Raw genomic sequence first — 111,894 nt, forward strand, 5'->3', positions numbered from 1 at the left:
AAAGCGTTTTCTTTGCTTCGTTTCTTTGTCGCTAAGGACCAAGAAATGACGCGCTGCCACGCGCAGTGGCTAATAGAGCGAAAAAGATCAGCTAACGCTAAACCCGCAAAAACTGGAACGCAGCAACCCGGCATAGACCTAGAACCGCTGACGAGAACTCAGCACCCGGCGCTAGAACGAAGCCACAAACCAACCAGCCCAACCGCCCCAGCTACCAGCCTTTGGCTGCCTCAAAGGCAAAACCCAAGGACTATCTCGAAGCCGTCTGCGTCTGCGCCGCATTGCGCTCATTCCAGACCACAGCGTTATTAACCGCATACAACCGGCATGGATCGCTACTCTGCTTCTGGCACCCTGCCAAAGCCACCGCCACGGGGTCGTCACCCCCTTCCGCCCACGACCACGCACCCGAATCCGACACCGCGAACGCGCGGCTCGAAAACTGATGCAGAAAGTTCTCGTAACCCTCGCGGCCACGCTCATCAAGGAACGGCACTGCAGTCACCGCATCCACATTCGCATAACCCGTAGGCGTCGGCGCCTGCGGATCCGAAACCTGATACTGCCGATCCGTCGGCATACCAACCTCTTCAAGGAACGTCTTCACACGCGGCCACCAGATCGCCACACCATCGCGATCCCCAACCAGCCGATGCGCATCGTTCTTATAAGCGCCGAAATTCACCATATCGGCCCTGGCACCATGCGCGCTATACGACGCAAACATTTCATCCGGCAAGTTCCCCTGCCACACGGAGTCGTTGCTCCCGTACATCCACAACGACGGCAACTTCACATGCTCACCGTATTCACCAAACGCACTCGTCAGGTTTTTCTGCCAGCCAGGACACTCATCCTGACGAAGGCCACCAGAGAAATTGATCAGGCCACGCACGCCCTTCGCTTCGCGCGCGTCGCGCGCGCCATACGCCATCGTCACCAGCCCACCGTGCGAAGCGCCCGCCACGACCACATGCTGGTTATCGACAAACGGCTGCTTCTCCATATAAGCCACCGTAGCGGCCACATCGCGCGCTTGCGTGAAACCATTAGCTTCGACATCGCAACCGTTGCCGGTATATTCTCCGCCCGATTCCGCAAAGCCACGGCGATTCGGCACGACAACCACATACCCATGGCGCACGAACTCGCGCGCAAGCGCGATCGGACGCGCGCGCGTCTGGTCATGCGCATTGCCAGGGAGTTTGCCGTGATTGAAGACGACCATCGGGAACGGACCCGGGCCATCAGGTTTGAAAATGGTGGTTTCAAGCGAGACATCGCCCGAAGGTACTTCGATGACTGACTCGTTGAGGTTCGAATCCACAGCGGGAAGCGACGGGTCAAACGACTGCGGCACCGTGCCGAAGGCGGGTGCCGCGAGTTTCGCGTACTGCTGCGCACCCGGGAACGGCTCTGCAAGCGCCGAGGCGGACACCGCCGCGAGCGCACACACCATTACACAACCTGACAACACTTGCCTGAATGCCATCCCCGAAACTCCACCCGCTTCTCGACCCGGCTAATTTTCCGACAGCACGAGCCAGCTTATTGTCACAATCCATCGATCCCAACGTTCGTACTGTCAAACAGTATCGCTGGTCGGATCGTCAAGTCATGTCCCGAATAGACACGACAATGGGCTTCAATACGCAAAACAAGCAACACCGGCGCGCTGACAGATATTTGGCTTAATAAACAGTAACTTAATATCATTCGCCAGCGACTGGCGAAAAGGTAGAGTACCCGGACAAAATGAATCGGCGCAATTAGAAAGTACCCGCGCGCAACACTAATTTCGAGGCGAAAGCAGTCGTTAAGGAAATTATTGCCGCGCCGCAGCAACATTTGTCGCTACGACGTTTCAATCGCGAACATCACCGTCGACATAACGCCACACTCCGGCAGCATCGCGTTCGAAGCGGCTTGTCTCATGCAGCCGGAAAGCGCGTCCGCCAAGTTTGTATCGGGCAACAAATTCGACTTCGGCGTGATCGGCGTCTATAGGCGTATGGCGTTTGATTTGCAGGCCGAGCCAGCGGGTGGTGGAATCGGCTGAGGTTTCCAGGTCGCGAGGGCAGGTCGCCTCGGCCCAGGTCGCGCGCAAATACGGCACGTTGCCAAGCACGTAGGCGGTGTAACGCGAGCGCATCAGTTCCATCGCATTGCCTGCCGGCGCGCCGCCTTCTATGAAGCGTCCGCAACATTGCGCGTAACGAGGCGGATGCTTAACAACGCTGTTCGATCCCGGTGATGCACCCCCGCATGGGCATTCCTCCACCGCCTTCATAGGTCGACGCCAGGCATCTCGATGTGCCGCGGCTGCGCCTTCACGCGCGCAAGCCAGGCGCGAATCGCCGGATATCGGCCGAGGTCGAGGTTGGCTTCATCGGCGACATGGGTGTATGCGTACAGCGCAATATCGGCGATGGTGTATTGCTCATCGACGAAATAGGTCCGCGCCGCGAGATGCGTTTCCATCACGTCCAGCGCGCGATATGAACCGGCGGTTTTCTCGGGCAAACGAGGATCGTCAGGGTGTTTGACGAACTGAAGGATGAAGCGCGCAACCGCGACGTTGGGCTCGTGACTGTATTGCTCGAAGAACATCCATTGCAGCACGCGCGCCCGGGAAAGACGGTCGGTCGGCAGCAGCGGCGTGCCTTCGGCGAGGTAAAACAGGATTGCGTCCGATTCGAACAGGCACGTGTGCTCATCGATCTGAAGCACCGGCACCTTGCCGTTCGGATTCAACTGGCGAAACGCGGCGGTGCGCGTGGCGCCATTCATCATGTCGACTTCGTGCCAGACATACGGCCTGTTCAGTTGCTCGAGCGCAAGCCTGACCTTGTAGCAATTCCCCGACGACGCCACGCCATGTACTTGATACGCCACTTCATGTCCTTTCCGGTTGTCTGAAATTGTTTGTCTGCGGCGCTCACTCACTCGCTCACCACTCGAGCGGCGTGCCGTCGTACTGCACGAATGTGCCGTTGAATTTCTTGGGGTTCGCCGCAGCCGACGCGATCACCGCGCGCATTCCGGAAATGCTGTGAGCCGGATCAATTGCCGCCGATGGCCCGCCCATCTCGGTGCGCACCCATCCCGGATGCAACGCGATGCAGGTCGAGCCGCGCGCTTCCAGCGATGCCGCTTTCAACGCGGCATTCACAGACGCCTTGCTCGCGCGATACAACCAGCCCGCTGTCCCGTTCATCTCCGCGATACTGCCCATCTTGCTCGACACGACGGCGAGCACGCCGTGCGCTGCGTCAACGAGTGGCAAGAGAATGGGCAACAGTTGCATCGGGCCGCGGACATTGGTGTGCATGACGTGATCGAAATCCTCAGGCAGCACGGTTTCCACGTGTTCGGTTCGTGGACCATACACGCCCGACACGATGATGGCGACATCCAGTTTCTCGCCATCGAGTTGCCATCCCAGCGCCGCGATCTGATCGGGTTGCGTGGTGTCGACCGAGAAGGTTTTTGCGCCACTGGCTTCGAGTGCTTTCAATGACGCTTCATCGCGCGCGGTGGCGAGCACGCGCCAGCCATCGCGACAATATCCTCGGGCGAATTCGTGGCCGAGCCCGCGCGACGCGCCAACGATCAATACGGTTTTCATGATGTTCTCCTGCAACGCTTTAAACGAGTTCGATCCCCATCGCTGTCGCTTCTCCGCCGCCGATGCACAAGCTCGCCACGCCGCGTTTCAATCCACGCTGACGCAACGCGCCGATCAAGGTCACGAGAATCCGCGCGCCCGACGCGCCAATCGGATGCCCCAGCGCACACGCGCCGCCATTGACGTTGACCTTGTCGTGCGGCAAGTCGTGTTCCCGCATGGCGGCCATCGCGACAACCGCGAATGCTTCGTTGATCTCGAAGAGATCAACTTCGTTCGCGCGCCAGCCGTTCTTATCGAGCAGCTTGCGGATCGCACCGACGGGCGCCGTCGTGAACAACGCCGGTTCCTGCGCGAACGTGCTGTGTCTGACGACGCGCGCGAGCGGCGTGACGCCGAGGCGTTTCGCCGTGGATGCACGCATCATGACGAGCGCGGCGGCGCCGTCGGAGATAGACGATGCATTCGCAGCCGTCACCGTGCCGTCTTTGGCGAACGCGGGTTTGAGCGTCGCAATCTTGTCGATATTCGCCTTGAACGGCTGTTCGTCGTGATCGATAACGGTATCGCCCTTGCGTCCTGCCACGGTGACCGGCGCGATTTCCCAATCGAAGGAACCGTCTTCGTTGGCCCGCTTCGCACGACGCAGCGACTCCACCGCAAACGCGTCCTGCGCTTCGCGCGAGAACTTGTACGACCCGGCGCATTGCTCGGCAAACGCGCCCATCAGGCGGCCTTTTTCATACGCGTCTTCGAGGCCATCGAGGAACATGTGATCGAGCACCTGGCCGTGGCCCATGCGCATGCCGCCACGCGCTTTGGGCAGCAAATACGGCGCATTGGTCATGCTTTCCATGCCGCCCGCGACAATCACGTCCGCCGATCCCGCCAGCAGCATGTCGTGCGCGAACATGGCGGCGCGCATGCCGGAACCGCACATCTTGTTGACCGTCGTGCTGCCAACGGACAGCGGCAATCCGGCGCCAAGGGCGGCTTGCCGCGCGGGCGCCTGACCGAGTCCTGCGGGCAGCACGCAACCCATCACGGCTTCATCGATTTGCTCGGGCTTGAGGCCGGCGCGCTCGACCGCAGCGCGGATCGCGGCCGAGCCGAGTTGCGGCGCCGTCACCGTGGCGAAGTCGCCCTGAAAAGCGGCCATCGGCGTACGAACCGCCGATACGATCACCACCGGATCATCTGCAAAATCAGTCATGTTTCAGCTCCTTGATCACACCTTTCACAATAGCCGGGACATCGCCGAGACGGGCGGCATCGGAGGCGAGCACATCGTTCTCCGATGAATGCGCGCCACCGCGCGCCAGCGCCGCGATGCAATGCTGATAGGTCGGCTCAACCTCTTCCGACCCGTTGATCATCATGCCCATGTTGCGCACACGGCCGTCGTGCACGCCGTAGGTCCAGCCGTGAACCGTGATCTCCTGACCACGCGCCCACGCATCGCGCAGGATGGTCGTATGGCACACGTTCACGGTTTGTTCGATGGTGTTCAGTTCCACCAGCCGACGATTTCGCGCCTCGCCCATCGGCCATTCTTCGAGCAGCGCGGAATGTTTGTCGCGCACGTCTTCCACGTGGCGCAGCCAGTTATCGGCCAGGCCTACGCGCCGGCTCATAAGCGCCGCGCCCACGCCGGAACAGCCGTAGTGCCCGACCACCATGATGTGCTTGACCTTCAGCAAGTCGACCGCGAACTGGATCACCGACAAGCAATTGAGGTCCGAGTGAACGACCACATTCGCGATATTCCTGTGCACGAACACCTCGCCCGGCGGCAGGCCAATGATCTGGTTCGCCGGCACGCGGGAGTCCGAGCAGCCGATCCACAGATATTCGGGCGCTTGCTGATGCGCGAGGCGCGAGAAATACTCGGCGTCTTCCGAGAGCTTGCGATCGACCCACTTCAGATTGTTATCGAATAGGTGCGAAAGCGGGTTGTTGTCGTGGTTTTCAGTGTTGTCGATATTGGACATGGAGTTCAGTGCGGATAGGTTTCATGCGGCGCGTGCTGCGGGTGTGCCGGACAGAAAACGCTCAGGATAACGAACGCAAAAACGGATACCGCGTTCGTACGGGAAGAACTCGGCGAGCTCGCCGTTAAGGATCTGTTCCTTGTGCTTTTGCCAGAGAGCGGGGTCGAAGAAATCGGCGTGATGTTTCATGAACACGTCGCGCACGCGCGGGTCGCCGAGCAGGAAAGTGCCGTATGTTTCGGGGAAGATGTCATGCGGCCCGACGGCGTACCACGGCTCGCCCGACATCTCTTCTTCCTCATTGCGCGCTTGCGGCACTTGCCGGACGTTGCAATCGGTCAGGTATTCGATTTCGTCGTAGTCGTAGAACACCACGCGGCCATGCCGCGTGACGCCGAAATTCTTGTAGAGCATGTCGCCGGGGAAGATGTTCGCCTGGATCAGTTCCTTGATCGCGTTGCCATATTCCTTGATGCCATGCTCGATTTCTGGCAACGTGCCGTTCTGCAAATACAGGTTCAGAGGCGTCATGCGGCGCTCTATGTACAAATGCCTGATCACGAGCTTATCGCCTTCATATTCGATCATTGAAGGCACTTCCTTGGTGAGCTCCTTGAGCAGCGCATCGTCCAGGCGCGACAGCGGCAATGCGACGCTCGAATACTCGAGCGTATCGGCCATGCGCCCAAGGCGATCATGGCGTTTGACGAGCTGATATTTGTCCTGGATCTTCTTGCGCGTGGTTTCCTTCGGCGGCGGGAAGGTGTCCTTGATCAGCTTGAACACGTACGGAAACGAGGGCAGCGTGAACACCAGCATCACGAGTCCCTTGATGCCCGGGGCAATAGCGAATTTATCGCTGGAATGCGAGAGATGATGCAGCAAGTCACGATAAAACAGGTTCTTACCCTGCTTCTGCAAGCCCACCGACGTATAGATTTCCGCCTTCGGCTTACCCGGCATGATCGAGCGCAGGAACTGCACATACGCGGACGGCACTTCCATATCCACGAGGAAATACGAGTGCGAGAAGCTGAAGATGATCAGCACTTGTTCTCGCTGCAGCAGCACGGTGTCGAGCGCGAGCAGGCCGGGCTGAGCATGGCGCACCGGGACCACAAACGGGATCACCAGATCGCCATTGATGATCCGGCCCACTATATATGCCGCCTTGTTGCGAAAGAACAGCGACGACAGCACGTGAATCTGGAAATTGGGCGCGGCCTTGAACTCGCCGAACGCTTCCGTAATCGCTCGCATCAGGCATTGAACGTCGCGCTGCAAATCCTCGAACGGCGGCTCGAGCTGGAAGTTCGTCACGATCCGTTCGAGCGTCGCCGCGAGTCCGTCCTTGCTTGGGTAATACGCGCGATACGTCGGCTTGGCCGCGGGTTCGTCGTTCTCGATGTACTCCGTCGAAATAGCGGGCCGCACGAAAATGAAGTCGTTATTGAAGTACGAGCGATGCAGTATCTTGCAGCACACCGAGTTGAAAAACGTCTCCGCGCACTCGGGCTGCCGGTGCGACGTCAGCAAGCCGATGTAATGCAGTTTGATCTGCTGCCAGATTTCATCGTCTATGTGCTCGGCGTCGTACTCGTCTTCCAGACGCATCACGCACTCTTGCACCCGATCGTCGTACGACGCGATGCGATCGCGCGCAAGCCGCTGCAGCGCATGCCAGTGGCCCGTTTCGAATAGCCCCTTCGCCGCGATGGCCGCATCGCGAAACACGCGATAGTGACGGTCGAAGCCTTCGAGCAGCGTTTCCGCGACATCGAAGCCAATCTGCGACGACAGTAACTTGGGAAAGTGATTCATATCGACTCTGCGCTTCGTGACACCGTCTTTGCGTTAGTGATCAAGCGTCCAGCCCGGTTTCAATTCTGGCTTCAAATCCGGCCGATATTGTATCGCCAGGCGATTCCGCTTCCTGGACGTTGGCCGTTTCCGCCGATTTCCAGCTCAAGGCACCTTTGCACTTCGCTCCCTGGCGCCCGGTGCTCCTGCCGCTCGCCGCAAGCGTTTTTCAGCGTTCGCTGAAAGGAGTGCACGCCCTTGCTTTTCGTACGCGGCGAGTTCGGCGAGCGTTGCGTTCAAGTCCTCCAATTGCCGCTCCAGCACCGCGCGATGTGCCGCGATGGTGTCAAGAAACGCATGCAACTGGGCAACCGTCCCGGTCGGCGAATCGTAGAGATCGAGCAGCCTGCTCACCTCCAGCAACGTGAATCCGAGCCGTTTGCCGCGCAGTGTCAGCTTGAGCCGCGTGCGATCGCGCGACGAATACACGCGACGCACGCCGTTCGTGCCTTCGCGCGCCGGCGTGAGCAAGCCCTGGTTCTCGTAGAACCGGATCGCGCGCGGCGTGATGTCGAATTCCCGGGCCAGTTCGGTGATGGTGTAGCGCGTGTCTGTCATTGAAATTACAAGGTGGCGAGCGCTTTTCTTAAGCCGACGTTAAAATGCAGGTTAACGTTAGCGTCAACTTGGCGGCAATGCAACAACTGACAACCCGGAGAGCCGACCCGCATGAACCCGCTCGAACAGCAACTCGATTACGTTTTCGCCGACCGTCTTCCTGAAAGCGGCCACTCGATGGAAGTCACGCCCGGCGTCTTCTGGGTTCGCATGCCGCTGCCGTTCGCGCTCGATCACATTAACGTTTGGGTCATGCGCGACGAGATCGACGGCGTGTCCGGCTGGACCATTATCGATTGCGGTATATCGGACGAAACCATCCGGGCAAACTGGGAACGCACCTTTGACTCGCTGCTCGACGGCTTGCCGGTGCTGCGCGTGATCGTCACGCATTGCCACCCCGATCACCTGGGCCTTGCCGACTGGATCTGCAATGGCGGCGACCAGAAACGATGGGACCCGGTGCGGCTCTGGATGTCGCTTGGTGAGTACGCAATGGGCCGCGTGATGTCCGCCGGCGATGGCTCCGACGCAGGCGGCGAGCGCGCTGCACGGCACTTTGCGCGGCATGGCATGACGGACCCGGCATCGCTTGAAGCGCTGCGCAAGCGCGATACGTATTACCCGAAGCTCGTGCCGTCCATCCCGCCGGTTTATCGTCGGCTGCGTGATGGCGATACGGTGCAGATTGGCGGCCGCGATTGGGAAGTGGTGACGGGGTTCGGTCATTCCCCTGAGCATTGCGCGTTCTTCTGCGCGGAGACGAATGTGCTGATTTCCGGCGATATGGTCCTGCCGCGCATATCGACGAATGTCTCGGTGTTTGCTCTTGAACCGGAGGGCAATCCGCTCGCGCTGTTCCTGGGTTCACTGGGCCGCTACGAATCCCTTCCCGCCGATACCCTCGTGCTCCCTTCGCATGGCAAGCCGTTTCGCGGCATGCATACACGCATCGGGCAGCTTCGCGATCATCACGCAGCGCGTTTGCGGGAGGTGCGCGAGGCTTGCGCGATCAAGCCGCAAAGCGCCGCCGATATTGTCCCGATCATGTTCAAGCGTCCGCTCGATGTACACCAGATGACGTTCGCGCTCGGCGAAGCGCTGGCGCATTTGCATTTGCTATGGCTCGAGGGTGAACTGGTGCGCCATAGCGACGATGACGACGGCGTGATCCGCTTCGCGCCGAAGTAAAAAAGCCGGGCGTTTGCGCGCCCGGCTTTGACGGTGAACTAAAGCTTCAACTGAGGCTACTGCACCGTGACGTTCGCGAAGTTTTGCCGTCCGAACGGACTCACGCGATACCCGCTGACATTGCTGCGTGTCAGCGCTGACGCCGTCGGATAACCGAGCGGAATCCACAGCGCCTGATCATGAATAATCTGCTGAGCTTCGGTATAAGACTTGGTCCGCTTGCCTAAGTCCGCGGTCTCCTTGCCTTCATCGATCATGCGGTCCAGCGTCGGGTCGCAGAAACGCGCGAAGTTGATGCCCGAGCGCACTGCGGCGCAACTGAATAGCGGCGACAGATAGTTGTCCGGATCGCCGTTGTCGCCGGCCCAGCCCATGAACAACATGTCGTGCTGACCCTGCTTCGCTTCCTTGATCAGTTCGCCCCATTCGATCACCTTCACCTGCGCCTTCACGCCGATCTTCGCCAGATCCGCTTGCAGCAATTCCGCGCCGACCTTCGGATTCGGATTCAATACGCTGCCGTTCGGACGCACCCAGATGGTTGTATCGAAGCCATTCGGGAAGCCTGCCTCGGCGAGTAGTTTCTTCGCGCGATCGACGGAATACGGATACGCCGTGATCTGCTTGTCATAGCTCCACGTATTCGGCGGATACGGATTCACAGCGGCCGTGGCCGTGTTTTCGAAGACGGTCTTCAGGTAAGTCGTGCGATCGAATGCAATGTTCAGCGCCTGGCGCACCTTGGGGTTATCGAGCGGCTTCTTCTGCGTGTTCAACGCGACGAACGCCGTCATGAACGCCGGTGTCTCGACCACTTTCAACGAACTGTCCTTCTTCGCGTCGACCACGTCCTGCGGTTTCGGCGACAACGCGATCTGGCATTCACCCGCCTTGATCTTCTGCGCCCGCACCGACGCATCGGGCGTGATGGCGTAGATCAGCCGATCCACTTTAGGCTTCGGGCCCCAATACGTAGGATTGACGTCATATCGGATCACGGCGTCTTTCGTATAGCTCTTCAGCACGAATGGACCCGTGCCAATCGGCTTCGCGTTCAGGTCGGTTTCGTGGCCGGCCTTGAGCAGCTTGTCGGCGTATTCGGCCGAATAAATCGATGCAAAACCCATGGTGAGGATTGGCACGAAGGTCGCGTTCGGCGTGTTGAGCTCGAACTTGACGGTGTTGTCATCGACCTTGGAAACGGACTTGATCAGCTTGACGAGACCCATCGACTGCGCGTGCGGAAAACCGCTCGCACCGGCTACTTTGTGCCACGGGTTGCTGTCGGAGAGCATGCGGTCAAACGAGAACACGACGTCATCGGCATTCAGTTTCCTCGATGGCGTGAAGTAGTCCGTCGTCTGGAACGCCACGTTCGGTCGCAGGTGAAACGTGTAGATCAGGCCGTCGGCGCTCACGTCCCACTTTTCGGCGAGCGCGGGCGTGACCTTTTTCGCGACTTCATCGTAGGAGACGAGCGTGTTGAAGATCACATCCGCCGATGCGTTGGTCGTCACCAGCGAATTGAATTGCACGACGTCGAAGCCATCCGGACTCGACTCGGTGCACACAGTGAGCGGTTTCGCGATCGCGAGCACCGGCACGATGGCCAATACAGCGGTTGCGAGCATTCTGAAGCGCATGGGATCTCCCGTTACGGACGTAGTCGTCGGTGTTAGTCAGTCAGACGTTTCTTATTACGGTAGTTGCAACTTATTGTACGGTGAGCTTCGTCGATGCGTCAGCGCAACGAAAGAGCACCCAAAAAGCCTCTGCGGCCGTAGCTTACTGAACCGTTATTTCCGCTACAACGACCGATTCGGGATATCCATATGGGGTTAATGACGGGATTGGTGACCGTTTTTTGAACATTCCCGAGGCCGGTTGCCTAATCCGGGGACGCACGCTAAACTCGTGGCCGTCTTTGGGGAGTAGCCTTCCTTCCGCAATGGGAGGAGGACGCGTCAACATACTCGGCTTGCTAGCCGTGGCGCGTTCGACCGGTCAGGTTTGGCGAGACCATGGGTGCATCTTGTCGTTCACGGTCGGACGGCGCGGGATTGCATCCTGGTTTGCTGACGTCCGACCGTGAAATTATCGTGTCTCCAAAACAAAAACACCTCAGGCCTGCCCCAGGTCATCTCTCGCGTTCGCCGGTTTCTCTGCCGTTGTTCTGCCCTTCTCATTGCGTCGCCTGCTCGCCGGCTTCATCGCGAGGTGCCGCATGACGATGCTTTTCCTGCAACTTGCGCTGATGCTCGTGGTGATCCTCGCGGCATCGGAACTCTTCACCAACGCGCTCGAACATCTCGGCGAAAAACTCGGCATCTCCGAAGGGGTGACCGGATCGCTGTTCGCGGCTATCGGCACGGCGCTCCCGGAAACCACGGTGCCGATCATCGCATTGATGGGCGGCACCGCCAGTCGCGCGGTGAACGAGGAAATCGGCGTCGGCGCGATCCTCGGCGCACCGTTGATGCTAGCGACGTTGTCGACCTGCCTGATGGCTATCGCCGTGCTCAAGACGCGCGGGCTCAAGGGGGTCGTCGCGCCTGAACATAGCGGCTTCACCCGCGATCTCAACTTCTTCCTGTGTGCGTTCCTGATCGCGGCGGGCGCCATGTTCGTGCCGCATCAAGCGTGGCAAGTGCGCGCGCTGTTCGCCGTGGGACTGGTCGGCGTGTATGTCGCCTATGTGGTGTCGACGTTCCGCGCATCCGCGAGTCTCGTCGAGAAAGGCCATGGCACGGAAGCTCCCGAACGGCTGCTGATCTCGCGCGTCGGCTTGCCGACCTCGCTTGCGACCATCGTGTTGCAGATGATACTGGGCGTGGTGCTGTTGGTTGGCGGTGCGAAGGGGTTTATCGCCGGCGTGGAAGGGGTGTCGCAAGTGCTGGGGATATCCGCGCTGCTGCTGTCGCTGATCATCATCCCGATCGCTACCGAGCTGCCCGAGAAGGTCAACAGCATTATCTGGGCGCGGCGCGGCAAGGATACGCTGGCGTTCGGCAACATCACCGGAGCGATGGTGTTCCAGGGCACGCTGCTGCCGGGTATCGGCATCATGCTGACACCGTGGGAGCCGCGTGTGGAAGTGATGACGGGTGTTTTCATCACGCTCGCGGCGGCCGCGTGGCTGCGCTTCAACGCGAAGAAGGGCGGGATCGTGCTGTGGGCGCTGCTCGTGAATGGCGGGCTTTATGCGCTGTATCTGGGGCTGACGCTCGGGCGTTAGCCCATAAGAAAACACCCCGGAAGCACGCAGTGCGCCGGGGTGTTGAAAACAGCCAAAGCGCGAAGCGCGTGGTTTTTGTTGTTGTCTTTGCCGAGCCGGTGAGACGGAGTAACCCCGCCTCGGTGATGCTCTCCCGGTCAGAACTTCGCGGCCTGATGGTACTTGCCGGCCGCCTGAACCCTCTTCATCGCGGAACTGTACTCAATCTGCAATTCCGATTGCGTTGTCTTTGCATCGACGGCAATGGCGGCATCGATTGCCTGGATCCGGTTGATCACTTCCATTGCCGCGGCGTCCTGCGCCGGCGTCAATTCCATGAAAAGCGGGGTCCGCTCTTCAGTCAGGCGCGCGGCTTCCTGCCAGTCCGCCATCGCCGCTGCGTGCTGGATCGCGAGCGTCAACGCCAGCAGGCGGTCGATCAAGCTGTTCTGTTCCATGTCGGTTATCCTTAGCGGACCTTAGCAGCTTAGCTGCTCGCTCCAGTTGCGAGTGCACCCGCGCTGTTGGCGCCGCCGAACAATTGCGTCAGGTACTGTGAGTTGTTGTTCATCGTGGCCATCAACGTATTGAGTGCCGTGAACTGCGCTTGATACTGGCTCGTCAGCTGTGCCGTGTAGGTGGCCAGCGTGGCTTGTTGCGACGTGATGCTCTTGAGGTCGGTATTCACCGCACTCTGGCTGTTCGCAATCAAGCCGCCTGGGCTCAGGAACGAGTTCAGGCTGCTCGTCATCTGCGCTGCGATGCCGGTCTTCGAATTGAATAGATTTGCAACCCCCGACGGGTTGCTCTGGAGCGCAGCGGCGAGCTTCGTGGGATCGACCACCAGTGAGCCGGCCGGCTGCGTCGCGGTGGCTTGTCCCTGCAGCGAGATGCCAAGCGCACCCAGCGAGATTGTTGAGCCGCCGTTCTTTACACCACTGCCGACAATAGCCGCCAGCGTGTTCTGGATAGTGGCAAGCATCGGGTTGGACGACAAGATGCCGCCTTGGGTACTCGCTGCCTGCGAATTGTCGTTGCCCACCTGGCCGTACGTGGTGACCAAGGTGTTATAGAGGCTGACGAAGCTGTTGATCGCGGTGGAGGCAGACGTAGTGTTCTGTGCCACGACCAGATTCTGTGGCGTGCCGGGCGGTGTGCCGATTGCAGCAGCGGTCAGGTTCAGCGTGACGCCCTGGAGTGCAGTGGTCACCGTGTTGCTGGAACTTGTCGCGGCTGTCCCGTCGATCTTGAACTCGGCGTCTTGTGCGGGCACGGTCTGTGACCACGCGCTCGTGCCCACCGCTGACGTAAAGGTCGATGCGGCGCCATTGGCGCCGACAGTGGACGTAACGCCGAGGCTGGACAGGCCTGCATCGCCCGACACGTTGCTCACCGAAACATTGATCGTGTTCGACGCGCCCGTGGCCGTGGAGCGCAGGACCAGATGCGCGCCGTCCGTGCCGGTGACCACCGTGGCCGTGACGCCGGGGTTGCTTGCCGATGAGTTGATCGCGCTGGCAATGCCGCTCACCGTGTTGTTCGCCGACGTGATGGCGAGGTTCATCGACTTGCCGCCGATGGAGACGCTCATCGTGCCGGTGCCGAGTGCCGCGGTCGAGCCGAACGCCGCCGACGAAAGCGTCTGGGCGCTGGCAATTTGCGTGACCGCGACGGAATAAGAACCCGCGGACGCGGTGCTGTCGGTGGTTGCTGTCAGTCCGGTACCGTCCGCGGTCGCGGTGAACTGGCCGAGCGCGGTGCCGTTCGATAGCGAGGCGATACCGGCCTGCAACGCGGACAGTGCCGCTTGCAATGCGCCGATAGCCGAAAGTTGGGTGTTGTCGTTCGTCTGTTGTGCGGAAAGCGTAGCGGTCTGACCTGCCACCTTCGCATTGACGAGGCTCGTGACGAGCGACGAGACATCCAGCGACGAATTGCCCGTGGAACCGCTGATGATGGATTGTGCGGCGGACGCTTCGGCTGCCTGGGTGGCGGCTAAAGTGGCAGCTGCTGAGGCCGCGGCGGTGCTGGAAGCGCTGGGAATCGTCGACATTGAGATGCTCCGTACGTCGGTTTTGCTTTCGAGCCTGAATGATAAACGTTTGTAAAACGTGTAGGGGAGGCATGCCTCCCCGGAAAACGGATTTGGCAGACGCGTCTTTCGATGCGTCTGCCATTACTGCTTGAGGCTATTACTGGAGAAGCTTCAGAACTTGCTGCGGCAACGAATTAGCTTGTGCCAGCACCGAGATACCTGCTTGTTGCAGCACTTGCGCCTTGCTCAGGTTAGCCGTTTCTTGCGCGAAGTCGGCGTCCGTGATTTGCGACTGGGCGCCTGCCAGGTCGGTCGACTGTGCTTGCTGGGCCGACGAAAGCGACGTGAAACGGTTTTGAGCCGCACCCAGGGTTGCCTGGATGTTGTTCACCGTGGCGAGTGCGTTATCGATCGATTCCATCGCAGCGTTCGCGCCCGTTGCCGTGCTGACGTCGATGTCTGAAACCGCCGGCGGGTTGTTGTTGGCGTTGATCGCGCCGAAGTTGCTGACAGGAGCCGTATTGAAGGCGAGAGTTGCGCCGGCCGTGGGTGTGCCGCCTTGACCGTTAGCAGCGGTAGTGAAGAGAGCCGCGGAAACAGTGGACGAGATTTGGTTACCGTTTTGATCAAAGGCGTTCAAGTTGCCACTACCATCCGACTTGAAGGTCAGCGACGTAATGGCACCCGACGTGCCTGCGGGAACGTCCGAACCATCGGTCCCGCTGATGCTGATGCCACCGACCGTGCCAAGAACAACACCGGCCGCCTTAGGAGGCGTCGCGTTGGCGGCGGAAATTGCCGCGAGCGCCTTTGTCGGATCGAGGTCACTAGTCCCCACCGCGCTAAGCACGCCTCCCGTGGTGTCCAGCACTTTGCTGGTGACCGTGTTGGAGAGGGTCTGGTTGTTTTGGTCGGTATAGGTAAAGCCGCCCTTGCCGTCCGAGAGGACGTTGATTGCGGTTGTTTCCGAACCCGTGCTTGACGAGGCGTTCCATGCAGCACCGGTCGAGTCGAGCGACACGGCGATCGTGCCGAGCGTCGCACCCGCTTGCACTTTGCCCGTTCCGAGCGCCGACGCCGACAAGCTGTTGGTAAGGTTCAAGCTGATCGTCTGGCCAACGTTCGCGCCGACCTGGAAGCTCACGTTACCAGCCGAGCCGTCCAGCACGTTCTTGCCGTTGTACGTCGTTTGCGACGCCACGCGGTTCACTTCAGCGATTTGCTGCGCAACTTCTTGTTGCAGTGCTGCCTGGTCGCTCGCTGACAGCGAGCCGCTCGACGCCTGAACAGCCAGCGTACGAATGGTTTGCAGGCTCGAGGTGATCTGCGCCAGGCCGCTCGACGCCGTCTGGATCATCGACACACCGTCGTTCGCGTTCGACACGCCTTGGTTCAGGCCGTTGATCTGCGTTTGCATACGGTTCGAGATCGCCAGACCTGCTGCATCGTCAGCCGCGCTGTTGATGCGCTTACCCGACGACAGACGCGTGATAGCTTGCGAAAGAGCGCTTTGCGAGGTGTTCAAGTTTTGCTGAGCGACCAGCGAGTTGAGATTGCTATTAATGCCGAGCATTTGGATTTCTCCTGAAAGAACTTAAAGGGCTGTTATGGCTACTGCGCGGTCCTGTTGCTTGGCGGTTCCCGAGCGTGGTAGCCGGCCGCCTACATGGGTTAGCGGCCCATGAAAAAAAAACTTGAGGACTTAGGTAAGAATTCGTAGGGAGAATAGTCGCCGGGAGTTGTCGAGGCGCCGCCTGCGAGCAAGCGGATTCGCGGGTATTCTTTTTCCATCCTTTTTCGTCTTCGCCCATCACAGCCCGGGAGCAACCATGCAGCACCGCACTATTGGTACGTCAGACCTCAAAGTCGCGCCGCTCGTTTTCGGCGGAAATGTATTCGGCTGGACAGCCGACGAACGCACATCGTTCTCCATCCTGGACGCCTTCGTTGACCACGGACTTAATTTCATCGATACCGCCGACGTTTATTCCGCTTGGGTCGACGGCCACCAAGGCGGCGAGTCGGAGACGATCATCGGCAAGTGGCTCAAGGAAAGCGGCAAGCGCGACAAGATCGTGCTGGCAACCAAGGTCGGCATGCTGAGCACGCGGACGGGGCTGTCGGCGGCGAATATCGAGGCGGCAGTCAACGACTCGCTGAAACGCCTGAAGACGGATTACATCGACGTCTACTTTTCTCATCGAGACGACGATAAAACGCCCCTTATCGACACGCTTGGCGCTTATCAAAAGCTGATTACGGCGGGAAAAGTGCGCGTGATCGGTGCGTCGAATTACACCGGTGAAAGGCTGGAAGAGGCGCTGAAGATATCGGCGAAGGAGGGGATTGCGGGTTATCAGGTGCTTCAGCCGGAATACAACCTTTACGATCGCGCCGGTTATGAGAACGATCTGGAACCGGTTATCAAGGCGCACAAGGTATCGGTTGTGACGTATTACAGCCTGGCTAGCGGTTTCCTGAGCGGAAAATACCGATCCAAAGCCGATACCGAGAATAGTGCCCGCGGCGCAAAGGTGTCGGGTTACCTAAACGACCGGGGCTTGAGAATTGTTAAGGCACTCATTAAAGTGTCGGAACGTCACGACACCGAGCCGGCGGCAATCGCGCTAGCATGGCTGATCGCGCGGCCTGGCGTCACGGCGCCGATCGCGAGCGCGACATCGGTCAAGCAACTCGAAACCTTGGCACACGCAACCCGGATCAGCTTGGCGCCTGAGGACATCGCGCTCCTCGACGAAGCGAGCAATCCGGACTGAAAATCGGGAAAAAGCACGCATCTTCATGGGGTTGCCTCGCTGCAGACCTCTGCAAATAGGTGTGTCGGGGTTGGCGACGGGGCGACGATCTGATAACATCTCGCCCGAATCGAGATTTTTGCCCGATGGCGCAGCTATTTATAAGCGACGCCGGGCGGCCCGAAGTGCGCTGTTCCGTTTTTCGACAGACTGCGCATGCCGTGATCGGCGGTGAAATCCCACCTCTCTCTTTTCCGGCCTCCGTGGCCGCTTTGCTCGTGTCCGCTGTTGTTTGGGTGGACGATCGGAGTGCCGGCGCGCGGCGTTGCCTTGTGCAGTACGCTTCGCCGCGCAGTCAGAAAAACGTATCAGCGATTTAGGACTTCCATGACCACTATTGTTTTGAAAGAAAACGAGCCGTTCGACGTCGCGATCCGTCGCTTTCGCCGGACCATCGAAAAGAACGGCCTGATCGCCGAGCTTCGCGAACGTCAGTCGTATGAAAAGCCGACGACGGCACGCAAGCGCAAGAAGGCGGCAGCAGTCAGCCGTCTGCGCAAGCGTCTGCGCAGCCAGATGTTGCCCAAGAAGCTTCATTAAATCTTGGCAGGTGCAGCCTGATTGTTTAGGTTGCACCATGCAAAACGGCGATGCCGCCCGCAAGGGTTGCATCGCCGTTTTGCTTTTTATAGTTTGATTCGATAATCGGATTTGCTTGTTCCAAACCCTGTTACATCGACTCGCGGTTCAGATGATTCGGCGCGAGTTGGCGGGGCGGGCGACCGCGGCTTGCGGCCTAGACAAATGCGTGCCGTTCGCCCACGCGCGCTAGAAGCTGGGGCCATTCGTCCACACTGAAATCGTCGTGGACTTCTTCCAGTTCGATCAACAATTCGACAATGTCCGGATCGTAGGCATTGACTTCCGACGCGTACAGCACGCGCAACAACGAGCCGTCCTTCGCGTGGCGGTAGTACGAGATCCCGACGCCTTCAATCTCCGGCCGATACAGCTCGTCGGCGATCAGCGACCCGATAGCGCACTTGCGCCCATTGCCGCTGCGCAGCCGGCATGATCCGTTTTCATCTTCTGATACAGCCCGTTGCGTCAGCAGATGGTTGCTCACGCGTTCGTAGATGTCTCTCGCTGTTAACATGGCATCGCTCGTTACTTTGACTATTGCGTTGCTCGCTTGCGCGCTTATTTGTTTGTGCTTCACCGGCGCGGATACGGTCTATTCGTGGGTCAGTGCGAGGGGGATTGATTCAGAACCGGTTCAGAATCGTGACCGCTCGGTGGAGTCCCGAAACCCTGTCCAAACCCGCTCTCAGGCTGCCGACTTAAGTCGATTCGCAGACAAGTTGAACTGCCGTGCAATGGACGCAAAGCGTTCACGCCACTCCCATTTGCCGAACACGTCGTGCACGTTTTGCAGGCAACTGAGCAGTTCGACGGTCGTGGGATCGTAGACGTTGATGTTCGATCGCAAGAGCGCGCGCTTCAGTGCGGCCACACCGACGTCCATGTATGCCGGCACGATTTCCGGCCCTTTGCTGACGTAGCGAATAGGCACGCCTTCCATGGCGGTCATGTAATCGCGCGCCTTGATGAAGCTGCCGACAGGACAACCGCCGCAATAGCCGCGATATGCACCGCCGCCGTGGGGCAACAACGCTGCCTGGCCTTGGCCAAAGAGATGAAGCACGGCACGGTCGAAGATTTCCTGGTGCGTTAAAAAGTTGAGGTTTTTCATTCTGGTTCTCCCCTGCACCGACAACTGCGGTGCTTCGTGGGTGTTCATCTAACAGCGATATCAGTATCGGACGCGGAATCAGTCGCCATAGCGCGGTCGACCACATAAAAACAGCAACATTCACCGTCTTGCTTGCCTTGCTACGATCGTCGCAAGGTCTGGATACGCTGGTGAAGCAGCAAGAAGCGGCAGTCGTTTCAAGGGTCAACCGGCTCACCGGAAAAGCCGCCTACACCGTATTTATAGCGGTTCTTCCCGGTAAAAAAGAGGCGCTGTGTGCGGTTGGCCGCAATTTTGACATGATGTCTGACTTCCTGCACAGGCCAGGATTGCCCTCAAGGCTTTGTAGTAAAGGCTTCAGAGCGTGATTCACCCCGCGGGCGGGGTGATTGTTAGGATTTTCCCTGACGGGTGCGTAAACCGCGAAAAATGTTGCGAAAAACGCAATGCGCGTATCGGAAATCGGTGGAGTAAATTGCCTAATTTGTTCGGCGTTTGGCCGTTGCGCGCTTCGGGTGGGATGCGCTGTCGCGGAACCGGCAGCAACACGCGGCCTCGTGGTCGTTGACCATGCCTGTTGCCTGCATGAACGCGTAGCAGATGGTCGTTCCGACAAACTTGCAGCCGTATTTCTTGAGAGCGCGGCTCATGGCGTCAGAGACTTCGGTCGAGGCGGGGGCGTGTGCATAGGTCGCGCGAGGGGTGTCGATAGGCTTATTGCCAACGAACGACCACACGAAATCCGCAAGCGAACCGTGTTCCGCCTGGATGCGCTGCACGGCGCGGGCGTTAGCAACAGCCGCCGAGATCTTCGCGCGATTACGGATGATGCGGGCGTCAAGCAGCAACCGGGCTGCGTCGTCTTCACTGAAGGCGGCCACCCGGTCGATGTCGAAGTTGTGGAACAGATCCCGGTAACCCTCGCGCTTGTTCAGAATCGTCGACCATGAAAGGCCTGCCTGTGCGCCTTCCAGTACAAGCATTTCGAACAGATGGCGATCGTCATGGGACGCAACGCCCCATTCCTCGTCGTGATAGCGGGCGAGTGATTCGGTGGTTGCCCAGCCGCAACGGTGCGGTTCGGTGTTGTCGTCGGCGCTGCTTTTCTTAGGATTTGTCATGTCGGATTCAGGGAGTGCATGGTTGGCGTACGACCAGCATAGGCGGAAGGACAGGGGGAGAACAGTCAGCCGATCGGCCTGTTTCTCTGGCGAGTCGCGGCCCATATACGGTTTCCCCAGCGGCGAGACCGGTACAGCACGGCGTCCCGGACGCATAGGTATAACGAACCGTCGTATCGTCCGGTCTCGATGGCAGCTGAACCAAGGTAGAAGCTTGCCCGATGCGCCTCGGCAGGTCAGGACGCGTAGCCCGTTTGGCTGAGTGGCGGCGAGCCGGTCGTCCCGCTAAGCTTGCGCACATGACTACTTCAACCTACACACACAAGTACCTGATCGGCGTCGACGGCGGTGGCAGCGGCACGCGCGTCGTTCTGGCGAACACGGACGGCATCGAACTGGCACGCGCGACGGGCGCACCGTCAGGCTTGGCGCTCGGCGTCGAGCGCGCGTGGGAGGCTATCGAAACGGCGTGTTTGCGCGCGTTCGAAGCAACTGGCCTGCCGTTCGAGTGGAGCACCTGTGCGCTTGGTTGTGGCCTCGCTGGCGTGAATCACGCGGGCTGGCTGGCGCAGTTCCACGCAGCCGCGCCGGCCGGATGCGCGCTTGCCGTCGAAAGCGACGCCTTGACCACATTGCTCGGCGCCCATGGCGGCGCGCCGGGTGTGATCGTGGCGCTTGGAACAGGCAGCATAGCGGCATCGCTGGATGCGGGCGGGCGGCTGGCGATCGCGGGTGGCTACGGTTTTCCGAGCGGTGATGAGGCAAGCGGGGCCTGGTTGGGCATGCGGGCGGTCGTGCATTTGCAGCAAGTGCTGGACGGTCGGGCACCCGCCGACAAGTGGTCCGCGGCGTTGCTCGCGGGTACGGACGTAACTGATCGGGACAGCCTCGTCGTATGGCTGAGCGCGGCGAATCAAACGGCCTATGCAACTCTGGCGCCAACGGTTTTCGAACATAGAAACCATCTGTTCGCGGCGCGCCTTCTTGAGGAGGCGGGGCTTGAGATCGCGAAAATGGTGTCGGCGCTGGACCCGGGTCAGTTGCTGCCGGTCGCGTTGTGTGGCGGGCTGGCCGTGCCACTGACTCCGTTTGTTCCGGACGAACTGCGTAGCCGCTTGCGTCTGCCGCTCGCGGACTCCGCTGCAGGCGCTCTGCAACTGGCCCGCCAAGCCGCGAGCCGAAGATCGGCTCATGAGGGCTAAAATGCGAGGTTCCTAACGGCTTAAAGGAAAGTGCTTCCCATGTATTCCATTATCGCTACCGATCTCGACGGCACTTTGCTCAACAGCGACCATCAGGTCGACCCGTTCACCGTCGAAACGGTCCGTGAACTGGAAGCGCGCGGTGTGCGTTTCATCATCGCGACGGGGCGGCATTATCGCGACGTGGTTGGAATCCGAAAAGTGCTTGGCATTGACGCTTATCTGATTACATCGAATGGCGCGCGTATTCACGCTCCGGACAACGAGCGTATCTACGCTCGCGACCTCGCGCCGGCGGTGGTGCGCCGTCTTGCCCAGCCTGATTTGGCGGGAGGCGAGCGCGTGATCGTGAATCTCTTTGCGGACGACGCGTGGCTGATCGACCGTCACGCGCCGGAATTGCTGGCGTTCCATCAGGATTCGGGCTTTGACTACGACGTGATGGATCTACGTGAGCACGACGGCGAGAACATTGCGAAGGTGCTGTATATCGGTGAGCCCGACGATCTCAAAGTGACCGCGGCGAATCTCGAGCGCGAATTCGGCGATTCCGTCTACGTCACCTATTCCATGCCGGATTGTCTTGAAGTGATGACGTCTGACGTCTCGAAGGGACGGGCGTTGCAGTTTGTGCTGGAGCGGTTGGATATCGACACTGCGCATTGTGTCGCTTTTGGCGACAACATGAACGACATCGATCTGCTCGAGACCGCAGGCCGGCCGTTCATGATGAACAACGCAAATCCGGCGCTGATGAAACGCCTGCCGAATGTCCCGCGGACTGGCAACAACTTCGAGGCCGGCGTCGCGCATCAATTGCGTGCGTTGTTTGGCATGGCGGATGAACTCGCCGCGCCGACGCGTGCTGATTAAGCGCTGACGGAGAAAGCGGCGAAGGCTAGAGGCCTGGGAGCAAATCCGCCGGAGACTTAAAGCATTAAAGCGCGTAGCGCCGACCCGTAACAAAAAAGGAGCGACTCGATCAGTCGCTCCCTCCGCTCAACACGACCTTAGCAAACCGCTAACCACGCGTGACTTATCCGCGACGGTTCCAGCCATCATGACCGTAGCCGCCGTGATTCCAGCCGGTGCGGTTCTCATATCCGCGGTCCCGTCCACGCCAGAGGTCATCACGATGACCCCAGGCAGGCGGCGGAGCGCGATAGTACGGCGCGGGCTGGACGTATACCGGTGCGGATTGCACGTACCCGGGCGCGCCTAACGACAGTCCAATTGAGAGATCCGTGTGAGCCTGCGCGGCGCCGACAGCACCTATCGCGAGACCGGCGGCAACCAGCAAATGAGTGACGATGCGTTTCATGGTGTTCTCCTTTTAGGGCGACGACGGTGACGTGCATCGCATGAATCCAATCTACGCATTAGCCGTTTTACGAGTATCGACGAGTTGTTAGCAGATGAAAGTATCGCGAAAGTTCGAGCCCGGGATTTGTCAGCCAAGTAAATCCCTGCCGAAGCCGCGTCAGCTATTGTTTGTCGCGCCTATCCCCTGTGTCGCATTGGTAAATTGACGTTTAAATACACTCGGGGGCTGTAAGCGGCTATTACATCTGTCGCGGATTATTCATATTGAGCGGCTGTATGAACGTGATAAAAACGAATTGCACAATAAAAAACGGGCGCCGAGCGCCCGTTTTTCTACCGCCTTTCACCGCTTTTAATTCACGCTGAAGCAAGCGCCCGATTTTTAGCACTCGTCAGCAACGGATAAACCACGCCTGCAATGATGGCGCCAATGATAGGAGCCACCCAGAACAGCCACAACTGCTCCATCGCCGCGCCGCCCACAAACAATGCCGGACCTGTGGAACGCGCCGGGTTCACCGACGTATTCGTGACGGGAATCGAGATCAGGTGGATCAGCGTCAGGCAAAGGCCAATGGCGATTGGCGCAAAGCCGGCTGGCGCGCGGCTGTCGGTGGCGCCCAAAATGACGAACAGGAAGAAGAACGTCATCACGACTTCACATACGAGCGCTGCGATCATTGTGTAATGACCCGGCGAATGATCGCCGTAACCGTTAGTGGCAAAGCCGCTGGCAACCAGGTCGAAGCCCGGCGCACCGCTGGCGATCACCGACAACACGTACGCGCCGATCACGCCCCCCACCACTTGGGCCGCAATGTACGGAGCCAGGTCGCGGACCGGGAAGCGTCCTGCCACAGTCAATCCGACGCTTACGGCCGGATTCAAGTGGCAACCCGAAATGTGGCCGATGGCGTAGGCCATGGTCAGAACGGTCAGGCCGAACGCAAGCGCTACGCCCGCGAACCCGATACCAAGTTGAGGGTAACCCGCGGCGAGAACTGCGCTGCCGCAGCCGCCCAGCACGAGCCAAAACGTACCAAACATTTCTGCGCCGAGGCGCTGTCCTAATCGCATGATTCGTAATCCTAAAAATATATTAAAAACCGAAACAATTCCGACGCTTGTGATCGAGAGTATTTGCTCGGACCACGGCGGCGGGTAAGCAGTGTAATCCTAGTCCCGGAACTAGTTGTCAACAATTGTTAAAGCAGGAGGAACTATGTGAGCTCTTATTAGGAATGCCCTATAGTTTCAAGATTCTTCTCATTTTCATTAAGGCTTTTTGCAATTGCGTGTTCAAACGTTGCATCTTTTAATCGATGCCGCTACGCTTCTCTATAATCGCGGGCTATTAGAAAGGATTGGGAAATGTCGCAATACACCGAGCTCAAGGCGCAGATCGCCAAGCTTCAGGAACAGGCGGAGGAGGCACGCCGCGCAGAACTGGAAGCAGTACTGGCAGATATCAGACGCAAGATTGTGGAATATGGGCTTACAGCGCAGGACCTGGGTCTGTCGGTTGTCCGGCGGGGACGGCCGCCAAAGAAGGAGCCACTCCCGCCCATCTATCAGGACCCTAAGTCGGGTAATACCTGGAGCGGCCGCGGGAAGCCGCCGAAATGGATTGCGGGAAAAAACCGTGAGCGCTTCCTGATTACTAAAGTAAACGCTTAAAAATATCCGGCGAGTGCATCGAAAAATTCAGACGAAATTAAACACAAAATCCTGGCATGAACGAAAACAACAACGGCAACAAAAAATCCGCCCAAGAGGCGGATTTTTTGTGCTCTGCTATAACGCGTTGGATAACGATGCGCTGCAATTATCGTTTCCAATCAAGTCGACGCCGCGATTCCTACTACTCCCGAACGGCGTCCGGTCTCCAAGCGACTAAAAAAGTTAGCCGATCGCCACTCGGCGCAAAATCGGCCGCTTGGCGGCTTGCAACAAGGCGGTATAGCTTTCGACGTAGTTCAGCGCCATGGTCTTCGCACTAAAGCGACGTTCGAACTGCGCACGAATCTCGGTGCGCGAGAGTTCATCCAGGCGCTGGAGCGCGCCGACTGCGCCCTGCACATCCTCGCAAATGAAGCCCGTCACGCCGTGGTCGATCACTTCCGGCACCGACCCGCGATTGAACGCGATCACCGGCGTACCGCACGCCATTGCTTCGATCATCACCAGGCCGAAAGGCTCCGACCAGTCGATCGGGAACAGCAGTGCCTTCGCACCCGACAAAAACTCCGGCTTTTGCTGCTCGTTGATCTCGCCAACAAACTCGACGCTCGCCTTCGACTCAGCAAGCAGCGGTTCGATCACGGTCTTGAAATACTCCTGGTCGACCTTGTCCACCTTGGCGGCAATCTTCAACGGAAGACCGCTTTGAGCCGCGATCTTGATGGCGAGATCGGCGCGCTTTTCCGGGCAGATACGACCCAGGAACGCGAGATATTCGGGCTTCTTGTGGGTTTGCGGCGTCAGCAGATTTTCCGGCAGCCCGTGATAAATCGTGTTGAGCCAGCCAGCCTGCGGCAGCGGGACGCGCTGGGAATCGGAGATCGATACAACCGATGCATCAGGAAATGCGCTGAATACAGGCTGCAATTCGGGCAGATCCAGACGGCCGTGAAGCGTCGTCAGAAACGGCGTGTCCATTTGCGAGAACACCGAGAACGGCATGTAGTCGAGGTGGAAGTGAAGCACGTCGAACTCATGGGCCCGACGGCGTACGTTCTCTAGCAGCAGCGCGTGCGGCGCATTCCAGTCGCGGATAGACGGATCGAGGCGAAGTGCACGCGGCCACGCGGCTTCGAGCTTCGCCTTGGTCTGCGAGTCGCCGCTCGCGAACAGGGTCACGTCGTGGCCGAGATCAACCAGCGCGTCCGTTAGGTACGAGACAACGCGCTCGGTGCCGCCGTAGAACTTCGGGGGGACTGCTTCGTGCAACGGTGCAATTTGTGCGATACGCATAACGTGACTCTCCTGTTCGTGAGGGCTTCGATGCGCGGCGTCCAGTCGAAAATCAAACGCTAACGAGTGAAAACCGGTGAAGCCTTGCGGACGGGCCAGCGTCAATGCTGCCGCCCCCGGAAAAATAGGACCCGGATGAATCGGGTTATCCCTTACGACCCATTATCGAGATGACTCCGTGCATCAACGAGTCATTTTTCAAACGCTTAACCTTGTTACAGGGCGAAACACCGGCCGTTACGAAAGTTGGATAGTGGCCGAAGCCCTGATACGGCAAGCGATTGCGCGTCCGTCATCAAATTGCGCGGTGCAAGATGCATTGCCCAGGACGCAAGATACAGCAAGGCGTGTGCCACCGCCCAGGCAGGCTGGCCATACTCCGTATGCTCCTGCGCGGACCTCGGTTGTGGAAACAAATGCGTATCGCGTAAAGATTTGGCAGAGGCTGCCGTCAGTCAGACGTTAGCCGCATGGTCAGCCAACTCGCTTGGAAAACGGCTCGTCCAATCGTGACGGGCAAATGCTTGCTTACAATTAATTGCCGATCTGTAAGCTTAAAATCGGCACTTTTGCCCGACTTTTTGCTGACTCGGCTCAAAAGCCTGGCGACGCGACCGGGCCGGACGGTCGGTCAATCGCCTCGGAGGCTTGAATGCGCCGCCAATCAAGACGCTGCCAGGCGCCCGATCTGCCATCCCCCTCCGCTATCTCCCTTCAAAGTTTTCCAGCCACTTGCCGTAAACCACTTAACGGCGGTTTCGCCGATGCAACCATGAGGGTTCGACTGTGCTGATTTTCATCGGAACACTAGTGACGCTGTTGTCCGTCTTCGGCGGTTATGCGCTGGAAGGCGGCCACCTTGGCGCGTTGGTCCAGCCCGTTGAAATCCTGATGATCGCGGGCGCCGGTGTGGGCGCGTTTATCCTCGGCAACGGCATGAAGACGATCAAGTCGACGCTGCGCGTGATCCCGACGCTCTTCAAAGGCTCGAAGTACAACAAGGACGTGTACATGGAGCTGATGGCGCTGCTCTACGTCCTGCTCGCAAAAGCACGCAAGGAAGGCACGCTGACGCTGGAGTCCGACATCGACGATCCGGCTAAAAGCCCGATCTTCGGCCAGTACCCGAAGATCCTGGCGGATCGGCATATCGTCGAATTCCTGACTGATTATTTGCGCCTGATGGTTGGCGGCAACATGAACGCGTTTGAGATCGAAAGCCTCATGGATGAGGAAATCGAGACGCATCACGCAGAAGGCGAAGGCCCGGCGCAGGCGCTGCACAAGGTAGGCGACGCGATGCCGGCGTTCGGCATTGTCGCTGCCGTGATGGGCGTGGTTCACACCATGGCGTCCGCCGATCAGCCGCCGGCCATCCTCGGCGAAATGATCGCGCAGGCGCTGGTCGGGACGTTCCTCGGCATCTTGTTGTCCTATGGGTTGATCGGCCCGCTCGCGAGCGTCGCGGAACAGCGCGTGGCGGAGTCGACGAAGATGTTCCAGTGCATCAAGGTGACGATCCTGGCAAGCCTGAACGGCTACGCACCGGCTATCGCGGTGGAATTCGGCCGCAAAGTGCTCTTCTCCACTGAGCGTCCGTCGTTCTCCGAACTGGAAGAACACGTGCGCCGCGTGAAAGCGAAGTAACCGCCTTTCACGACCGAGCACCCGAGCCCGCCATGTCGACCAATAAAGATCGTCCGATTTTCATCAAGCGCGTCATATCGAGCAAGAAGGCGCATCACGGCGGCGCGTGGAAGCTGGCGTACGCCGACTTCATGACGGCAATGATGGCGTTTTTCCTGTTGATGTGGCTGCTGAGCGCGGTGTCGCCAGTGCAGCGCCAGGGGATTGCCGAGTATTTCAACATGCCGCTCAAGAACGCGATCATGGGCGGGCAGAAGAGCGGCATGGACTCCAGCATTATCGACGGCGGCGGGCGCGATATTTCCAGCCCCGAGCCGGGCACCACCCGTATGAGCGACGGCACGCGGCGCGTGGACCGGCTCGATGAGCAGACGTTGAGAGCCGCGCAAGGCGAACTCGAACGGCGCGATCAGGCCCGCCTGCGCGACTTGCAGATCAAGCTCATGTCCGCGATCGAAGCGAACCCGGTGTTGCGCCAGTTCAGGCAGCAGATCCGGATTGATTCGACGCAGCAGGGTCTGCGCATTGAGATCGTCGATACCCAAAAGCGCCCGATGTTCGCGCTCGCCAGCAACAACGTGGAGCCCTACATGCGCGACATCCTGCGCGAGATCGGCAAGGCGCTGAATGACGTGCCGAACCGGATCGTGGTGCAGGGCCACACTGACGCCACGCGATACGCGGGCGGCGAAAAGGGCTACAGCAACTGGGAGTTGTCGGCGGATCGCGCGAATGCGTCACGGCGCGAGCTGATCTCGGGCGGCATGGATGAATCGAAGGTGCTGCGCGTGCTTGGACTGGCATCGACGCAAAACCTGAACAAGCAGGATGCTTTCGATCCCGAGAACCGGCGCATCAGCATTCTCGTGTTGAACCACAAGTCGGAAGAGTCCATGACGCGCGAAAGCATGCCGGCAACCACGATTACCAGCAACGCGGGCAGCCCGGACGAGCTCAAGCCCAACCTTGGCTCGCTCGCGCCTGGACTGCCAGCCAAACCGGCGGCGCCGTGACGCCGGCAACACCAGACACGCTCGCGAAAGTGAAAGTACAAGAGCACGAGAGCACGACTAGAACATCGGACAGAGGGCGGCACACATCATGATCAAGAACATTCTGGCTGTCGACGACTCGGCTGCCATGCGGCAAATCCTTTCGGCGACGTTTGTCGCGGCGGGGTATCGCGTGGTGCTGGCCATGGATGGCGCGGAAGCCTACGAAGCGGCGCTCGCCGAACAGTTTGACCTCGTGATCACCGACCAGAACATGCCGGCAATGAGCGGCCTGGAACTGATCGGGAAATTGCGCGGACATCGTGCGTATGCGAATACGCCGATCCTCGTGCTGACGACCGAGTCGAGCGAGCCGTTCAAAGCATCCGCGCGCGCAGTGGGCGCGACGGGCTGGCTGGAAAAGCCGTTCGACCCCGACATGCTGACCGAGCTGGTTGCCACGTTGTCGGGCGCGGAACATCCGCACTGAAGCAAACCGTTTTTGCATGAAGCATCAAGCACGAAATATCAGGCATGAAATATCAGGCATGAAATATCAAGCACGAAGAAGACATTAGTTTCTACGACGCGCATAGCGACGACAGACAAGGCATCCGGTGGTGACCCAGGCATGACACTCGACATTACGCAGTTCTATCAAACATTCTTCGACGAAGCCGACGAGCTGCTGGCGGATATGGAGGGGTTGCTGCTCGCGCTGGATCTGGCGAACCCCGATCCCGAGGATCTCGGCGCGATCTTTCGCGCAGCACATTCGATCAAGGGCGGCGCGGCCACGTTTGGTTTCTCGGCGCTGACCGAGACCACGCACATCCTCGAATCGCTGCTCGATCGGGCGCGCAATAACGAACTGGTCCTGCGCAGCGACATGATCGATACGTTCCTTGAAACCAAGGACGTGCTGTCGGATCAGCTCAACGCATATCGTGCCAGTGCCGAGCCGGACGCAGCGGCCGCGAAGGCGATCTGCGCGAAGCTCGAATTCTTGCGGGACAACGATCCGGCCGACGGCGCAGGCGCTGCTGAAGCGGCGCAGCCGGAGCCGTCGTTCAGCGAAGCTGCCGCTATCGCTCAGGATCTCGCGCAAGTCGCGATGGCGCTCGGGCCGAACGAGCCGCCGCCGCATGTTGTCGAGCAGGCAAATGATGTGGTCGAGGAAGAGGGCGAGTGGGCGGAATTTCCGGCTGTCGATGGAACGTCAGACGCAAGCCAGGACGGTCCTCACCTGAAAATTACGTTGCGGGGGGTAGGGGAGAAGGACCAGGCTCTGCTGACTGAAGAGCTTGGAAACCTGGGTAGTGTTGTCGGTGAATTGAAGTCGGGCAGTGACTTGACGCTGTGGCTCGACTCCGATGTATCCGCCGACGATATCGTCGCCGTGTGCTGTTTCGTGATCGATGAAGCGCAGATCGCGGTCGGCCGCGGCAACGCAGCGGATGCGACATCCGGTGGCGCGTCGCAAGCCGCTGCGGAGCAAGAAAAGTTGAACGAGGTGGCAACTGAAGCACTCGCATCTGAGAAGACGGAACCGGTGGCGGCCGCGGCTGTCACCGAGTCCCGCAACAAGACAACCGCAAGCCCTGCGGTGAGCGAAGTTCAAGACGCACCGAAGGCGCCGGAAGGCGACAAGAAAACGAAAGCCGCCGCGCCCGCTGCCGCGGAAGGCAGCTCGATCCGCGTGGGTGTGGAGAAGGTCGATCAATTGATCAACCTCGTTGGCGAACTGGTGATTACGCAGGCCATGCTTGCCGAAACCACGAGCACTTTCGACCCCGCGTTGCACGACCGCCTGTTCAACGGCATGGCGCAGCTCGAACGCAATGCGCGCGACCTGCAGGAAGCGGTGATGTCCATCCGCATGATGCCGATGGATTACGTCTTCAGCCGTTTCCCGCGTCTTGTGCGCGACCTCGCTGGAAAGCTCGGCAAGGAAGTCGAACTCGTCACGTTCGGCCAGGCGACCGAGCTGGACAAGAGCTTGATTGAACGCATCATCGATCCGTTGACGCACCTCGTGCGCAACTCGCTCGATCATGGCATTGAAACGGTGGAAGCGCGGCGTGCAGCCGGTAAAGCGACGGCCGGACAACTGGTGCTGTCGGCGGCGCATCACGGCGGCAACATCGTGATTGAAGTCAGCGATGACGGCGCGGGCCTGCGTCGCGACAAGATCCTCGCAAAAGCGATGAAGCAAGGCATGCAGGTCAGCGAGCAAATGTCCGACGATGAAGTCTGGCAACTGATCTTCATGCCGGGCTTTTCCACCGCCGAGCAGGTCACGGATATCTCCGGCCGCGGCGTCGGCATGGACGTGGTGAAACGCAATATCCAGGCGATGGGCGGCCATGTCGAGATCCAGTCGCGCGAAGGCCGCGGCACGACCACGAAGATCGTGTTGCCGCTGACGCTGGCGATTCTCGACGGCATGTCGGTGAAGGTCGGCAGCGAGATTTTCATCCTGCCGCTGAACTTCGTGATGGAGTCGCTGCAACCCGTTGCCGACGATATCTACACCGTCGCCGGCGGCGAGCGTGTCGTGCGCGTGCGCGGCGAATACCTGCCGCTGGTCGCGCTGCATCAGGTCTTCGAAGTAGTCGATGCGCGCACGGAACCCACGCAGGGAATCATCACGATCATCCAGTCGGAAGGTCGCCGCTTTGCCATGCTGATCGATGAACTGGTCGGCCAGCAGCAAGTGGTGGTGAAGAACCTGGAAACGAATTACCGCAAGGTGCACGGCATTTCCGCCGCGACCATCCTGGGCGACGGCCGCGTCGCACTGATCGTCGATGTAGCGGCGCTGAATCGTGAAAACCGCTCGGCGCATGGCGCGCTGACTCACTAATAAATAGTCGGAACTCCCAACCAATTTTCGGAGGCTAACGTGGCAGCAGACATCCAATCGATTACTTCGGCGGTACAACGCCGTGACGTTCAACGTGTCAGCCAGGCTGAAGCGGCAGGACAGGAATTCCTCGTCTTCACGCTGGGCGCGGAAGAGTACGGCATCGACATCCTGAAGGTGCAGGAAATTCGCGGCTATGACAACGTCACGCGCATCGCCAATGCACCGGCGTTCATCAAGGGCGTGATCAACTTGCGAGGCATTATTGTTCCTATCGTCGATATGCGCATCAAGTTCAATCTCGGTCGCGTCGAGTATGACAACCAGACGGTCGTGATCATCCTGAACGTCGCGCATCGCGTGGTCGGCATGGTGGTGGACGGCGTGTCCGACGTGCTGACGCTGCAAGCCGATCAGGTCATGCCGGCGCCGGAGTTCGGCGCCACGCTCACTACCGAATATCTGACGGGCCTCGGCACTGTCGATGGCCGGATGCTGATCCTGATGGATATCGAAAAGTTGATGACGAGCAAGGAGATGGAGTTGATCGACTCCGTCGCCGTGCCCGCCTGAGTCTTCACATAGTTGGCTACCAACACGCTGGTCGGGAAGAAGACATGCTTAAGAACTGGTCGATTCGTACCACGCTGACGCTCGTGGGCTTGCTGTTCGTCGGTTTCGCGGCCGTGGTCAGCGCACTGTCGCTGAACGGCTTGCGCTCGGCGGGCAATTCGCTCTCCTCGCTCGCTGACAGCGACATGGTGTCCATGCGCGCACTCAACGACGCGTCGTCGAACCTGCTGCGCTCACGCGTGGCGCTCGACCGCGTGCGGGGGCTGACGGAAGCGAACAACGCTGACGAAGCGAAGAAGGCGCTCGATCGCGGGCAGTTCCTGCTCGATAAATCGAACGAGAGCTGGAAGCTGTTCGTATCGACGCCCAAGCCGACGCTGCCGCAAGCCACGCTCGATGACATCGTGGCGAAACACGACACGCTGATGCACGACGGCGTGGAGCCCGAGTTCGCGGCAATGCGCGCTGGCGACATGGCCGCGTATCACGCCATTGCCGACACGAAGATCAGCCCGATGTTCATCGCCTTCGACGCCGCCACGGCTGCCACGGTCGACCTGACGCAGAAGCACGCCGTGCAGTTGAGCGCGGACGCGGCGGCAAGCATCACGCTATTGATCGAGGTAATTGTCGGCGTGATGGTGCTGGCTGTGCTCACGCTGGCCGCCACACGGGTTGCGCTCGGTGGCATGATCGTGCAACCGATCAACGACGCAGTCGATCACTTCGAGCGCATCGCTCAAGGCGACCTGACCAAGTCGGCGCATACCGACAAGACCAACGAGATCGGCCGCTTGTTTGCGGGCATTGAACGGATGCGCACGAACCTGACCACGATGGTCGGATCGGTGCATCACGGCGCGGAATCCATCGATGTCGGCGCGCGTGAAATTGCGAGCGGCAACACGGATCTCTCGCAGCGCACGGAAGAGCAGGCAGCGTCGCTGCAGGAAACGGCGTCGAGCATGGAGCAACTCACCAGCACCGTGAAGCAGAACGCCGAGAACGCGCGCCAGGCTTCGCAACTGGCCGTCAACGCGTCGGATATCGCGTCGCGCGGTGGTCAGGTGGTGGAGCAGGTCGTGGACACCATGAGTGCGATTTCATCGAGTTCGAGCAAGGTGGTCGACATCATCGGCGTGATTGAGGGCATCGCGTTCCAGACCAATATTCTCGCGTTGAACGCGGCCGTGGAAGCGGCCCGGGCGGGAGAAGAAGGGCGCGGCTTTGCGGTGGTTGCAGGCGAAGTGCGCAGTCTCGCGCAACGCAGCGCGGCGGCGGCGAAAGAGATCAAGTCGCTGATCGGCGACTCCACCGCGAAGGTCGAAAGCGGCTCCGTGCTGGTCGCGCGCGCCGGCGAGACGATGGACGAAATCGTGCAGGCCGTGCGCCGCGTCACCGACATCATGGGCGAGATCAGCGCCGCGTCGGACGAGCAATCGCAAGGCATTGAACAGGTCAGCCGCGCCGTCGGGCAGATGGACGAAGTCACGCAGCAGAACGCTGCGCTGGTCGAACAAGCGGCGGCCGCCGCGGCGTCGCTTGAAGAGCAGACACGCAAGCTGAAGGACGTGGTCAGCCACTGGCAAGTCAGCGGCGACGCATCGTCCGGCGACCCGCGCGCCAGGCTCAAACCGAAGGTCGTCACGCGGGCGCACGCGAGCCCGGCGATTAAAGTTGCCGCGCGGCCTAACGTCGCGGCTAATCGCGCCGTTAATAAGCTTATTGCATCACCGGCTCCGGCCGCTTCAGCCAACGCTTCAGTTCCGGCAGCCGCGGCAACACCGGTCGCGAAAGCGCCCGCCACGAAGCTCGCAGTTGCCGCGTCCGGTGACTGGGAAACTTTTTAAGGCACGAACAGACAACCATGCTGGCTCATTTCATCGTGCTCCTTGTTGAGACTTTCACTAAAGCGCGCCGAGCGGTGTGGTTGTTTAAAAAACGCGTTGCAACGACCGTATGGAAATACGGTCGAGATGCAGCCAATGCACGTTCCAGCAGAACAAAGGCTAGATGATGGCAACGCGCCCGAGCGTCGATACCCCCCGCGACCGGACCCGAAACGGTTCGGAAGTGGAACGGGACTTCGAATTCACCAACGCCGATTTCGGCCGCATTCGTGCGCTGATTCATCAGCGCGCGGGGATTTCGCTGTCCGAACATAAACGCGACATGGCCTATAGCCGTCTCGCGCGACGTCTGCGCGCCTGCAATATCGATTCGTTTCGCGTGTATCTCGAGCGTCTCGAAGCCCAGCCTGATAGCGACGAATGGGAAGCCTTTACCAACGCACTGACGACGAACCTGACCGCGTTCTTCCGCGAATCGCATCATTTCCCGATCCTTGCCACGTTCGCGAAAAACCGTCCGCAGCCGTTCTCCGTGTGGTGCTCGGCGGCATCGACGGGAGAGGAGCCGTATTCCATCGCCATGACGTTGATGGAAACACTCGGCGACAGCGCCGCGCGCCATTGCACGGTGATTGCAACGGACATCGACAGCCAGGTTTTGCAAAAGGCCGACGCCGGCGTCTACACGCTCGATTCCGTGAAGACGCTTGGGGCCGAACGCCTGAAGCGTTTCTTCCTGAAGGGCACGGGCGCGCATGCCGGCATGGTGAAGATCCGCCCGGAAGTGCGTGCGCTGGTGAAGTTCGAGCAACTGAACCTGACGGACGCGAAGTACGCGCTGCCTGGCCAGTTCGATGCGATCTTCTGCCGCAACGTCATGATCTACTTCGATAAACCCACGCAAGCGCAAGTGCTCACACGCTTCGAGCCGCTGATGAAAAGCGGGGGGTTGTTGTTCGCCGGGCATTCCGAGAACTTCACGTATGTGACGCAGGCGTTCAAGCTGCGCGGCCAGACCGTCTATGGATTGACGCGTGACGCGGCAGCAGCAACGGCTGCCGCCGCAGCGGCGAAGAAAGCGGGCAAGACGCTCGCCGGGGAGCTCGCATGAGCGGCTTGCCGATCGCATCGAACCTGTACTTCGACAACCATTTCAAGCTCCCGGGCGTGAAGCTGTTGCCGAACGAGTTCTACATGACGAGCGAAGACATGGTGCTCGTCACGGTGCTCGGTTCATGCGTGGCCGCCTGCATTCACGATCGCTCGGCGGGCATTGGCGGGATGAATCATTTCATGCTTCCCGACGATGGTTCCGACGCGTCGCAATCCAGTTCGGACTCCATGCGATACGGCGCGTATGCCATGGAAGTGCTGATCAACGAGATGATCAAGCGCGGCGGCCGGCGCGAACGTTTTGAGGCGAAAGTGTTCGGCGGCGGTGCGGTGCTGGCGGGCATGACGACGATCAATATCGGCGATCGCAATTCGGAATTCGTTCGTCGTTACCTCGCGCTGGAAAAGATTCGCATCGTCGCCGAGGATCTGCAGGGCATGTATCCGCGCAAGGTCGCGTTCATGCCGCGCACCGGCCAGGCGATGGTCAAGAAACTGATCACGCAGCAAGATCCAAGCGTGGTCGAACGCGAGAAAGCGCTCGCGCGGCAAACACCCGAAGCGCGCAGCGAACGGCTTGCAAAGGCGCGTGCGCGTGTCGAGTTGTTCAGCCGGCCTAAAGCCATAACGCCCGATAAACCCCGCATCGAATTATTCGGTGCCGCAGCCGGCCTGCAGCGAACCGTCCGCACGAAGACGGTGGAGGAAGCATGACAACGGCCCGGAGCACGGAACCGAAAATCAGTGTGCTGTGCGTCGATGACTCGGCGCTGGTGCGCAGCCTGATGACCGAGATCATCAACTCGCAACCTGACATGCACGTGTGCGCAACCGCACCTGATCCACTGGTGGCGCGTGAGCTGATCAAGCAGCACAACCCGGATGTCTTGACGCTCGATGTCGAAATGCCGCGCATGGACGGCCTCGATTTCCTGGAGAAGCTGATGCGGCTTCGGCCGATGCCGGTCGTGATGGTGTCGTCGCTGACGGAGCGCGGCTCGGAAATCACGCTGCGCGCGCTGGAACTCGGCGCGGTGGATTTCGTGACTAAACCGCGGGTGGGCATTCGCGACGGCATGCTCGAATACTCCGAAAAGCTCGCCGATAAGATTCGCGCAGCCGCGCGCGCACGGGTACGGCAGACGCCTCACATCGTGCACGCGGCGCCGGGCCCTGGAGGTGCGGCAGCAGCAGCGTCGAAGCCGACGCCGAACCTGAACAATCCGCTGGTGAGTACGGAGAAGCTGATCATCGTCGGGGCATCGACGGGCGGCACTGAAGCAATCCGCGAACTTCTGGTACCGCTGCCGCCCGACGCGCCCGGCGTGATGATCGCGCAGCACATGCCGCCGGGCTTCACGAAGTCGTTTGCGCAGCGCCTGAACGGCTTGTGCCGGATCGCCGTGAAGGAAGCTGAGCACGGCGAGCGTGTGTTGCCGGGGCATGCGTATATCGCCCCGGGTGATGCTCATCTGGTGCTCGTGCGCAGCGGTGCAAACTACGTCGCGCATCTCTCCGATGCCCCGCCGGTCAATCGCCATCGTCCATCGGTCGATGTCTTGTTCAGGTCCGCCGCGCAGAACGCCGGCAAGAATGCGCTCGGCGTGATCCTGACCGGCATGGGCCGCGACGGCGCGCAGGGCATGCTGGAGATGCAGCAAGCGGGCGCGTACACCTTTGCGCAGGACGAAGCGAGTTGCGTGGTGTTCGGCATGCCGCGTGAGGCGATTGCAACGGGCGGCGTCAGCGAGATCGCGCCGCTGGCGGAAATGACCCGGCGCGTGATGGCGCGGCTCAATTCAATGGGCGAACGCACGCAGCGCGTTTAACGCTCACACGCTCACCGAACGAATTCGGATAGAAACGTGGCGCAATGCGCCGCTTGCAGAAAACACAGGAACACAAGGAGCAGTGATGGTGGACAAGAACATGAAGATTTTGGTCGTCGACGATTTTCCGACGATGCGGCGCATTGTGCGAAACCTGCTGAAGGAACTGGGTTTCTCCAACGTCGATGAAGCCGAAGACGGCGCGGCCGGACTGGCACGTCTGCGCGGCGGTGGTTTCGATTTCGTCATTTCCGACTGGAACATGCCGAACCTCGATGGCCTCGAAATGCTGAAGCAAATTCGCGGCGACGCCGCGCTTGCCCATCTGCCCGTATTGATGGTGACGGCCGAATCGAAGAAGGAAAACATCATTGCTGCGGCGCAGGCTGGCGCGAGCGGATACGTGGTCAAGCCGTTCACGGCTGCGACCCTCGACGAGAAGCTTTCGAAGATTCTCGAAAAGATGGCTAAGGCAGGGAGCTGATCGTGAACGAAATGACAAACGAGACGCTGATCGACGTCGAGCAAGACGCCGATGCATCGAGCGACCGCATCCTGGCACGCATTGGTCAGTTGACGCGGACGCTGCGCGATTCCATGCGCGAACTCGGCCTCGACAAACAAGTGGAAGCCGCCGCCGAGATGGTCCCGGACGCGCGCGACCGCCTGAAGTATGTCGCGACGATGACGGAACAGGCCGCCGAGCGCGCGCTGAACGCCATCGAGTTGGCGAAGCCGCTGCAGGAAACCATGCAGCGCGACTCACAAGCGCTCGATGCCCGCTGGGAGCAGTGGTATGACTCGCCGCTCGAGAAAGCGGACGTAAAGACCTTGCTGGCCGATACCCGGGGCTTTTTGCAGCAAGTGCCGGTGCACACGGTCGCGACGAATACGCAATTACTCGAAATCATGCTCGCGCAGGATTTCCAGGACCTGACCGGTCAGGTGATCAAGAAGATTACCGACGTGGTGTACGTGATAGAGCAGCAATTGCTCAGCGTGCTGCTGGAGAACATCGCGCCCGAGCGGCGTGAACAATTTGCTGCACAAGCGGCGGCGCTGGCGGCAGCAACGAGTGCGGTGGGTTCGTCGGACACCTTGCTGAATGGTCCGCAGATCAATCCGGAAGGCCGCACCGACGTAGTCCAGGACCAGACACAAGTCGACGATCTGCTCGCCAGTCTCGGCTTCTGATAGTAGGAACAGTAAGAACGGCTCGACGCGCGCAGGTGCTGGCACTTGCTCGCGTCGACGTATCCTGCGGTTACATTCCCCGACAGTCTTCTATCGACGCTTGAACGTACAGGTTTGTACGAAGCGTCGTTTTCCCGGTTCCGACTCAATCGGCTGGCATACTGACAGCGCTTTCTTTTTGAATTTTGTGGCGCAAGCGTTGCAGAAGGCAAAATAGCGCATATTGAGATAATCGAAACGGGGGTAGCGAAGTGAACACTTCGATCATTTCATTCAGCTCGCGACGCGTAACCGCGCTCGCCAGCCTGACATTGAGCTTGCTAGTTGTATCGCCGGCATACGCCGTGCTTGGCGGCGCGCCGATGACGCCGCCCGCGAACTCCACGGTCAACAATGCCGTGTCGCATGCGGCGGTTTCAGCGGTTGCTTCATCGGCCGGAGCAACGGCCAGTTCTTATACGGTGCGTACCACGACGCTCGCCGTCGGCACGGTGGTAAATGAGTACGTAAATACCGATGGCGTGGTGTTTGGGCTTGCGTGGCAAGGCCCCAGAATTCCCGATTTGCCGACCTTGCTCGGCACCTATTTCCCTCAATACGTGCAAGGCATCCAGAATCAGCGTGCCAACGGCGGCGGCCGCGGACCGGTCAGCGTCGCAGGCAGCGCGCTCGTGGTCCGCTCCGGCGGCCATATGGGCGCATTCGCCGGACACGCCTATCTGCCGCAATCCTTGCCCGCGGGCGTCAGCCCCAGCGACATCCAATAACGGACTGAGACTTTCACTATGCGTCCGACGATTTCCTCGTCCAATCCGACCTTGCGTTCGGGCCTGATCCGCTGGCTCGCCGTGCTGAGCGTGTCCGTGTTACTCGCGGCCTGCGGCGGCGGGGGCGGCGATTCAGGCAACAGTTCCGTAAGCGGTGGCGGCGGTAGCAGTGGCAGCAGCGGCGGTAGCAGTAACGGCCCCAACGCGCAGCCGATCGCGTCCACGGCGTCGAACACGGTGCCGATCACCGTAGGTCCGGGTGCACATAACTTCGTCAATATCCCGAACGTCTCGGTCACTGTGTGCGCGCCCGGCACGAGCACGTGCCAGACCATCGACAATATCCAGCTCGATACCGGCTCGTACGGCCTGCGTCTGGCAAGCGACGCGGCAACGCAGATCATGGGCAGCCTGCCGGTGAACGCGTCGACGAGCGGCGGACAGCTGGCCGAATGCACGCAATTCGCCGATGGCTTCACATGGGGCACCGTGCGTACCGCCGATGTAAAGATTGGCGGCGAAACGGCGAGCGGGATTCCAATCCAGATCGTGGGCGATTTGCCTGATTCCACCGTGCCGCTCAATGGCTGTGTCAACGGCAGCAACGAGAGCACGTCGCGGCAACTGGGCGCGAACGGGATTCTTGGCGTAGGCGTTGCGGCGACCGATTGCGGTTCGGACTGCACGAACGCCGCGACCAGTAATTACTACTCCTGCCCGAGCGGGACCAACTGTTCGGCCGTTGCCGTCGGGATGGCGCAGCAAGTGGTGAATCCGGTGACGAAGTTCGCGGTGAACAACAACGGTGTGATCGTGCAATTGCCGCCGGTGACGACGTCGGCGGCGTCGGCCACGGGCACGCTGGTATTCGGCATTGGGACGCAGAGCAACAATACGTTGACGGGCGCGACGTCGTATCAGTCGACGGCTTTTGGCAACCTGATGGGCAACTATAAGGGGACGGCGGTTACGACCATTATCGATTCGGGTTCGAACGGCCTCTTCTTCACCGACAGTACGTTGCCGACCTGCACATCCACGTTCACGGACTTCTATTGCCCGGCCAATCCGACGCCGCTTTCGGCGACTGTTTCCGGGTTGAACAACACGACGGGCACGGTGAATTTCACGGTCCAGAACGCCCAGACGCTGGCTGCAAGCGGCACGAACTACGCGCTTAATGGACTGGCCGGGAGTATTGGCTCAATCCCGACGCTGTTCGACTTCGGCCTGCCATTCTTCTTCGGCCGATATGTTTATTTCGGCTTTAACACCAACGGGAATGCACCGTACATAGCGTTTTAAGTTCACTTCCATCGCCTCGATAGCTTCGAGGCAACGAGCAAAAGTAACAAAGCCCGGCGCGTGTCTGCGTCGGGCTTTGTTTTTATGGAGGCGATCATTCCCCCCCTCGTGGTTTCCTCGGCGCCTTCTCCATCAAGCGGTCGTACAGCCATCGCGGCAGCACATGCAGGATCGCGCCGGCGACGCGCATCTGCCAGGGAAACGTCGCAAACCTTTTCTTCGCCTCGATAGCATCGGCGCTCTTGGCGGCGAATACATCGGCGTCCATGAGGAAGGGCATCGGATACGGATTGTGCTTGGTCATCGCGGTGCGGATGTAACCCGGCGCAATGGTCACCACCGATACCCCCTTCGGCCGCATCTCGATCCGCAGCGATTCGAGATACTTCAATGCCGCCGATTTCGACGCGCTATACGCGCCCGAACCCGGTAATCCGCGAATGCCCGCCACGCTCGCAATGCCCACCAGCGTTCCGCGTCGTTCTTCGACCATGCGCGCGACGAACGGCTCAAACGTGGCGATCATCCCGAAGTAGTTGATATCCATCACGTCGCGAAAGGTATCGAGGTCGCCATGACCGGTCAACACACCACGGCTGACGCCGGCATTGGCGATCACGATATCGGCGCCGCCATGCTGCGCACAGAACTGCGCTGCGGCGTGGTCAAGCGCGGCGGCATCGCGGACGTCGGCAGGATAGATCGAGATGGAATGGGAGGGGAAGCGCGCGGCGAATGCCGCGAGGGTGTCGCCACGACGGGCAACGAGGCCAAGCACCGCACCGCGCCGGAGATATTCCTCGGCGAGCGCGAGGCCAATGCCGCTGGATGCGCCGGTGATGAAAACTCTCAGCCGGGCTGGCTCGGCATCCCTGCCATTGCCCGGCGTGTCCTTCATAGCGGCGCTCACGCCTTTACATCTTCTTCGCGCGAATCTGGGCGATCAGGAAATCGAGGACCTGGATCGTGCCCGGCAGGCTGTTCGTCGTGGCCGGACCCGTCTCGTACTTGCCCTGGATGGCGAGCGTCGGCACGCCGTCGATCTTGTAGTCCTGCATCAGCTTGGTGTCGCGCTGAAGATCGCTTTGCGTCGAGAAGGAGTTGTACGCGTCCATGTACTTCTTCTTATCGACACCTTGCGTCGCGAGGAACGTAGCCTGCGCTTCCGGCGTCAGCAGATAGTTCTTCTTCACGTGGATTTCGTTGAACACGGCAGGCGTGAGCTTGTCGGCGAGGCCGAGTGCATCGAGTGCGTGATACATCTTCGAGTGCGGGATGAAGTCATCGCGGAAAGCAACCGGCACACGCTTGAACACGACATCAGGACCTTGCTTCTTGATCCACGCTTCCAGATACGGGTCGAATTCGTTGCAGTGGGGGCAGCCGTACCACATGAACTCGATCACTTCGATCTTGCCCTGCGCGTCCACCGGTTGAGCAGTTTGCAGCACCGTGTAGTCGGTGCCTGCAACAGGCGCTGCCGGCGATGCGTGCGCCACGTTCATGGCGCTCAGGGTGCCGGCCGCGAGGCCGAGGGAGAGAGCGAGGGCGCTGAAGAATTTTTTCATAATGACCGAGAAAGGGCGTGGAGACGCGAAAGGGGAACACACGACGCTTAAAGGAGGCTTAAACCGGCTGTGCCGGGCCGCTGGTGGCTGCTCTGCTCACCGGCGTTGATGGCCTTCATGCTATCAACCCGCGCCAGCCTGATACAAAAGGCCGCGCGGGTTGCGGGGTCTACTACGCGTTCACTGCTTCGAGAAGCGGATGACCGCGGTGTCCACGCCTGCGTCCGATAGCCGCTGGCGCACGTTGTTCATGTCTTCGAACTTCGTGAACGGCCCAATCCGCACGCGGAAATACGTGACGTTGCCTGCATCGCGTTGCGTGACCTTCGACTCAAAACCCTGGAAGCCTAGCCGTGCGCGCTGCTGTTCGGCATCGGCCTGGGTCTTGTACGCGCCAACCTGCAGGAAATAGCCCGTGTTTGCATCGCCGGGTGCGGGTGGCGTGACCTTGGCCGTCGATGACGCTTGCGCATCAGCCGGCTTCTTCGCAGGTGTTGCGCTCGATGAACCGCCCGGCGCGTTCGCAACCGGCGGCACGGTCGCCGGCTTCGGCGCAACCGCCGTACCGTTCGCAGCCGATGGCGGCACTTCCAGTATCTCCGGCTCGTCCTGCACGCCCGACGACTGCGTCTGGTTGTTCGTCTGTCCAGGCGCGGTGTTCGGCGGCGCGGGCTGCGCGGCTTGCGGCACGGCCTGGCCAGGCGTCTTGCCCTGCAGCGGCCGGTTCGGGTCGTACGGCTGTCCCGTGGTGGCGGGCGCGGAGTTCGTGTCCGTTGGCGCCGGCGCGACCTTCGCGACAAACGGCGTGGGTGCGCGCGTGATGTACAGCGCCACGATCACTGCAATTGCAAGGCCGACAATCAAGCCCAGCACGATACCGAGGAAAGTGCCCCCGGTTTGCTTCGACTGCTTCGACGTGCTGCGTGGTTTTGCCATCGTATGAATAACCTGCAAAAAGTCTTCTGAATGGCCGTCGATTATAACGGCGGCCTTGCGCGCGGTTTGGCGTTGCCTGGGTGTTGTATTGCGCTGTGTTGCGTCGTGTTGCGTTAAGTCATGCGCCGTCGCACATCCGGCCCAGGACACGCCGGACGCACCGGACGTGCCCGGCCAAGGCAATCACATCTTGACGGGAGCGGACACGCCGATCAGCGCGAGGCCGTTCTCGAGCACTTGCCTCGTAGCGGCGAGCAACGCAATGCGCGCATTGCGCACGCCGTCTTCCTCCACTAGCACGCGCTCCGCATTGTAGAACGAGTGGAATTCGCCCGCGAGGTCACGCAGGTAGAACGCGACCGCGTGCGGGGCGAGTTCGTCGGCGGCGTGCGAGAGCATGTCCGGATACTCGGCGAGCTTGTTCAGCAGCGCCATCGCCCGTTCGCTCGAAAGCGGCGAGAGATCGACGGTCGGCAATGTGTCGGCATTGCCGGCGTATTTCGTCTTCCAGTCGCCGAGGATCGTGCAGATCCGGGCGTGCGCGTACTGCACGTAATACACCGGGTTTTCGTCGCTTTGCTTGAGCGCGAGGTCGACATCGAAGACAAATTCGGTGTCGGCCTTGCGCGAGATCAGGAAGAAACGCACGGCGTCGCGGCCGCGGCGAATGGTGTCTTCATCGATCTGATCCGGTGCAACTTCCTCGCCCGGCGTCATGCCGCCCGACCATTCGATCAGGTCGCGCACCGTCACATAGCTGCCCGCGCGCTTCGATATCTTCACTTCCACGCCATTGCGCATGACCGTGACCATCTTGTGCAGCACGTAGTCGGGATAGCCCTTCGGAATGCCAATGCCAAGCCCCTGCAGCCCCGCCCGAACACGCGCGATGGTGCCGTGGTGGTCCGAGCCCTGCACGTTGATGACCTTGGTGAAACCGCGTTGCCACTTCGCCACGTGGTACGCGACGTCCGGCACGAAATACGTGTAGGTGCCGTCGGACTTGCGCATCACGCGGTCCTTGTCGTCGCCGTCGTCGGTCGTGCGCAGCCAGAGCGCGCCGTCCTGCTCGTAGGTCTTGCCGGCGGCGATCAGCGCATCGACCGTGCCTTGCACGCGGCCTTCGTTGTACAGCGACGACTCCAGGTAGAACTGGTCGAAGTCCACGCCGAACGCGGTCAGGTCCAGATCCTGTTCGTGACGCAGGTACGCGACGGCAAAGACGCGAATAGCGTCGATGTCATCCACATCGCCCTTCGCCGTCACCGGCGCGCCGTCCTTGGCCGCCACCGTCGCGCCAGCCAGATAGTCACGGGCGATATCCGCGATGTACTCGCCGTTGTACGCGTTGTTCGGCCATTCCTTGTCGTCTGGCGTGAACCCGCGCGCGCGCAATTGCGTCGATGTGGCCAGGTTGCCGATCTGCACGCCTGCGTCGTTGTAGTAGAACTCGCGATGCACCGCGTTGCCTTGCGTGCCGAGCAGGTTCGCCAATGCATCGCCGAGCGTGGCTTGCCGGCCGTGACCTACGTGCAGCGGCCCGGTCGGGTTCGCCGAGACAAACTCGATCAGCACGCGCTTGCCTTCGTCGCGGGCGTTGTAGCCGTAGCGCGCGCCTTCCACAATCACTGCCGGCACCACGGCTTGTTTCGCCGCTGCCGCCAGCCGCAAGTTGATGAACCCCGGACCGGCGACTTCGGCTGCATCGACCAGACCCTGCGCAGCCGGCAGCGCGAGCACTGCATCCACGATCTGCTGCGCCAGCTGGCGCGGATTTGCGCGCAGCGGCTTGGCGAGCTGCATGGCGACGTTCGACGCGACGTCGCCGTGCGCCGCAACTTTCGGGCGTTCGAGCACGATCACCGGCTCGACGAAGTTCGCTTCCGATGCGCCTTGCGACGCCTGTACGACCTGCTTGACCGCATCGGCGAGCAGCGTTTCGAGTGTGTGTTTTTGTGCGGGCAGCATGCTGATTCTTAAATCCGGTAATAGGGCTGTTGGTGCGATGCAGCGATGCTTCGTTTCTTCGATGCCGAGGCTTCAATCCACGTGTTTGCCAGGAATGCGGGGAAAACGCGTAACCGGGCGTCGATTGAGCGTTAACTGCCGACGTGATCCGTGCTCAAAAATTTCAGTCCAGTTTCAATCCATTACGGCAATTCGGGGCCGCGTCTTGCTCACGCTTGGGCTGACTTCCACTCGTTCGGGCGCGGGGGAAACCCCTGGACACTCGGTCGAAACGGTATGTACGCCTTTCTATGCGTGTCCAAAGTCATGGCCCGCGCCGTTTCCAGCGATACCGCCAAAACCGGGGTTTTGTAACCGGCGCAACATTTGCTCGGGTAAATCGGGATTTTAGCAGGTGCTAATATGTCGAATCAGGGTCGAGTCGGGGAAAGAAGTCAGGAATTAAAACAATGCGCCGGCGTGTGATGGTGGCCTGGGTTGTTACCACGCTTGGCGCATCTCGCTCACTAGCCACAAAAGGCCAACAAAAGGGAAAGGACCTTGCCATGTTGATCACATTCAAAACCAGAGCAGCACCCGACGTTCAAATGCTGGACAACCTTGCCGATTACCTCCTCGGCATCGTTGGTAAGCGGCTTGGCGAGCGTGGCGTCATTACGCATGAAGAGCTCCCTGAATGCATCCAGAAGCTGGAGTCGGCGGTTGCATCGGACAAACAGGAACGCGCCGAACACGACGGCCATTTCCACGAAGGCGAGCCCGGCCATGAACCGCACGAGATTCCCGTCGGTCTGGCACAACGCGCGTACCCGTTCCTCGACATGATGCGCCTCGCCCATCAGGCAGACGGCGACATCCTGTGGGGCGTGTGAGCCACGCGTAACCTGACAGGAATTAAGTCGGCATTAAAAAAACCCGCCTCGTCGCCGATGCGGGTTTTTTTATTCCGACGAATACGTGGGCTGCAGCTTTTATTACGACGCTCCGTCTGCCGGCGCGCTCGCGCCTTTCTTCGCACGCGGTTTGCGGGGCTTTTTCTTGTGCTCCTGGATAGGCGGCGAATAGCTCGACGCGGTGCTCGAGCTTGCGCCCGTGCCCGGCTTGGCGTTGCCCTGCGCGAAGGCAGCCGGACTTCCCGACGTGAACAGCACAGCGATAGCAACAGCGAGTACAGGCGTCAGCTTGTTCATTTTCGACTTTCTCCGTGACGATAGAAGGAATGCGTGACCGCCGCCATGACGGTCTTTGCACGCCTTCGAGTGTAAGGAAAGTCAAAATAACCGTAATAGACTTCGCCAATATTGCGTCTTTGTGATTCCCGGTATTTGCTGTATTTGCCACTACCGGATTTTTGCCTACAGTAAGGGCGCCAACGCGCGTTCTGCATCGTTCTTCGAAATCGCCATGCGTTGCGCGAAGCTTTCCACTTGATCGTCGGCGATCTTGCCGACCGAAAAGTACGTGCTCTCCGGATGCGCGATGTAAAAGCCCGACACACTCGCGGCCGGCAACATGGCGAGCGACTCGGTCACCGTCATGCCGATTTCGTTCGCTTGCAGCACATCGAACATGTCCTGTTTGACCAGATGATCGGGGCACGCCGGATAACCCGGCGCCGGACGAATTCCCCGATACTTTTCCGCAATCATCGCGGCGTTGTCGAGGGTTTCGCCGGCCGCGTAACCCCACAGCTCGCGACGCACCCGTGCGTGCAGCGCTTCGGCGAAAGCTTCGGCGAAGCGATCGGCCAGCGCCTTCAACATGATCGCGCTGTAGTCGTCGTTATCGGCTTCGAACTGCTTTTCGCGCTTGTCGACCCCCAGGCCCGCTGTCACTGCGAACATGCCGATGTAATCCGCCACGCCCGAGTCCTTCGGCGCGATGAAATCCGCGAGCGAGCGGTTGGAACGCTGCACGCCATCCACGATCGGCCGCACCGTTTGCTGCCGCAGATTGCGCCATGTCATGGCGACTTGCGTGCGGGTATCGTCGGTATAGATCTCGATGTCGTCGTCGTTCACCGTGTTCGCCGGCAGCAGCATCACCACGCCGTTCGCCTGCAGCCAGCGGCCCTGGATGATGCGTGAGAGCATCGACTTGCCATCGGAGAAAACACGCCGCGCGGATTCACCCACGATCTCGTCATTGAGAATGGCCGGATACGGACCGGCAAGATCCCAGGTCTGGAAGAATGGCGCCCAGTCGATGTAATTCGCCAGCTCCGCGAGATCGTAGTTCTTGAAGATGCGACGCCCGATGAAGGTTGGCTTCTTCGGCACGTAGCTCGCCCAATCGAGTTTCGTCTTGTTCGCGCGCGCCTCGGCGTAGGTGACCATCGGCGTGGCCTTGCGGTTCGCGTGCTGCGTGCGGATGCGTTCGTAGTCCGTCTTCAGGTCTTCGAGGTATTTCTTCGCGCCGTCATCGGAGAGCAAACTCGACGCCACCGATACCGACCGCGATGCGTCCGGCACATAGACCACCGGGCCATCGTAGTGCGGGGCGATCTTCACGGCCGTATGCACGCGCGACGTGGTTGCGCCGCCGATCAGCAGCGGCGTTTGTTTGTCGCGGAAATAGGTGTCGCGCTGCATTTCCGACGCGACGTACGCCATTTCCTCAAGGCTCGGGGTAATCAGCCCCGACAAGCCGATGATGTCCGCGCCTTGCTCCTTCGCCATCGCGAGGATGGTCGCGCAGGGCACCATCACGCCCATGTTGACGACCTCAAAGTTATTGCACTGGAGTACGACCGAGACAATGTTCTTGCCGATGTCGTGCACATCGCCCTTCACGGTCGCGATCACGATCTTGCCCTTCGGCCGGACGTCTTCGCCGGCATCAGCCATGCGCTGCTTTTCTTCCTCTATATACGGAATCAAATGCGCCACGGCTTGCTTCATCACGCGCGCCGACTTGACCACTTGCGGCAGGAACATCTTGCCCGCGCCGAACAGGTCGCCGACGATATTCATGCCGTCCATCAACGGCCCTTCGATCACGTTGATCGGCCGGCCGCCGGCCGCTTCAATGCGCGCCCGGACTTCCTCGGTGTCTTCCACGATGAAGTTCGTGATGCCATGAACCAGCGCGTGAGCCAGGCGTTGATCGACAGGCTGGTTGCGCCATTCGAGGTTCTCTTCTTTCTTCGCGGCGCCGGTTTTGAATTTATCGGCGATTTCGAGGAGACGATCCGTGCCGTCATCGCGACGATTCAGCACCACGTCTTCCACGCGTTCGCGCAGTTCGGGATCGAGATCCTGGTACACGCCGAGCTGCCCCGCGTTCACGATCCCCATGTCCATGCCCGCCTGAATCGCGTGATAGAGGAACACCGTATGGATGGCTTCGCGCACCGGATCGTTGCCGCGAAACGAGAACGACACGTTCGACACGCCGCCGCTGATCTTCGCGTGCGGCAGGTTTTCCTTGATCCAGCGCGTGGCGTTGATGAAGTCGACGGCGTAGTTGTTGTGCTCTTCGATGCCCGTCGCGATAGCGAAGATGTTCGGATCGAAGATGATGTCTTCCGGCGGGAAACCGACTTCGTTCACGAGGAAATCGTACGAGCGCTTGCAGATCTGCGTCTTGCGTTCGTAGGTGTCGGCCTGGCCGTCTTCATCGAAGGCCATCACGACGGCTGCGGCGCCGTAGCGGCGAATCAGCGTGGCGTGGTGGCGGAACGCGTCTTCGCCTTCCTTCAGCGAGATCGAGTTCACGACCGCCTTGCCCTGCACGCATTTCAAGCCTGCTTCAATCACTTCCCATTTCGACGAGTCGATCATGATCGGCACGCGCGAGATATCCGGCTCGGACGCGATCAGGTTCAGGAACCGGACCATGGCCGCTTTCGAATCAAGCATGGCCTCGTCCATGTTGATGTCGATGATCTGCGCGCCGTTTTCGACTTGCTGGCGCGCGACGGCCAGCGCTTCGTCGAACTGGTTGTTGAGGATCATGCGCGAGAACGCCTTCGATCCCGTCACGTTAGTCCGCTCGCCCACGTTGATGAAGAGCGAACCGTCGGTGACGTTGAACGGCTCGAGGCCGGAAAGGCGCATGGTGTGATCGGTCATGGTGTCTCTGGGCGTTGCAGCGTGATGGTCTTGTCGAAGGGCTTGTATTTCGTGTCGGGCAGTCAGGCAGCTTCACGATAATGCGACGGCCACTTCCGTGGCTTTACATCGGCCAACGCCTTCGCGATTTCCGCGATATGTTCCGGCGTCGTGCCGCAGCATCCGCCCGCCAGATTCACCAATCCCGCTTGCGCAAATTCCTTCAGCAAGCTCGACGTGACATCGGGGGTTTCATCGAAGCCTGTATCACTCATCGGATTCGGCAAACCCGCGTTCGGATAACACGATACATACGTGTCGCAGAGCTTCGACAATTCAGCGATATACGGCCTCATCAACGCCGCGCCCAACGCGCAATTCAAACCAAACGTGAGTGGCCGCGCATGACGCAGCGAGTTCCAAAATGCCTCGACCGTCTGTCCCGACAAGATTCGACCCGACGCGTCAGTCACCGTGCCGGAAATCATGATCGGCAACAGTTCGCCTGTGTCTTCAAACAACTGATCGAGCGCGAATAACGCAGCCTTTGCGTTCAACGTATCGAAGATGGTTTCAACCAGGAACAGATCGCAGCCCGCATCCATCAGCGCCTTCGCCTGCTCGTAATACGCCTGGCGCAGTTCGTCGAATGTCACGTTGCGCGCGGCAGGATCATTAACGTCCGGTGAGATGCTCGCGGTCTTGGGCGTCGGTCCGATCGCGCCCGCGACAAAGCGCGGCTTGTCCGGCGTCGAGTACTTGTCGCAAGCCTCGCGCGCCAGCTTCGCCGACTGCATGTTCATTTCGACCGCCAGCGATTCCATGCCGTAATCGGCCTGCGCCACTGTCGTCGCACCGAAGGTGTTCGTCTCGAGAATATCCGCGCCGGCAGCCAGATACTGGTCATGGATCTCACGGATCACATGCGGCTGCGTGATCGACAGCAACTCGTTATTGCCCTTGATATCGCGGGGATAATCGGCAAAACGTTCTCCACGATACCCGGCTTCGTCGAGTTTGTAGCGCTGGATCATGGTGCCCATCGCGCCGTCGAGAATGAGAATGCGCTGTTGCAAAAGCGCAGGCAACACGGCGCCGCGCGTGTACGGGCGGCGCTCTGCGGCAGATTTCGGGGCGGCAGTTTCGAGGGACGGATTCATGATTCACATGGCTCCAAACAGGCTTAAATAGCCCAACATTGTATCTGTAGTGGGGCACGACCGCTTTCTTATGGCGCTTTCCAAAACGCCGGGCAATCAAGCGCCATGAACAAAAAACCCCGCCACTTTCATGGCGGGGTTTTCAGGGGGTGTCGCTGGGTGTTCTTACTGCAAGGCTGCGTGGAACCCTGCGTGCAACCTTTAGTGAAGGATCACCGGCTGGTTCATCAAGATGTCGAACTGGCCGAGGAACTCGTCCACGTCTTCCAACGATTGCTCTTCTTGCATTAACTTCTGGACATGCTCGCGAAAACGGGCAGCGAGTGCGCCGTCGATGAAAATTTCGCGTTGCATGGTCTTGTCCACGATCTCGTAACCGCCCGCTTTCATCGCGAGATGGTTGTCCTGCGGCGGGAATTCGACTACACAATAGTTAGGGCTGTTGTAGATCATTTGCATGGCGACACTCCTTATTCCTGTTTGCCCGTAAGGCGTTTCAACGTCTTACATTGAGCGTTTAGGTTGGAATTCAAGGGGTGGCCTCGACGTTGAGACCGAAAGCCCATCGAGGACCTTTGTTAGACACATTCTCCCGCAAAAATGTTTCCAGAAGTGCCCTGAAACGCTGTGTTTCTTCTACTAAGAACAGATGTAAAGCACAAAGTTTTGCGAATCCTGCATTCTTGATTGAATCTATCACCGCTTTACTCTGCATCTAAGGCAAACAACCCGCTTGGGCGTTTTAACCGGTGTCGACAGCCCCATACTGGCTCTCTTCAGGGTTGGCATCAGTTCGGGATCGAACCATCCCCAATCATCACCAACCATCAACATCCGCACGTTTTGCCATTACCTGTTTAACGGAGTTTTTCGTCGAATCTTTATGTCTCCAAGCATAAGCGGCCAGACTTAAGCCTGCGTTAAATCGAGCCGATGTCAGGGTTTATCGGCGACGGGTGCGGCAGGTTCTGCGTCTACAGACGCATCTGGCGTGCCCGCACTGGATTGGCCCGGCGTGGCTGACGGAGCTTCCAGCTTGCCGCGCCAGAGCATTTCGATCTGCATGCCATTCGGCTCCGTCTGCAGAATACGCACGGGTAGCCAGCCCAGCGTGGGCGCAAGCCAGATGTCGAGACGCCGGCGATCGCCTTCGCGTCGTGGCAGACGCGTGAAATGGCGAGCCTCCACGTTGCCGTCGGCGGTCTGCACGTTTTCATCGCCGACGGTTTCTATCGGCCAGATCTCGTTGCTGTCGTTATCAGCTACGCTGAATTGACGCACTACACCGGGCTTGTAGGTGTCAGGCGAGCCGCGTACCAAACTCGATAACTGCATGACCACGCTGAAACGGTCTTCGGCGCCATCGGCAAGCGGCTGGTTGTTCGGCGTGCGCGTATAGACCAGTTGTTTCGTGGTGCGATCGAAGACGGTGATGTCGGCAGCGCGGCGGCCACGTTGCTCCGAATACTGCTCGGGTGCAATGCCGAAGCCGTCGATGTGACCCTTGCTCGAATACACATACGGTCCGACAAACGGCAACGGGATGGAGACGACCATCTCGTAGTGCTGGCCGTCGTTGACCCAATGGATGTTGCCGACCTGGTTCATCACGCCGTTGATCCGCGTGTCGTAACGAAGTTCGCCCGAAGGTGGAACGCTGAATTTATCGCCGGTCACTGCGGCTTTGGCAGCGGCGGCCGCTGCTTGAGACGCTGCTGCGTCACTTGCTGCTTTCGCGGCGGCTTGGGCAGCTTGAGCTGCTTGTTCAGCCTGTGCGGCTTGAGCTGCCTGCGCCGCCTGCGCCACCTGTTCGGTTTGTGGTGTCGTGATGGCGTGCGTGGGCTGGGGTTGCGGCACCGGCTTGGGTACGGGCTTAGGTTTGGGAGCCGGCGGAGGCGGCGCGACAGGCTTCGGCGCTTGCGCTATCGGCTTGGGTGTCAGCAATTCGACCTGCACCGGCACATGTTCAGCCGGCACCGGATTCGATGCGTTCCGGCTCCTCTCTACCCATCGTCCGGCTATCCAATGCAGTGCTAGAACAACAAGCAGCACGACCAGCCACACGACCCATCGAAGGGGATGGTCGGCGGATGAATAATCGGACGATGCGCCTGAAAGGGCGCGACGGCGGCGAAGCAGGGAGAACGGCATCGGCTAGCTCGGAAACGCGCGTGGTCGGGCAAGCAGTAAAACGCTGCAGGGAAAACAATCGGCAACGATCGTGAAAAGCACGCGAAACGCATATGACTCGCGGGCACGCTGCGATGTTCCGCACGCGTGAGCATCGTACGATTCTCAGGTCTTATCGTTCGCCCGGTTTATACCCGAGTTCGTAGGAAAGTTGTCCGGCACATTCGCGCAAGGCGGTGTCGATGTCGCCGCCCCAGCGGGTATCGAATGATCCTTCCTGGCCCAGTGCAATCAACCCGAGCGCGAGATCGCCGGTTGAGTCGAACACCGGCGTGCAGAACGCATGGATGGTCGGCAGCAACATGCCTTCCACGCGCGCCGCACCGTGCGCACGGATCTCGGCGAGCACCGGTTCAATATCCGCCATCGACTGCCGCGTGGCGGTGAGCTCGCGATCGAGCATCGCTTGCGTCTTGCTGCGCGGCAGCCATGCGGCAAACAGCAAACCCGTCGCCGATGACAACAGCGGCATGACATCGCCTAGTTTCAACGATGCCTTCGCGGGATAGCTCGACTCCATCCAGTGCACGACAGTCGGCCCTTGATTCCCCCACACCGCGATACCCACCGTCAGGTCCAGCCGGTCCCGCAACCCCGTCAGCGCGATGCGCGCGAGCTTGACGCCATCGACACGGGCAAGCCGCGCCAACCCCATCTGTAACGCGAAGCCACCGAGTTCATAGCGCCCGGATACCGGGTCCTGCGAGACCGCGCCAAGCCGCAGGAAACTCACCAGGTATCGATGGGCTTTCGCAGGACTCATGCCGGCGCGCTGGGCGAGATCGCGCAGCATCATGGCGCGAGGCTCGTTGGTCAGCACGTCGAGCAGGCGGAAGCCGACTTCGATCGACTGGATGCCGGAGCGGGACTTTTCCTCGGCGGCGTCGGCAGTCTCGTTCGAGTCCGTGGAGTCAGCGAGGTCGAGGGCATCATCGGCTTCGACCTGTTCCGATAAGGGCAGCGTGGACGATCCGGGACGGCTGGGAGAGGGCATGGAGAAATCGATAACGGCGCAAGCCGGTTCACAAAACAAGGGTTGGTCGGAGGCGCGTAAGCGGTTTATTGGAGCTATACAACCGAGCGACGGTAAGGTGGCGACGGCAACCGGTAACCGCCCGAATCATCGCAAAACCGCCCCGACGTGATTCACCATCGTAAAATAGATTTCCTCCATCGTCACTAAACGTACAAAACGGTTTATGAAACTTGCCACGCTGAAGGACGGAACCCGCGACGGCCAACTGGTCGTTGTATCGCGTGATTTGCGCACGGCGGCGATTGCCGACGCGATCGTGCCGACGCTGCAACGCGCGCTCGACGACTGGACTTTTTACGCGCCGCAATTGCTCGATCTCTCGGATTCGCTGAACCAGGGCCGCGCGCGCCACGCGTTCGCCTTCGACCCCAAAGCCTGCATGGCGCCGCTCCCGCGCGCGTTCCAGTGGGCCGACGGCTCGGCTTACGTGAACCACGTCGAACTCGTGCGACGCGCCCGCAAAGCGGAAATGCCGCCCGAATTCTGGACCGATCCCCTGATGTACCAAGGCGGTGGCGACGATTTGCTGGGACCAGAAGACGATATCGTGTGTGCATCGGAGGCATATGGCATCGACTTCGAAGCCGAAGTGGCCGTGATCACCACCGATGTGCCGATGGCCGTCAAACCCGCCGACGCTCTCAGGCACGTCCGCCTCCTCATGCTGGTCAACGACGTTTCGCTGCGCAACCTGATTCCGGGTGAACTCGGCAAGGGTTTCGGCTTTTTCCAGAGCAAGCCGGCCACGGCGTTTTCGCCGGTCGCGGTCACGCCCGACGAACTGGGCGATGCGTGGCGCGAAGGCCGTGTGCATCGGCCGATGATCGTCCACTGGAACGGCAAGAAAGTCGGCCAGCCCGATTGCGGCACGGACATGGTGTTCAACTTCGGCGAATTGATCGCGCACGCGGCGAAAACACGCAATGTGCGTGCGGGATCGATCGTCGGTTCGGGCACGGTCTCGAACAAGGACACGAAGCGCGGTTACTGCTGTATCGCCGAGAAGCGTTGCCTGGAGACCATCGAACACGGTGCGCCGACAACGGAGTTCATGAAGTTCGGCGACAGCGTGAAGATCGAAATATTCGATGAAGCCGGCAAGTCGATATTCGGTGCAATCGATCAGTCAGTCGTGGCGCTGGGCGAATAACGGGTGAATCAGCGACGCCGCCAGTACGGGGTTTCGCCCGATGCGCTCGCATACTGCGCCGCCCTACACTTAGCCGCATTGCGTCGAAACGCTATAGAAAATTGGCGTCGGCGCACCCATGACAAGGAAACTTCGATGCAGTCAGGCGGCAGATGGGGAGCGACGGTCAGGCAATTGGGCGTGGGTGTCTTACTCACACTCACACTTTCAACGGCCGCCTGGGCGCAGACGCCGCATGTGAAGATTGGGCTGGTGTTGTCGCTGACGGGGCCGGCGGCGTCGCTCGGCATTCCGGCACGCGATACCGTCGCGTTGCTGCCGAAGGAAATGGGTGGCCGCCCGGTGGACTACATCGTTCTGGATGATGCCTCCGACACCACGCAAGCTGTCCAGACCACGAAGAAGCTGATTTCCGAAGATCACGTGGACGCGATCATCGGTTCATCGATTACGCCGAACTCGCTCGCGATGATCGATGTGGTCGCCGACGGCCAGACGCCCATGATCTCGCTCGCGTCGTCATCGAAGATCATTGAACCGGTGGACGCCAAGCGCCACTGGGTCTTCAAGACGCCGCAAACCGACGCGATGATGGCGTCCGCCATTGCCGAACATGCGAGCAATCATGGCGTGAAAACGATGGCGTACATCGGCCAGGCCGATGCGCTCGGCGAGACCTTTTACGCAGAGGTCGCGAAGTTCGCGCAGCTTCACCACATCACGATGGTCGCCAACGAGCGCTTTAACCGCACGGACACGAGCGTCACCGGCCAGGTGTTGAAAATCATGGCCGCCAAGCCCGACGCGGTGGTCGTAGGCGCAGCGGGAACGCCTGCTGCGCTGCCGCCGAAGACGTTGAAAGAACGCGGTTACAGAGGCACGATTTATCATAACCACGGCACGGGCAATCGCGACTTCCTGCGCGTGTGCGGCGCGGATTGCAACGGTACGTTCTTGCCGACGAGCCCGGTTCTCGTCGCCTCGCAACTGCCCGACGATCATCCGGCGAAACGTCTCGCGATCGAGTACATCAAGCTGTATGAAACGAAGTACGGCGCAGGCACGGTATCGGCGTTCGGATCGTATGCGTGGGACGCGGGCATGTTGCTGAACCGCGCGGTGCCGATTGCGTTGAAAGCCGGCGCGCCGGGCACGCCCGAGTTCCGCGGCGCCTTGCGCGATGCGCTGGAAAACACGAAAAATTTTGCGGACTCGAACGGTCTCGTCAACATGACGCCGAACGATCATATCGGTCTCGACCAACGTGCTCGCGTGATCGCGGAGATCGAGAACGGCAAGTGGATCTATCAACCGCGTTGATCTTTCTTTGAGCGAAGGCACGACCATGAGCGACCTGTCTCTTTACGCGCATTACACGTCGCTGGAATTGCGCCGGCACGAGCACGGCTTGCTCGAAATCGTGATGAACGGTGCGGGCGCGAACAAGAGCGGACTCGCGACGGCCGATGCAAACATGCATCGTGAACTCGCGGATATCTGGCGCGATATCGATCATGATCCGGACACGCGCGTAGCGTTGATTCGCGGCGAGGGCAAGGGGTTTTCGGGTGGCGGCGACCTGCATCTGGTCGAACAGATGGCGTCCGACTTCGAAGTCCGCACGCGCGTCTGGCGCGAGGCACGCGATCTCGTTTATAACGTGATCAACTGCAGCAAGCCGATCGTCTCGGCCATGCACGGTCCGGCGGTCGGCGCGGGATTGGTTGCAGGCCTTCTCGCCGATATTTCCATCGCGGCGAAAACTGCGCGCATTATCGATGGACACACGCGGCTCGGCGTGGCCGCCGGCGATCATGCGGCCATTGTGTGGCCGCTGTTGTGCGGCATGGCGAAAGCGAAGTATTACCTGCTGCTATGCGAACCCGTGAGCGGCGAGGAAGCGGAGCGCATCGGGCTGGTGTCGCTGGCGGTGGACGAAAGCGAATTGCTGACGAAAGCATTTGAAGTCGCGAATCGTCTGGCGCAAGGATCGCAAACGGCCATCCGCTGGACGAAATACGCGCTGAACAACTGGCTGCGAACGGCAGGCCCGGCTTTCGATACCTCGCTGGCGCTCGAATTCATGGGCTTTTCCGGGCCCGATGTGCAGGAAGGCATCAAGTCACTGCGTGAACGGCGCGCGCCGGATTTCCCGGGCGGATCGCCGTTTTAGGTTTGGCATCCGTTATCTTTTGGTTTCCCTCATACCTCGTACGTACCCGCAGCATCAAGGAGAAAGTCTTATGACCGATACGCCCGGTGGTACGCCGCCCTTTGGAAGCTTTCCAGGCATGACCGGTTTCCCCCAGGGCGACATGATGGAAAAGATGTGGGACATGATGAAGCTGAACCCGTTCGCGGCAGCCGCTGCGCCGGGCGGATCTCCGTCGCTGTCCATGATGTCCGACATGCTGGCGCCGCTCACGAACGTCGAAGAGCTCGATAAGCGGATCAAGGACATGCGCGCGGTCGAGCAATGGCTCAAGCTCAACTTGAACATGCTGCAATCGGCTATTCAGGCGCTTGAAGTGCAGCGCGCGACGCTCGCTACATTGCGTGCGTTTGGCGCGTTCGCGCAGACGTCGATGGAAAAGACGCAGGCTTCGTCCGCGGCATCGCCGGCTGCTTCCGGGTGGCCAGCACCGCCGCCGGAAAGGACAAAGCCGAAGGCGGACGCGGAGCCGCAGCCGGGTACGGAGGCGCCGGGTGAAGCCGGTGGGACCGACGCTTCATTCGATCCTTCGGGCTGGTGGAACATGCTTCAGTCGCAATTTAACAGCCTGGCGGCCTTGGCGATTGCGCAGCAAAATGCCGGCGCGGCAGCGCCGAGCATGAGCACGGATGAAGACGAAAATGGCGATGACGATGACGACGTAGAACCGCCCGACGCCGCCGCGCCGCCGGAAGCTGATGACGCCGACGCACCACACGCAGCCAAAAAAGCGGCGGCGAAGAAAGCACCGGCCAGGAAAGCCGCGCCGCGAAAGAAGCCGCTTTAAACAACGTTTCAATCGGCGCGGCAATGCGGTCCAGTTGAAACGCTGAGCTACTGCGCCGCGCCGTTGGCGAGCAACTGGTTGCGCAAGCCCGGCGCCGACGTGCGCGGATCGAACCAGATCGAGAAGAATGCGCGAGCGAAGGCGTCGCCGGGAATCGTGCCAATGACTTTATCGTCGGCATAAAACGTCGTGCCGCGCTCAGGCACGAATACGCCAATGACATGATCTCCCGGCTGCACGTCCGGGAAGATCTCTTCCATCTCCTCTTGCCATTGCGCCGTCTGCGCCTTGCTTGCCACCTTCAGGTCGTCCATTTCCTGGCGGCCTCTTTTGGCGATCGCAGGACCCTTGAAAGCACGCGCATATTCGATATCCAGCGCAAACGGCCGCGCCGTCAATTCCTTGCTCGACAGACCTGTTGGCCCGACGAAAAGCGTAGCGTCGTAGATATGAAAACCGTACATGCGCAACTCGCCTTCGCCCTGCACGCGCGCTTGCGGAATCGTCTGACGCACCACCGACGCCGCGTCGAAAGCAAACGCCTGCAGCGGCAAGATGATCAGGACCAGCGCGAGCGCAGCGGCTCTCGCGATCAGGCGTGCTCCAGCGTGAACTGGATGACGTCGGTGTTCGAGTGCGCGAACGCGGCCTCGCAATAACATAAGTAAAAGTCCCACAAGCGGATGAATCGTTCGTCGAATCTTTGTGCACGGATCTCATCGAGCCGCGCAACAAACGCATTGCGCCACATTTTGAGCGTGCGTGCATAGTCGCGGCCAAAGGAGAACTGGTTGACCACTTTCAGCCCATGGCGTTCCGCGGTTTGCATGAACACATCAGGCGAAGGCAGCATACCGCCTGGAAAAATATACTGCTGGATAAAGTCGGTGCTGGTTCTGTAACGATCGAACAGCGCGTTGTCGATGGTAATTGTTTGCACGCATGCTCGCCCGCCGCGCTTGAGATTGCGCTTGATGCATTCAAAGTAGCTCGGCCAATATTCCTCGCCCACGGCTTCGAACATTTCTATCGATGCAATTGCGTCGAACTGGCCGTGGGTATCGCGGTAATCCTGAAGGCGAAGATCGGTTCGATCGCTCAATCCCGCGTCTGTCAGGCGCTGCTGCGCGTACGCGAGTTGTTCTGTCGACAGCGTCAGGCCGGTCACGTTCGCTTTCGCCTCGCTTGCGGCAAGTTGTGCAAAGCCGCCCCAGCCGCAACCAATTTCCAGCACGCTCGGATTGACGCCATCGAGTTCCAGTTCGTTCAACAGGCGCCGATATTTCGCACGTTGCGCGTCCTCGAGCGTCTGGTCCGGCGAGCCGTCGAAGAGGGCGCTCGAATAGGTCATCATGCTGTCGAGCCAGAGCTTGTAGAACGCGTTACCAAGATCGTAATGCGCGTGAATGTTGCGCCGGCTGCCTTCCTTCGTATTCGCGTTGCGCAGATGCCGGAAGCGGTTCGTCAGCTTGCCGAACCACGATCCGTAGACCACTGCTTCTATCGTCGTGCGGTTACGGACCATGATGTCGAGCAGCGCGGCGAGATCGTCGGTATGCCAGTCGCCTGCCAGATAAGTTTCAGCGAAGCCGATGTCGCCGCTCTTCATCGCCGCCGCGCACACGTTCCAGTTGGTCAATACGACACGCGCATACGGCGGGTTGCCAGGCGCGTCGGGTGCCTGTCCGAAACGGCGCGTGGTGCCGTCGGGGAGGTGGACATCGAGGACGCCGTATTGAAGCTGACTCATCAGCCTGAGCACCACGCGGGCAGCCGCGGGTTTGCGCAGCGCGCCATGTTTGCCCAGCAAGGGCCGCATGAACCATGAGGCAACCGGACTGCGTAGCGATGAAGGGGGGGAAGTCTGTGTCGACATTTGCAAGTCACCTGGTCGGCAATTCGGCCCGCTCGTGCGAAACGTTCGCAGCCGGCGGAGTGGGTTTGCTCTGGAATGGCACGCGTTTGAAGAACAGCTTCAGCGCTTGCCAATGAATTTTCGCGATTACGCCGAACGTCATCAGCGGGTAACCGAAGAACACGCGCAGCACGTTGCGGGCATCGAGCGGACGTGCGCTTCCGGCGATGCTGGTCAGCAGCAACGGACCTTCGCCGTCGTCGTAGTCGATGCACGCGAGCGAGCGCATCGGCTTCCCGCGTTTCGGCGATGCAAACATGAAGCGGAACGTGTAGTGCCCCTGCACCTTGCAGAACGGCGACACGTGGAAAACCTTGGTGGCGGTGAGCGGCACGCCGTTCAGGACGCCGTTGCCGGGATCGAGCAGGTAGCAATGTCGCTCGCCGAAGGTGTTGTTCACTTCGCAGACTACGGCGCGCAATGTGCCGTCCGCGCGCTCGCAGAACCAGAAGCTCACCGGGTTGAATACGTAGCCCAGGACGCGCGGGAATGTGTGCAGGAAGATTTCGCCGGTGGCGTCGTGGATGCCGTTTTCATGCAGCATCGATTCGATCCATCCGAGCGGCGTTTGTCCCTCGGCGCCGTGATCACTGTCGTAAAAGCTTAGCAAGCCGAATCGATTTGTAGAGAACCAGCGCGAGTGTTGTTGCGTACCTTGGGCGAGCCTTGCGGCGCGTGCGCGCAAAGGTAGCCGTAACGTGTAGACACCGTAGGAAAACGCGTTGCGCGCCGGGCGCAGGCGCTTGTGGCGCACGGAGCCGACGAGTAGCAGGTCGGGGGTATCGAAGGATTGCGAGGCGGGCGTACTCATGCTGCAAGCGCCGGTTCATGGTTGTCCGCTGCCGCCGCGATCGCAGTCAGCTTCGCGGCCGCTTCCAGTCCCGACTTCAGGCCGTCCTCATGGAAACCGTAACCGGTCCACGCCCCCGCGAACCACGTGTTGCGTACGCCTTGCATCGACGGTAAAGAGCGTTGGGCCTGGACCGCGGCTTGATCGAAGACGGGGTGGCTGTAGGCGAACTCGCGCATTACCGTATCGCGACGCGGCTCGCGGACCGGATTCAGCGAGACGATCACCGGCGTCTTGAACGGCAATGGTTGCAGTTTGTTGATGAGGTAATGCACGCATAACTGTGGCTCGTCGCCCAGCTCGCCGGTGCGGCTTTCGTAGTTCCAGGCCGACCAAGCGCGTTGTGCCGGAAGCAGCGACGTGTCCGTATGCAACACCGCGCGATTGGGCGCGTAGCCGATCGCGCCGAGCGTCGCCGAGTCATCGTGTGAAGGATCGGCGATGAGGGCCAATGCCTGGTCGCTATGACAGGCCAGCACGACGTGATCGAAGTGCTCCAACCCGCGCGTGCTTTCGATCTCCACGCCGTGCGTACTGCGTCTTATCGATGTCACGGGCGCACTGACGCGGGCGTCGCCTATGACGGGCAACATCCGCCGCACGTATTCGCGTGCGCCGCCGTTGACGGTGTGCCATTGCGGCCGGTCGTTGACTTGCAGCAGCCCGTGGTTGTGACAAAAGCGAATCAGCGTGCCGATAGGAAACGCCATCATCTGCGATATCGAGCATGACCAGATCGCGCCGATCATCGGCAGCAGGTACCAGTCGCGGAACGCCATCGAAAACTTTTCGCGTTCGAGAAAACTGCTGACGGGCTCGGCGAGTTGAACGTCTTTTCCCGCCAGCGCCAGCGCGGTGGTCGTGCGGTTGAAGCGCAGGATATCGGCCAGCATGCGCAGAAACGCCGGGCGCAGCAGATTGCGACGTTGCGTGAAAACCGTGTTCAGGTCGCTGCCCGCCCACTCCAGCCGGCGATCCGTTAGCGATACGGAGAACGACATATCGGTCGCGGTGGTGGAGACGCCGAGCTCCTCGAACAGCTTCACCAAGTTCGGGTAAGTGCGGTGATTGAAGACCAGGAAGCCGGTATCGACGCCGTGCCTGATGCCATCGAGTGTCACGTCCACCGTGTTCGCATGACCGCCAAAGTAGTCATTGGCCTCGAACAGCGTTACATCGATACCCGCCTTCGCCAGCCGATATGCGCACGCGAGTCCCGAAATCCCCGCTCCGATTACCGCAACTTTCATGACGTTGCTCCGTGTGTCTTGGTTTTTTGTGTCGACTGCCTGATGACCCTAACGGCTCTTTGTCTGGCGCTACTGGCGGGTGCTCATGCCGCGCTCAAGTTGAATTACGCAATTTCGGCCGCGATGGATGCACGCCGCCGGAATAAAACGACCATTCATCGACAATGTTTTGTCCACCATAATTAAGAAATTTCGTCTATGATGAATAATGGTGCGAGTTTGACAGAAAGTCTATAAATTAAGGTGTAGAGGCGGATTTCGCTCCATTTGCTTCATTAACCAATTTACGTATCCAAGGATTTGTCCATGACAAACACATCGGAAACCGATCTGTCCTTGAACGGTACGGCGGCCAGCGAGACAGAAATCGGGGGGCCGATACCGGTGGTTCCCGACCCTACGGGCGCGGCGGAAGACAGTGCCGAAACAGGCGTGACAGGCATCGGCATCGGCGCGATTGCCAACGAGATCGGGCTGACCAAGGACACGCTGCGCGTGTGGGAGCGCCGCTACGGCTTCCCGCAACCGTTGCGGTCATCGGGCGGCGAGCGGCTTTATCCGCAAGAGCAGGTGACCAAGCTCCGGCTGGTCAAGCGCCTGCTGGATGCGGGCCACAGGCCAAGCAAAGTCCTGCCGCAATCCATCGCACGGCTGCAGCAACTGGCGGAAGAATCAGGCGTGGGACGGGACGCGCCGGACACGGAACTCGACCGGCTCGTTGAACTGCTGCGCGTAGGCCGATACGACGATTTCCGCTTCGAGTTGCTTAAGCGCGCCACGCACGAAGGGCTCACGCGCTTCGTTCTCGATGTAGCCGCGCCGTTGACGGCGAGAGTGGGTAATGCGTGGGCCGCAGGCTCGCTGCAGGTCTATCACGAGCACCTGTTCAGTGAAGCCTTGCAGGTCTCGCTGCGCTCGCTGATGCGTCCACTCTCCGAGGCTTTGCGCGGGCGCGGTACCCACCCGCGGGTGCTGCTCACCACGCTGGCGGGCGAGGGGCATGGGATAGGCATCCTGATGGCGGAGGCCATGCTCGCGTTGGCCGATTGCGAGTGCATGGCGCTTGGAACGCAGACGCCGCAGCAGGACATTGTCGACGCCGTCCTGGCCCATGAAATAGAGATTGTGGCGCTGTCGTTTGCCGCTTCCATGCCGGCGCAGACCGTGATCAACGGGCTTACGGAATTGCGTGCGGCATTGCCTTCGGAGGTCGCGATCTGGGTGGGCGGCAGCAGTCCTGCGTTACGACGCAAGCTTCCTGATGGCGTGTTGAACGTCGCGGGGCTTGGGCCAATTAGCGATGTTGTAGCGGAGTGGCGCCAGAGCGCCATGCTATGATCGACGAGTTTTTTTAATGCATTGACCTTTCGTCGGTGCCTGATGCCGTGAGCGTACTCAGGCGTGACTGAGAACGCGATTCACGGTCAGGCCGGGGGGCGTGGGGTAAAACATGTTGCGCCTTGTGCCTGTCACGCGCCAAAGGCATGCTTCATGCGGCGTGCATGGCAGTGATCGGCTAATCGGCAGTGCGGTAACGGTCGCTTGGGCAAGAGTCTCATCAAGCATCAAATTTTTATAAAGTATCAAAAAAGGCTTTAAACGAGCTGCATCACGGCTCGCGCTTCGTACTTACCTCAGGCACAGGGTTCGCTCCTCACCCACGGTAGATAGTGCAACGCCGCTGACTGCCGCGTTTGCAACGGGCAAAAAGTCGCAGAGGGACGCGACAGGCGCTTCTTTACCGTTTTTGCATCTGGGCGCCTGATTCCCGCGTAAAATTGAAAGCTTCGCTGCTGGCGGCGCGGATTCCCGTGCGAGCCGGCTACAGTTACAACAGACAGAACTGTCGCACTACGTTGCAAACCAGGGGTGGACTATGAACACGATGCTTTATCCGGAACTGTATAAATCGCTGGAATCGGTTCGTTGGGACATGGAGAAAGATATTCCCTGGGACAAATTCGACTCGGCGCTGCTCACCGACGAACAAGCCAAGACCATCAAGATGAACGCGATCACCGAATGGTCCGCGTTGCCCGCCACGGAAATGTTCCTGCGCGACAACCATAACGACAGCGATTTTTCGGCGTTCATCAGCGTGTGGTTCTTCGAAGAGCAGAAACACTCGCTCGTGCTGATGGAATACTTGCGCCGCTTCAAGCCTGAAATGGTGCCGACCGAAGCCGAACTCGACGCCGTCCGCTTCGAATTCGACCCCGCTCCCCCGCTCGAAACGCTCATGCTGCACTTCTGCGGCGAGATCCGCCTGAACCATTGGTATAGGCGCGCGGCCGAATGGCACACGGAACCGGTGATCAAGCATATCTACGAAACCATTTCGCGCGACGAAGCCCGTCATGGCGGCGCGTATCTGCGTTACATGAAGAAAGCGATGACGCAAACCGGCGACATTGCGCGTGCTGCGTTCGCGAAGATCGGTGTCCTGATGGCATCGGCACGGCGCACGGAAAAGCCGCTGCATCCGACCAACCTGCACGTGAACCAGGCGCTGTTTCCGCGCGACACAATCCAGTCGCGTTTGCCGGATCCGGAATGGCTCGAACATTGGCTCGACGAACAAATTCGTTTCGACGACAGTTGGGAAAAGAAGGTTGTCGAACGGATCCTACATAACTTGTCCATCCTGTTCGAACGCTCGTTCGCCACGGCGCAGGAGTTGAACCGGTATCGCAAGGAAGTAGTGTTGCGCCTGCAGGCTGCACAAGCAGCATCGCAACTGCCGGCCTGACCGGAATTACGATTTGTTGTTCTGAAACAGCCCGCCGGTTTGTGACCGGCGGGCTGTTTGTTTATGAAGGATGCGCTCCATGCGCAAACACGCCGTGGGTTAAACGTGCTGGCGCGCGTGGCACACTACGGTCCTTCGAACCCCTCATCATTGATAGACATGCCCGCTCCTTTCGAACGCAAGATCATGACGCGCGATGCGCTCGCTGCTGCGCGCCCGCAATTCACATCGCCGGTGGTTTTCACGAATGGCGTCTTCGATATCCTGCATCGCGGCCATGTGACCTATCTCGCCGATGCAAAAGCGCTAGGCGCAACGCTGATTGTCGGTGTGAACAGCGATGCATCGGTGCGGATGCTCGGCAAGGGCGACGATCGGCCGATCAATCGCGAAGATGACCGCACGGCGCTGCTGGCCGCGTTGGAAAGCGTGGATTGGGTGGTGAAATTCGAGGAGTCGACACCGCTGGAACTCATCGGCGAGTTGCATCCCGACGTGCTGGTGAAAGGCGGTGATTACGATATGGACAAGCTGGCGGAATCGGCGCTGGTGCGAAGCTGGGGCGGTAAGGCACTGGCCATTCCATTCGAGCACGATCGCTCGACGACCGCGTTGCTCAAGAAAGTGCGCACGCAGGGATAACTGCGTTGGCCGGAAACAGGGCTTAACAGCGGCTTATTGCGAGAGCGGCGCAGCCTGCACGGCGGCCGCGGGCGCCGGACCGCCGACTACAGCCTGATCAGCGGCTTCTTCAGGGCTGATCGGGCTAACGCGTACCAATTCCGGATGGACTTGCCGGTCGAGATGCTGCGGTTCGCGTCCGCCGGCCGACGGCAGCGGTCCAAACACACCTTGCACGACAACGAACATCAACAGGTTTGCCAGAAATAACAGGGCGAGAAACCAGCGCAGCATGGAAAGCGCTCCATCAATCAGGTGAACGGGAAACGGCGGCTTCGCGGGCAATCAATGCAAGCCCGGCGAGCACGAGGGAATCGTGACGAGTATGCGGCACCTTGAGCGCGCCCGCCACTTCACTGGCGCCCCCGCCGCTGAGAATCAGGCGCACGTCGTTGTTCCATTGGGCGCGCAGATCCTGCCACGCGCGTTCTATCAAGCCAGCTTGCGCGAGCAAACATCCTGACGACAAAGCCGTACGTGTGTCGGTCGCGAAAATGCCGCTGGACGAGCTGATCGCGTGGCGGGCGGTGTCGGGCAGAAGGGTGGGCAATTGTGCCGTGTGGGTGCCGAGCGATTGCATCATCAGCAGCCAGCCCGGAGCAATCAGGCCGCCTGTGAAGGTGCCATCGGCGAGCAGCGCTTCAAGCGTCGTCGCCGTGCCGATAGTCGCGATCAGCAGGTTATCGCCGGGATACGCCGCGTGCGCGCCAATCAGGCCGCACCATCGGTCGCTGCCGAGCTTCGACGGTTCCGTATAGCGGTTCGTCACGCCTGATTGTTGGGCTTGCGCGCGCACGATCGTGCGGGGCATGCCGGGCCAGCGTGAATCAAGAAGGGCGGCTATCCGCTCGCCCACGCGCGGTCCCGCAACATTGGAAATCCACACGCCCGCCGGCTTCGGCAAGCTCGACCAATCGGCTATATCCGTCAGAACGGCTTCAACGCCGACGTGTTCAAACGCGCCGGCGTTCAGCGTTTCGTTGGCATTGGCCGCGCTCACCAGCGACCACTTGATCCGGCTGTTGCCTGCATCGATAAGCAGAAACGGTGCACCACTCACGGCCGCTGCTCCGCAAGCCGCAACGAGACGTCGCCGGTGGTGGCGGTCCGCAGACCCGTTGGTGTATCGATCTGCAACTGGCCGTTATCGTCGATACCCACCGCCAAACCGCGCGCCACTTCCACACCTTGCTCCAGCAGCACCACCTCGCGTCCCGCGTAGGCGTGCGCGGCGAGCCACTGCTGGCGGAACGGGCGGAAGCCATCGGCGGCGAAACGCGCGAGGGTGGCATCGAGCGCGTTCAGGACGGCGGCGAGCGTCTCGGTGAGATTCGCTTCGGGCCACGCGCGCGACAGGGACGCCGGCGTATTGCCCGGCACGGGAAGGGCGTTTCGACGCTGCGCTTCATCGAGTTTGGCCGCCAATTCCGCTGCGCCATGCAGGTTGATGCCGATGCCAATCACCACCGCGCTCGCCCGCGGCGTGTTCCACGCGGTTTCGATCAGGATGCCGGCGAGCTTGCCGTCGTCGAGCAGGATGTCGTTCGGCCATTTCAGCGCGAGTCTTGCCGATGCCGCCAGCGGCAAGCCATTCAGTGCGTCGAGCACGGCTGTGCCGACTGCGAGGCTCAGACCCGCGAGCCCTTCCAGCGGCCGTGGCAGCACGCAGGCGGTAGAAAACAACAACGCGTTGCCCGGTTGCGCCACCCACGCACGGCCCCGACGGCCCCGGCCGGCCGTCTGCGAGTACGCAACCCGCACGAACGGCGTGCCATCGGCGGCCTTCAGCGTCGAACGCGGCGAAAACGAGTCGGGCGCCGAGGCTGACGTCTTGTTGCGTGGCTGTTCCTTGAGCTGCGCCATCAGGTCAGCGTTGGTAGAGCCGGTTTCATCGACGATCTCGATCGGCCAGTCGCGCACCGGCCGCGCGGCAAGCGACATGAGCCGGTCGAGGTCGATCCGCCAGGCGGCGTCGAGCGGAAAAGACGAGTTGGATGAGTTCATATCCGCATTGTAGCGATCTGGCGCCCGGGAGCCGGGCGGGGAAACACGCACAACGACACGCACGTTGGTCGTTGCAACGTGCCTCGGCGCCGAAACCCTGGCCGGTTGGCCAACGCCCCGCCTGTTCGAGATTCCATGACGTACCTTCGCTACAATGGCTTCTCCCTCCACCCTACCCGGAGCGCTTTCAAGCCTTGAACTTCGACACTCCGCCCGGCCTGAAGGTCGAGTCCGGCCAGCAGGGCAAGGTTGTCCGGCTTTCCGGCCAGTGGACGGCGTTCGCACTGGCGCGCGATCACGCGAGCGCGAAACGCGGCGTGGTGGACCGGCTGCGCAGTGTCGGGCAGGAGGCCATCAAGCAATGGGACTTGCTGCCAATCGAGCGGCTTGATCACGTCGGCGGGCAGGCGCTGTGGCGCGTGTGGGGCCGGAAGTTGCCGGAGCGCGTCACGCTCTCGGACACGCAAAGGGAAATTTTCGAACGGGTCGCGTTGCTCGACGCGAATCGTGACGAGCCCGAACAGATTGATCGTGTCGATCCCATCACGCGCTTCGGCCTGATGCTGTTCTCGTTCTTCGAGCATCTGTACGGCGGCCTCGCCCTGTTCGGCGGATTCGTGCTCGACCTGATCGGGCTGGCGCGGCGTCCGAAGCGTATTCCGTGGACGGAAATCTCCGCGAACATCTATGCCGCAGGCACGCAGGCGCTCGGCATCACGGCGCTCGTGGCGTTTTTGATCGGCATCGTGCTGAGTTATCTATCGGCGCAGCAACTGCGCATGTTCGGCGCGAATCAGTACATCGTGAATATCCTGGGGCTTTCGGTGATACGCGAGCTCGGGCCAGTGCTTTCAGCCATCCTGGTCGCGGGCCGCTCCGGTTCCGCCATTACCGCGCAGATCGGCGTGATGCGCGTGACGGAAGAACTCGACGCCATGCAGGTCATGGGCATCCCTCACGGCTTGCGGATCGTCTTGCCGCGCGTGTTGGCGCTCGGCATTGCCATGCCGCTGCTGGTCATGTGGACCAACATGGTTGCGCTGCTCGGCGGTGCGCTGGCGGCGAAGCTGGTATTGGGTATCGACTTGTCCTTTTTTGTGCGCTCGCTGCCGTCCGTCGTGCCGATCGCCAACCTGTGGATCGGACTTTCCAAGGGCGTGGTGTTCGGCATGCTCATCGCGCTGGCCGCGTGTCACTTTGGCTTCCGGATCAAGGCGAATTCGCAGAGCCTGGGCGAGGGGACGACGACCTCGGTGGTGTCGTCCATCACCATCGTGATTCTCGCTGACGCGGTGTTCGCCATCCTCTTCCAGTCGGTGGGCATCTGATGTCGGCTACCCTTGCATCCGCCGTTCGCGACAAACCTACGCCCGTCACCACGGAACCGGTGATCGAAGTCGTGGACGTGACGAAACGTTACGGCCGCACGGTGATTCACGAACACCTGAACCTCGAAGTGCGGCGCGGCGAGATCCTTGCGTTGCTCGGGGGCTCGGGCTCCGGCAAAACCACGCTCGTGCGGCAGATGCTCGGGCTGGAGTCGCCCACGTCGGGCACGATCCGAGTGCTTGGCGATGAGTGGGCGAACATGGACGACGAAACCGCGCGCATCCTGCGCACGCGCTCCGGCATGATGTTCCAGCAGGGCGCGCTGTTTTCGTCGTTGTCGGTGTACGACAACATCGCGCAGCCGTTCCGCGAACTGGGCAAGATTCCGGAGGACCTGATCCGCGAGTTCGTGATGCTCAAGCTGGAAATGGTCGGGCTGTCGTGCAAGAACATGAGCAAGATGCCGTCGGCGTTATCGGGCGGCATGGTCAAGCGCGTAGGGATCGCGCGGGCCATTGCGCTTGAACCCGAACTGCTGTTCCTCGATGAACCCACGGCAGGGCTGGACCCGAAGGCATCGGATGAATTTGTCGACCTGATCGCCACGCTGCACCGGGCCCTGGGCTTGACCGTGGTTCTCGTCACCCACGATCTCGACACCATGGTCGCGCTGTCCACGCGGGTGGCTGTGCTGGCCGAGCGTCGCGTATTGGTGGCGGCGCCTGTGGAAGAGGCGGTGGCCGTGGACCACCCGTTTATCCGCGAATATTTTCTCGGGCGGCGCGGCAGGCGCGCGTTGCAGGCGCTGCCGCCCGAGCGCCGCGCAAAATTACCGGCGGTTGCACTGGAAGACGCGCCATGCGGTCCCTCACTCTAGCCGTTCTTACGAGCGTTCTCATGAACGGTTTTCAGGAAAGCTCTGGCAGTACGTAGTAAAAAAAGGAACCTGCTGATGGAAAACAAATCCCATGCGTTCTGGGCCGGTCTGTTCACTATCGGGCTGTTGGCCGCTATCGGCCTCGCGGTGTTCTTTTTCAACGTGGACCGCACCGTGCGCGTGCCGTACGACCTCGTGGCGCGCACTAATGTGACGGGTTTGTACACCGATGCCGACGTTCGCTATCGCGGCCTCGGCGTGGGCAAGGTGGAATCCATCAAGTTCGATCACGCCAATCCGGGGCAGATCCGCATTCGTATCGAGGTCGACAAGAACGCGCCGATCACGCAATCCACCTTCGCCACGCTCGGTTTCCAGGGTGTGACGGGGATTGCATTCGTGCAACTCGACGATACCGGCAAGAACACGGCGCCGCTGCCGTCATCGCCGCAAAAGGTTGCGTCGCTGCCGTTGCGCCCGGGCTTGTTCGACCAGTTGCAGCAACGCGGCGACATCCTGATCAGGAAGTTCGAACGGATTGCCGACGACGCAGACAAATTCATGTCCGACGACATGCGCGATCAGGTGCAGCAAACCGCGAAGAGCTTGCAAGGTGCAGCGGACAGCATTGCACTGCTGAGCAAGCAGGTCGGCCCGGTAGCGCAGCAACTGCCTCATACGCTGAATCAACTGGACCGCACGCTCGCGTCGACCAATGCGCTTGCGAATAGCTTGAGCCGGGCGGACGGGCCGTTCGTGACCAACATGAACAAGGCGGGTGAAGCGGCTGAACGTGCCGCCCGGGCGATGAACGAAGTCAACGAGTCGTTGCAGGAAATGGCGGCGCGCGTGGGATACGAGACGTTGCCGCGCGTGAACTCATTGGCCGATGACGTGGGCAGTGCGGCGCGCTCGGTGGATCACGCTGCGGAAACTTTCAACAGGAATCCGCGCAGCGTGCTGTTCGGCGCGCCGCAGCCGGCGCCAGGGCCTGGCGAGCCGGGTTTCCAGTGGCCGACGGCGCCATCGAATTCGTCGAAATGACGGTGTGAATCGAGCCGTGCTACATGACGCAGAAGCGTCGGCGCCCGGTCCGCTGCCGAAGCGTTTTTTGATCTAGGAATAGGGAACTGTGATGCCACACACGATCTTGCAGGCGATGCGCTATCCCAAGCGTGCTGCGCGCCCGCTGCCGCGGGCGCGCTCCGGTTTTGTCAGACTCAGCCTGGCCGCGCTGGCCTGCGTTGCCATGCTCCCCGGATGCGCGTCGGGGCCGCCTGCGGCTATATCGAATATTCGCTACGACCTGGGTGCGCCCCCGCAGCTGGGCAACACCATGACCATGCCTCCAGTGAAAGTGCTGGCGGTGAGCGCCGCGAAGAACCTAGATACCGATGCGTTCGTGTATCGCCTGAAATATGCCGACGCCCAGCGCACCGCCATCTATGCGGACAGCCACTGGACCATGTCGCCGGCGGACTTGCTCACGCAGCGTCTGCGCGCGGCGCTGGCCTCGCGCGGACCTGTCCTCACAGGCGCCGACGCCGTGCGCGCGCCCACGTTGCAGGTCGATCTGACGGACTTCGAGCAAGTCTTCGATGCCCCCTCGCAAAGCCACGGCGAGGTGTCGGCGCGGGTGACGTTGTCGCAGCATGGGCAGGTGGTCAGCCAGCGCACGTTCATCGCGCGGGCGCCTTCGTCCACGGCCGATGCCGCCGGTGGCGCGCGTGCGCTTGCCGCCGCTTCCGACGACCTGATCGCGCAAATGGCGGCATGGCTCGGCGTGCAGCCGCTGGTCGCTTCGCAATGACAGCGTTGCAAGTCGCGAGCTGCTTCAGGACCGCCCGGTGATTACCACGCAGGCTGGCGCGGCGCGCTGCGTTCTGGAACGAAAAAGAACGCGAGAACGAATGCATGGAGCAGGGCAAAGAGCAGCGCAAGGAGCAGCGCAAGGAGCAGCGCAAGGACAAGGGCGGCGCGCATGATTCTCAAGCATTGGCAGCGTCGGCCGTCTGCGCTCTCGCGACAGGCGCTGGCGGTTTATACAGTTCTGATCGTCTATGGGTCGCTGTATCCGTTTTCCGGCTGGCGAACGCTCGGAATCGGACCGTTTGCGTATCTCACCGATCCGCTGCCGCAATATCTCACCGCGTTCGACGTCATCACCAACGTGCTCGGCTACATGCCGTTCGGCGCGCTGGCCGTGCTTGCGCTTTATCCGCGCTGGCGCGGCGCGGTTGCGGCGGGCGTGGCGTTTATCGCCGGGGCAATGTTGTCGGGTTCGATGGAAGCCGTGCAGACTTATTTGCCGACGCGCGTGGCATCGAATCTCGACTTGGCCGCAAACGCGCTCGGCGCGCTGCTGGGCGCGGCGCTCACCGCGCCCGCGACCAGCATGCTGCTCGACCGGGGTTTGCTGCGCCGCATGCGTTTCATGTGGTTCGAGCGCGATGCCGCGTACATGATCGGCTTATCCGGGCTCTGGCCGTTCGCGGCCATGTATCCCGCCCCGTTCCTGTTCGCTGTCGGCGATTTGCCGCGCTTGCTGTGGTCGAGCATCGATCCCGTGATGCAGGACACGCTGCTCGCGTGGGCGCCCGCCGCGTGGAATGTCGTGGCGTGGCCGGCGCAACTGGGCGCAAAGCTTCCCGACGACGCCTGGGAAACGCTCATCACCTCACTGAACCTGTTTGCTGCGCTGGTGCTGGCCACGTTGCCCATGCGCAGCCGCGCGCCACGCGTGAGGCTGCTGCTCGGCCTGATGATCGCGACACTCGCCGCGAAAGCGGGCGCGACGTTCCTGCAGTCGCGCGCCGGGCTGACGTTTGACTGGGCGACCGACGGCGCCATTGCCGGCATAGCGTGCGGCACGCTGGTTGGTTTGCTTTCTCTGCGATGCTCGCGGGCGTGGCGTGCGACGCTCGCGGGTGTTGCGCTTATCGTGGCATTGGTGCTGGTGAATCTCCTGCCCGTCAATCCGTACTTCGATATCGTCCTCGCCGACTGGCGCCAAGGGCGCTATCTGCATTTCAATGGTCTTTCGCAGTGGCTCGCGTGGGTGTGGCCGTATGCCGCGCTTGGCTGGCTGGCATCGACTGCGGAGCGCGCATTTCTGGCCCGGCGGCGTGCCGGCGGCGAAAAGCGCCGGTCGTTATAATCGGTTCAAAGCGACACAAAAACGCGACACAAAACTCCCACGACATCAATCCTCTTCCGGCCAAGCTCATGGACCCGTTCTACAAATATCACGTGTTCTTCTGCCTGAACCAGCGCGACCCCGACGCCGCGCGTCCAAGTTGCGCGAATTGCAACGCGCAGGCCATGCAGGAGTACGCGAAGAAGCGCGTGAAGCAGCTCGGGCTCGCCGGCGACGGCAAGGTCCGCATCAACAAGGCCGGTTGCCTCGAGCGCTGCGAGCTGGGACCGGTGGTTGTCGTGTATCCCGAAGGGACCTGGTACACGTATGTGGATGAAGCGGATATCGATGAAATCGTCGATTCGCATCTGGTGAACGGCAAGATCGTCGAGCGTTTGCTGCTCGATCAGCCTGTTGTCTGAGGCCTCGCGCAATGAACGCACAGACTGACAGGTTCCTGATCGACGGACCGGTGGGCAAGATTGAAGTCGCGCTGGATCGTCCAGCCGATGGCGCCGCCACGCGCGGCATTGCGCTGGTTGCGCATCCGCATCCGCTGTACGGCGGGACGATGGACAACAAGGTCGCGCAGACCCTCGCGCGCACGCTCGTGCAGCTTGGGTACATCACGTATCGATCGAATTTTCGGGGCGTGGGCGAAACGCAAGGCGAGCACGACAACGGCACGGGCGAACGTGATGACCTGCTGGCCGTGGTCGCTCATATGCGCGCGCAGCCGGACCAGTCAGATGTCCCGCTGGTGCTCGCCGGCTTCTCGTTCGGCACCTTCGTGATGTCGCAGGTGGCGAAGCACTTGCGCGACTCGGGCGAGGTCATCGAACGGATGGTGTTCGTCGGGACGGCGGCGAGCAACTGGCAGGTTGCAGAAGTGCCGGACAACACGCTCGTGATCCACGGTGAAGTGGACGAAACCGTGCCGATCAATTCGGTCTACGAGTGGGCCCGGCCACAAGAATTGCCCGTGGTGGTGATTCCCGGCGGCGAGCATTTCTTTCATCGGAAGCTGCATGTGCTGAAGAAGATTATTGTCGATGCATGGCGCTGAGTTCGCCTCGCCTTTACGCTTAATTGAAACTTCACGAATACAAACCCTCTGTTGAATAAATGCACGGCGCGAGGCTTTCAAAGGCTTTGCGCCGTTGTCGTTTTTATCGATGTTTTTGTTCCTGTTTTCACGAATCCTCGGCACATCCAGCCACTTTCGCGGCAAAAGCGGTTTGACGCACGCGTATAATGGCGCAGACTTTTGCGCGACCGCTTGTCGATTTAGCGCTCGCCGTAGCGCTCTACTGGACTGACCCTCCGCCTGTACAACCCGCGCGTTGCGTATTTCCTTGAAGGGAATGCCTGACTCGCCGATGTTTTTTTCTGCCGATCCGAACCTATGCGCTTTTCCCCTTCAAGCTTGTCTTTCGTCGCAACTTCCTCCATTCATCGCGCTGTCACTGCCGCTATCGTTTTGCCCGCCACACTGGTCGCGGCAACTGCATTTGCGCAAGTGCCGCCGCCGGATGTCACGGCGCGTTCCTGGGTTCTCGTCGATGCAACCAGCAATCAGGTGCTCGCCTCCGGCAATCCGGACGAGCGCTCGGAGCCGGCGTCGCTGACCAAGCTCATGACCGCTTATCTTGTCTTCGACGCACTCAAGTCGAAGAAGATCAACATGGACCAGACGGTCATGCCGAGCGAGGCCGTGCGCCGCGTGGGCACGGACGAGTCGCGCATGTTCATCGAGGCGAACAAGCCGGTGACCGTGCACGATCTCGTGTACGGCATGATCATCCAGTCGGGTAATGACGCGGCTATCGCGTTGGCTGAACTGGTGGGCGGCAGCGAGTCGAACTTCGTCGCGTTGATGAACGCGGCGGCGAAACAGATCGGTATGAAGAATACCCATTTCGCCGATGTGAACGGCATGCCCGACCCGCAGCACTACACTACGGCGGGCGATCTGGCCGTGCTGTCCGCGCGCCTGATCCGCGATTTTCCCGAGTATTACGGCATCTTCTCGGTGAAGGATTTCACCTATAACAAGATCAAGCAGCCGAACCGCAACCGCTTGCTGTGGATCGATTCCACCGTCGACGGTCTCAAGACCGGTCATACCAAAGCCGCCGGATATTGCCTGATCGCCTCGGCCAAACGTCCGCTGGAAGGTGTGCCCGACGCGAGCCGCCGTCTGGTCGCCGTGATGATGGGCGAGCCGAAAGAGCACAACCGGGTGCAGGACAGCCTGAAGATGCTGAACTACGGCTACACGGCCTATGACGCCGTGCGTCTGTACAAGGCGGGTCAGGTGATCGATTCGCCGCGCGTTTATAAGGGCACGGAAAACCTGGTGAAGGCGGGCGTGGAGACGGATCAGTACATCACCGTGCCGAAGGGCATGGGCGACAAGGTCAAGCCGACCGTCACGCACAACGACACCATCATCGCGCCGATCAAGAAGGGCCAGCAGATCGGCACCGTGAAGATGATGGCGGACGGCAAGGAAGTGGCGCAGTTCCCGCTGGTCGCGTTGCAGGAAGTGCCGCAGGCGGGTTTTGTCGGCCGGACGTGGGGTTCGCTGTTGATGATGTGGCAGAAGAAGAAGTAAACAGAAGTAAACAGCCGGGCATGACGGTGTTGGATTTATTCGATCCGGCTCCATCTATGCAAGCTGTAAGACGCCCGGGCGGACCGGGCGTCCTGTGATGGAGAACACCATGAGCTCACCCGATATCGACGCCCTGTTCGATTTCCCCTGCGATTTTCCGATCAAGGTAATGGGCGCGACGCATCCGGAATTCCGCGATGCCGTCGTCACCGTGATCCGCGAATTTGACGACCAGTTCGACATCGAGCGCATTGAAGTGCGCCCGTCGTCGGGGGGCAAATATACCGGCCTGACCATTACTGTGCGGGCGCAAAGCCGCGCACATCTCGACGATATCTATCGCGCGTTGACCGGTCACCCGATGGTCAAAGTGGTGCTTTGAGCCGGAGCTCCGGCGCGGTCCGTGGCGGCCGCATAGGAGCATCGCAGGCAGCCGGCGTGCACTCGTAGAGCTGCTTGAAGCGCATGATTTCGTCGAAGAGCCAGGTGCGAAAGTGTTGTACGCGTTGCGTTTCGAGCAACGCGTGCGGGCACACGAAGTAGTAGTTCCACGGGCTCGGCCCGTCTACGTTGAACAGCCGTACAAGCCGTCCCACCACGATTTCCTGCATGGCAAGCGACCGGCGCACGAGCGCGATCCCCTGGCCTTGAATGGCCGCCTGCAGCAAATTCGACGAATCCTCGTATAAAACCCCGCGCTTCGGTTCTGGCAAGTCCACGAGTCCGGCTGCGTCGAACCACGGTTTCCAGAGCTCGTCGTGCGAGCGCAGCAGCGGCGCGTCGGCCATGTCGGCGGGCGTGCGCGGCAGCTTGCCGCCGTTGAAGTTCGGCGAACACGCGGGGAAAAACACTTCATCGAGCAATTCTTCCGCATGCAACCCGGCATATTTGCCGATGCTGCTAAAACGGATGGCGACGTCCACGTCATCGCGAGTGAAATCCGTCAGGGTGTTGGTCGAGAGCAGTTCCAGGTTGATTTCCGGATGCTCTTCGATAAACCCCCCTATCCGCGGCGTTACCCAGCGCGCCGAAAACGACGACAGCATCGACACCACCAGCCGCCGGTCCCGTTCCCCTGAGCGCAGGCGGCGCGTGGCTTCGGCGAGGGCGGAAAGTGTGGCGCGCACTTCGGTGGCGTACTGGCGGCCAATGTCCGAGAGGCGGACGCGTTTGCCGTCGCGAGCGAATAGCGTGACGCCGAGATCAGCTTCGAGCGCGCGGATCTGGTGGCTGACGGCACCGTGGGTGACGAACAGTTCGTCGGCGGCGCGTGAAAAGCTTTCATGACGCGCCGCGGCTTCGAAGGCGCGCAGCGCGTTGAGGGCGGGGAGTTGTCGAAGGTCCACGGGCGTTCACTCGAGTTGTCTATGTGAATTTATCTCACAAACCGAAGAAAATTGCTCGTTTTGCTTAAAGCCATGCTGAGCCTATCTTATAGCCATCAACACGATTTTTGGCGGAGGCTGTCATGCGAGAAATATCCACAAGCATCACGTTTGAGATTGGCGATGGCGAAACGGTTCCGATGAAGATTGCCCGCAGCGTCAGGCTGGTCGTTCAGGGTGCGCCGGTGTGGGCCACGCGTAGTAACGATACGGAAGATTACTGGCTTGTGCCAGGCGATAGCCTGAAGCTGCATGAACATGAGCGGCTGTGGCTGAGTACCGAAAAGGGGCGCACCGCGCAGGTCGTGTTCACGTTGGCGCCGCGGGCGGATCAGCAGGCGATTGGCTGGCTCGCGCGCCGGTTCGAGACGCTTGCCGGGCGGTTCAGGTCTGGATGGCGGACGGTTTAACGAGGGTTTGGGTGCGTCGGTAGACCCGAGGGGTCTGCTGGCGCGACCGCCGCGTACGCACCCCGAAAACCTTCCATCGGCGCGGATAACCGAATTTCGGTAAACTAACGGGAATATGTCCGCCCAGCCGGTAATAACTCCCCATCTAGCATCAACAGATTGCTCCGTCCTTGGCGCATCGACTCCTTCGGTCATATTCCGCTGGCGCGGGCTCGAGCCCTACACGCAAAGCTTCGACGCCATGCGCGCCTTCACGGACGCGCGTACACCCGACACGACCGATGAAATCTGGCTGGTCGAGCATCCGCCGGTTTTCACACTCGGCCTGGCCGGCGACCCCGCGCACCTGCTCAATCCCAATAGCGATATCCCGCTCGTCAAGGTCGATCGCGGTGGCCAGATCACGTATCACGGCCCCGGACAAGTCGTCGCGTACCTGCTGCTCGACCTTCGGCGCCGCAAGCTGATGGTCCGCGAACTCGTGCAGCGAATCGAGGGCGGCGTGATCGAAACGCTTGCATCGTATAATCTTGTAACGGAACGCAAGGAGCGCGCGCCGGGCATCTACGTCGCGCCAACACCGTCGCAACTCGCCCATGCAGGCGCGAAGATCGCAGCGCTCGGGCTGAAAATCCGCAACGGTTGCAGTTATCACGGTGTGAGCCTCAACGTGAAAATGGACCTGCAACCGTTTCTCGCGATCAACCCGTGTGGCTACGCCGGCCTCGAAACCGTCGACATGGCAACACTCGGCGTGGTGGCAGACTGGAACGACGTAGCGCAAACGCTGGCTGAAAACCTCACTCACCATATCGGCGGCCATCGCGCGACCGCCGCCCAACCACAGAACGGCGTGGCCGTCTGAATGGACCGACCGAATGACTGATGTAACTGGAAATCTGGCTGGCAGCACTGACGCATCAACCCCTGTTGCCGTCCCCTACGACGCCACTGCCAAGCAAAAAGCGCAGGCGAAAACGGCGCGCATCCCGATCAAGATCATCCCGATCGAAAAGCTGAAAAAGCCCGAGTGGATTCGCGTGAAGGCCGCCACGGGCAGTTCGCGGTTCACCGAGATCAAGCAGATCCTGCGTGAACACAACCTTCATACGGTCTGCGAAGAAGCGAGCTGCCCGAACATTGGCGAATGTTTCGGCAAGGGCACCGCGACCTTCATGATCATGGGCGACAAATGCACGCGTCGTTGCCCGTTCTGCGACGTGGGCCATGGCCGCCCTGATCCGCTCGATGCCGACGAACCGCTGAATCTCGCTCGCACTATTGGCGCGTTGAAATTGAAGTATGTGGTGATCACGAGCGTGGATCGCGACGATCTGCGTGATGGTGGCGCTGCGCACTTCGTGGAATGTATCCGGCAAGTGCGTGAGCATTCGCCGATGACGCGCATCGAAATCTTGACGCCAGATTTCCGTGGCCGTCTGGATCGTGCAATCGGCATCCTGACCGCCGCGCCGCCCGATGTGATGAACCACAATCTCGAGACGGTGCCGCGTTTGTACAAGGAAGCGCGTCCCGGTTCGGATTACGCGCATTCGCTGAAGTTGCTGAAGGACTTCAAGGCGCTGCATCCGGAAGTCGCGACCAAGTCCGGCCTGATGGTCGGCCTGGGCGAAACGGAAGAAGAAATCCTTCAGGTCATGCGCGATTTGCGCGAGCATAACGTCGACATGCTGACGATCGGCCAGTATCTGCAGCCTTCTGAGCATCACCTTCCTGTGCGCTCGTACGTTCATCCCGATACGTTCAAGATGTACGAGGAAGAAGCGTACAAGATGGGCTTCACGCACGCGGCAGTTGGCGCAATGGTTCGTTCGAGCTATCACGCTGATCAGCAAGCTCACGACGCGGGGTTGGTTGGCGCGATGTAAGTTTTTTGGCTTGGTTTTGCTAGAAAAAAAACCCACGGAAACGTGGGTTTTTTCGTTTCTAAACCTCTCCGATCGGCCGGAACGTATCACGTCGCCGACCCCCGTACCAAACACCCCAAAAACCTCGGGAAAGCCCGTAGATAAAGCGTCTCAGGGATAACCCGAATGCCGTCTGGATGGTCGGACGATGTCATTCCCGAATTCCGGAAACACGGATTTTGTCCGCTTCTTGTCAACAAAAAACCCTTAAAAATCAACGCTAAACTCAAGTCAAAAACTGGCATCGACCTTGCACTATGAAGGGCAGGCCAGACAGCCCACAAAAAAGACAGGGAGACGACTCGATGCACCCCATCCCATCCAGCTTGATCTGATTTTGCCGACGCCAGACGCGCATCGCCGCAACCTAGCGCCGGCGCGTTTTTGTCTCACCCTTTTGCGACTCGCCGACCATGCCCGGAACCACTGTGACAACCGTCAAGAAACCTTTTTATAAAGTCCTGTACGTGCAGGTGCTGTTGGCGATTGCCATCGGCATTGCGCTCGGGCACTTCTATCCCGCGCTCGCCACCGAGATGAAACCGCTCGGCGATGGCTTCATCAAGCTCATCAAGATGGTGATCGGCCCAATCATCTTCTGTACGGTCGTGACCGGGATTGCCGGCATGGAAGACATGAAGAAGGTCGGGCGCGTGGGCGGCAAGGCGCTGCTGTACTTCGAAGTCGTCTCCAGCTTCGCGCTCGTGCTCGGCCTGGCCGCAACGCACCTGCTGAAACCGGGCGTTGGCTTCAACATCGATCCGGCTACGCTGGATGCCAAGGCAGTCGCCTCGTACGCCGCGAAGGCGCACGGCCAGACGACCACCGACTTCCTCATGCACATCATTCCGGACACGATCTCGTCGGCATTCGCACAAGGCGAAATCCTGCAGATCCTGCTCGTCGCGCTGCTGTTCGGCGCGGTGCTGGCTACCGCCGGTGAGAAAGGCCGCGTGGTGACGAGCTTTATCGAAGGCTTGTCGCACATCCTGTTCGGCATCGTGCGCATCATCACGAAGCTGGCGCCGATCGGCGCGTTCGGTGCAATGGCGTTCACCATCGGCAAGTACGGCATTGGTTCGCTGGTGCCCATGCTCAAGCTGATCGGCACGTTCTATCTGACATCGATCGTGTTCGTGGTCGTCGTGCTCGGCGCGATTGCACGCATGGTGGGCTTCAACATCTTCCGCTTCGTCGCGTACATCAAGGAAGAAATGCTGATCGTGCTGGGCACGAGCTCGTCGGAAGCCGCCTTGCCGCAACTGATGCTCAAGCTCGAAAAGCTCGGCTGCTCGCGCTCGGTCGTCGGTCTCGTGGTGCCGACCGGTTATTCGTTCAACCTCGACGGCACCAACATCTACATGACGATGGCCGTGCTGTTCATCGCCCAAGCGACGAATACGGACCTCACGTGGACGCAGCAACTGACGCTGCTCGCGGTGACCATGCTGACGTCGAAGGGCGCAAGCGGCGTGACCGGCGCTGGGTTCATCACGCTGGCTGCAACGCTGGCTGTGGTGCCGACCATCCCGCTGTCGGGCATGGTGCTGATCCTTGGCATCGACCGCTTCATGAGCGAGTGCCGCGCGTTGACGAACATCGTGGGTAACGGTGTGGCGACGGTGGTTGTCGCGGCATGGGAAAAGGAACTGGACCGCAACAAGCTGCGCGATCAACTCAAGCACGGCGCAGTGGATACCGAAGCCGAAACCGTGTCCTGATCGGGCGAAGCAGCGGCTTATCTACGCGCGCTGCTTACCCGATACTTCCATTCACGCCTATTCACGCGAATCAGGATCAACAGCAATGAAAGCGGCGAAGCATTCGGTGGCGGATGCTTCGCCGCGTCCGTTTACGGGGACTGTCGCGAAGACGCCGGCCGACAACGCATTCGAAGCGGCGCGTGCCACAATCGGGGGTCTCCATCGTCTGGAACCCGTTCACGTGACGCGGCGTTTGATCGTTTTCCTGATTCTTCTCGCGGCGCTCGCCGGCGTGTGCACGCTGACGTGGAGCATCGCGTGGCAGCGTGGCCTCGACACCTTGCGTCAAAACGCGGCGGCGCGCGTCGACCGCACGACGGCCGAGCTGAAAAGCACGCTCGACCGTTACGAATATCTGCCTTATCTGCTGTCGCGCCATCCGTTCGTGCAGGAAGTTCTCGCCGATCCGAACCCGCAATTCGCCGCCCGCGCGGACCACTATCTCGCCGACCTCAACACGCGCGCGCGCGCCACCGCGACCTACATCATCCAGTCGAACGGGCGCTGCGTGGCGGCAAGCAACTGGAACGGCCCGGATAGTTTCGTGGGAGCGGAATACCTGTTCCGGCCATATTTCGTCGATGCCGTCAAAGGCGGGACCGGCCGCTTTTTCGGACTGGGCACCATCTCGCGCGAGCCCGGTTATTTCATCTCGCAACCCGTACTCAAAGAGGGGACGCACGAGATTATCGGCGTGGCGGTGGTCAAGCTGAATCTCGAATGGCTGCAAGGCGCCGATGCTTCCGAGCCGCTTCTCGTCACCGACGATCACGGCGTGATCTTCCTGTCGTCCGTGCCGGCGTGGAAATATCACACGCTGCGGCCGCTGCCTAAGGATATCGAAGCGTCGGTTTATTCCGCGCGGCAGTACGCGCAGCATCCGATCACCGCGTTGCCGATGACCGTCGTGCGCACGCTCGAAGGCGGCGCGCAAATCGTGCGCGTGGGCGGCGGCCGTGATGCGCCGAGTTTCCTCGCCACGCAGCGCGCGCTGGGCGAGCCCGATTGGCACTTGATGACCATGGTCTCACTCGATCCGGCAGTCGATGCCGCGTGGAGCGCGACCATCGTGACGGCGCTGGTGTTCGTGTCGCTGTGTTTGCTCGCGTTCTACTGGCGCATGCGCCGTACGCGGGTACGCGAAATGATCCGCAGCCGCGCGTTGTTGCAGACCGCTTACGCCGAGTTGAACGAACGCGTGGCTGAGCGGACGGCGGATTTATCGGAGGCGAACGCGTTGCTGACCAAGGAGGTGAGCGAGCGCACGCGGGCCGAACAGGACTTGCGCGCCGCGCACGACGAACTGATCCAGGCGAGCAAACTCGCGGCGCTCGGACAGATGGCGGCGGGCATCACGCATGAGCTGAACCAGCCTCTCGCCGCGTTGCGCAGTTTCTCCGACAACACCCGCGTGCTGATCGAGCGCGGCGATCACGTGGCGGCGCATGAGAATCTAGAGGCGATCGCCGCGCTGACCGAGCGCATGGGAAAGATCACGAATCAGCTGAAATTGTTTGTATCGAAGGCCCGTCCGAAAAACGCGCGTACCGACGTCGGCCGCGCATTGCGCAACGTGCTCGCCATGTTGCAACCGCGCATGAAAAACGTGGCGCTCGCCTTCAACGCCAACGAACGAGCCGATTCCAGTCCACCGCTTTACGTGCGCTGTGAAGACTTGAGGCTCGAGCAAATCCTGATCAACCTGATCGGCAACGCGCTGGACGCGGTGGCCGCGTGCGATGTGCCGCGTATCGAAATCGAATTGATGAGGCATGAAAGGACCGTCGACATCGTCGTGCGCGACAACGGTCCGGGCATTCCACCCGACGTCCTGCCGCGCCTTTTCGAGCCGTTTTTCACAACGAAGGAAATGGGCCACGGATTGGGGTTGGGGTTGGCGATTTCATCGGCTATCGCACGGGATTACGGCGGCACGCTGGTCGCGCGCAATCTGATCCCGCAGATGGAAGTGGATGGGCCCGAAGGCGGCACGCAGGCCGACGCGGATCGCTCGCACGGCGCAGAATTCGTGATTACGCTGCATCGCGCGTGACCGGCGCACCAGCACGCTTCGCTTGCTGGGAAAATGCCGGGGCACAAAGGCGATTCACGCTGAAAGCAGCAACACGACGCAGGAGTAGAAACCCATGACCACAGGCCTTCAGGTGATCTTCATCGAAGACGATGAACTGGTGCGCCGCGCAAGCGTGCAAAGCCTTCAGCTCGCGGGCTTCGAGGTGACCGCATTCGGCAGCGTGGAGGGCGCGTCGCGTCTGATCGATGCCAGTTTCCCCGGCGTGATCGTGAGCGATATCCGCCTGCCGGGCGCGAGCGGTCTCGACCTTCTGGCTCAATGCCACGAACGCGCGCCCGAAGTACCGGTGATCCTCGTGACAGGCCACGGCGATATCTCGATGGCCGTCCAGGCCATGCGCGACGGCGCCTACGATTTCATCGAAAAACCATTCGCGTCGGAGCGCTTGATTGAAGCGGTCCGGCGCGCGCTGGAACGGCGCACGCTCGTGCTGGAGAATCGCGCGCTGCGGCGCGAACTCGCCGGGCAAAGCAGCGTGGCGCCAAGGATCATCGGACGCAGCCCGGCGATTGAACAGGTGCGCAAGCTGATCGCCAACGTAGCGCCCACCGACGCCTCCGTGCTGATCAACGGCGACACCGGTGCCGGCAAGGAACTGATAGCGCGCAGTCTGCATGACTTGTCGCCGCGCCGGGACAAGCCGTTTATCGCGGTGAATTGCGGCGCGTTGCCCGAGCAGATGTTCGAGTCGGAGATGTTCGGCTACGAAGCCGGCGCGTTCACCGGCGCGCAGAAACGCCGCATCGGCAAGCTCGAACATGCGTCGGGCGGCACGCTGTTCCTTGATGAGATCGAAAGCATGCCGCTCGCGCTGCAGGTGAAATTGCTTCGCGTGCTGCAGGACGGTGTGCTGGAGCGGCTTGGCTCGAATCAGCCGATCCGCGCGAATTGCCGTGTGATCGCCGCCGTGAAGGGCGATATGGCCGAGCACGTCGCGGCGGGCACGTTCCGGCGCGACCTGATGTATCGGCTGAACGTGGTGACGATCACGCTGCCGCCGCTTGCTGAACGCCGCGAAGACGTGGTGCCGTTGTTCGAGCATTTTCTGCTCGATGCCGCCGTGCGATACGAGCGCCCCGCGCCATTGCTCAGCGATCGCCAGCGAGCAGAACTGATGCAGCGCGACTGGCCGGGCAATGTGCGCGAACTGCGCAACGCGGCGGACCGGATGGTGCTGGGTATCATCGACGAAACCGGCGTTCCGCTCGATGCCGCCACGCAATCGCTCAAGGAGCGCACGGAGCAGTTTGAACGTGCGGTGATCGGTGAGGCGCTGGAGCAGTGCGGTGGCGTGGTGGCTGCCGCGGCCGATCGGTTGCAGCTCGGCAAGGCTACGCTCTACGAGAAGATCAAGCGTTATGGGTTGGCGGCGAAGGGTGAGGCTGAGCGCTAGGATTTTCTGCGTATCGTTACGCTCGCCATAAACAAAAAAGCCCGCCGATGAATCGGCGGCCTTTTTTGTTTTGCTCGTGTAACGCGTGTGCTCTCGGCGACTTCAGGCTGCGTTCAGCGCTTTGTCGAGAAGTGCGTCGAGTTCTGCGAACGTCGGCTCGCCGACGTAGCGCTTCAAGATCTTGCCGTCCTTATCCACGACAAACGTAGTCGGCGTCAGTTGCACGTTGCCGAACTGCTTTGCTGCGCTGCCGTCATCCATGGCGACCTTGAACGGCAGGTTGCGCGTCTGCGCGTAGTTGGTGACGTACATTGGCGCGTCGTATTTCATCGCCACTGCGACGAATTCCAAGCCGCGGCCCTTGAAACGGTTATACGTGTCGACCATCGCCGGCATCTCTTTCATGCAGGTTTCGCAATCGGTCGCCCAGAAGTTGATCAGGTAGACCTTGCCCTTGAGATCCGTCGATGTCGATATCTTCTGGCCCGACAACAGCGTGAACGTCGCGTCCGGAACACGTTGCTGACCGCCGAACGCAAAATAGCCGGTGCACGCGATCACGCCGGCGACAATCGCCATCACGATGTAGCGCAGCGGGCTCTTGCTGCGCCCCGGTGAAACCTGTGAATTCTCTGACATGGAAACCTCGAGCGTGCTCGGTTCGTACTGGGTTCGTACCCGATCCGTAGTTGGCAAATTCGCAACGACGCCAGCTTGACTGGATGGACCGCATTTTAGCCCCAATCTTGAAAAGGCGTTTTGCCGATGGCTGCCCGAGCCTTGCCGTGAGCTGTTTGCAAGACAGGGCGCTGCCTCGTTCGGACGCTGTCACTTTGGTCGCCGGCGACGGTGTCAGCACCGGCAGCGGATAATCACGCTTTTCCCCGCAGCTTTCTCATGATCCGATCTTTTCCCCGCGCCTTGAAGCGCGCTGTTTTTCATACCGCCGGGCGTCCCCCGCGCACGTTGCTCAAATCGGCCGCTTCGGGCGCCACGCTCTTGATCACCGCCGGCGCGCTGTTGGCGTGCACGCCGTCCTACGACTGGCGCACGATCCAGAACAACGACGACGCCTACGAAGTCACCTTCCCGGCGAAGCCGCGCTCCGATGCCCGCGATATCGACATTGCCGGCAAGCCCATGCACATGAAGATGCAGACGGCCGAAGCTGGCGACGCGGTATTCGCCGTCGGTACGGTTGACCTGCCCGATGCCGACCCCGCGACCCAGCGCGCCGCGCTCGATTTTCTTCAGCAAGGCTTGGCCCGCAATCTCAACGCCGCGCCCGCTGCGCACCCGGTGGATATCGAAGTGGCGGCCGGAGGACGTTTGTCCGGCGCGGAAATCACCGTCAGCGGCACGAGCGGCAACACCGAAAAATGCGAAACGCGTCAGATCCGGGCGCGTTTCATCGCCAAAGGGAATCACGCTTACCAGGTCGCGATCGTCTCGACCAAGGCCCCGCCGCCCGATCAAGTCGACCAGTTTTTTTCCTCGTTCAAACTTTTTTAAATATTTGCCCTAAACCGCATGCATTCATTCGCGCCTATTTCTCAAATTGAACGACACGCAGCAAACGTTTCGCGCATGAGAAAGCGCACAAGCATCTTCAGCTAAAACTAGGATTTGTCTCAGTTTTTTGAACTATCCACAGAGGCTGTGGATAACTTTGTGGAAAACCTCACGGGAGCCTCGCCAAGTGCCCGTCCGACGCGGCTTTCCTTACTTTGCCTTGAATCAGTGCACCCGAAAATAGTTAATTAAATCAATGGTCTGCTGATCATTGCCAAAATGAGTGTTTGATCAGATGTTAGGGAAACGCAGAACGTTGCAGTGTGCATAAGTCAAGTCTTGACAGGCGATTTTTCTTTTTGTGAGGGCTGCAACGCGGCGGTGGATTATGCGGTCGTAAATGCCCGTCGATATTGAATCGCTTCGGCGAGGTGCGCCGCGGTCGGCGAATCCGCCGCCGCGAGATCGGCGATCGTGCGGGCCACTTTCAGCACGCGGTAAGACGCCCGCGCTGACCAGCCAAATCGTTCGCCGGCCTCGCGAAGCAGGGCTTCGCCGGTGGCATCGAGTTGGCAGACGGCGTCCACTTCACGGCCGTCCAGCTCACGATTCATCTTGCCTTGCCGTTCGAGTTGCCGGTCGCGCGCGATAGCAACGCGCCGCGCCACGACGGCGCTGGTTTCGCCGACGGATGCCTTTCTCCCCGACAATTCCGCCGGCGACAGGGCGGGCAGTTCGATCTGGATATCGATGCGATCCAGCAGTGGCCCGGACAGTTTGCGCAGGTAACGCGTGGCGACATCAGGCGTGCAGCGGCATCGGCCGTTCGGATCGCCGCGCCATCCGCACGGGCAGGGATTCATGGCCGCGACCAATTGACACGCCGCCGGAAAATCAGCCTGATGCGCGGCGCGCGAAATCGTGATGCGGCCAGCCTCCAGCGGTTCGCGCAGCGTTTCGAGCACTTTCCGATCGAATTCTGCAGTTCGTCGAGAAAAAGAACGCCTAGATGCGCCAGCGTGATTTCGCCGGGTTGCGGCGGATTGCGACCGCCAACTAACGCAACGGAGCTCGACGAATGGTGCGGCGAGCGAAACGGCCGCTGGCGCCATTGAGAGGGCGAAAATCCGAGCATGCTCGCGGAGAGAATGCCGCCGACGACAACGCTTCGTCATCGGTCATGGGCGGAAGGAGGCTGGGTAGCCGGGCGGCGAGCATTGACTTGCCCGCGCCGGGCGGCCCGACCATCAGCAGATGATGTCCACCGGCTGCCGCAACTTCGAGCGCGCGGCGTGCGCCGGGATGGCCAATCACATCGACGAGATCGGGCAACGGCGCGCGCTTGCGCAGCGGGGAATCGGGCGCTGCGCCGCGGATGGGCGTAAGACGGCCATCGACTGAACCGCTGAGATGTGCACACAAAGCGGGCAGATCAGAAGCGCCGAATACATCGATACCCGGCACCAGCGCCGCTTCCGCGGCACTTCCCAGGGGCAGATAGATTTCGGGCATGCGGGCATCGGACTCGCGAACGGACCCGCCTTCGAGCGCTGACCCCGACACCGACCCGGCGCGCGCATACTGACGCGCTGCACCACAGGCCATGGCGAACGCGCCGCGCATGGGGCGCAGTGCACCGGTCAACGACAACTCTTCGGCGAACTCCCGATGCAGCAGCGCCTCGGCCGGAATCTGGCCGCTCGCCGCCAGAATGCCCAATGCGATTGGCAAGTCGAAACGGCCAGACTCCTTAGGCAGGTCGGCGGGGGCGAGATTGACGGTGATGCGTCGAACCGGGAAATCGAAACCGCAATTCTGGAGTGCTGCGCGCACTCGCTCGCGGCTTTCGCGAACTTCGAGATCGGGCAGGCCGACGATTGAAAACGAAGGTAATCCATTGGCGAGATGAACCTCGACGGTCACCTCGGGCGCGCGCCCAGGGGCGGGCGCGCGGCTGCGCACCACGGCAAGCGACATGATTTTCCCCGCTGCCGTTGCCTCGATGATTCGAGGCGCCGGCTTAATGACCCAACATCACGGCTCGCTTAGCCTATGACACGCTTTAGAACTTCCGGACGTTAGTCCTGGACGCTGGACGAACTCGACGAAGACGACGATGGTCCGCCGCCCAGCTTCGCTTCCAGTTTCGCGACGCGTTGTTCCAGTTCCTCGAGCCGGGCGCGCGTGCGTACGAGCACTTGCGTCTGAGTATCGAATTCTTCGCGTGTCACTAGGTCCAGTTTCGAAAAGCCCTGGGACAGCATGGCTTTCATATTCTTTTCAATGTCCTTTGCCGGCGAATTCTTAAGCAATTCGCTCATCTTGGCCTGGAAGTCATTGAATACGTCGTTCGGCTGTTTCATGCAGATTTCCTCTTGCGCACCATATAAGTGCATTCATTGTTAGCTCAGTGCTCCGGCAAACTGGATGATCCGTTTTGGTGCACTTTCTCGCGCACCACGAGAACGGCGGCACATCCGTGCAGCATGTTTCTGCGCTTTGGAACTCGTCCGTTTGCCTGAACCTTGCGAGCACTCTAGCAACGTTCCACGGTGCGCGCCAGCGAACGCAAGCGTTGCCGGCCATCCGGTCTACCCCACGCACACCATGCCTTTCGAGCCAATCAGCAGGCTGCGGACACGCGCATGGCATACGAGTTGCATATGTGCCCCGGGCCTTGTCCGTGCGCGCTTTTCCGGGCGGTCGATAACGCGGCGCGGCGCAACAGACGCCGCTCGCGACGGGCATGAAGCAGCGAGGGAACCGGCATCGGACCAGATTAAGGCGCTCAAGCGCCAGCTCTGTTCGACACACAGCGAGGGATAAATGAAGCTCATTACCGCAATCATCAAGCCGTTCAAGCTCGACGAAGCACGCGAAGCATTGTCGGCTATTGGCGTCTCGGGCATCACCGTGACCGAGGTGAAAGGCTTCGGCCGCCAGAAGGGCCACACGGAGCTGTATCGCGGCGCCGAGTACGTGGTCGATTTCCTGCCGAAAGTGAAGATCGAAGCAGCGGTTTCCGACGACATCGTTGACCAGGCGATCGAAGCGGTCGAGCGTGCCGCCCGCACGGGCAAGATCGGCGACGGCAAGATCTTTGTCACCCCGATTGAACAAGTCATTCGCATTCGCACCGGTGAGACCGGCGCGGACGCTCTCTAAAAAAAGACACGGCGATAAGAGGAAACAGCAGAATGCGTAAATTATTGATGTCTTTGTTGATGGCGGGGTCGCTGCTGGGAGTCAGCGCCGGCACCGTGATGGCGCAGGATGCGTCCGCGCCAGCGGCTGCATCCGCCGCGGCTTCAGACACGACCGCAGCAGCGCCTGCCAGCGCACCGGATACCGCCAGCGCGGCCCCGGCGTCGGGCGCTGACGCAGCATCGGCGGCCGCTCCGGCTTCCGGCGCATCCGATGCCGCAGCCGCACCTGCCGCACCGACGGAACCGTTCTCTGTTGATTCGTCGAAGATCAATTCCGGCGATACCGCCTGGATGCTGACTTCCACCGCCCTCGTGCTGTTCATGACGATCCCGGGCCTGGCGCTTTTCTACGCGGGCATGGTCCGCAAGAAGAACGTGCTCGCGACCGTGATGCAGAGCTTCGCGATCTGCTGCCTGGTCACGATCCTCTGGACCGTGGTGGGCTACAGCCTTGCGTTCACGCCGGGTAACGCGTTCATCGGCGGCTTCTCGCGGGTGTTCCTGCACGGCATGAACTACATCCACGGCGACAAGGCGACCACCCTGACCGTCAGCCATCTGGCTCCGACGATTCCGGAATCGGTCTACTTCGTCTACCAGATGACGTTCGCGATCATCACCCCGGCGCTGATCGCCGGCGCGTTCGCCGACCGCATGAAGTTCTCCGCGATGCTGGTCTTCATGGGACTGTGGACGATCATCGTCTACTCGCCGATCGCGCACATGGTCTGGGAACCGACGGGCTGGTTGTCGGCCGCTGGCATCCTGGACTTCGCAGGCGGCACGGTGGTTCACATCAACGCCGGTATCGCAGGCCTGGTGTGCTGCCTGGTGCTCGGCAAACGCGTCGGTTATGGCCGCGAAGTCATGGCGCCGCACAACCTCGTGCTCTCGCTGATTGGTGCTTCCATGCTGTGGGTCGGCTGGTTCGGCTTCAACGCGGGTTCGGCAGTGGCGGCTGATGGCCGTGCCGGGTTCGCAATGCTGACGACGCAAATCGCTACCGCATTTGCCGCATTCGGCTGGATGTTCGCCGAATGGCTAGCCAAGGGTAAGCCTTCGGTGCTCGGCATCATCTCGGGCGCGGTGGCCGGTCTGGTGGCCATTACGCCGGCTTCGGGTTTCGTCGGCGTGACCGGCGCGATCGTGATCGGTATTGCGGCTGGCGTGGTCTGCTTCTGGTCGGCAACGTGGCTCAAGACGAAGCTTGGCTACGACGATTCGCTCGACGCGTTCGGCGTCCACGGCGTGGGCGGTATTCTCGGCGCGCTCCTGACCGGCATCTTCGCGGTCAAGGACATCGGCGGCGCGGACGGCAGCATCCTGCTGCAAGCCAAGGGCGTGCTTACCACCCTGGTCTACAGCGGCGTGGTCAGCTTCATCTTGTTGAAGGTTATCGACATGGTCATGGGTCTGCGTGTCACAGAAGAAGAGGAACGTGAAGGCCTCGACGTGACACTGCATGGCGAGCACGTCGAATAAGAAGTTTTCGTTTTGGGCGATGCCCGGCGCGAGAGGCCGCGGCGTCGTCCCTATCATCGTGCGCAGGCTTTAAGCACGACTCCGAGACAAGCGCAGCGATTTTGCCCGCCCACTGACCGGCGGGCATTTTTTTGTTCCGATTTTGTACGAGGTAACGGTTTCCGGCAGGCAGGATTGATGCAAGCAGCGGCACGAACCGTGCGAATAGGCTTGGGAAAAGGGAGTTCATACCCAAATACGTGAGGCGTTTGCTCTACAATCTTTCCTCTTAAGTCCGCGAGTCATCAATGGTTCCGCACCTCGTTACGGCTTTAAACGGCCCCTTGCTCGATCTCGAGCGGAAGATACTCGACGCGACGCCGTCCATCGAACGCTGGTTCCGGCTGGAGTGGCAAGAGCACACTCCGCCGTTCTACTGCTCGGTAGACTTGCGCAACGCCGGTTTCAAGCTCGCTCCCGTCGATACCAACCTGTTCCCCGGCGGCTTCAACAACCTGCCGGTGGAAGTGCTGCCGCTCGCCGTCCAGGCCGCGATGGCGTCGATCGAAAAGATCTGTCCCGACGCAAAAAACCTGCTCGTGATCCCCGAGCGTCATACACGCAACGCGTTTTATCTCGAGAACGTTGCGCGGCTCGCGACCATCATGCGTCAGGCCGGGTTGAATATTCGCTTCGGCACGCTCGATGAAAATATTCACGGACCTGTCACTATCGCGCTGGCCGACGGGCAGAAGATCGTCCTGGAACCGCTTGAACGCACGCCGCGCCGGCTGGGCCTGAAAAACTTCGATCCCTGCTCGATCCTGCTGAACAACGACTTGTCCGGCGGCATCCCGCCGGTGCTGGAAAATCTCCACGAGCAATACTTGCTGCCGCCGCTGCATGCAGGCTGGGCCGTGCGCCGCAAGTCGAATCACTTTGCGTGTTATGACGACGTCGCGAAGAAGTTTTCGAAGCTTGTCGAGATCGATCCGTGGATGATCAACCCCTATTTCGCGCACGTGGAAGGCGTGGATTACGAGGCGCGGACCGGCGAGGAAGCGCTGGCGGATGCTATCGATGGCGTGTTGAAGAAGATCGCGAAGAAATATCGGGAGTACGGAATCAGCGAGAAGCCGTATGTCGTGATCAAAGCCGATGCCGGCACCTACGGCAAAGGTGTCATGACGGTGCACGACGCGTGCGAAGTCGCGGCGCTGACCAAACGTGAACGCGTGAAGATGAACGACGCGAAGGACGGTCTCGAAGTCCACGACGTGATCGTCCAGGAAGGCGTGCATACGTTCGAGCGCGTGGAAAACGCGGTCGCCGAGCCGGTGGTTTATATGATCGACCGGTATGTGGTCGGCGGGTTTTATCGTGTGCACGATTCGCGCAACCGCGACCAGAACCTCAACGCGCCGGGCATGCATTTCGTGCCGCTCGGCTTCGAACACACGGCCTTGCCCGACGCCCACGCGAAGCCGGGCGCCGCGCCGCCGAACCGCTTCTATATGTATGGCGTGGTGGCAAGGCTGGGGTTGCTCGCGGCATCGGTGGAACTGGAAAAGACCGATCCCGAAGCCATTCAGGTCTAAGCTTCAACCCATCACGACGGCCGCACGAAGTTGCGGCCGTTTTGCACTTCAGGCGCGAACCTGCGCGACGTGTTAAAAATCGCGTATTGCAGACTGCGGTCTGCCGCCACCTCTTGAATCAATCAAGGCCGAACGGCCGCTCTGGACGCTTATGGACATCCTTTTTATCGCCGATCCGCTCGATCATTTCAAGATCTACAAAGACACGACCTACGCGATGATGGCCGAAGCCGCGCGTCGCGGACACACGATCTACGCGTGCGAGCCGCAGCATCTGGCGTGGGTTGACGGCAAGGTCGAAGGGACGGTTCAGCGCATAACCATCGTCGGCGACGAAGCGGATTCGGCGCGCTCGCCGTGGCACGAAGCCGCCGCGCCGGAGATCCTCGACCTCAAGCATTTCGGCGCTGTCCTGATGCGCAAAGACCCGCCGTTCGACATGGAATACGTGACGTCCACGTGGCTTTTGGAACTGGCGGAGCGCACCGGCGCACGCATCTTCAACAAGCCAAGCGCGATCCGCGATCACTCAGAAAAGTTGGCGATTGGCGAATGGCCGGAGTTCGTCGTGCCCACGCTGGTGACACGCGATGCCGCGCGCCTGCGCGCTTTCCATGCCGAACACGGCGACGTGATCCTGAAGCCGCTCGACGGCATGGGCGGCATGGGCGTGTTTCGCGTGAAGGCTGATGGCATGAACCTCGGCACGATCGTGGAAATGCTTAGCGACAACGGCGCGCGCAGCGTCATGGCGCAGAAGTTCATCCCGCAAATCACCGATGGCGACAAACGTATCCTGCTGATCGGCGGCCAACCCGTGCCGTATTCGCTTGCCCGGATTCCGCAAGGCAACGAGGTGCGCGGCAATCTGGCTGCCGGCGGTTTGGGCGTCGCGCAACCGCTCACCGAGAACGATCGCAAGATTGCGGAAACGCTGGGTCAGACGCTTTTCAATCGCGGCTTGCTGCTGGTTGGACTCGATGCCATCGGTGACTATCTGACCGAAGTGAACGTGACCAGCCCGACGTGCTTCCGCGAAATCATGGACCAGACAGGTTTCGATGTCGCCGGCATGTTCATCGATGCGTTGGAACGAGCGGCTGCAGCCTAGCAACAGGCTTCGCTCTCAAGCGGGAAACGGGAAAATTAGAGGGGGCTGTCGAAGAGGCAGCCCGGCTGTTGATTTCTCCCAGACTGTTACAATCTCCCGCTCATGAGATTCGTTTCGTGGCGCGATCCGGCCCCGAAATTGAAGTGGAAACTTGCTGCAGCGCAAAACGCTGCGCATTGCGTGCAAAATCCGACTAAGCTTACGTATAGACGCTTGTTGACCGTTTTGCACCCGGATCGATGTTGCAGTCGCGTTTTGCAATGTTTGCGCAGTATTTGGCGCCGCAATCGCATATATAACAGCAGGTTCCCACGATTTCCGACGTATCTCGTCGTTTTTGGGGCAGCACACTCTGACATGGCTGGCATTCTAATCATTGCTCACGCTCCGTTCGCTTCGGCGTTACGTGAGTGCATTACCCACATTTACGGCGGTTTGCCCGCGCGCATTGGTGTGATCGATGTGAAGCCGGATTGCGATCCCGTGGAAGTTCGGGCGTTTGCGCGCTCCGAAATCGACCGTCTGAAGGAAGAGAACGGTGCGATCGTCCTGACCGACGTATTCGGCGCAACGCCTGCGAATATCGCGCAAAGCCTGGCAAGCACCAGCGTTCGCGTACTTGCCGGCGTCAATCTGCCCATGCTGGTCCGCGCTGTCTGCTACAGGACCACGCCGCTCGACACGCTGGCTGAAAAATCGCTGCAAGGGGGATCGAAGGGCATTCAGGAACTCGATGCCTCGACGCCCGCCAATCCCTGCGCAATGGCCAGCGCCGCAGCCGCAGCGGCCGCTGCCGTGAGTAGTTGCGCTGCAGGCGTTGCCGCGACCAGTTGCATGCCGGCCAAGATACCGGCCAAGGCGGAAGCTCACTGAGTCAGCAGGTGGCGTTGATGCCCATTTGCCGGCTTGCTGGCAGCATACTGGCCGCACGTTAAAAGTCCGTTGGAAAAGAAATGACCCGGCTGCATCGCGTCAGCCATCTCACTTAGCGCCCGGAGCATCATGCTGCAACAGGAAACAACTATCGTGAACAAGCTGGGGCTGCACGCGCGTGCTTCAGCCAAGCTCACACAAATGGCAGGAAACTTTCAATGCGAGATCTGGATGAGCCGCAACGGCCGCCGGATCAACGCGAAAAGCATCATGGGCGTCATGATGCTTGCGGCGGGAATTGGCAGCACGGTGACCATAGAAACCGAAGGCTCCGATGAAGCCGAAGCCATGAAGGCCATCCTTGCGCTTATCGCAGATAAATTTGGCGAAGGACAATGACCTTGTCCTGCCTGCAGCACTCAGAAAAAGCCGCGCATCGACGCGGTTTTTTTGTGTCCGCAGACTGGACGACGGGTGACATAGGGCGCAATAAACTGCGTCGTTTTGTGACAGAAACTTGCTGCAGCGCGAAGGGTGTCAAATCGCGTTCGAATTTATAATGGTGCGCGGACTCGCATCGCCAGCCGGTGATCGACAAAACCGTGAGACACCCATAACTAGAGAGAGGTGCGCGTGTCGTTCACGCTGCATGGAATTCCCGTTTCGCGTGGTATCGCTATCGGCCGCGCGTATCTGATCGCGGCGGCTGCACTCGATGTCGACCACTATCTGGTTGAACCGGATCGCATCGACAGTGAAATTGAACGCTTTCACGCAGCGCAGGCGCAGGTGCACGCGGAGCTGGACGCTCTGCGCGACGACCTGGCTGCGGATGCGCCCAGCGAGATGGGCGCGTTTATCAACGTCCATTCCATGATCCTGAACGACGCCATGCTCGTTCACGAAACCATCGATCTCGTGCGTACGCGCCGTTACAACGTGGAGTGGGCGCTGACCGAACAGCTTGAAATCCTGAGCCGCCATTTCGACGATATCGAAGACGAATATCTGCGTGAGCGTAAGGCTGATATTCAGCAAGTCGTGGAGCGCGTTCTCAAAGCGCTGGCCGGCGCACCGTCCACCGCTACGCTCGTCGTCGATGGCGCGGCCACCAACGGCCACAACGACATGATCGTGGTCGCTCATGACATCGCGCCCGCCGACATGCTGCAGTTCAAGACCCAGGCGTTCAAGGGATTCGTGACGGACCTCGGCGGCCGCACCTCCCACACGGCTATTGTGGCTCGCAGCCTCGGCATTCCCGCGTCGGTCGGCGTGCAGCAGGCGAGCGCGTTGATCCGGCAGAACGACTTGATCATCGTGGATGGGGATCACGGCATTGTGATCGTCGATCCGGCGCCGATCGTGCTGGAAGAGTATTCGTACCGGCAGAGCGAGAAGGTGCTTGAGCAGCGCAAGCTGCAGCGCCTCAAGTTCTCGCCGACGCAAACGTTGGACGGCACGAAGATCGACTTGTGCGCGAACATCGAATTACCCGACGACGCCAAGACCGCGCTCGACGCGGGCGCAATGGGCGTAGGCCTGTTCCGCAGCGAGTTCCTGTTCATGAACCACAAGGACGAGTTGCCGGAAGAGGAGGAGCAATTCGCGGCCTACCGGCGTGCAATCGAGCTGATGAAGGGCCGGCCAGTGACCATTCGCACGATCGATGTGGGCGCGGACAAGCCGCTTGAGTCCATGAGTGGCGGCGACGGTTACGAGACCGCGCAGAACCCGGCACTTGGCTTGCGAGCGATCCGCTGGAGCTTGTCCGAGCCGCAGATGTTCATGACGCAATTGCGGGCGATCTTGCGGGCATCGGCGTTCGGCCGGGCGAAGATCCTGATCCCCATGCTCGCCCACGCACAGGAAATCGACCAGACGCTCGACCTGATTCACGAAGCGAAGCGTCAACTTGACGACGCGGGGATCGACTACGATCGCAACATCCAGATCGGCGCGATGATCGAGATTCCGGCGGCCGCGATTGCCGTGCGGCTGTTCCTGAAGCGGCTGGATTTCCTGTCGATTGGCACCAACGACCTGATCCAATACACGCTTGCCATCGATCGCGCCGATAACGCCGTCGCGCATCTTTACGATCCCTTGCATCCCGCGGTGTTGCACTTGATCGCGTTCACGTTGCGTGAAGCGAAAGCGGCGGGCGTCCCGGTTTCCGTCTGTGGCGAAATGGCCGGCGATCCTTCCGTGACGCGCTTGCTGCTCGGCATGGGGCTCACCGAGTTTTCGATGCACCCAAGCCAGTTGCTCGTGGTCAAGCAAGAGATCCTGCGGGCGGATCTGAAGGCGTTGCAAAAGCCGGTCGCGGACGTGCTCGCCGCGTATGAACCCGCGGAGTTGCTCGCGTCGCTGGCCGTGCTTCAGAAGGCCTGAGCCTGAGTTTGAGTTTGTATAAGGCTGCGCTCGGCGATGAGTTTATCGACGTCGCGCATCACGAACTCAGGGGTGATCACCGCCGTGCATTGGAACGGTTGCGACTTGTCGAAGCGGCGGGGGCACCAGGCGAAATTCTGGGCATCGAACTCGGTGGTCGTGTCGTTGAAGCAGCTATTGCAGCCGTGGAAATTGATCACGCGATACGGCGTGCGGAACTCGGTCGATGGATGCGAGAAGCCGCTGATCATGACCACGGGCGTACCGGCTGCCCATGCGAGCCACGATAGTCCGCTCCCCAATCCGATAAAGAAATCTGCGTGATGCAACAGGCTCATGCGTTCCTGCAACGGCCGGTTGCCGGTGAAATCCTCGGCGCCTTCCGGCATCAGGTTCATGTATTCCGCGTTGCCGTATTGCTTGTCGCGGTCAATGCACAACACTCTATAACCCAGCGTTTTCAAATGCTCGATCAGCGTCGGCCAGCCGCGCGGATTGTTCCAGTACTTGCATTGCGCGGTGGATTGCGTCGCGATGCATACATAACGTTCGGCAATCGTGCGCGTCTTGTTTTCTATCACCACATTCGGCCGGCGTTCCTCGCAAGGCACGCCCAGCAGATACGCGATCATGTCCTGCATGTTGCTCACGCGCGGATCGGTGGGCTGGTGATCGCGTTCAGAGAATGGTTTCAGCAGACCAAGGTAATACGTCGCGTAGTACGTACCGTTCTGGCGGTCCGGTTCAACCTCGGTCGCGATGTTCAGGTCCGGATAACCATCGCGGAAAAGCGGCTGCAAATGCGCTGGCAAAGGCAGGGAAACCTCGCAGTCATGTTGCTTGCGGAATGCATCGATAACCGGCACCCACGCGAGCGAATCGCCCAGCGCCAGCGCGTGCATGCGTAGCAAAACCTTCTTGCCGGTTGCGTTGTACGAATGGGAAAACACGAGCCGCGAGCCGTCGAATACTTCAAGCAGGAAGCGCACGAAGTACTTGCGTCGGCTCGTGATCACGGCGTTCGCTTCCACCGCTTCATCCAAGAGGACGTTGAATGTATCGAGATCGGTCATGCGGACACGCCAGCCGTCGACCGGCACTTGTACGCGGCAACCGTAGTTGAAGTCGTAGAGGATGCCTTCCGGACCGCTCAGGGCGAGTGCGTCGGGCCGCGCGAATTCGGTTTCAATCCGGCCGCGTTGGGTGCTGGGGTGTGCTGTCTCGCTCACGTGTTGCTCCAGTAGCGTTGATAAGTGATGCGACCACGATAAGTCGGCCGAACCCTCAGGCAAATTGGAGAACTCTTAAATTTGAGACGGCGGCGCCAATAGACGTTTGCTTGGCAAGTGAAGGGGCGATGTCCGTTCCCGTGGCCAAACTATTCCTGTGCGTGCGTTCCACAAACCGGGCAGGTCGCCTGTCGCGTAATGCGCATCGTGTTCCATTCCATGCGCAACGAATCGAGCATCATCAGGCGGCCTTGCAGCGTCGTACCGAAACCGCCAATCACGCGTAACGCCTCGGCCGCCTGCATCGCGCCGATGATGCCAACCGTTGGCGAGAAGACACCCATCGTCGAGCACGCGACTTCCTCGAACGCTTCGTCCGGCGGGAACACGCAGGCGTAGCAGGGCGATTCGGCGGAGCGAAAGTCGAAGGTGCTGATCTGGCCATCGAAGCGCAGCGCGGCGCCTGATACGAGCGGCACGCCGTGGGCAAAACAGGCGGCGTTGATGGCGTGGCGAGTGGCGAAGTTGTCGGTGCAATCGAGTACGACGGTGGCCTTCGGGACGTTTGCGTCGAGCCACGCGGCATCGGCGCGAACGGCGGCCGTGGTGACCTTTACGCCGGGGTTGAGCGCCGCGAGCGTAGCGCGGGCAGAATCCACCTTTGGTTCACCAACCGATGCACTGGTGTGCAGGATCTGGCGCTGGAGATTGGTGAGGTCGACGGTATCGGCATCGACCAGCGTGATCTCGCCCACACCGGCTGCGGCCAGGTACATCGCAGCCGGAGATCCGAGACCACCCGCACCAATGATGATGGCGTGTGCATCGAGGAAGCGCTGTTGCGCTTCAATGCCGATTTCATCGACGAGGATATGCCGGGAATAACGGAGAAGCTGATCGTCGTTCATCGAGCGCTCAAGTAGGCTACGACCGGAACGCCTGGCAGCAGAAAGCAGGCGTGCGATCGCGTGAAATTGCCATTTTAAGCGCGTGTCGAGGAGAGTTGGCGTTAGCGCTTGATCAGCGCGTACTTCGGCACTGCGGCATTGCGGGTCCCATGGAGGGCGTTTACTCCCGGTTCCAATGCAATCACGGTATGCCGGGGTGAAGCTGAGGGGCAGAGGGAAAACTGGCGCGACACTCAGGGTGTGCCGGAAGAGACTGATGCGGATTCTTTAGTGCTTGCAGCTTGCTGTTGAGAATCGGTTGGCGCGGAAAAGCCCGCGCCAACCGAAACCTGGACAAAACTTACTGTGCAGCCGAAGCGGCGGCCGGTGCGGATGCCGGCGCCGGCGTAGCGTTTGCACCCGGTGCGCCCGACGCAGGCGTTGCATCTGCCCCTGGCGTAGCCGGCAACGCTGGCTTGACGACGATAGGAGCCGAAGCCGATGGAGCCGGCTTATCCTGCGCCAGTTTCCGTTCGGAATAAGACTTCGATTCCTGAACCGGCTTGCCTTCAAGCTTGTTCAGCGCTTGCGTGAGCATGAAGTCGTCAGCGGTGCCGAAGTCAACGGGCTTACGCTCGCGATCCTTGCGGCGCTGCTCCGGCGTCTTTTTGTCGTTCTGTTCTTCAAGAATCCGCAGTTGCTCGAGCCGGTCCGCTTCGCGCGCTTCCTGTTCCTTCTTCTCGTTCGGATCCTGCGTATTGGCCAAGTGGTTCGAATAATCCACTTCGCGCGTGACGAGCGCGTCGTCCGGATCACCTTCAGCGTATTGATCGACCGGAACGTCCGGGCGGATGCCCTTGTTCTGGATCGACCGGCCGCTCGGCGTGTAGTAATACGCCGTGGTCAGGCGCAGCGCGGTGTCAGCGGTCATCGGCCGGACGGTTTGCACCGAACCCTTGCCGAACGTGGTCTTGCCGACAATCAATGCGCGATGATGATCCTGCAGCGCACCCGCGACAATCTCGGAAGCCGACGCCGAGTACGCATTGGTCAACACGACCATGGGCACCTTCTTGAAGATTTCCGGGAGGTTCTTCAGCGGATCGGAGTCGAAGGAAGGCAGGCGATAGTTGTCGTAGGTGTCGCGGAAGGTTTGCTTCGCGTCCGCAATTTGTCCGTTCGTCGACACCACCACCGCGTTGTCTGGCAGGAATGCGCCGGCTACGCCGACCGCGCTCTGCAGCAAACCACCGCCGTTGTTACGCAGATCAAGCACGAGGCCCTTCAGGTCTGGCTGCTGGCGCGCGAGATCCTGCAGCTTTGCAGCGAGATCCGGTACGGTACGTTCCTGGAAGCTTGTGATCCGGATGTAGCCGTAACCTGGCGCCGGAACCTTCATCTTCACGCTCTGCACGCGGATGATTGCGCGCGTAACCGTGACAGGGAAAGTCCGGTCGTCGGTCTTGCGGAAAATGGTCAGCGTGACCTTGGTGCCCGGATCGCCGCGCATTTGCTTGACGGCGTTATCCAGCGTCATGCCGCGTACCGGCTTGTCATTGATGCGCGTGATCAGGTCGCCCGGACGAATGCCGGCGTGAAACGCCGGCGTATCTTCAATAGGCGAAATCACCTTGATCAAGCCATCTTCCGACGAAATCTCGATACCAAGGCCCGCGAAGCGACCTTTGGTCTGCTCCTGAAGCTCTTCGTAATCAGTTTTGTCGAGATAGGACGAATGCGGATCTAGGCTCGACACCATGCCTTTGATGGCCGCGGTGAGAAGCTTTTTATCGTCGACCGGCTCGACGTATTCATGCTTGATTTGCCCGAATACTTCGGCAAACAACCGCAATTGATCGAGCGGGAGAGGCGCGGTGGCGGCTTGCTGGGCAGATGCAGAGAGTTGCAGCGTTGCAAATGCGCCGGTAGCAAGGCCCGCGGCGATCAGGCCGATGTTTTTCAGGTTCTTTCGCATAGAGTCTGTTGCGGTCGGAAGCGGATTAGGCTGCGTCGTGGTTGACTGCGCAGTATAACTGCAAGCCTCGGACCACGACTTAAACGCAGCTTAAAGGGCTTCGCCGGGAAATGGATGGGCGGGATTCTTTTAATGTGCGGCGGTTTCCAAACCGTTATATGGCCGCAAAAGTCGGGCCCGGTTTAAAGGTGACCCGCAAAGCATGAGATCGCATACCCTTTTTTCATGCGTTTGTACGATAAATGCCTGTGAGCCGGCGGAATGGCGAATCCGCGCACTTGCCCGGATGCTGATTAATCTGGACGTGCCGGCCGAAAGCGCGAAGGCGCAGGTTGCCGTCGCCATAAGCCACGCCGCGGGGCGGGGTGCATAAATCACGTGTGGCGCATTCGAGCCAACACGCGACCTCGCGCGGCCGATCTCTGTGCGATACATCCGGAGACCACCACGAGCGACGTGCACAGCGAAAAAAACATTGGACGCTGTTTCAAGCCCGCGGTCACGGGCGCGAGATCAAAGCACCCGCGACCGCCGGCCATTTTCGAAACAACAGAACAACAGCCTTAGCCCGCCTTCCCTTGTTTCGCCACTGCCGCCTGCGCCTTGGCAATCGCTTCCGGGTCGCCGAGATAATAGTGCTTGATCGGCTTCAGGTTTTCGTCAAGTTCATACACGAGCGGCACGCCGTTCGGGACGTTCAGCCCGACGATGTCGTCGTCGGAAATGCCGTCCAGGTACTTGATCAGCGCGCGCATGGAATTGCCGTGTGCCGCAATCAGCACCCGCTTGCCCGATTTGATAGCCGGCGCGATGGACTCGTTCCAGATGGGCATGACGCGGGCGACCGTGTCCTTCAGGCATTCGGTCAGCGGCAACTGTTCACGCGGCACTTTTGCGTAACGCGGGTCGTTGAACGCCGTGCGTTCGTCGGAAGGATCGAGCGCAGGCGGCGGCGTGTCGTAGCTCCTGCGCCAGATCAGCACTTGCTCGTCGCCGTATTTCTTCGCGGTCTCAGCCTTGTTCAGGCCGGAGAGGGCGCCATAATGCCGCTCGTTCAGCCGCCACGAATGGACCACGGGCAAGTACATTTCGTCCATCTGGTCCTGCACGTGCCAGAGCGTGCGGATCGCGCGCTTGAGCACCGATGTGTAGGCCAGGTCAAAGCTGAAGCCCGCTTCCTTCAGCAGCAGCCCCGCCTGTTGCGCCTCGCGGGTGCCTTGTTCTGTCAGGTCGACGTCGACCCAGCCTGTGAATCGGTTTTCCTTGTTCCACGTGGATTCGCCGTGGCGGATGAGCACTAGCTTGTACATGATGTCCGTTGAGAGGTCGGTTAGTTAGTTAGGAAGCGGCAAAAAAGCAGGAAACTGGCATCGATTCTGTGCGGCAACGCGTTCTGACGCAACTCAGCCGATCGGCCGAGTCCATCGCGGAGGACGGTTATTTTATAATGGCCGGATTGTCCCGATTTTTTTCGACCTTTCATTTTTCCACAATCCCAATCCGGCGGTCCCGACGTGAAGTTTTTCACCGATTACACCAACCTTGTTCTTATCGCCGTCGCCCTCATTTCTGGTGGGTTGCTGCTTTGGCCGACGATTGTCCGGCGTGGCCGCGGAGGGGTTTCCGCGCCCGAGGCTATTCAACTGATCAACCGGCGCAACGCCTCCGTGATCGACGTGCGGCCGGCCGCCGAGTATTCGAAGGGGCATCTGCCGGCGGCGCGAAACTTCGAAATTTCGGAGCTTCAAGCAAAAATTGGCCAAATCGCGAAGAATAAGAGCAATCCGGTCTTGCTCGTATGTCAGACCGGCCAACAGTCCCAGAAGGCGAGCCAGATCGTGAGCAATGCCGGTTACGCCGAGGTCCACGTATTGCAAGGCGGGCTGGATGCCTGGCAAAAAGCCGGCATGCCGGTCGTGAAACAAGGAGCGGTAAAGTGAATAAAGTGATCATGTACAGCACGCAGGTGTGCCCGTATTGCCAGATGGCCGAACGTCTACTAAAGTCGCGCGGCGTGGAAAACGTCGAGAAGGTGCTGATCGACCGAGATCCGGCCCGGCGTGAAGAAATGATGACGCGCACGGGCCGCCGTACGGTGCCGCAAGTGTTCATTGGCGAGACGCACGTTGGCGGTTACGACGATCTGTCCGCGCTCGATCGCAAAGGCGGCCTGGTGCCGCTGCTCGCAGCCGCCTGAACAAGCAGCGGATCATCGGGCCGGGCGCGTCGGCCTGTATGCATTCGCTGCGCAATTAAGCTGCCCGTGGTTTTAGCCGGAAAAAACCGGAAAAACCACGAGCGGCACATTAAATAATCAAGGGAATCAACCATGTCTGACGACAACAACCAGCCGTTCTTCAACATCCAGCGCATCTACTTGAAGGACATGTCGCTTGAGCAGCCCAATTCGCCGGGCATTTTCCTCGAGCAGGAAATGCCGTCGGTTGAGGTGGAAGTGGACGTGAAGGCCGAGCGCTTGGCGGAAAGCGTGTTCGAAGTGCTGGTCACGGGCACGGTGACCGCGAAGGTCGCGGACAAGGTCGCGTTCCTGATCGAAGCCAAGCAAGCCGGTATTTTCGATATCCGCAACATTCCCGCTGATCAAGTTGATCCACTGGTCGGCATTGCGTGCCCGACCATCTTGTTCCCGTATTTGCGCTCGAACATTGCCGACGCCATCACCCGCGCCGGTTTCCCGCCGATTCACCTCGCCGAGATCAATTTCCAGGCGCTGTACGAACAACGTATTTCGCAGTTGTCGGCAGCTCAGGAAGGCGTGGCCAACGGCGCGACGCTGAACTAAATCCCGCATATTCCGGAGCCGGGCATGCAAGTAGCCGTTCTCGGCGCCGGTGCGTGGGGCACCGCGCTGGCTGGTCATCTGGCCACTCGCCACCCCACGGTGCTCTGGGCGCGCGATCGTGCGCTCATCGAGTCCTTGTCACATTCGCACGAAAACGAGCGTTACCTGCGCGGCATCACGCTGCCCGCAGCGCTTCAGTACGACCCCAATCTCGCTTCAGCACTGGCCCACGGCGCCGCCGAAGATGCCCTGTGCGTGGTTGCCGCTCCGGTAGCCGGGTTGCGTGCGTTATGCCGCAGCATGCGCGAACTCGGCATTGTTCCTGCGCATATCGTCTGGTTGTGCAAGGGTTTTGAAGCCGACACACAATGTCTGCCGAACGAGGTGGTTGCGGCCGAACTGCCGGAGCAAGCGAGCAACGGCACCCTTTCCGGGCCGAGCTTCGCGCGTGAAGTTGGGGAAGGTTTGCCTGTGGCGCTGACGATTGCGAGTGCATCGGCCACGCTGGGCGAGCGGACCGTTGCCGCGTTTCATCACGGTGCGATGCGCATTTACACCGGCGACGATGTAATTGGCGTTGAAGTGGGCGGCGCGGTGAAAAACGTGTTGGCCATTGCAACCGGCATTGCCGATGGACTCGGCCTGGGCCTGAACGCCCGGGCCGCGCTGATTACGCGCGGACTCGCCGAAATGTCGCGGCTCGGTGTCGCGCTTGGCGGCCGTGCGGAAACCTTCACGGGCCTGACCGGGATCGGCGACCTAATTCTCACCGCAACGGGTGACCTGTCGCGCAATCGCACGGTCGGCATGCAGTTGGCAACAGGCCGTTCGCTTACCGACATTCTCGCCGCGCTCGGTCATGTGGCCGAGGGTGTGCGCTGCGCGCGTGCCGTGCTGGCGCTGGCGGAGTCTCGCGGCATCGAAATGCCTATTACGCACGCGGTGTGTCGCGTGTTATTCGAAAACGTCGCCCCGCGCGACGCGGTTCACGCGCTGTTGAGCCGGGACGCAAAAGCGGAGTGAGGGTTCTCGTGGGCGCGGGGAAAGTCGAGAACTATTCGCCGCCCTCGAACCCTGTCTGACGCCACGCTTCGAACGTCACGATTGCCACCGTATTCGATAAATTCAAACTCCTGTTCCCGGGCCGCATCGGCAAACGCACGCGCCGCTCGTTCGTGAACTGCCCAAGCACTGAGTCCGACAAGCCCCGGGTTTCGGCACCGAAGACAAACCAGTCACCCGCTTTGAATGCACGCCCGAAAAATGGCGTTGAGCCGCGCGTGGTGAAGGCGAACATGCGGCTGGCGTCGGGGACTTCCTTTGCGAGAAAAGCGTCCCAGTTCGCATGGACATGCATCTGCGCGTACTCGTGATAGTCGAGTCCGGCGCGACGCATCTTGGCGTCGTCGAGAGGAAAACCGAGCGGTTCGATCAAATGCAGGCGCGCGCCGGTATTGGCGCACAGCCGGATCACGTTGCCGGTATTCGGCGGGATTTCAGGTTCGACCAGTACGACATTGAACATAAGCGATATAAACCCGTGGAATTAGTCTTGCGGCGTGCGCAGCGCGACGAAGTTGGTAACACGCCGCGCGCCGGCGGCTTTCAGCGTAAACGCCAGCGCGTCGAGCGTGGCGCCTGAGGTCATCACGTCGTCGACAATTGCCACGTGCTGGCCGCGTATGTCACGCAACACTGTGAACGCACTGCCGACGTTTTTGCGTCGTGTATTGAGATCAAGCTTTGCTTGCGGCGCCGTATCTCTCGTGCGCCCGATCAGCGTTGCGTCAGCCAACGAGCCGAGCCGGCGCGCAAGCGGCTTTCCGATCGACCACGCCTGGTTGTAACCGCGCGTCCTCAGGCGCCGTGGCGACAGCGGCACGGGTGCGACGACATCGGGCGTCGCCGCGTCTGTGCTCTCGAACGCCGCTTGCAACTGGCGCGCGAACTCGTCGGCCATTGCCAGCCGCGCGTGGAACTTGAGATCGAGCGCGAGTGTATCGAGCGGCGCATGATAGTCGGCCAGCGCAATAGTCGCGTCGAAATGCGGGGGCTCCGCAATGCACCGCCTGCAAGGCAAATAGGCGCCATTTTTAACGCCGGCGGATGCAGCCGGGCCCGCCGCGAGAACCGGCACGGGTAATGCACAAACCGGGCACCGTGTGCGCGCCTGATTCCAATACTGTTCATCGCAACCGGCACACAACACTTTCTGCGACAAATTGCCACACAATGCGCACTGACTGGGCAACGCGATGTCGCGCATCTGGCCGATCCGCCGCAGCGCCATGGCAGAAGCCTCGCGCAGCGAGCCTGGAGCGCGCCATACGACACCAAAGCATAGCTTCATACGTTCGATCCAAAGAATGCCCGGCAGCGCAAAAATCCGCCCTGAGTGAGCACGGGATCAGCCCACGAGCGCATTGGAGAACCGCGGGAAACCGTTGTGCTGCCTGGTTTGGCTGAACGTCTCAGGAATCGACCGAGTATACTTCGCACTCTTAGAAAGTAGGTTGTCATGTCCCCAACTCCTGCCAATGCTGGCCGTCTGGCCTACGATTCGCGCCAATTGCAGCGAATTTTCGACCGTCGGGCCGCAACGTTCGATGACGTTGCATTCCTGCCGCGCGAGATCGCGCAGCGCATGCGCGAGCGCCTCGACTACATCAAGGTAACCCCGGTGCGCGTGCTCGACGCGGGCTGCGGCATGGGCGCAGACCTGCCGGGCCTGCGCGAGCGTTTCGCAGATGCGTCGGTGCTCGGCATGGATTTGTCGGCAGCCATGTTGGCCCGGGCGAACCAGGCCGAGATGGCCGAATCTGAAGCCAACGCCGGCTGGCGGCGGTTTCTTCCGGCCACGCTGGGCAAGGCATTCGGCGCGCGCGGCCCGCAACTGGCGCAGGGCGATTTTGCCCACCTGCCTTTTGTTGCAAGTGCGTTCGAGATGCTCTGGTCGAACCTCGCGCTGCACTGGAATGCGCGCCCTGACCTCGTATTTCCCGAATGGGCACGTGTGCTCAAGGTGAACGGCCTGCTGATGTTCAGCACGCTCGGTCCCGACACATTGAAAGAGCTCAGCGGCGCATACGCGCAGGCGGAAAAATCACTGGGTCTGACGCCGCAGCGCCACACTATCGAATTCGTCGATATGCACGATCTCGGCGACATGCTCGTCGAGAGCGGTTTCGAGATTCCGGTGATGGATCAGGAGGTGCTGACGATCACGTACAAGTCGCCGGAATCGTTGCTGAAGGACGTCCGCCGATGGGGTGCTTATCCGCGTGACGTTGCGCCGCAAAAGCAGGCTCGGGCGTTGCGTGACGCGCTTCACACGGCGCTTGAAGCGCGTCGCCGCGAAGACGGCACGATCCCGCTGACCTTCGAAGTGATCTACGGGCACGCATGGAAGGCGGTGCCGCGAATGACGGCGGAAGGGCACGGTATTGTGAGGCTGGAAGATATAGGACGAGGCTCAAAACGGAGCAAGTAAACCGGTCAAAAAGGCCGTTCCCACCCCTCGAATACACGCGTTGACAAGCATCCAAAAGGATGCGGCAAAAGGGCGCAGAGGCTTGTGCGGCTTGGCTTTGCGGCGTGCACCACCTTGCTTGTGGATGCTGGGCAACGCGCCTATAATGCGTCAGTTTGTCGCCGGGCTGGCATGATTTTGGGCGCATTCCGAGTAGTTGGCGCTGGCCCAATAGGTGAGCAATAGATAGGCAATACACGCAACACGCAGCGCGGGTGAGACAAATCTGACGCGGGAGACGGCGATGCAAGCAACTGATCTGCCGATGGACACCGAACCGGTCGTAAAGGACTGGTTGATCAAGCGGAACTGTTCTGTCTCGCCGCGGCAATTTGTGGCCTTCTATGTGTCGCTGGCGCTGTTCTCGTTGCTGATCGCGAGTTTGCTGGTGTGGGCGGGCGCTTGGCTGGTGCTGCCTTTTACGGGTATCGAATTGCTGGCGGTCGGTATCGCGTTCGTCATTTATGCGCGGCATGCTGTCGACTATGAACGGATTCTGCTGTTTCACGATCGGCTGTTGATCGAGCGCATGGATGCGGAAACGCTCACGCAGATGGAGTTCAATCCGCGCTGGGTGAGAGTCGAGCCGGGAGCAACGCCGAGAGATCCGGTGAAGCTGGTGTCGCGGGGGGAGTCGGTGCCGGTCGGGATACATCTGGCGCAGCATCGTCGCAAGCAGTTCGCCGTCGAGTTGCGCATGTGGCTGAGACGTTGCAACTGACGGCCTGAAAATCGGCCACCCGCGATGTCCGGGTCGCAGCGCCCGGTTTGAAGAGAAGAAGCAGTGAAGTTCGTAGCAAGCGGCACACGCATCGACACGCGCCGCCGAGTAGATCGTTTCCAGGGGAGGCGATGCATGAGTCGGACGGGTGCATACGGGGGTCGAGGGTCTGAATGGAAATTTTGGGTAAGGAAGCTATGAAAACAATCAAGCGAGCCCTCTCGGGCGTGCTGGCGTTAAGCGGACTCCTGTTCGCCGGCGCAGCCCTGGCGGTCAACGACAGTCCTGGCGGTCCTGCAGTTAACGAACTTAACTTCCAGACGCCGGTGACGAAGATCGCCGAAGAGCTCTACAGCCTCCATACGTTCATGCTGATCATCTGTACGGTGATTTTCCTCGGCGTGTTCGGCGTGATGTTCTATTCGGTCCTGATGCATCGGAAGTCGAAAGGACACAAGGCTTCGAATTTCCACGAAAGCACCACCGTCGAAATCATCTGGACGATTGTTCCGTTCGTGATCGTCGTGCTGATGGCGCTGCCGGCCACGAAGGCCGTCGTCGCGATGAAGGACACCACTAACGCCGACCTGACCGTGAAGGTCACCGGCTATCAGTGGAAGTGGGGTTACGACTACGTGAAGGGGCAGGGCGAAGGCATCAACTTCCTGTCCACGCTTTCTACCCCGCGTAGCGAAACGAACGGCCAGGCGCCCATTTCCGAGCTGTATCTGCAAGAAGTCGACAACCCGCTCGTGGTTCCGGTCGACAAGAAAATCCGCATCATCACCACCGCTAATGACGTCGTCCACTCGTGGTACGTCCCGGCATTCGGCGTGAAGCAGGATGCGATCCCCGGCTTCGTGCGTGACACGTGGTTCAAGGCCGAGAAGACCGGCACGTTCCGCGGCTTCTGTACCGAGTTGTGCGGCAAGGAACACGCGTACATGCCGGTCGTGGTCGAAGTGTTGTCCGCTGAGGACTACACGGCATGGGTCGATGGCCAGAAGAAGAAAATGGCCGCCAGCGCGGACGATCCGAACAAGACTTACACCATGGACGAACTGAAGGCGCGCGGCGCGCAGGTCTATTCGTCGAATTGCGCGGTCTGTCACCAGCCGACCGGCAAGGGCGCAGGCCAGTTTCCGGCGCTCGACGGCAGCAAGATCGCCAATGGCCCGATCGCGGACCACGTGAGCATTGTGCTGAAAGGCAAGGGCGCAATGCCGAACTGGGGCGCGACATTGAACAACGTCGAGATCGCTTCGGTGATCACGTACGAACGCAATACCTGGGGCAATCACACCGGCGACATCCTGCAACCCCTTCAAGTTGCCGATGCACGTAATGGCAAGATGCCGGCGGGTGGCGACCATCTCGCGGGTGCAGGTGCTGCAGCAGCTTCGGATACGGCGGCGAGCGGCGCGGCAGCGGGTTCGGATGCGGCAAGTGCAGCTCCGGCGGCATCTGCTGCGCCGGCAGCGGCATCGGACGCATCGGCTCCGGCGGCAACCGCCGCTTCGTTGCCGGCGAGCGTCTATTTTGAGACGGGCAAGAATGCTTTGCCCGCCGATGCCGCCAGCGCAGTCCAGACAGCAGCTGATTACGCGAAGGCGCATCCGGACGCTAAGCTAACGCTGTCGGGCTTCACCGACGCAACCGGCTCTGCCGCGAAGAACGCCGAACTGGCGAAGACGCGCGCGCAGGCCGTTCGCGATGCGCTGAAGGCCGCGGGCGTAGCGGAAGACCGCATCATTTTGAAGAAGCCGGAAACGATCACGGGCGGTGCTGACCCGAGAGAAGCACGGCGCGTTGAGATCAGTCCGGCTGCCTGACGGTCGTACCCAAACGGCCAGCTTCCTTCTGAAAGGAAGCTGGCGTAGCGTACACCCAAGTGCCGCAGTATTCGCTTTAGGAGATTGTCATGTCTAGCATCGGACACGATGTAACCGCGGGCCATGAACATGGTCACGCCCACGACGAGCATGCGCACGAGCTGCCGTACGGCTGGCGTCGCTGGCTATTTGCGACGAACCACAAGGACATCGGTACCTTGTACCTGTTGTTCTCGTTCATCATGTTCCTGTCAGGGGGCGTGATGGCGCTGATGATCCGCGCGGAGCTCTTCGAGCCCGGCCTGCAGATCATGCGGCCCGAGTTCTTTAACCAGTTGACCACCATGCACGGCCTGATCATGGTGTTTGGCGCGATCATGCCGGCGTTCGTCGGTTTCGCGAACTGGCAGATTCCGCTGCAGATCGGCGCATCGGACATGGCCTTCGCGCGGATGAATAACTTCAGCTTCTGGCTGCTGCCGGTGGCTGCCATCCTGCTGATCACGTCGTTCTTCGTTCCCGGCGGCGCAACCGCTGCCGGCTGGACGCTGTACGCACCGCTGTCCACGCAGATGGGCCCGGGCATGGACTTCGCCATTTTCGCGATCCACTTGATGGGTGCGTCGTCGATCATGGGCGGTATCAATATCGTCGTGACGATCCTGAACATGCGCGCGCCCGGCATGACGCTGATGAAGATGCCCATGTTTTGCTGGACCTGGCTGATCACCGCCTACTTGTTGATTGCCGTGATGCCGGTGCTGGCAGGCGCGATCACCATGGTGCTGTTCGATCGCCACTTCGGCACGTCGTTCTTCAATGCAGCAGGCGGCGGCGATCCGGTGATGTACCAGCATATTTTCTGGTTCTTCGGGCATCCCGAGGTGTACATCATGATCTTGCCGGCGTTCGGGATTGTGTCTCAGGTGATCCCGGCGTTCTCGCGCAAGCCGCTGTTCGGTTATAGCTCGATGGTGTACGCAACGGCATCCATCGCGATCCTCTCGTTCATGGTGTGGGCGCACCACATGTTCGCCACCGGCATGCCGGTGACGGGCCAGCTCTTCTTCATGTACGCGACCATGCTGATCGCGGTGCCGACGGGCGTTAAGGTGTTCAACTGGGTCGCCACCATGTGGCGCGGTTCGTTGACCTTTGAATCGCCCATGCTGTTCGCCATCGGGTTCCTGTTCGTCTTCACCATGGGCGGTTTCACGGGCCTGATCCTCTCCATGGCGCCGCTCGATATCCAGATGCACGGCACTTATTACGTAGTGGCGCACTTCCACTACGTGCTGGTGGCGGGGTCGTTGTTCGCGCTCTTCTCCGGGTGGTACTACTGGTCGCCGAAGTGGACCGGCTGGATGTACAACGAGACGCGCGGGAAGATCCATTTCTGGGCGTCGATGATCTTCTTCAACATCACCTTCTTCCCGATGCACTTCCTGGGCCTCGCCGGCATGCCGCGTCGTTATGCGGATTACCCGGCGCAGTTCACGGACTTCAACCAGGTTGCGACAATTGGCGCGTTTGGTTTCGGTCTGGCGCAGGTGTACTTCCTGTTCGCGGTCGCATTGCCGGCGTATCGCGGCGGTGGTGATCTGGAGAAAGCCGAGGACAAGCCGTGGGACGGCGCTGAAGGTCTGGAATGGACCATCCCGAGCCCGGCTCCTTTCCATACGTTCGAGCAGCCGCCGCACGTGGAGTGAAATACTGGCGGCGTGTCTCGTTGCGCTGATGTTGAAGTGGAACGGGACGCGCGCCACGCAGGACAATGACAGCGAAGCGCATGACTAGCGGAATAAAGCCTGAACGGATGACCCGGAATTCACAGAAGCAACGCACGCCCGCGCAGGTTCGCGCAGGCAACAAACGGCTTGGCCTGATCCTGTTGGCAGTGGCCGCGGTTTTTTTCGCGGCAGTAGTCGTCGATCAGTACGTGCGCTCCAGAGGGTAGCGAACGTGTCGACGCCCGAGGAGATCAAGGAAGATCGCGCGTTCAACCGCTCGATGATGGTCAAGCTGATTGTGGTGGCCGCCGCCATGTTCGGTTTCGGTTTTGCGCTGGTGCCCATGTATCGCGCGATCTGCTCGATTACCGGCATCAACAATCTCGTGCAGCGCGATGTCGGCGCACGGGAAGCGAAGAATACGCAGGTCGACATGAGCCGCAAGATTTCCATCGAATTCGATGCAAACGCGCGCGGCCCATTGCAGTTCAAGCCGGAGCAGAACACGCTGGACGTGCATCCGGGCGAAGTGATGACGGTGATGTACGAGGTGACCAACCAGCAAGCCCGCACGATTCAGGCGCAAGCCATTCCGAGTTATGCGCCCATGCAGGCCACCGAGTATTTCAAGAAGATCGAGTGCTTTTGCTTCACGCAGCAGACGTTGAAACCGAACGAGACCCGGCGAATGCCCGTGGTGTTCGTGGTGGATCCAAAGCTGCCCAAGGATGTGAAAACGATCACGTTGTCGTACACATTCTTTGAATTGACCGCGCCTGCGTCGGTGTCGAAAAACGGTATTTAGTGCAAGGCTGCACTTTCCGGCCAATAAGCGCGGCAGGCCGTATATGAACCGAGCAACGCGGCGGAGACCTGAGATGGTTGAATCACAAAAGCAGGCGCCGAAGAACAGTTTTCTCCGGTTGCTGAAGGCGGTTTTCTGGTCGTTTTTCGGCGTGCGCCGTCGCAGCGACCTGGAAAACGATGCCTCGTTGAATCCGCTGCATTTGATCGCGGCCGGGGTAATTGGGGCGGTGCTATTTATCGTCGTGTTGCTGGTGGTGGTACGGGCGGTGGTGGGGTAACGCTAGTGGTGTTGCTGCGGACGGATCAAGCGGCGGCAGTGGCAGCAAAAAATTCAAGCAACTGGATCGAAGTGGAGAATCAATAATGAGCGGTCAAAACGAAAGCCCGTACTATTTCGTCCCGCAGCCGTCGAGACATCCGATCATGGCCGCCACCGGCCTTCTGATCTCGATGGCTTCACTGGCGTCGTGGGTCAATGGTGAACCATGGGCGCCGATCACGTTTGTCATCGGCCTGCTTTGGCTGCTGTACACGCTGTGGCACTGGTTTGGAGACTCCATCGGGGAATCCGAAGGCGGGATGTACGGCAAGAACGTGGATTTGTCGTACCGCTGGAGCATGAGCTGGTTCATTTTCTCCGAAGTGATGTTCTTCGCGGCGTTCTTCGGCGCGCTGTTTTACGCCCGCCAGATTGCGTTGCATGAACTGGGTAGTCTCGATTACAAGCTGATCTGGCCGGACTTCACCGCTGTATGGCCGAATAACGGTCCCGCCGCGCTGGTGTCGCACTTCCGTTCAATGACGCCATGGCCGCTGCCGACGATCAACACCGCGTTGCTGCTCAGTTCAGGCGCTACGCTGACGGTCGCTCACCATGCACTGCGCGAAAATCATCGGAACAAAACAATCATCTGGCTGGCCGCGACCGTGCTGCTCGGTCTGTGCTTCCTGTTCTGCCAGGGCTACGAATATTTCCACGCGTACAACGAACTGAACCTCACACTGGCTTCTGGCGTGTACGGCTCCACGTTCTTTTTGCTGACG

At 60.4% G+C, this 111,894-nt stretch carries 109 protein-coding genes, 1 pseudogene and 1 riboswitch (1 of these 111 running past the window's edge); of the genes and pseudogenes, 64 read left to right on the forward strand and 46 right to left on the reverse strand.

Annotated elements, in window-relative coordinates:
* Positions 1–250: 250 nt before the first annotated feature.
* The 8 genes from ACMX25_RS22870 to ACMX25_RS22905 all read right to left on the reverse strand — a co-directional run bounded on the left by ACMX25_RS22870 (position 251) and on the right by ACMX25_RS22905 (position 8,037).
* Positions 251–1,492 (reverse strand): dienelactone hydrolase family protein, encoded by a 1,242-nt coding sequence (locus tag ACMX25_RS22870; protein ID WP_414952342.1) that lies wholly within the window; start codon positions 1,490–1,492, stop codon positions 251–253.
* 372 nt (positions 1,493–1,864) lie between these two features.
* On the reverse strand, positions 1,865–2,290 hold the full coding sequence (locus ACMX25_RS22875; RefSeq protein ID WP_414952343.1) for a YchJ family protein: 426 nt from the start codon (positions 2,288–2,290) through the stop codon (positions 1,865–1,867).
* Positions 2,287–2,895, reverse strand: a complete 609-nt coding sequence (locus ACMX25_RS22880; protein ID WP_414952344.1) for a glutathione S-transferase family protein — start codon at positions 2,893–2,895, stop codon at positions 2,287–2,289. Before ACMX25_RS22880 ends, ACMX25_RS22875 begins: the two co-directional genes overlap by 4 nt.
* Positions 2,896–2,950: 55 nt before the next feature.
* Positions 2,951–3,628 carry an SDR family oxidoreductase gene (locus ACMX25_RS22885; protein WP_414952345.1) on the reverse strand — a complete coding sequence of 226 codons (678 nt, stop codon included), beginning with the start codon at positions 3,626–3,628 and terminating at the stop codon, positions 2,951–2,953.
* A 19-nt stretch (positions 3,629–3,647) separates the two neighbouring features.
* Complete coding sequence (locus ACMX25_RS22890; protein WP_414952346.1) at positions 3,648–4,841, reverse strand: acetyl-CoA C-acetyltransferase; 1,194 nt, start codon at positions 4,839–4,841, stop codon at positions 3,648–3,650.
* The gene (gene can, locus ACMX25_RS22895; protein WP_414952347.1) at positions 4,834–5,619 is read right to left on the reverse strand and encodes a carbonate dehydratase; all 786 of its coding nucleotides are present in this window, start codon (positions 5,617–5,619) and stop codon (positions 4,834–4,836) included. Before can ends, ACMX25_RS22890 begins: the two co-directional genes overlap by 8 nt.
* Positions 5,620–5,640: 21 nt before the next feature.
* Positions 5,641–7,440 carry a bifunctional isocitrate dehydrogenase kinase/phosphatase gene (gene aceK, locus ACMX25_RS22900; RefSeq protein ID WP_414952348.1) on the reverse strand — a complete coding sequence of 600 codons (1,800 nt, stop codon included), beginning with the start codon at positions 7,438–7,440 and terminating at the stop codon, positions 5,641–5,643.
* 144 nt (positions 7,441–7,584) lie between these two features.
* Positions 7,585–8,037: a MerR family transcriptional regulator gene (locus ACMX25_RS22905; RefSeq protein ID WP_414952349.1), complete on the reverse strand. Its 453-nt coding sequence runs from the start codon at positions 8,035–8,037 to the stop codon at positions 7,585–7,587.
* 111 nt (positions 8,038–8,148) lie between these two features.
* Here ACMX25_RS22905 and ACMX25_RS22910 point away from each other — a divergent pair, with 111 nt between their 5' ends.
* Positions 8,149–9,228 (forward strand): MBL fold metallo-hydrolase, encoded by a 1,080-nt coding sequence (locus tag ACMX25_RS22910; protein WP_414952350.1) that lies wholly within the window; start codon positions 8,149–8,151, stop codon positions 9,226–9,228.
* 56 nt (positions 9,229–9,284) lie between these two features.
* Here ACMX25_RS22910 and ACMX25_RS22915 read toward each other — a convergent pair whose 3' ends face one another.
* A complete protein-coding gene (locus ACMX25_RS22915; protein ID WP_414952351.1) occupies positions 9,285–10,871 on the reverse strand; it encodes an ABC transporter substrate-binding protein in 1,587 nt (528 codons plus the stop codon).
* 267 nt (positions 10,872–11,138) lie between these two features.
* A riboswitch (yybP-ykoY riboswitch) is annotated at positions 11,139–11,316 on the forward strand.
* A 136-nt stretch (positions 11,317–11,452) separates the two neighbouring features.
* On the opposite strand from ACMX25_RS22915, the gene ACMX25_RS22920 reads away from it, so the two are divergent.
* The gene (locus ACMX25_RS22920; protein ID WP_414952352.1) at positions 11,453–12,463 is read left to right on the forward strand and encodes a sodium:calcium antiporter; all 1,011 of its coding nucleotides are present in this window, start codon (positions 11,453–11,455) and stop codon (positions 12,461–12,463) included.
* Positions 12,464–12,600: 137 nt separating this feature from the next.
* On the opposite strand, the gene fliT is transcribed toward ACMX25_RS22920, so the two are convergent.
* The 3 genes from fliT to ACMX25_RS22935 form a co-directional block, all read right to left on the reverse strand.
* A complete protein-coding gene (fliT, locus tag ACMX25_RS22925) occupies positions 12,601–12,900 on the reverse strand; it encodes a flagellar protein FliT (protein ID WP_414952353.1) in 300 nt (99 codons plus the stop codon).
* A 29-nt stretch (positions 12,901–12,929) separates the two neighbouring features.
* Complete coding sequence (fliD, locus tag ACMX25_RS22930) at positions 12,930–14,495, reverse strand: flagellar filament capping protein FliD (protein WP_414952354.1); 1,566 nt, start codon at positions 14,493–14,495, stop codon at positions 12,930–12,932.
* Between the two features lie 139 nt (positions 14,496–14,634).
* Complete coding sequence (locus tag ACMX25_RS22935; protein WP_414952355.1) at positions 14,635–16,050, reverse strand: flagellin; 1,416 nt, start codon at positions 16,048–16,050, stop codon at positions 14,635–14,637.
* A 256-nt stretch (positions 16,051–16,306) separates the two neighbouring features.
* Here ACMX25_RS22935 and ACMX25_RS22940 point away from each other — a divergent pair, with 256 nt between their 5' ends.
* Together ACMX25_RS22940 and rpsU are read left to right on the forward strand one after the other, a co-directional pair.
* Complete coding sequence (locus ACMX25_RS22940; protein WP_414952356.1) at positions 16,307–17,254, forward strand: aldo/keto reductase; 948 nt, start codon at positions 16,307–16,309, stop codon at positions 17,252–17,254.
* A 366-nt stretch (positions 17,255–17,620) separates the two neighbouring features.
* Positions 17,621–17,833 (forward strand): 30S ribosomal protein S21, encoded by a 213-nt coding sequence (rpsU, locus tag ACMX25_RS22945; RefSeq protein ID WP_031357080.1) that lies wholly within the window; start codon positions 17,621–17,623, stop codon positions 17,831–17,833.
* Between the two features lie 196 nt (positions 17,834–18,029).
* Here the strand turns inward: rpsU and ACMX25_RS22950 are convergent, their stop codons facing one another.
* Complete coding sequence (locus ACMX25_RS22950; protein WP_414952357.1) at positions 18,030–18,389, reverse strand: hypothetical protein; 360 nt, start codon at positions 18,387–18,389, stop codon at positions 18,030–18,032.
* Positions 18,390–18,560: 171 nt separating this feature from the next.
* Complete coding sequence (locus tag ACMX25_RS22955) at positions 18,561–18,986, reverse strand: hypothetical protein (RefSeq protein ID WP_414952358.1); 426 nt, start codon at positions 18,984–18,986, stop codon at positions 18,561–18,563.
* A gap of 170 nt (positions 18,987–19,156) precedes the next feature.
* On the opposite strand from ACMX25_RS22955, the gene ACMX25_RS22960 reads away from it, so the two are divergent.
* Entirely contained in the window at positions 19,157–19,354 is a 198-nt protein-coding gene (locus tag ACMX25_RS22960) for a hypothetical protein (protein WP_414952359.1), read from the forward strand.
* 111 nt (positions 19,355–19,465) lie between these two features.
* On the opposite strand, the gene ACMX25_RS22965 is transcribed toward ACMX25_RS22960, so the two are convergent.
* Entirely contained in the window at positions 19,466–20,107 is a 642-nt protein-coding gene (locus tag ACMX25_RS22965) for a DNA-3-methyladenine glycosylase I (RefSeq protein WP_414952447.1), read from the reverse strand.
* Between the two features lie 299 nt (positions 20,108–20,406).
* Here ACMX25_RS22965 and ACMX25_RS22970 point away from each other — a divergent pair, with 299 nt between their 5' ends.
* Positions 20,407–21,309 (forward strand): glucosamine kinase nucleotide-binding domain-containing protein, encoded by a 903-nt coding sequence (locus tag ACMX25_RS22970; protein ID WP_414952360.1) that lies wholly within the window; start codon positions 20,407–20,409, stop codon positions 21,307–21,309.
* Between the two features lie 39 nt (positions 21,310–21,348).
* Positions 21,349–22,182, forward strand: coding sequence for a Cof-type HAD-IIB family hydrolase (locus ACMX25_RS22975; protein ID WP_414952361.1), 834 nt, complete (start codon positions 21,349–21,351; stop codon positions 22,180–22,182).
* Positions 22,183–22,345: 163 nt separating this feature from the next.
* On the opposite strand, the gene ACMX25_RS22980 is transcribed toward ACMX25_RS22975, so the two are convergent.
* Both ACMX25_RS22980 and aqpZ read right to left on the reverse strand, forming a co-directional pair.
* Positions 22,346–22,630, reverse strand: a complete 285-nt coding sequence (locus tag ACMX25_RS22980) for a hypothetical protein (protein ID WP_414952362.1) — start codon at positions 22,628–22,630, stop codon at positions 22,346–22,348.
* 359 nt (positions 22,631–22,989) lie between these two features.
* Positions 22,990–23,709: an aquaporin Z gene (gene aqpZ / locus ACMX25_RS22985; RefSeq protein WP_414952363.1), complete on the reverse strand. Its 720-nt coding sequence runs from the start codon at positions 23,707–23,709 to the stop codon at positions 22,990–22,992.
* A 294-nt stretch (positions 23,710–24,003) separates the two neighbouring features.
* On the opposite strand from aqpZ, the gene ACMX25_RS22990 reads away from it, so the two are divergent.
* Positions 24,004–24,309, forward strand: a complete 306-nt coding sequence (locus ACMX25_RS22990; RefSeq protein ID WP_414952364.1) for an H-NS histone family protein — start codon at positions 24,004–24,006, stop codon at positions 24,307–24,309.
* Between the two features lie 225 nt (positions 24,310–24,534).
* On the opposite strand, the gene ACMX25_RS22995 is transcribed toward ACMX25_RS22990, so the two are convergent.
* Positions 24,535–25,605, reverse strand: coding sequence for a glycosyltransferase family 4 protein (locus ACMX25_RS22995; RefSeq protein ID WP_414952365.1), 1,071 nt, complete (start codon positions 25,603–25,605; stop codon positions 24,535–24,537).
* Between the two features lie 786 nt (positions 25,606–26,391).
* Here ACMX25_RS22995 and motA point away from each other — a divergent pair.
* From motA to ACMX25_RS23060, 13 genes are all read left to right on the forward strand, one after another.
* On the forward strand, positions 26,392–27,252 hold the full coding sequence (motA, locus tag ACMX25_RS23000) for a flagellar motor stator protein MotA (RefSeq protein ID WP_414952366.1): 861 nt from the start codon (positions 26,392–26,394) through the stop codon (positions 27,250–27,252).
* Positions 27,253–27,284: 32 nt separating this feature from the next.
* The gene (gene motB / locus ACMX25_RS23005) at positions 27,285–28,265 is read left to right on the forward strand and encodes a flagellar motor protein MotB (protein WP_414952367.1); all 981 of its coding nucleotides are present in this window, start codon (positions 27,285–27,287) and stop codon (positions 28,263–28,265) included.
* Between the two features lie 88 nt (positions 28,266–28,353).
* The gene (locus ACMX25_RS23010) at positions 28,354–28,734 is read left to right on the forward strand and encodes a response regulator (RefSeq protein WP_414952368.1); all 381 of its coding nucleotides are present in this window, start codon (positions 28,354–28,356) and stop codon (positions 28,732–28,734) included.
* 141 nt (positions 28,735–28,875) lie between these two features.
* On the forward strand, positions 28,876–31,110 hold the full coding sequence (cheA, locus tag ACMX25_RS23015; protein WP_414952369.1) for a chemotaxis protein CheA: 2,235 nt from the start codon (positions 28,876–28,878) through the stop codon (positions 31,108–31,110).
* 39 nt (positions 31,111–31,149) lie between these two features.
* Entirely contained in the window at positions 31,150–31,683 is a 534-nt protein-coding gene (gene cheW / locus ACMX25_RS23020; protein ID WP_031357095.1) for a chemotaxis protein CheW, read from the forward strand.
* 44 nt (positions 31,684–31,727) lie between these two features.
* The gene (locus tag ACMX25_RS23025; RefSeq protein ID WP_414952370.1) at positions 31,728–33,533 is read left to right on the forward strand and encodes a methyl-accepting chemotaxis protein; all 1,806 of its coding nucleotides are present in this window, start codon (positions 31,728–31,730) and stop codon (positions 33,531–33,533) included.
* A gap of 163 nt (positions 33,534–33,696) precedes the next feature.
* Positions 33,697–34,644, forward strand: a complete 948-nt coding sequence (locus tag ACMX25_RS23030; protein WP_414952371.1) for a CheR family methyltransferase — start codon at positions 33,697–33,699, stop codon at positions 34,642–34,644.
* Positions 34,641–35,360, forward strand: coding sequence for a chemoreceptor glutamine deamidase CheD (cheD, locus tag ACMX25_RS23035; protein WP_414952372.1), 720 nt, complete (start codon positions 34,641–34,643; stop codon positions 35,358–35,360). The genes ACMX25_RS23030 and cheD overlap by 4 nt, the downstream gene beginning before the upstream one ends.
* Positions 35,357–36,475: a protein-glutamate methylesterase/protein-glutamine glutaminase gene (locus tag ACMX25_RS23040; protein WP_414952373.1), complete on the forward strand. Its 1,119-nt coding sequence runs from the start codon at positions 35,357–35,359 to the stop codon at positions 36,473–36,475. Before cheD ends, ACMX25_RS23040 begins: the two co-directional genes overlap by 4 nt.
* 88 nt (positions 36,476–36,563) lie before the next feature.
* Positions 36,564–36,959 (forward strand): chemotaxis response regulator CheY, encoded by a 396-nt coding sequence (gene cheY / locus ACMX25_RS23045; protein WP_299710577.1) that lies wholly within the window; start codon positions 36,564–36,566, stop codon positions 36,957–36,959.
* An 11-nt stretch (positions 36,960–36,970) separates the two neighbouring features.
* Entirely contained in the window at positions 36,971–37,669 is a 699-nt protein-coding gene (gene cheZ / locus ACMX25_RS23050; RefSeq protein WP_414952448.1) for a protein phosphatase CheZ, read from the forward strand.
* 251 nt (positions 37,670–37,920) lie between these two features.
* The gene (locus ACMX25_RS23055) at positions 37,921–38,436 is read left to right on the forward strand and encodes a DUF2844 domain-containing protein (protein ID WP_414952374.1); all 516 of its coding nucleotides are present in this window, start codon (positions 37,921–37,923) and stop codon (positions 38,434–38,436) included.
* An 18-nt stretch (positions 38,437–38,454) separates the two neighbouring features.
* Complete coding sequence (locus ACMX25_RS23060) at positions 38,455–39,741, forward strand: DUF3443 domain-containing protein (protein WP_414952375.1); 1,287 nt, start codon at positions 38,455–38,457, stop codon at positions 39,739–39,741.
* A 94-nt stretch (positions 39,742–39,835) separates the two neighbouring features.
* Here the strand turns inward: ACMX25_RS23060 and ACMX25_RS23065 are convergent, their stop codons facing one another.
* From ACMX25_RS23065 to argS, 4 genes are all read right to left on the reverse strand, one after another.
* The gene (locus tag ACMX25_RS23065) at positions 39,836–40,639 is read right to left on the reverse strand and encodes an SDR family oxidoreductase (RefSeq protein ID WP_414952449.1); all 804 of its coding nucleotides are present in this window, start codon (positions 40,637–40,639) and stop codon (positions 39,836–39,838) included.
* A gap of 16 nt (positions 40,640–40,655) precedes the next feature.
* On the reverse strand, positions 40,656–41,309 hold the full coding sequence (locus ACMX25_RS23070) for a thiol:disulfide interchange protein DsbA/DsbL (protein WP_414952376.1): 654 nt from the start codon (positions 41,307–41,309) through the stop codon (positions 40,656–40,658).
* Positions 41,310–41,489: 180 nt separating this feature from the next.
* Positions 41,490–42,245: an SPOR domain-containing protein gene (locus tag ACMX25_RS23075; RefSeq protein ID WP_414952377.1), complete on the reverse strand. Its 756-nt coding sequence runs from the start codon at positions 42,243–42,245 to the stop codon at positions 41,490–41,492.
* Between the two features lie 183 nt (positions 42,246–42,428).
* The gene (argS, locus tag ACMX25_RS23080; protein WP_414952378.1) at positions 42,429–44,213 is read right to left on the reverse strand and encodes an arginine--tRNA ligase; all 1,785 of its coding nucleotides are present in this window, start codon (positions 44,211–44,213) and stop codon (positions 42,429–42,431) included.
* Between the two features lie 545 nt (positions 44,214–44,758).
* On the opposite strand from argS, the gene ACMX25_RS23085 reads away from it, so the two are divergent.
* Positions 44,759–45,085 (forward strand): DUF1840 domain-containing protein, encoded by a 327-nt coding sequence (locus tag ACMX25_RS23085; RefSeq protein ID WP_414952379.1) that lies wholly within the window; start codon positions 44,759–44,761, stop codon positions 45,083–45,085.
* Between the two features lie 102 nt (positions 45,086–45,187).
* Here ACMX25_RS23085 and ACMX25_RS23090 read toward each other — a convergent pair whose 3' ends face one another.
* From ACMX25_RS23090 to ACMX25_RS23115, 6 genes are all read right to left on the reverse strand, one after another.
* Positions 45,188–45,403 (reverse strand): hypothetical protein, encoded by a 216-nt coding sequence (locus ACMX25_RS23090; RefSeq protein WP_414952380.1) that lies wholly within the window; start codon positions 45,401–45,403, stop codon positions 45,188–45,190.
* 165 nt (positions 45,404–45,568) lie between these two features.
* The gene (metH, locus tag ACMX25_RS23095; RefSeq protein WP_414952450.1) at positions 45,569–48,334 is read right to left on the reverse strand and encodes a methionine synthase; all 2,766 of its coding nucleotides are present in this window, start codon (positions 48,332–48,334) and stop codon (positions 45,569–45,571) included.
* A 14-nt stretch (positions 48,335–48,348) separates the two neighbouring features.
* Complete coding sequence (locus ACMX25_RS23100) at positions 48,349–49,425, reverse strand: homocysteine S-methyltransferase family protein (RefSeq protein WP_414952381.1); 1,077 nt, start codon at positions 49,423–49,425, stop codon at positions 48,349–48,351.
* Positions 49,426–49,626: 201 nt separating this feature from the next.
* Positions 49,627–49,884, reverse strand: coding sequence for a BTH_I0359 family protein (locus tag ACMX25_RS23105; RefSeq protein ID WP_056358215.1), 258 nt, complete (start codon positions 49,882–49,884; stop codon positions 49,627–49,629).
* A 477-nt stretch (positions 49,885–50,361) separates the two neighbouring features.
* Entirely contained in the window at positions 50,362–51,576 is a 1,215-nt protein-coding gene (locus ACMX25_RS23110; protein WP_414952382.1) for a DUF3108 domain-containing protein, read from the reverse strand.
* Between the two features lie 151 nt (positions 51,577–51,727).
* Positions 51,728–52,609 (reverse strand): IclR family transcriptional regulator, encoded by an 882-nt coding sequence (locus tag ACMX25_RS23115; RefSeq protein ID WP_414952383.1) that lies wholly within the window; start codon positions 52,607–52,609, stop codon positions 51,728–51,730.
* A gap of 205 nt (positions 52,610–52,814) precedes the next feature.
* On the opposite strand from ACMX25_RS23115, the gene ACMX25_RS23120 reads away from it, so the two are divergent.
* The 4 genes from ACMX25_RS23120 to ACMX25_RS23135 all read left to right on the forward strand — a co-directional run bounded on the left by ACMX25_RS23120 (position 52,815) and on the right by ACMX25_RS23135 (position 56,800).
* Complete coding sequence (locus ACMX25_RS23120) at positions 52,815–53,801, forward strand: fumarylacetoacetate hydrolase family protein (protein ID WP_414952384.1); 987 nt, start codon at positions 52,815–52,817, stop codon at positions 53,799–53,801.
* 135 nt (positions 53,802–53,936) lie between these two features.
* Positions 53,937–55,121 carry an ABC transporter substrate-binding protein gene (locus ACMX25_RS23125; protein ID WP_414952385.1) on the forward strand — a complete coding sequence of 395 codons (1,185 nt, stop codon included), beginning with the start codon at positions 53,937–53,939 and terminating at the stop codon, positions 55,119–55,121.
* Between the two features lie 25 nt (positions 55,122–55,146).
* The gene (locus ACMX25_RS23130) at positions 55,147–55,974 is read left to right on the forward strand and encodes an enoyl-CoA hydratase/isomerase family protein (RefSeq protein WP_414952386.1); all 828 of its coding nucleotides are present in this window, start codon (positions 55,147–55,149) and stop codon (positions 55,972–55,974) included.
* 70 nt (positions 55,975–56,044) lie between these two features.
* Entirely contained in the window at positions 56,045–56,800 is a 756-nt protein-coding gene (locus ACMX25_RS23135) for a PhaM family polyhydroxyalkanoate granule multifunctional regulatory protein (RefSeq protein WP_414952387.1), read from the forward strand.
* Between the two features lie 47 nt (positions 56,801–56,847).
* On the opposite strand, the gene ACMX25_RS23140 is transcribed toward ACMX25_RS23135, so the two are convergent.
* The 4 genes from ACMX25_RS23140 to ACMX25_RS23155 are packed head-to-tail and all read right to left on the reverse strand — an operon-like array spanning position 56,848 to position 60,815.
* Positions 56,848–57,462, reverse strand: coding sequence for a chalcone isomerase family protein (locus ACMX25_RS23140; protein WP_414952388.1), 615 nt, complete (start codon positions 57,460–57,462; stop codon positions 56,848–56,850).
* Entirely contained in the window at positions 57,393–58,676 is a 1,284-nt protein-coding gene (locus ACMX25_RS23145) for a class I SAM-dependent methyltransferase (protein WP_414952389.1), read from the reverse strand. Before ACMX25_RS23145 ends, ACMX25_RS23140 begins: the two co-directional genes overlap by 70 nt.
* Before the next feature lie 7 nt (positions 58,677–58,683).
* Positions 58,684–59,526: a DUF1365 domain-containing protein gene (locus ACMX25_RS23150; protein WP_414952390.1), complete on the reverse strand. Its 843-nt coding sequence runs from the start codon at positions 59,524–59,526 to the stop codon at positions 58,684–58,686.
* Positions 59,523–60,815 carry an NAD(P)/FAD-dependent oxidoreductase gene (locus ACMX25_RS23155; RefSeq protein ID WP_414952391.1) on the reverse strand — a complete coding sequence of 431 codons (1,293 nt, stop codon included), beginning with the start codon at positions 60,813–60,815 and terminating at the stop codon, positions 59,523–59,525. The genes ACMX25_RS23150 and ACMX25_RS23155 overlap by 4 nt, the downstream gene beginning before the upstream one ends.
* A gap of 306 nt (positions 60,816–61,121) precedes the next feature.
* Here ACMX25_RS23155 and ACMX25_RS23160 point away from each other — a divergent pair, with 306 nt between their 5' ends.
* The 3 genes from ACMX25_RS23160 to rfaE2 all read left to right on the forward strand — a co-directional run bounded on the left by ACMX25_RS23160 (position 61,122) and on the right by rfaE2 (position 64,206).
* The gene (locus ACMX25_RS23160) at positions 61,122–62,153 is read left to right on the forward strand and encodes a MerR family transcriptional regulator (protein ID WP_414952392.1); all 1,032 of its coding nucleotides are present in this window, start codon (positions 61,122–61,124) and stop codon (positions 62,151–62,153) included.
* A gap of 538 nt (positions 62,154–62,691) precedes the next feature.
* On the forward strand, positions 62,692–63,564 hold the full coding sequence (locus tag ACMX25_RS23165; protein WP_089165566.1) for a ferritin family protein: 873 nt from the start codon (positions 62,692–62,694) through the stop codon (positions 63,562–63,564).
* A 159-nt stretch (positions 63,565–63,723) separates the two neighbouring features.
* Complete coding sequence (gene rfaE2, locus ACMX25_RS23170) at positions 63,724–64,206, forward strand: D-glycero-beta-D-manno-heptose 1-phosphate adenylyltransferase (protein ID WP_414952393.1); 483 nt, start codon at positions 63,724–63,726, stop codon at positions 64,204–64,206.
* A 33-nt stretch (positions 64,207–64,239) separates the two neighbouring features.
* Here the strand turns inward: rfaE2 and ACMX25_RS23175 are convergent, their stop codons facing one another.
* The 3 genes from ACMX25_RS23175 to ACMX25_RS23185 are packed head-to-tail and all read right to left on the reverse strand — an operon-like array spanning position 64,240 to position 66,249.
* A complete protein-coding gene (locus tag ACMX25_RS23175; protein WP_414952394.1) occupies positions 64,240–64,479 on the reverse strand; it encodes a hypothetical protein in 240 nt (79 codons plus the stop codon).
* 13 nt (positions 64,480–64,492) lie between these two features.
* Positions 64,493–65,305, reverse strand: a complete 813-nt coding sequence (locus ACMX25_RS23180) for a type III pantothenate kinase (RefSeq protein WP_414952395.1) — start codon at positions 65,303–65,305, stop codon at positions 64,493–64,495.
* Entirely contained in the window at positions 65,302–66,249 is a 948-nt protein-coding gene (locus tag ACMX25_RS23185) for a biotin--[acetyl-CoA-carboxylase] ligase (protein ID WP_414952396.1), read from the reverse strand. Before ACMX25_RS23185 ends, ACMX25_RS23180 begins: the two co-directional genes overlap by 4 nt.
* Before the next feature lie 194 nt (positions 66,250–66,443).
* Here ACMX25_RS23185 and ACMX25_RS23190 point away from each other — a divergent pair, with 194 nt between their 5' ends.
* The 4 genes from ACMX25_RS23190 (at position 66,444) to ACMX25_RS23205 (ending at position 70,265) form a co-directional block, all read left to right on the forward strand.
* Entirely contained in the window at positions 66,444–67,577 is a 1,134-nt protein-coding gene (locus ACMX25_RS23190) for an MlaE family ABC transporter permease (RefSeq protein ID WP_414952397.1), read from the forward strand.
* Entirely contained in the window at positions 67,577–68,455 is an 879-nt protein-coding gene (locus ACMX25_RS23195) for an ABC transporter ATP-binding protein (RefSeq protein WP_414952398.1), read from the forward strand. The genes ACMX25_RS23190 and ACMX25_RS23195 overlap by 1 nt, the downstream gene beginning before the upstream one ends.
* A 75-nt stretch (positions 68,456–68,530) precedes the next feature.
* Complete coding sequence (locus ACMX25_RS23200) at positions 68,531–69,499, forward strand: MlaD family protein (protein WP_414952399.1); 969 nt, start codon at positions 68,531–68,533, stop codon at positions 69,497–69,499.
* Positions 69,500–69,644: 145 nt separating this feature from the next.
* Positions 69,645–70,265, forward strand: a complete 621-nt coding sequence (locus ACMX25_RS23205) for an ABC-type transport auxiliary lipoprotein family protein (protein ID WP_414952451.1) — start codon at positions 69,645–69,647, stop codon at positions 70,263–70,265.
* Positions 70,266–70,306: 41 nt separating this feature from the next.
* On the opposite strand, the gene ACMX25_RS23210 is transcribed toward ACMX25_RS23205, so the two are convergent.
* Entirely contained in the window at positions 70,307–70,438 is a 132-nt protein-coding gene (locus ACMX25_RS23210; protein WP_414952400.1) for a hypothetical protein, read from the reverse strand.
* Here ACMX25_RS23210 and ACMX25_RS23215 point away from each other — a divergent pair.
* From ACMX25_RS23215 to ACMX25_RS23235, 5 genes are all read left to right on the forward strand, one after another.
* Positions 70,437–71,612 carry a VanZ family protein gene (locus ACMX25_RS23215; RefSeq protein ID WP_414952401.1) on the forward strand — a complete coding sequence of 392 codons (1,176 nt, stop codon included), beginning with the start codon at positions 70,437–70,439 and terminating at the stop codon, positions 71,610–71,612. The two genes, ACMX25_RS23210 and ACMX25_RS23215, sit on opposite strands and share 2 nt — an antisense overlap.
* Before the next feature lie 68 nt (positions 71,613–71,680).
* Complete coding sequence (locus tag ACMX25_RS23220; RefSeq protein WP_031357137.1) at positions 71,681–72,013, forward strand: (2Fe-2S) ferredoxin domain-containing protein; 333 nt, start codon at positions 71,681–71,683, stop codon at positions 72,011–72,013.
* A gap of 11 nt (positions 72,014–72,024) precedes the next feature.
* A complete protein-coding gene (locus ACMX25_RS23225; protein WP_414952402.1) occupies positions 72,025–72,657 on the forward strand; it encodes an alpha/beta hydrolase in 633 nt (210 codons plus the stop codon).
* 339 nt (positions 72,658–72,996) lie between these two features.
* Complete coding sequence (locus ACMX25_RS23230; RefSeq protein WP_414952403.1) at positions 72,997–74,208, forward strand: D-alanyl-D-alanine carboxypeptidase family protein; 1,212 nt, start codon at positions 72,997–72,999, stop codon at positions 74,206–74,208.
* Positions 74,209–74,317: 109 nt separating this feature from the next.
* Complete coding sequence (locus tag ACMX25_RS23235; protein WP_213764724.1) at positions 74,318–74,590, forward strand: DUF493 family protein; 273 nt, start codon at positions 74,318–74,320, stop codon at positions 74,588–74,590.
* Here ACMX25_RS23235 and ACMX25_RS23240 read toward each other — a convergent pair.
* Complete coding sequence (locus ACMX25_RS23240; RefSeq protein ID WP_414952404.1) at positions 74,574–75,554, reverse strand: transcriptional regulator GcvA; 981 nt, start codon at positions 75,552–75,554, stop codon at positions 74,574–74,576. The genes ACMX25_RS23235 and ACMX25_RS23240 overlap by 17 nt on opposite strands.
* Before the next feature lie 122 nt (positions 75,555–75,676).
* On the opposite strand from ACMX25_RS23240, the gene ACMX25_RS23245 reads away from it, so the two are divergent.
* The 6 genes from ACMX25_RS23245 (at position 75,677) to ACMX25_RS23270 (ending at position 83,182) form a co-directional block, all read left to right on the forward strand.
* The gene (locus tag ACMX25_RS23245; RefSeq protein WP_414952405.1) at positions 75,677–76,003 is read left to right on the forward strand and encodes a DUF2917 domain-containing protein; all 327 of its coding nucleotides are present in this window, start codon (positions 75,677–75,679) and stop codon (positions 76,001–76,003) included.
* Positions 76,004–76,118: 115 nt separating this feature from the next.
* Positions 76,119–76,868 (forward strand): lipoyl(octanoyl) transferase LipB, encoded by a 750-nt coding sequence (gene lipB / locus ACMX25_RS23250; RefSeq protein WP_414952406.1) that lies wholly within the window; start codon positions 76,119–76,121, stop codon positions 76,866–76,868.
* A 13-nt stretch (positions 76,869–76,881) separates the two neighbouring features.
* Complete coding sequence (lipA, locus tag ACMX25_RS23255) at positions 76,882–77,892, forward strand: lipoyl synthase (protein WP_414952407.1); 1,011 nt, start codon at positions 76,882–76,884, stop codon at positions 77,890–77,892.
* A 452-nt stretch (positions 77,893–78,344) separates the two neighbouring features.
* Positions 78,345–79,652, forward strand: coding sequence for a dicarboxylate/amino acid:cation symporter (locus ACMX25_RS23260; RefSeq protein WP_414952408.1), 1,308 nt, complete (start codon positions 78,345–78,347; stop codon positions 79,650–79,652).
* 85 nt (positions 79,653–79,737) lie between these two features.
* Positions 79,738–81,747 (forward strand): sensor histidine kinase, encoded by a 2,010-nt coding sequence (locus ACMX25_RS23265; protein ID WP_414952409.1) that lies wholly within the window; start codon positions 79,738–79,740, stop codon positions 81,745–81,747.
* 94 nt (positions 81,748–81,841) lie between these two features.
* Positions 81,842–83,182 carry a sigma-54-dependent transcriptional regulator gene (locus tag ACMX25_RS23270; protein ID WP_414952410.1) on the forward strand — a complete coding sequence of 447 codons (1,341 nt, stop codon included), beginning with the start codon at positions 81,842–81,844 and terminating at the stop codon, positions 83,180–83,182.
* A gap of 102 nt (positions 83,183–83,284) precedes the next feature.
* Here ACMX25_RS23270 and ACMX25_RS23275 read toward each other — a convergent pair whose 3' ends face one another.
* Positions 83,285–83,821 (reverse strand): peroxiredoxin family protein, encoded by a 537-nt coding sequence (locus ACMX25_RS23275; RefSeq protein ID WP_414952411.1) that lies wholly within the window; start codon positions 83,819–83,821, stop codon positions 83,285–83,287.
* 258 nt (positions 83,822–84,079) lie between these two features.
* Here ACMX25_RS23275 and ACMX25_RS23280 point away from each other — a divergent pair, with 258 nt between their 5' ends.
* Positions 84,080–84,694: a hypothetical protein gene (locus ACMX25_RS23280; protein WP_414952412.1), complete on the forward strand. Its 615-nt coding sequence runs from the start codon at positions 84,080–84,082 to the stop codon at positions 84,692–84,694.
* A 386-nt stretch (positions 84,695–85,080) separates the two neighbouring features.
* Here the strand turns inward: ACMX25_RS23280 and ACMX25_RS23285 are convergent.
* Together ACMX25_RS23285 and ACMX25_RS23290 are read right to left on the reverse strand one after the other, a co-directional pair.
* Positions 85,081–86,671: pseudogene (locus ACMX25_RS23285) on the reverse strand (YifB family Mg chelatase-like AAA ATPase).
* 101 nt (positions 86,672–86,772) lie between these two features.
* The gene (locus ACMX25_RS23290) at positions 86,773–87,057 is read right to left on the reverse strand and encodes an accessory factor UbiK family protein (RefSeq protein WP_414952413.1); all 285 of its coding nucleotides are present in this window, start codon (positions 87,055–87,057) and stop codon (positions 86,773–86,775) included.
* Positions 87,058–87,520: 463 nt separating this feature from the next.
* Here ACMX25_RS23290 and ACMX25_RS23295 point away from each other — a divergent pair, with 463 nt between their 5' ends.
* From ACMX25_RS23295 to ptsP, 7 genes are all read left to right on the forward strand, one after another.
* Positions 87,521–87,859 (forward strand): P-II family nitrogen regulator, encoded by a 339-nt coding sequence (locus ACMX25_RS23295; protein ID WP_031364354.1) that lies wholly within the window; start codon positions 87,521–87,523, stop codon positions 87,857–87,859.
* 32 nt (positions 87,860–87,891) lie between these two features.
* Complete coding sequence (locus ACMX25_RS23300; RefSeq protein WP_414952414.1) at positions 87,892–89,382, forward strand: ammonium transporter; 1,491 nt, start codon at positions 87,892–87,894, stop codon at positions 89,380–89,382.
* A gap of 287 nt (positions 89,383–89,669) precedes the next feature.
* Entirely contained in the window at positions 89,670–90,959 is a 1,290-nt protein-coding gene (gene gshA, locus ACMX25_RS23305; RefSeq protein ID WP_414952415.1) for a glutamate--cysteine ligase, read from the forward strand.
* Between the two features lie 151 nt (positions 90,960–91,110).
* The gene (gene gshB, locus ACMX25_RS23310; protein ID WP_414952416.1) at positions 91,111–92,070 is read left to right on the forward strand and encodes a glutathione synthase; all 960 of its coding nucleotides are present in this window, start codon (positions 91,111–91,113) and stop codon (positions 92,068–92,070) included.
* Positions 92,071–92,427: 357 nt separating this feature from the next.
* A complete protein-coding gene (locus tag ACMX25_RS23315) occupies positions 92,428–92,943 on the forward strand; it encodes a PTS sugar transporter subunit IIA (protein WP_414952417.1) in 516 nt (171 codons plus the stop codon).
* A 129-nt stretch (positions 92,944–93,072) separates the two neighbouring features.
* A complete protein-coding gene (locus ACMX25_RS23320) occupies positions 93,073–93,342 on the forward strand; it encodes an HPr family phosphocarrier protein (protein ID WP_414952418.1) in 270 nt (89 codons plus the stop codon).
* Between the two features lie 234 nt (positions 93,343–93,576).
* Positions 93,577–95,337: a phosphoenolpyruvate--protein phosphotransferase gene (gene ptsP, locus ACMX25_RS23325; RefSeq protein WP_414952419.1), complete on the forward strand. Its 1,761-nt coding sequence runs from the start codon at positions 93,577–93,579 to the stop codon at positions 95,335–95,337.
* On the opposite strand, the gene ACMX25_RS23330 is transcribed toward ptsP, so the two are convergent.
* The 4 genes from ACMX25_RS23330 to gpmA form a co-directional block, all read right to left on the reverse strand.
* The gene (locus tag ACMX25_RS23330) at positions 95,325–96,566 is read right to left on the reverse strand and encodes an autotransporter strand-loop-strand O-heptosyltransferase (protein ID WP_414952420.1); all 1,242 of its coding nucleotides are present in this window, start codon (positions 96,564–96,566) and stop codon (positions 95,325–95,327) included. The genes ptsP and ACMX25_RS23330 overlap by 13 nt on opposite strands.
* 149 nt (positions 96,567–96,715) lie before the next feature.
* Positions 96,716–97,474 (reverse strand): HesA/MoeB/ThiF family protein, encoded by a 759-nt coding sequence (locus ACMX25_RS23335; protein ID WP_414952421.1) that lies wholly within the window; start codon positions 97,472–97,474, stop codon positions 96,716–96,718.
* A gap of 340 nt (positions 97,475–97,814) precedes the next feature.
* A complete protein-coding gene (locus ACMX25_RS23340) occupies positions 97,815–99,428 on the reverse strand; it encodes a S41 family peptidase (protein WP_414952422.1) in 1,614 nt (537 codons plus the stop codon).
* A 563-nt stretch (positions 99,429–99,991) separates the two neighbouring features.
* Positions 99,992–100,738, reverse strand: coding sequence for a 2,3-diphosphoglycerate-dependent phosphoglycerate mutase (gene gpmA, locus ACMX25_RS23345; protein ID WP_414952423.1), 747 nt, complete (start codon positions 100,736–100,738; stop codon positions 99,992–99,994).
* A 204-nt stretch (positions 100,739–100,942) separates the two neighbouring features.
* Between gpmA and ACMX25_RS23350 the strand changes: the two genes are divergently transcribed.
* The 4 genes from ACMX25_RS23350 (at position 100,943) to ACMX25_RS23365 (ending at position 103,254) form a co-directional block, all read left to right on the forward strand.
* Entirely contained in the window at positions 100,943–101,368 is a 426-nt protein-coding gene (locus ACMX25_RS23350; protein ID WP_414952424.1) for a rhodanese-like domain-containing protein, read from the forward strand.
* On the forward strand, positions 101,365–101,625 hold the full coding sequence (gene grxC, locus ACMX25_RS23355; protein WP_404604060.1) for a glutaredoxin 3: 261 nt from the start codon (positions 101,365–101,367) through the stop codon (positions 101,623–101,625). The genes ACMX25_RS23350 and grxC overlap by 4 nt, the downstream gene beginning before the upstream one ends.
* A 132-nt stretch (positions 101,626–101,757) precedes the next feature.
* On the forward strand, positions 101,758–102,231 hold the full coding sequence (gene secB, locus ACMX25_RS23360) for a protein-export chaperone SecB (RefSeq protein WP_414952425.1): 474 nt from the start codon (positions 101,758–101,760) through the stop codon (positions 102,229–102,231).
* 24 nt (positions 102,232–102,255) lie between these two features.
* Positions 102,256–103,254, forward strand: coding sequence for an NAD(P)H-dependent glycerol-3-phosphate dehydrogenase (locus ACMX25_RS23365; protein WP_414952426.1), 999 nt, complete (start codon positions 102,256–102,258; stop codon positions 103,252–103,254).
* 31 nt (positions 103,255–103,285) lie between these two features.
* Here ACMX25_RS23365 and trmL read toward each other — a convergent pair whose 3' ends face one another.
* Both trmL and ACMX25_RS23375 read right to left on the reverse strand, forming a co-directional pair.
* Positions 103,286–103,756 (reverse strand): tRNA (uridine(34)/cytosine(34)/5-carboxymethylaminomethyluridine(34)-2'-O)-methyltransferase TrmL, encoded by a 471-nt coding sequence (trmL, locus tag ACMX25_RS23370; RefSeq protein WP_414952427.1) that lies wholly within the window; start codon positions 103,754–103,756, stop codon positions 103,286–103,288.
* Between the two features lie 21 nt (positions 103,757–103,777).
* Positions 103,778–104,581 (reverse strand): ComF family protein, encoded by an 804-nt coding sequence (locus ACMX25_RS23375; RefSeq protein ID WP_414952428.1) that lies wholly within the window; start codon positions 104,579–104,581, stop codon positions 103,778–103,780.
* Positions 104,582–104,749: 168 nt separating this feature from the next.
* On the opposite strand from ACMX25_RS23375, the gene ACMX25_RS23380 reads away from it, so the two are divergent.
* The 8 genes from ACMX25_RS23380 to ACMX25_RS23415 all read left to right on the forward strand — a co-directional run.
* Positions 104,750–105,721 (forward strand): methyltransferase domain-containing protein, encoded by a 972-nt coding sequence (locus tag ACMX25_RS23380; RefSeq protein WP_414952429.1) that lies wholly within the window; start codon positions 104,750–104,752, stop codon positions 105,719–105,721.
* A 283-nt stretch (positions 105,722–106,004) separates the two neighbouring features.
* Positions 106,005–106,481, forward strand: a complete 477-nt coding sequence (locus ACMX25_RS23385; RefSeq protein ID WP_299702502.1) for a DUF2244 domain-containing protein — start codon at positions 106,005–106,007, stop codon at positions 106,479–106,481.
* 173 nt (positions 106,482–106,654) lie between these two features.
* The gene (gene coxB, locus ACMX25_RS23390) at positions 106,655–108,313 is read left to right on the forward strand and encodes a cytochrome c oxidase subunit II (RefSeq protein ID WP_414952430.1); all 1,659 of its coding nucleotides are present in this window, start codon (positions 106,655–106,657) and stop codon (positions 108,311–108,313) included.
* Positions 108,314–108,402: 89 nt separating this feature from the next.
* Positions 108,403–110,022: a cytochrome c oxidase subunit I gene (gene ctaD, locus ACMX25_RS23395; RefSeq protein ID WP_414952431.1), complete on the forward strand. Its 1,620-nt coding sequence runs from the start codon at positions 108,403–108,405 to the stop codon at positions 110,020–110,022.
* 107 nt (positions 110,023–110,129) lie between these two features.
* A complete protein-coding gene (locus tag ACMX25_RS23400) occupies positions 110,130–110,270 on the forward strand; it encodes a cytochrome oxidase small assembly protein (protein ID WP_089165287.1) in 141 nt (46 codons plus the stop codon).
* 5 nt (positions 110,271–110,275) lie between these two features.
* Positions 110,276–110,848 carry a cytochrome c oxidase assembly protein gene (locus ACMX25_RS23405; protein WP_414952432.1) on the forward strand — a complete coding sequence of 191 codons (573 nt, stop codon included), beginning with the start codon at positions 110,276–110,278 and terminating at the stop codon, positions 110,846–110,848.
* Between the two features lie 73 nt (positions 110,849–110,921).
* Entirely contained in the window at positions 110,922–111,128 is a 207-nt protein-coding gene (locus ACMX25_RS23410; protein WP_414952433.1) for a DUF2970 domain-containing protein, read from the forward strand.
* An 85-nt stretch (positions 111,129–111,213) separates the two neighbouring features.
* Positions 111,214–111,894 carry the 5' portion of a cytochrome c oxidase subunit 3 gene (locus ACMX25_RS23415; protein WP_414952434.1) on the forward strand. The gene runs 177 nt beyond the window's last position, so 681 of the gene's 858 nt are visible here — the first part of the coding sequence; it begins with the start codon at positions 111,214–111,216; the stop codon falls past the right edge of the window.

Source organism: Caballeronia eucalypticola (genome assembly GCF_047608185.1).
Lineage (GTDB): Bacteria > Pseudomonadota > Gammaproteobacteria > Burkholderiales > Burkholderiaceae > Caballeronia.

What these genes read in the sequence shown, in the direction of transcription:
- ACMX25_RS23165 (WP_089165566.1), top strand. Translation starts at nt 62,692, where the DNA reads ATGAACACGATGCTTTATCCGGAACTGTATAAATCGCTGGAATCGGTT.
- ACMX25_RS23120 (WP_414952384.1), top strand. Translation starts at nt 52,815, where the DNA reads ATGAAACTTGCCACGCTGAAGGACGGAACCCGCGACGGCCAACTGGTC.
- ACMX25_RS23085 (WP_414952379.1), top strand. Translation starts at nt 44,759, where the DNA reads ATGTTGATCACATTCAAAACCAGAGCAGCACCCGACGTTCAAATGCTG.
- ACMX25_RS23065 (WP_414952449.1), bottom strand. Translation starts at nt 40,639, where the DNA reads ATGAAGGACACGCCGGGCAATGGCAGGGATGCCGAGCCAGCCCGGCTG.
- ACMX25_RS23380 (WP_414952429.1), top strand. Translation starts at nt 104,750, where the DNA reads ATGTCCCCAACTCCTGCCAATGCTGGCCGTCTGGCCTACGATTCGCGC.
- argS (WP_414952378.1), bottom strand. Translation starts at nt 44,213, where the DNA reads ATGCTGCCCGCACAAAAACACACACTCGAAACGCTGCTCGCCGATGCG.
- ACMX25_RS23130 (WP_414952386.1), top strand. Translation starts at nt 55,147, where the DNA reads ATGAGCGACCTGTCTCTTTACGCGCATTACACGTCGCTGGAATTGCGC.
- ACMX25_RS22870 (WP_414952342.1), bottom strand. Translation starts at nt 1,492, where the DNA reads ATGGCATTCAGGCAAGTGTTGTCAGGTTGTGTAATGGTGTGTGCGCTC.
- ACMX25_RS23315 (WP_414952417.1), top strand. Translation starts at nt 92,428, where the DNA reads ATGGCTGGCATTCTAATCATTGCTCACGCTCCGTTCGCTTCGGCGTTA.
- aqpZ (WP_414952363.1), bottom strand. Translation starts at nt 23,709, where the DNA reads ATGCGATTAGGACAGCGCCTCGGCGCAGAAATGTTTGGTACGTTTTGG.
- ACMX25_RS23385 (WP_299702502.1), top strand. Translation starts at nt 106,005, where the DNA reads ATGCAAGCAACTGATCTGCCGATGGACACCGAACCGGTCGTAAAGGAC.
- ACMX25_RS23220 (WP_031357137.1), top strand. Translation starts at nt 71,681, where the DNA reads ATGGACCCGTTCTACAAATATCACGTGTTCTTCTGCCTGAACCAGCGC.
- ACMX25_RS22885 (WP_414952345.1), bottom strand. Translation starts at nt 3,628, where the DNA reads ATGAAAACCGTATTGATCGTTGGCGCGTCGCGCGGGCTCGGCCACGAA.
- secB (WP_414952425.1), top strand. Translation starts at nt 101,758, where the DNA reads ATGTCTGACGACAACAACCAGCCGTTCTTCAACATCCAGCGCATCTAC.
- ACMX25_RS22955 (WP_414952358.1), bottom strand. Translation starts at nt 18,986, where the DNA reads ATGAAAAACCTCAACTTTTTAACGCACCAGGAAATCTTCGACCGTGCC.
- ctaD (WP_414952431.1), top strand. Translation starts at nt 108,403, where the DNA reads ATGTCTAGCATCGGACACGATGTAACCGCGGGCCATGAACATGGTCAC.
- ACMX25_RS23295 (WP_031364354.1), top strand. Translation starts at nt 87,521, where the DNA reads ATGAAGCTCATTACCGCAATCATCAAGCCGTTCAAGCTCGACGAAGCA.
- ACMX25_RS22950 (WP_414952357.1), bottom strand. Translation starts at nt 18,389, where the DNA reads ATGTTAACAGCGAGAGACATCTACGAACGCGTGAGCAACCATCTGCTG.
- ACMX25_RS22910 (WP_414952350.1), top strand. Translation starts at nt 8,149, where the DNA reads ATGAACCCGCTCGAACAGCAACTCGATTACGTTTTCGCCGACCGTCTT.
- fliD (WP_414952354.1), bottom strand. Translation starts at nt 14,495, where the DNA reads ATGTCGACGATTCCCAGCGCTTCCAGCACCGCCGCGGCCTCAGCAGCT.
- ACMX25_RS23025 (WP_414952370.1), top strand. Translation starts at nt 31,728, where the DNA reads ATGCTTAAGAACTGGTCGATTCGTACCACGCTGACGCTCGTGGGCTTG.
- ACMX25_RS23400 (WP_089165287.1), top strand. Translation starts at nt 110,130, where the DNA reads ATGACCCGGAATTCACAGAAGCAACGCACGCCCGCGCAGGTTCGCGCA.
- ACMX25_RS22915 (WP_414952351.1), bottom strand. Translation starts at nt 10,871, where the DNA reads ATGCGCTTCAGAATGCTCGCAACCGCTGTATTGGCCATCGTGCCGGTG.
- ACMX25_RS23160 (WP_414952392.1), top strand. Translation starts at nt 61,122, where the DNA reads ATGACAAACACATCGGAAACCGATCTGTCCTTGAACGGTACGGCGGCC.
- ACMX25_RS23060 (WP_414952375.1), top strand. Translation starts at nt 38,455, where the DNA reads ATGCGTCCGACGATTTCCTCGTCCAATCCGACCTTGCGTTCGGGCCTG.
- ACMX25_RS23230 (WP_414952403.1), top strand. Translation starts at nt 72,997, where the DNA reads ATGCGCTTTTCCCCTTCAAGCTTGTCTTTCGTCGCAACTTCCTCCATT.
- ACMX25_RS22965 (WP_414952447.1), bottom strand. Translation starts at nt 20,107, where the DNA reads ATGACAAATCCTAAGAAAAGCAGCGCCGACGACAACACCGAACCGCAC.
- ACMX25_RS23075 (WP_414952377.1), bottom strand. Translation starts at nt 42,245, where the DNA reads ATGGCAAAACCACGCAGCACGTCGAAGCAGTCGAAGCAAACCGGGGGC.
- ACMX25_RS23225 (WP_414952402.1), top strand. Translation starts at nt 72,025, where the DNA reads ATGAACGCACAGACTGACAGGTTCCTGATCGACGGACCGGTGGGCAAG.
- ACMX25_RS23200 (WP_414952399.1), top strand. Translation starts at nt 68,531, where the DNA reads ATGGAAAACAAATCCCATGCGTTCTGGGCCGGTCTGTTCACTATCGGG.
- aceK (WP_414952348.1), bottom strand. Translation starts at nt 7,440, where the DNA reads ATGAATCACTTTCCCAAGTTACTGTCGTCGCAGATTGGCTTCGATGTC.
- coxB (WP_414952430.1), top strand. Translation starts at nt 106,655, where the DNA reads ATGGAAATTTTGGGTAAGGAAGCTATGAAAACAATCAAGCGAGCCCTC.
- trmL (WP_414952427.1), bottom strand. Translation starts at nt 103,756, where the DNA reads ATGTTCAATGTCGTACTGGTCGAACCTGAAATCCCGCCGAATACCGGC.
- cheZ (WP_414952448.1), top strand. Translation starts at nt 36,971, where the DNA reads ATGACAAACGAGACGCTGATCGACGTCGAGCAAGACGCCGATGCATCG.
- ACMX25_RS22875 (WP_414952343.1), bottom strand. Translation starts at nt 2,290, where the DNA reads ATGAAGGCGGTGGAGGAATGCCCATGCGGGGGTGCATCACCGGGATCG.
- ACMX25_RS23155 (WP_414952391.1), bottom strand. Translation starts at nt 60,815, where the DNA reads ATGAAAGTTGCGGTAATCGGAGCGGGGATTTCGGGACTCGCGTGCGCA.
- ACMX25_RS23135 (WP_414952387.1), top strand. Translation starts at nt 56,045, where the DNA reads ATGACCGATACGCCCGGTGGTACGCCGCCCTTTGGAAGCTTTCCAGGC.
- ACMX25_RS23125 (WP_414952385.1), top strand. Translation starts at nt 53,937, where the DNA reads ATGCAGTCAGGCGGCAGATGGGGAGCGACGGTCAGGCAATTGGGCGTG.
- rfaE2 (WP_414952393.1), top strand. Translation starts at nt 63,724, where the DNA reads ATGCCCGCTCCTTTCGAACGCAAGATCATGACGCGCGATGCGCTCGCT.
- ACMX25_RS23105 (WP_056358215.1), bottom strand. Translation starts at nt 49,884, where the DNA reads ATGCAAATGATCTACAACAGCCCTAACTATTGTGTAGTCGAATTCCCG.
- ACMX25_RS22975 (WP_414952361.1), top strand. Translation starts at nt 21,349, where the DNA reads ATGTATTCCATTATCGCTACCGATCTCGACGGCACTTTGCTCAACAGC.
- motB (WP_414952367.1), top strand. Translation starts at nt 27,285, where the DNA reads ATGTCGACCAATAAAGATCGTCCGATTTTCATCAAGCGCGTCATATCG.
- can (WP_414952347.1), bottom strand. Translation starts at nt 5,619, where the DNA reads ATGTCCAATATCGACAACACTGAAAACCACGACAACAACCCGCTTTCG.
- ACMX25_RS22935 (WP_414952355.1), bottom strand. Translation starts at nt 16,050, where the DNA reads ATGCTCGGCATTAATAGCAATCTCAACTCGCTGGTCGCTCAGCAAAAC.
- ACMX25_RS23030 (WP_414952371.1), top strand. Translation starts at nt 33,697, where the DNA reads ATGATGGCAACGCGCCCGAGCGTCGATACCCCCCGCGACCGGACCCGA.
- ACMX25_RS23100 (WP_414952381.1), bottom strand. Translation starts at nt 49,425, where the DNA reads ATGAATCCGTCCCTCGAAACTGCCGCCCCGAAATCTGCCGCAGAGCGC.
- ACMX25_RS23265 (WP_414952409.1), top strand. Translation starts at nt 79,738, where the DNA reads ATGAAAGCGGCGAAGCATTCGGTGGCGGATGCTTCGCCGCGTCCGTTT.
- gshA (WP_414952415.1), top strand. Translation starts at nt 89,670, where the DNA reads ATGGTTCCGCACCTCGTTACGGCTTTAAACGGCCCCTTGCTCGATCTC.
- ACMX25_RS23215 (WP_414952401.1), top strand. Translation starts at nt 70,437, where the DNA reads ATGATTCTCAAGCATTGGCAGCGTCGGCCGTCTGCGCTCTCGCGACAG.
- ACMX25_RS22980 (WP_414952362.1), bottom strand. Translation starts at nt 22,630, where the DNA reads ATGAAACGCATCGTCACTCATTTGCTGGTTGCCGCCGGTCTCGCGATA.
- ACMX25_RS23040 (WP_414952373.1), top strand. Translation starts at nt 35,357, where the DNA reads ATGACAACGGCCCGGAGCACGGAACCGAAAATCAGTGTGCTGTGCGTC.
- ACMX25_RS23070 (WP_414952376.1), bottom strand. Translation starts at nt 41,309, where the DNA reads ATGAAAAAATTCTTCAGCGCCCTCGCTCTCTCCCTCGGCCTCGCGGCC.
- ACMX25_RS22995 (WP_414952365.1), bottom strand. Translation starts at nt 25,605, where the DNA reads ATGCGTATCGCACAAATTGCACCGTTGCACGAAGCAGTCCCCCCGAAG.
- rpsU (WP_031357080.1), top strand. Translation starts at nt 17,621, where the DNA reads ATGACCACTATTGTTTTGAAAGAAAACGAGCCGTTCGACGTCGCGATC.
- ACMX25_RS23110 (WP_414952382.1), bottom strand. Translation starts at nt 51,576, where the DNA reads ATGCCGTTCTCCCTGCTTCGCCGCCGTCGCGCCCTTTCAGGCGCATCG.
- ACMX25_RS22990 (WP_414952364.1), top strand. Translation starts at nt 24,004, where the DNA reads ATGTCGCAATACACCGAGCTCAAGGCGCAGATCGCCAAGCTTCAGGAA.
- lipB (WP_414952406.1), top strand. Translation starts at nt 76,119, where the DNA reads ATGTCCGCCCAGCCGGTAATAACTCCCCATCTAGCATCAACAGATTGC.
- fliT (WP_414952353.1), bottom strand. Translation starts at nt 12,900, where the DNA reads ATGGAACAGAACAGCTTGATCGACCGCCTGCTGGCGTTGACGCTCGCG.
- ACMX25_RS23340 (WP_414952422.1), bottom strand. Translation starts at nt 99,428, where the DNA reads ATGCGAAAGAACCTGAAAAACATCGGCCTGATCGCCGCGGGCCTTGCT.
- ACMX25_RS23365 (WP_414952426.1), top strand. Translation starts at nt 102,256, where the DNA reads ATGCAAGTAGCCGTTCTCGGCGCCGGTGCGTGGGGCACCGCGCTGGCT.
- ACMX25_RS23145 (WP_414952389.1), bottom strand. Translation starts at nt 58,676, where the DNA reads ATGTCGACACAGACTTCCCCCCCTTCATCGCTACGCAGTCCGGTTGCC.
- ACMX25_RS23115 (WP_414952383.1), bottom strand. Translation starts at nt 52,609, where the DNA reads ATGCCCTCTCCCAGCCGTCCCGGATCGTCCACGCTGCCCTTATCGGAA.
- ACMX25_RS22970 (WP_414952360.1), top strand. Translation starts at nt 20,407, where the DNA reads ATGACTACTTCAACCTACACACACAAGTACCTGATCGGCGTCGACGGC.
- ACMX25_RS23375 (WP_414952428.1), bottom strand. Translation starts at nt 104,581, where the DNA reads ATGAAGCTATGCTTTGGTGTCGTATGGCGCGCTCCAGGCTCGCTGCGC.
- ACMX25_RS23235 (WP_213764724.1), top strand. Translation starts at nt 74,318, where the DNA reads ATGAGCTCACCCGATATCGACGCCCTGTTCGATTTCCCCTGCGATTTT.
- ACMX25_RS23245 (WP_414952405.1), top strand. Translation starts at nt 75,677, where the DNA reads ATGCGAGAAATATCCACAAGCATCACGTTTGAGATTGGCGATGGCGAA.
- ACMX25_RS23150 (WP_414952390.1), bottom strand. Translation starts at nt 59,526, where the DNA reads ATGAGTACGCCCGCCTCGCAATCCTTCGATACCCCCGACCTGCTACTC.
- ACMX25_RS22920 (WP_414952352.1), top strand. Translation starts at nt 11,453, where the DNA reads ATGACGATGCTTTTCCTGCAACTTGCGCTGATGCTCGTGGTGATCCTC.
- cheD (WP_414952372.1), top strand. Translation starts at nt 34,641, where the DNA reads ATGAGCGGCTTGCCGATCGCATCGAACCTGTACTTCGACAACCATTTC.
- ACMX25_RS23140 (WP_414952388.1), bottom strand. Translation starts at nt 57,462, where the DNA reads ATGTTATTGCGAGGCCGCGTTCGCGCACTCGAACACCGACGTCATCCA.
- ACMX25_RS23010 (WP_414952368.1), top strand. Translation starts at nt 28,354, where the DNA reads ATGATCAAGAACATTCTGGCTGTCGACGACTCGGCTGCCATGCGGCAA.
- ACMX25_RS23300 (WP_414952414.1), top strand. Translation starts at nt 87,892, where the DNA reads ATGCGTAAATTATTGATGTCTTTGTTGATGGCGGGGTCGCTGCTGGGA.
- ACMX25_RS23090 (WP_414952380.1), bottom strand. Translation starts at nt 45,403, where the DNA reads ATGAACAAGCTGACGCCTGTACTCGCTGTTGCTATCGCTGTGCTGTTC.
- ACMX25_RS23175 (WP_414952394.1), bottom strand. Translation starts at nt 64,479, where the DNA reads ATGCTGCGCTGGTTTCTCGCCCTGTTATTTCTGGCAAACCTGTTGATG.
- ACMX25_RS22905 (WP_414952349.1), bottom strand. Translation starts at nt 8,037, where the DNA reads ATGACAGACACGCGCTACACCATCACCGAACTGGCCCGGGAATTCGAC.
- gshB (WP_414952416.1), top strand. Translation starts at nt 91,111, where the DNA reads ATGGACATCCTTTTTATCGCCGATCCGCTCGATCATTTCAAGATCTAC.
- ACMX25_RS23290 (WP_414952413.1), bottom strand. Translation starts at nt 87,057, where the DNA reads ATGAAACAGCCGAACGACGTATTCAATGACTTCCAGGCCAAGATGAGC.
- cheA (WP_414952369.1), top strand. Translation starts at nt 28,876, where the DNA reads ATGACACTCGACATTACGCAGTTCTATCAAACATTCTTCGACGAAGCC.
- gpmA (WP_414952423.1), bottom strand. Translation starts at nt 100,738, where the DNA reads ATGTACAAGCTAGTGCTCATCCGCCACGGCGAATCCACGTGGAACAAG.
- ACMX25_RS23275 (WP_414952411.1), bottom strand. Translation starts at nt 83,821, where the DNA reads ATGTCAGAGAATTCACAGGTTTCACCGGGGCGCAGCAAGAGCCCGCTG.
- ACMX25_RS23410 (WP_414952433.1), top strand. Translation starts at nt 110,922, where the DNA reads ATGGTTGAATCACAAAAGCAGGCGCCGAAGAACAGTTTTCTCCGGTTG.
- ACMX25_RS23320 (WP_414952418.1), top strand. Translation starts at nt 93,073, where the DNA reads ATGCTGCAACAGGAAACAACTATCGTGAACAAGCTGGGGCTGCACGCG.
- ACMX25_RS23280 (WP_414952412.1), top strand. Translation starts at nt 84,080, where the DNA reads ATGATCCGATCTTTTCCCCGCGCCTTGAAGCGCGCTGTTTTTCATACC.
- ACMX25_RS23335 (WP_414952421.1), bottom strand. Translation starts at nt 97,474, where the DNA reads ATGAACGACGATCAGCTTCTCCGTTATTCCCGGCATATCCTCGTCGAT.
- ACMX25_RS23195 (WP_414952398.1), top strand. Translation starts at nt 67,577, where the DNA reads ATGTCGGCTACCCTTGCATCCGCCGTTCGCGACAAACCTACGCCCGTC.
- lipA (WP_414952407.1), top strand. Translation starts at nt 76,882, where the DNA reads ATGACTGATGTAACTGGAAATCTGGCTGGCAGCACTGACGCATCAACC.
- ACMX25_RS22940 (WP_414952356.1), top strand. Translation starts at nt 16,307, where the DNA reads ATGCAGCACCGCACTATTGGTACGTCAGACCTCAAAGTCGCGCCGCTC.
- ACMX25_RS23270 (WP_414952410.1), top strand. Translation starts at nt 81,842, where the DNA reads ATGACCACAGGCCTTCAGGTGATCTTCATCGAAGACGATGAACTGGTG.
- ACMX25_RS22890 (WP_414952346.1), bottom strand. Translation starts at nt 4,841, where the DNA reads ATGACTGATTTTGCAGATGATCCGGTGGTGATCGTATCGGCGGTTCGT.
- ACMX25_RS23185 (WP_414952396.1), bottom strand. Translation starts at nt 66,249, where the DNA reads ATGAACTCATCCAACTCGTCTTTTCCGCTCGACGCCGCCTGGCGGATC.
- ACMX25_RS23210 (WP_414952400.1), bottom strand. Translation starts at nt 70,438, where the DNA reads ATGCGCGCCGCCCTTGTCCTTGCGCTGCTCCTTGCGCTGCTCCTTGCG.
- ACMX25_RS23260 (WP_414952408.1), top strand. Translation starts at nt 78,345, where the DNA reads ATGCCCGGAACCACTGTGACAACCGTCAAGAAACCTTTTTATAAAGTC.